Here is a 115,343-nt window from a genome sequence, read left to right on the forward strand (position 1 = left end):
CTGGTTCATATAACGATACCATTTGACCTGCATTAACACTGGCTAAGTAAGGATAATTAATACTTTCAAAAGCATCGTAGCTCTTAGTCTTTGTCTTTACCGCTCGTGTTCCCATCATCACTAAACCATTAAATACCAAGTACACACCCATCAAATGTGTTTGACTGGCAAACGTCACTGCATCATCTAAATTACGAATGGCATCTGACTGTGTTTCTCCGAGTGGTATCTGTGAACCAGTTAAAACAACTGGCTTTTTAATACCATACAGCAAATATGATAATGCGGCAGCTGTATAGCCCATTGTGTCCGTACCATGTGTCACAATAAACCCATCAAACTCATCTTGGTGTTCTAAAATACGTCCAGCGATAATTAACCAATCCTCTGGCTGCATATTTGTCGAATCTTTTCCCATAATATTTTCAACGGACATGCGAACATCATCACGTGGCACAACATAAGTCATCAATTCATCAGCCGTCATGCCTGGCGCTAAGCCACGTGCCGTTTTCGTTGATGCAATCGTCCCACCTGTTGTTAAAACCAACAATTTTTTCATCGGCTTTTCTCCCATCAATTTGAACGTTTATTATTTATTCATTATCGCACAATGCTTAAAGAAAATCTTTTGGTACAAAAAATAAAGCCACAAAAGGTACACCCCTAATGACTCTATCTCTTTCATTATTAACACGTCTAATACTTAGTAACTATGTTGATTCCCGTACGAAAAATATATGATCATGCCAACAACAATCCATGTGACTGTCAATAGAATTGCTGCCATGTTCAGTGAACACAGTAAACAAAATGCTGAAAGTGCTGCAATCATTGGCAACACTGGGTAAAATGGCATTTTATAACCATTATGGGCAATATCTGTTCGTTTACGCAGTTTTAAAACAGCTAATCCGGCAACGATGAATGCAATCAGAGTGCCTGCAGATACTAAATTTGCCAACATGCCGACTGGAAAAATCCCCCCTAATACAATAGCAACAATTGTGATAACATAGATTGCTGTTTTAGGTATGCCTTTGTGATTTAATCTAGCAAATTGACGTGGCATTAAGCCATCTCGTCCAAATGAATAAACCAAACGTGACCCACCAATGAGTAGGGCCACTAATCCTGAAAACATACCGACTAATGCCACAACTGATAATAAATTAGCCGTCAATAAATGACCAGACTCACGTAAAGCCCATGCAGCTGGTTCAGCATTATTTGCAAATTTTTCATAAGGATACATACCCGTCAATACTAATGACACAGCAACAAATAAGAGTGTCGCAATAATTAACGTGCCCACAATGGCTTGCGGCATGGTTTTCTGTGGATTCTTAACTTCTGCTGAACTTGCAGCAATCGTATCGAAACCAATATAAGCAAAGAAAATTTGTGTTGCACCAGCCATAATTCCTGTTAGTCCACCAAAATGTGTCCCTATTTGGTGTTGTGGAATAAATGGTACCCAATGATTGACTTGGATTGCTGTCGCACCTACCACAATAAAAACGATAATTACAATGATTTTACCAATGACCAACCAATTTTCAACGCGTGCAATTTGGCGCATACCACATGATGCAAAATAACCAACTGCCAGAATCGCTAATGCTCCTAGTAAGTCAAAGCCGGTACCTTGTTGCCAGTTAAAAGAGGCTTGAAAAAATTTGGGTAATGTCACTCCAAAACTTGATAAAAACCCTTGAAAGTAAGATGACCAAGCAGACGAAACAAGTGCTAATGCAATTAAATATTCTGCCAAAATAGCCCAACCTGCCAGCCAACCAATAAATTCACCAAAAATAACATTTGCCCATGAATAAATGGACCCGGCAAATGGCAAAGCGGAAGCCAGTTCTGCATAGGCTAACGCTGATAAGCCAGCAATTAATGCAGCCACAATAAACGAAATGGTCACTGCTGGTCCAGCATATTCTGCAGCCACAATACCAGGCATTGTAAATACCGCAGCACCAACCACTGTTCCTAATCCCATGGCGATCATTTCTCGTTTCCCTAATACCGGCTGTAACTGACTATCTTTATCAGCATAGTTGCTCGGATCTTCACGACGAATCATTTTTTGCCATAAACGCAATTTTGACATACAGCGTTCCTCAATTACTTATTTTTATTATCTTAAAGAATCAAATCATTAAGACTGGTAAAAGTTTCTCATGTTATATGCCATCACGCTGACTTATTATTACTAATTAATTAAGAAATACGTCATATAAATTAACATTTTTTAAATTACTACTTGTCATTCATGATTAATAATGATATTCTTCTAATTATTAATTAACACATAGAGGAAATTGTTATGTTACACCAACAAGTGAAAAACTTAATCTTGACGGATCACCTAACGACCACCACCTCAACCACCATTCTGGCTGGTTGGGTTATTTAATGTGTTGTTAATAGCTATTGATTATTAACAAACCGTCCAATCAGCTCGACACCCCCTTTCGCGGTGCAGGTTGATTGGACGGTTTTTTGTGTACTTTTTAGTAAAAAAGGAGTCGAGCAGATGAAAAATAAACAGGTTGAAACTGAACGTGAACTAAAACGTTCACTAACAGGTGGACAAATGCAGATGATTGCATTGGGTGGCACAATCGGTGTCGGTCTCTTCATGGGATCAACATCTACCATTCAATGGACAGGTCCTTCTGTATTACTTGCCTATGCTTTTGTGGGGATTATTTTATACTTAGTGATGCGTGCACTAGGGGAAATGATTTTTATTAATCCAACAACTGGTTCATTCGCTGATTATGCCTCTAATTATATTCATCCCCTAGCCGGCTATCTCACAAAATGGAGTAATGTTTTCCAATATATTGTCGTAGGAATTAGCGAGGTTATCGCTGTTAGCACTTATTTAAATTATTGGTGGCCTCACTTGCCTGGTTGGGTATCAGGCGTTGTTGTCATTGCAACATTAACACTCGCTAATCTAACATCAGCTAAGGCCTATGGTACGATGGAATTTTATTTTGCAATGATCAAAGTCGTCACGATTATCATCATGATCGTCTTAGGATTAATGGTCATTTTCTTAGGCTTAGGTAATCATTGGCACGCCATTGGTTTTGCGAATCTATGGCAACACGGCGGTTTCTTCACTGGTGGTTTTAAAGGATTCATCTTTGCCATGTCAATTGTCGTTGGTTCATATCAAGGGATTGAAGTATTAGGTATCACAGCTGGTGAAGCTGAACATCCCAAGCATGCCATCGTCTCATCAATTCGTTCAATCGTTTGGCGAATCTTAATTTTCTATATTGGTGCTATTTTTGTTATTGTTACAATCTACCCATGGAATCAACTAGCTGCTGTTGGTTCACCATTCGTTGAAACATTTTCTAAAGTTGGTATTTCAGGTGCTGCTGGTATTATTAATTTCGTTGTTCTAACAGCTGCCATGTCAGGTGCAAACTCTGGTATTTATAGTTCAAGTCGTATGTTATTTAAGCTATCAAGAGATGGTGAAACGGCTAAGCCATTGTCATATTTATCATCTCATCAAGTGCCTTATGTTTCAATTCTAGCAATTTCAGGTGGTATCCTACTTGGCTTGATTTTAAATACCGTCCTTTCTGCTTATAGCAAATCAACGGCTAACTTATTCGTTTTGGTTTACAGCTCAAGCGTCTTGCCTGGTATGGTTCCTTGGTTTGTTATTCTATTTTCTGAATTAAGGTTCCGTGCTTCAAATAAAGACTTGATGTCTGAGCATCCATTTAAAATGCCACTTTATCCAATCGCAAACTATTTTGCACTAATTTCATTGATTGTCATTGTTATCTTCATGTTTATTAATCCAGATACGCGAATTTCTGTCAGCATTGGCGCTGGATTCTTAATTCTCTTATCAATCATTTTCTTCATACAACGAAAAAAGCATGCTGCGAACTAAGTGGGTGATTTTGGTTCGTTGTGTAACGAAGAACCGGAAGCACCTAATTGTTGTTACAGTAAGGCTTCAGTCTTTTGGAACACGTTTAAAAGTCGTCAATCTATCCAAAATGGGTAAATTGACGACTTTTTTCATTTATTTTAATATAACTATTTTTCTAACTTAGTGTCGTTTACCAATTTTAGACGTGACGCCTGCTGCAATCATCATATCTTCAATTTGATTGACCATCGCTAATACTTCAGCATCCCCGATACGTTGTCGTGCACGACTTAACGTGGAAGAACTAAATGGCCGTTGATAAACATAACCAGACAATCCCACAAAATATTGTAAATAAGGATTCTCTTTAATTTGTTCGAGCGTTTCCTCATCAGTTAATTCTAGTAATTGTTGAATCATGAGTGCCCCAAAAACCAAACGAAAGGGCAATGGTTTCGGACCACGATTACTTGTAAATACTAATGCATATTGTTTTTCTAAATCATGCCACGGAATTTTATCAGCACGCACGACCCATCGATTTTGACGATCAATAGGCAATCCTGATGGCTGATTAAAATCATCAAACGACATTTGTTCATAATTTGTCACATGATATTTTCCCATACTGACATTCTCCCTACTCATTTATACTTTTATATTTATTATCGCATATTTTTTCAGGAAACAACTAGTTTCTAATTTTAGTCGATCATAGTTAGTAAGCGTCGTATCTCTTTATTTATTACTTCGTTGATAATAGTAATAAACTGGTATGCCAAGCGCAACAAAAATAAACGATATCAATACCATCGAGAAACTAGCAATTAATGTATTGATCAAAACAAAGAGTGCTCCACCAATCGCAACGATTGGTACTACCGGATACAATGGTACCTTGAATAATAAGTCGTTGGGTTTCACACCTGCTTTTTTATCACGTAAGCGTAAAATGAAGACACCAAAAAATGTTGCTGCATAGAATAGCCAAATAACGAAAACGGCCATATCTGAGAGCCAATCAGCACCTGAAATAACAATCAAAACGGCTGCTAAACCAGCAGTTGTCCATAGTGCTGCGATGGGTGCTTTTGCTTGATTGACCTTCTTTAAATAACGTGGGAAAACACCTTCTTCTGCCATCGCATAAACCATTCGTGGAAAGGCTAACATCTTACCATTTAGTGTACCTGCCATTGAAACTAAAATACCAATAGCCAGTAATTTACCACCGATAACCCCAAAAGCTTGTCTAGCAACTGTATAAGGCACTTCATTATCTAAACTAACAATTTGATTAGCTGGGACAGCTTGGTAAATCCCATAGGTGACACCCACATAAGCCAAAATAACAATCAACAAGCCGCCAATAATCGCCCGAGGTAGATTACGTCGAGGATTTTTAATTTCACCACCCAGATTAGCTAACGTTGCCCAACCATCGTAAGCGAACAAAGTTGCTAAAATGGCAAGGCCAAAATTACCTGACGTGGTTGTTGCCATATGATGGACTGTTTGTCCAAGCGCATCAGCTTTACCAAAAAATATACCAAAAATAATCAGGGCAGCAATGGGGACAAGTTTAATCGTTGTCGTTGTGACCTGAAAAGCACCTGCAATACGATTATCAAATGAGTTCATAATCGTAATTAAAAATAAAGTCACAATACCAATCAACGGCACCCATTGTGTTGAAATATTAAAAAAATCTGCAAATAATTGCGCAAAATAAGCTGCCACTGAGGCAATAATGGCAGGTGCGTAGATGGCAACTTGTGTCCAACCAGTCAAAAAGCCAATAAATTCACCATATAATTTCTTCATGTAAATATAGATGCCACCAGTTTCAGGCAATCTTGAGCTAACTTCTGACAACGTTAGGCCTCCTGCTAACGTAATAATTCCTCCAACAGCCCAGGCTGCTAACCCAGCCGTCGTACCACCAGCAGTTTCCAAAACCTGCCCTTGCTTAAAAAATATCCCCGACCCAATGACTGTACCAATTACGACTGATATCCCTGTCATAACACCCATCGAACGCCTTAAATCATCTTTTCCTGTTGTCATTTCTATTCTCCTTCAATAAAAAAAGCCATTCAACTTGGGTTACACAACGACGTCTTGTGTAACCCAAGTTGAATGGCTTTGGTTTGCGATAATTTTTTAATCACCTCAAAACACTCAACTGTTTAGGTACACAGTTGAGTCAGAGGACGTTATCATCATATTAATTTGTAACTGATTTAAATTAGTCATAATAATGTCCTCCGTTGTTTGGTGTTAATTCAATATACTTAAATTATCATATGTCTTATTGTTTGGCAACCATTTTTTAATTTATTTTTCATTTTATTTATTAAAAGACTATTTTTACGCCGTATTTTTGATAATCAGATATAACGATACTTTGCGTTAAAACTTTATCCCAAAATTACGTTAAAATATAGCCATAGACCCTTAAGGAGGTATTTTTATGAAAGCCATTCAACTAAATCATTATGGTGCTGTTGATGAATTAACAACAATTACAACAGAGATGCCAAAATTACTAAAGAAACAACTATTGGTTAAAAATCACGCTGTGGCAATTGATCCTTACGATGTTAAATTTATTGCTGGTCAAATGGGAACGACAGAGGAACTACCTCTCATTCCTGGTTCAAGCGTTGTTGGCGAAGTCATTGCGATTGGTTCGGAAGTAACTGACTTTCAAGTAGGTGATCGTATTGCAGCCACCCGTCATCAAAAAACTTATGCTGAATTTGTTCCTGTTGGTCAATCATCAGCCGCGAAAGTTCCTGCTGTGATCGATGACATCCATGCCGTTGCAGCTGTCATTGGTGCGGCAACTGGTTATCAGATGATCCACCGTGATTTAAATGTACAATCTGGTCAAAAAGTACTCATTCAAGGCGGTGCTGGTGCTGTTGGTTCAATTGCCATCCAGGCTGCACTAAATATTGGTGCACTAGTTTATGCCACTGCAAAACCTGCTGATTTTAATTATTTGCGGTCTTTTGGCGATGTCACTCCTGTTGATTATCATACGAATTATGAAACACAATTAACTGATTTTGATGCCGTGTTAGATACGATTGGTGGACCAGTCTCTATACAATCAGCTAAAATTCTAAAAAATGGTGGCAAACTACGCAGTATTGTTGGATTGGATGAGACTGCCATTGATGCTTTCCCAATTGATGCTGCTAGTACTTATTCTGATGGTAAGCGTCCGAACCTTGAAGCATTATTTAGTGATATGGCTAACAACAAAATTAAATTACGAATCGGTCAAGTATTACCATTCACCTTATCTAATCTTCGCAAAGTTCACGAACAAGCACGTCAACATTCCTTCCAAGGAAAAACAGTACTAACTTTTGATTAATTTTAAAATCCGCGATCTTTTGATACAATAATCCCATTGTACAGAAGAGGGAGTCTACAAAAATGTTATTTACTGAACGGGATTATTACAAAGATGTCATTAAAATGTTGCAAGATCGTGGTGTGCAATTATCTGATATTGCTGTACTAGTTGTCGCTGGACAACATGATCATATACCAGATTTATCACTCGCCACTGCCATCGATTCTGTCCAACACGTTTTACACAAAACTGAGGTACAAGACGCTATTATGACTGGATTAGCCATTGATGATTTGGCCGAAGCCCACCAGTTACCCGATCCATTACAAGATCGCATTAGTCGGGACCATGCAACTTATGGTATTGATGAACAATTAGTCATGTCAATCTTAGGTGTCTACGGCACAATTTCATGGACTAATTTTGGCTATCTAGATCGCACAAAGCCCGGCATCGTTGGTAAATTAAACGATGAGCAACATGACGGTGGCCGCGTTAACACTTTCATCGATGATATCGTGGCAGCTATTGCGGCGGCAGCCGAAGCCAGAATCGCACATGATTAAAAAATGACAATCACTATACCGTTTCGATTTTTCTTTTAAAATACAGTTAAAGACCGTGAATCTACCAGATTAAAAATGGTTAGATTCACGGCCTTTACTGTAAATAATAGGGTTAACTTCCTATTTATTTTAATTTTAATAAAATTTATTCTTCTGAACCAAGACCATACTTAGCAACTAAGGCTGCCAATGCACCACCTACCAAAGGTCCGATGAAGTATGCCGCAACATGTGTTAATGCCGTTGCTGAGCCAAACATTGCAAAGAAGACAGCAGGTCCAAATGAACGTGCTGGGTTCAATGAAGCACCTGTTACAGAGATACCAACTGTAATCAAAGCTGCCAATGTCAAACCAATGATCATTGGTGCAACAACAGATGAACTAGCAGCTTTCTTTGAAGTTACCATCAAAATAACAAGCACAAAGAAGAATGTTAGGATCATCTCAATAACCGTTGCTCCCATAAATGAAACTGGCGTTGTGTAATCAGTTTGACCAAAACCAACTTGCTTAATCATCGTTGATGTTGCGCCAACACCTTTCATGATTGCCCAAACAACAGCTGAACCAGCTAAACCACCAATTAATTGTGCGATAACATAGCCAACAAATTCTTTCCATGTGATACGACCATTCATGGCAGCTCCCAATGAAACAGCTGGGTTAAAGTGCCCCCCTGAAATTGGTCCAAAGGCATAAGCACCACCGGCTAATGCAATACCAAAAGCCAACGCAACTGGTAATGGGCCAGTTTGTACACCAACTAGAACAACCGCTCCAGTACCGACAGCAACTAACATTAACGTTCCAAAGAACTCTGCTAGATATTTACGCATATTACTTTCCATATTCAATAATTGCTCCTTAATAAGATTGCTTCGTCTTTCAATAACGAAATAAATAAACTAACTCTAACTATATAACACTATTGCACTTAAATTCAGCTTTATTAACAAATTTTTAAACTTAACGACCAATAATGTCTAAAGCATCTTTATCTAAAGTAAACCATGTATTGGTTGCATTAAGCTCAAATTGCTTGATAAAATCGGGTCCATCTGGTTTTGGCGTCGCTGAACCGACTAATTCATTATCGATGCCATAAACTTGTAAGTCATGGAACGCTTCGTCCCAACGAATAGTATAATAATTACCATCCATTTTTTCGTCGACTATCGACTGAAAGCCTAATTTCAATGCTTCTTTGATAACATCTTCTTCTGATACCGTAAAGCCACGGCCAGCCATTAAAGCGACTCGATCACGCACATCTTGCATATCCTCTGGAATTTTTTGTATATCCATCTCTTTACCCCCTTTACATTTTGCTTACTTAATATAAAAAAACATTGTACTAGAAACATTTTAACAGTCAGTTGCGATATAATAAACACTGAACATCATAATTAATTATTAACATAAAATATTTAAAGGAGGTTGCTTTTCATGATTGAGTCAGTCACTGCACAAGAAATGCAACGGTTTAGTCACTATACCACTGATGAAATTGGTGTCCATCCATTAGTTTTGATGGAACGAGCAGCCATATCAGTAATGGAAGTACTTGGTGCGGGTACTTTTGATTTATCTAACGTGTTAGTCATTGCTGGTTTAGGTAATAATGGTGGGGATGGTATCGCAATCACCCGTATGTTGGCTCAAAAAGGGGTCAATGTTGATTTGCTATTACTAGGGGATGAGCATCGTGCGACACCTAATACTGCCAAACAACTCGACATCGCCCGCAAATATGGGGTAACACCACAAAATCGTGTGCATGATTTTCGCCACTATACGGTTATCGTTGATGCCTTGTTTGGTGCTGGTCTGTCTAAACCAGTACCCGTCAAGTTAGGTGATATCATCAAGCGTGTTAATTCCGCTAATATTCCAGTCGTTTCTGTTGATATTCCTTCTGGTTTACATGCTACAACAGGTACTATCCTAGGTTCAGCCATTCGTGCAACAGCAACCGTCACGTTTGCATATCCTAAAAAAGGATTACTACAAAATGAAGGTCTGAAACGTGCTGGTAATATCTATGTGAAAGACATTGGTGTCTATTCACCAGAAGAACTAACAAATTTTAAGAAAGAGAGTCACACCTAATGAAAATCGTATTAGTTGGTGCCGGACCGCGTAATTTAACGTTACTAGAACGACTCATGGCATACGCAAAAGAGACAACCAAACCTGTCGACATTACGCTCTATGATAGTTTTCCTATTGGTGGTCGTGTCTGGAATCCAGATCAAGATCCTATTTTCTTAATGAATACGGTCACCCGACAGTTAACGTTGTTCCCCGATCCATCTGTGCCAAATCATACTGCCACTGCTACTTACGGACCAAATTTTTATGAATGGGCAATAACGTATGGTAAAGAATATGTGACACGTCGTCATTTTGTGAACGAAGAGTATTTTCTTGACGAAATCGCGCGCATTAATCCAAATCGATTTACATCACGTGCCCTATTTGGTGTCTATAGTCAATGGTTCTATGAACGTTTAGGGACACAAGTACCAAGCAATGTCATGTTGTCATATGAACGTAAACAAGTGATTGATGCGGTCAAACATGACCATCAATTCGACGTGTCTTTGGACGATGGCACATCATTTACTGCAGACAAGATCGTCATGGCAACTGGTATGGTCGATAATGCTTTGTCAGAAGAGCAACAAACATTTGCTGATGCAGCAACACAATATAATAATATGTCATATGTGCCAGCAACTCATCCAGCAGAAGCAAAACTAGATGACATTCCAGCTCGCCAAAAAGTTGTTTTACGTGGTCTAGGTCTCAGTTTCTTTGATTATTTGGCTAAGTTGACCATTGGGCGTGGTGGTCGTTTCGCTCGTGATAATAATGGTATCTTATATTATCTACCATCTGGTCAAGAACCTCACATCATTGCTGGTTCACGTCGCGGCTTGCCATTACATGCACGTGGCATTAATCAAAAAGTTAATGCTGGTTACCAACCACTTTTCTTTACTAGTGAAAATCTTGACAAGCTTGCGGCCGACAATGGTGGTCAATTATCTTACGATAGTTTTTTTAAGTTGTTGCAAAAAGAATTAGAATATAAACATTATCATAATACAATTAATGATTTTGGTATTACTTGGCCATTCAATGCGGATCACTTTATGACTGCATTGGCAGAGAGCAATGATTTAAACGCAACGGCACGTCAATTTGGCGTTGCAGAAGAATACATTATGGATTGGCAACGTATTCTCAATCCGGTGGCTGATGTTCCTGACGAAGTTGAATATAGTGATTTTATGATGAATTATTTAACTTGGGACATTAATGATGCCTACAAGGGAAATAATGATGCCCCTTATGCAGGTGCATTTGATATGCTTCGCGATATTCGTTCTGTGATTCGTCACTACTTAGATGCTGGTTATTTAAATGCTGACGAGTACGAAAAATTCTTAAAATACTTTAATCCATTGAATTCTCTGATTTCAGTTGGCCCACCGATTTTACGCATTGAACAAATGCGTGCCCTTATTGAAACGGGTCTCTTAACTGTTGCTGCACCTCATCTAAAAGTAACTGTTCAAGATAATCATTTTGTTGCTAGTGACAGCCGTAACAGTCAGTGGACCGTTGACAACTTAGTAGAAGCCCACTTATCTGGTCCTGCACTATCTCATACCATTAATCCATTATTGCGTCATTTACGTGAAAAAGGTGTCCTCAGTGAAGCAATCTATACACGAGCAGATGGTACTACCTACTCAGTAGGTGGTGCCCGCATGAACAAACAAAACCTCACTGTCATCAATCAAGATAATCAAGAAGTTCCTGGTCTGTTTATTTGGGGTGTTCCAACAGAAGGTTGGTCATGGTTTACCACTTTCTCACCACGACCAAATATCACTGATAAGAATTTGAATGATGCAGAAAATATTGCCCAAGCAATTTTTAAGTAAATCTTGAAATATAATCCGTGATTATCACAAAAGAGTCGTTATTCTCCAGTTTTGGAAAATAACGACTCTTTTTTTGATTAGTTATTGAACAACACCTTGATCTTGATGTTTCAAGTTATAAATAAATGCCACCAACATACAAGCAACAGCAATAACAAAAATATTTCGTAATCCTGTGTGATAAATTTGATGCATCACCGGAACAATTTTGTTTGGTAATTCATTTACCGTATGTGGATTAATCATTTTATTAAACATTGCGACTGTTAAATGCTTATCAGTATGTTGTGCCATACCATTTTGCAATGATTGATTCATTACAATACCAAATATTGAAATTGAAATACTCTGCGATAAACTACGAACCAATGTATTAAATGATGTTGCCATACCAATGTGCTTAGTTGACACAACACTTTGCGAAATGATAGTTGAGCCAGTTACTGTTATCCCAAAACCAGTACCCAAGAAGACACCGACGATCAAGAAAACAAAAAATGGTATCATCGCTGGTAAGCATGATAATACTGCACCACTGACGACCAACAAGCCCATACTGATCATTAAAATCTTTTGTGGTGTTAATCTTGATAACAGCTTTCCGGCAATAAATGAGCCAACGATCCAAAAAATTGAACTTGGTGTAGTTGCAAATCCGGCTAATGTTGCTGGTAAACCTAAAATACCTTGTGTCCAAGATGGTACATAGACATCATAGGCAATTAAGAAGACTGACATCATACCAACAGCAAAATTTTGAATAACAAATGTGCGATTTTTAAATAAATCAAGCAAAATAATTGGATCTGCTGCACGTTTTTCTTGTTGAATAAATAATAGTAAACCAATCACGACTACAATAAAAATGATGCCCACTACCCACCAATTAATTTGTGTTTTATTCAATAATTCAACACCATACAAAATACCGGAAATGGTAATAGACAACCAAATAATGCCCAAAAAGTCTAAATGACCCTTTGTTTCATATTTGTCTTCCTTGAGAAATAATAAAATCAATCCCATCGATAGTAAACCGAAAGGTAAGTTAATGAAAAATACCCATCGCCAGGTAAAATTATCAACAATCAAACCACCCAGTAATGGTGCAACAACTGAAGCAATACCCCATGCAGAATTATTAATTCCCATGATTTGCGCACGTTTTTCTGGTGGATAAATATCCGCAATAATCGTATTAGAAATTGGTAAAATCGCCCCAGCACCAACACCCTGTACGGCACGCCAAATAATTAATTCTGGCATATTATCTGAAAGACCACTTAATACAGAACCCGTTAAAAAGATAATCAACCCAGCAATAAACACTGGTTTACGACCAATATTATCAACTAACTTACCATAAATTGGTGTTGTTAACGTACTTGTTAGTAAAAAAATTGAGAACACCCAATTCATAATGGAAATACCTTCCAAGTCACCAACGATCGTTGGCATCGCTGTCGAAACAATTGTTCCTTCTACCGCACTCAAAAAAGTCGCGATAAATAAGGCCAGCGTTACCATGCCCCTATTTGTTTTTTCTTTTTCCAACCCTATCGCTCCTATTCCCTTTAAATTCCATGAACAATCAATCTTATCATAAGGCAATCACCAACGACAAGCAAACCACCAACGACAAAAGATAGTTGCACAAAATGAATATTAGGTTTATCCTAATGTTAAGTTAAAATTAATTTGGAGGCTGTTTTATGTTTGATGTCTATCAACAAGAACCACGACGTGCGATTTTTGTCATTGATTCTAAAAGTTTTTATGCCAGTGTTGAATGTGTTGCCCGTCATCGTCACCCTTTAAAAACAATGCTTGTTGTCATGAGTCGTCAAGAAAATACTAATGGTGGTTTAGTTCTAGCCGCATCTCCTTTAGCGAAAAAGAACCTTGGCATTAGTAATGTCACTCGGCAACGTGATGTACCAGATAATCCTAACCTCATTATCGCTGAACCACGCATGAATTACTATATTAAAAAAAATCAAGAAATCAATGACATCTATCGGCAATTTGTTGCAGAAGAAGATCTCCATATCTACTCGATCGATGAATCAATTTTAGATATCACAGATAGCTACCAGTACATTATTTCAAAATTCGGTCATGGTCATCATTTAACGCTGAAACAAATTGCTCGTATGATTCAAATGAAAATTAAACAGCAAACCGGTATTTATACAACTGTTGGTATTGGTGATAATCCAGCAATGGCAAAAATGGCTCTGGATATTACCGCAAAACATGACGCTAGCTTAATTGGTGAATGGCATTATGAAACAATTCCTCAATATTTATGGCCAATTAATCAATTAACAGCAGTTTGGCACATCGGAACGCGTACCGCAAAAAAACTTAATCGTCTTGGCATTTTTTCAATGCAAGACTTAGCATTTCATAATCCATATCATTTGATTGAAAAATTTGGCATTATTGGCGGTGAATTATATGCACTTGCTTGGGGAATCGATCGTAGCATCGTACGTGAAAAGTATCATCCCCAAAATCATTCATTAAGTAATAGTCAGGTTTTACCCCACGACTACGATAATCCTGCTGAGATGATGGTTATCATTCGTGAAATTGGTGAACAAATCGCTAGTCGTTTACGTGCCAAAAATTTGGTAACAAAACAACTATCACTTGGTTTGGGCGTTGGCTATCATAATCCAACTGTAAACCATGGTTTCAATGTCCAAACTGCGATCACACCTACTAATCTCAATCTACCAATTACCCAAACGCTTCAGCAATTATTCCTTTCACACTATCACGGCGAAGTGATTCGTCATATTAACATCAGTGCTGGTCAATTAAGCCCTGCTGGTCAGGAACAATTGGATCTTTTTACTTCGCCAAATGATTTGGTACAACAGCATCGCTTAGATCAAACAATTGATATGATCAGGCAGAAATTTGGCGTTGATGCAATTTTCAAAAGTTCCAGTCTTGCTGGTGGTACCATGCTTGACCGTGTTGGTTTAGTTGGTGGTCATAATGGGGGTAATGCTTATGGTTAATGAACCACAGTCGTGCAATGTCGACATACTAAAACAGGCCGCAAATTTTTTTAAATATGATTATTATGATCGTGGCATGATGAAATGGCAAGGTTATTATTTATCGGATCATACTGAACAAGTTCAAAAAACAGCGCAGGCCTTAAAGAGAGCTAATGAACGTTCGCGCTCATCAGAAATGTCGCCAATATTAATGTCAAAGATTTTATTTGAAGCCTACGCCCAACATGAATCCGTCGCCATTCAACTAAATACGCAGTCAGTGAACGGCGTTATTCCTCAAATGATTACCGGTCATGTGATGGGCTATACAGATGAGGCCGTTATCATTGGTGATCACCATGTCCCCTGGTATCAGCTATGGTCTGTGCAAAAATAGACATCTCATTTGGAATCACCTTAAAGAAACATATGCTAAGGATATTTTGAAGAGCACAACTGTTATTATCATTATGTTGTAATCTTTTAGAACACATTAAAAGCCGATAATCTATCGTTAAAATGGATAGACTACCGGCTCTCTTCAGTTAATAAAAAACATGATATCTTGATGATACAATCAATTAATTATTCATTCTTGAATGACGAATACCATATGTCATATACAAAATTAATCCAATAACAAACCAAATGGCTGCTGCTATCAATGTTTCTGAGTGTAGTTGTGTAATCAAAAAACCAGATAACAATGCTGAAATAATCGGCATTACTGGATATCCTGGCATCTTGTACCCATCATGATTAACATCCTTGCGATGACGCAATGGTATGATTCCTAATGAAACAACCACGAAAGCTAGTAACGTTCCAACATTAACCAAGTCAACCAACTTATCCAACGGCACTAGCCCACTAAAGATAGCAATAACAATTGTTGCTACTGTTAGTGCACGGTTAGGATTGCCTTGTTTATTCAGTTTACCAACACCACCTGGCAACAATCCATCACGACCAACGGCATAAATTAAACGGGAAGCAGCATAGGTCATGGTATACATCATTGTAGCCATACCAATCAAAGCACCAATTGTAATAATAAGTGATGCCCAGTTTTGACCAACTTGTTGTAGGGCAAAGGCAGCTGGATCAGCAACGTTCAACTTTGTATAATGCACCATTCCTGTTAGTACCAATCCCATCGCACCATATAATACGGCAGCGACAATCAATGTACCAATAATACCAATTGGCATGTTGCGCTTGGGATTCTTCACTTCAGCAGCAGATGATGACAAGGCATCAAACCCTAGGAAAGCAAAGAAGACCATCGACGTTCCTGTAATCACCCCACGCCAGCCAAAGGCTCCGTTGACACGTTTAGGAATTAAAGGATGATAATTACTACTTTTAATGAAAAAAACACCAATAATAATAAAAACCAAAATAATAACGATTTTCAACAATACCATCGCATTTTCAACACGCTTTGACTGACGTAAACCACCACGTAATAACAAACCAATTAACAAGACAATGATCACAGCAACGATATTAACATAAGTGCCTTGGGCAGGATTGTATGCCCCTGATAAAGCCGTTGGTATCTTAAACAGTGGTGATACTAAATTCGCAAAATAAGCTGACCACCCAGTTGAAACAGCCGACACACTTAACATATACTCTAAGATCAATGCCCAGCCTAATACCCAACCAATCACTTCACCGAAAATAACATTACCATACGAGTAGGCTGATCCTGCGACAGGCATTGCTGTTGACATTTCAGAGTAGGCCATAGCAACCAAACTAGAAACTAACGCTGCTAAGATAAAACTAAAAATAATAGCTGGCCCAGTTGTTGTCGCTGCCACAGTTCCTGGCAAAACAAAGATTCCTGACCCAATTACAGCACCAATTCCTAATGCCATCAAATCTTTTGCATTTAATGACTTTTCAAAATGACCATCACTCGACATATAACTGTCTAATGATTCTCGTTTAAACATTCTCTGCCATATTCCCATACATATACTCCTTTTTGTAGATACAATGGCCAAACTCATTTATCAGTAACTAAATAAAAATAACTAAAATAACAAAAAAACACGCATTGGATTACTATTAGTATCCAATACGTGCCCATGCAGATAATGCATCACAAGTGATTCACTCGTCTTCACACATTTGGATACTTTACCGTCATCCAAATGATCAGCGCAAATCACTCTACGCATAATTCGGATGACTAGCCGAAATACGTAAAGTAATAAAACGCTTGTGTTACTGACAAATGATTTTGCATGTCTACATTTCCTTTTCTTTTAGCTTACTTGTAGATATTAAGCCTATTTGTGAGTAAAGTCAATTGTTTTATGAAAAAAATCTCATAAATATATTAATCTACTAATAATTGATAACCTAAACGATCACCATATTCAAAGGGTACCATGCCACGATATTCAAAATCTGTCTTTGCAATGACATTTTGCATAATCACATTTTCAGGAAATGTATCAATGCGGATATCATGATAACCGCGTGCACGTGCTAAATTAACTAAATCTCGTGTCAAAGTCTTCCCAACACCTTTACCACGAATCGATGAATTAATGGTTACTCGATGAATGGCCACATACTCTGGTTCTTCACCAACCCATTCACCTTGCAAAATTTCATATTCAGCTTCAGGACCGGGTACTAGCGAACCATAACCCGCAACTTGGCCATCATAAATCAAAACGATTCCCCAACCATTTGCGATATCTGCTTCAAATAATGCTCTATCTGGTGCGCCTTCGCCCTGCCATTGCGATGCGCCTTGTTCGCCCAAGTATGCAACGCCATCTTGAAACGCAGCCCAAATTGCTGGAAAATCTTTTGGTTGAGCTGGTCTTGTGTACATCAACATAATCGTCTCCTCCGCGTCTATTATCTATAGAACGTTTCTTATTTAATAGCTACTAAATTGATTAAATAGCAGAACATTATATTAACAAATTCAACAAAAAAACCCAACCCTTTTTTGAAAAATTTCAATTATTTATTTTTTGCATCTGCAACAATCGTTGTGGTGACGTGATTCATTTTTAAAAGTTCTGTAAAAAACTTCATATAGTGACCAAGGACATACACAATAACGATAGCAGCGATAACTAATTCAATTCGTGCTAACGTTATGAAACCAACTGATAAACTTAAGCGGTTTGATAAAACAGTCAACGCTGTTGATGAAATAACGAGTGGAAAAGTAAAGGCTGCGAAACTAGGATAGAAATGCAAAACAGAATGCTTTGCAGAAATATAAATACGAATCATGAAAAATAGTGTCGTCACATATAAACATTGCGCAAATATTGCTAAAGCAATAGCAAAAATATGGTTAAACTGCGTGAAACTATTTAAATACCCTGTTAAACAAAGTGATGCTGGCGCTGCCGTAATCGTTAATAGCGGTAATGCTCCTTCTGCCATTTCACGCAGACGAATCAAACGAAAAATAACAATTGGAAAAACAATAACATATAAACTAAGCGCTAGCCAGAAAAATAGTTGACCAATAAACACATTAAACATTGGCGCACTAACTGATACAACACCAATACCCACAAACATGACAAACCAACTTGGGTAAACAGCTTGTAGAGACGGTTTTGTTTGAATCAAATTTACCCAGCAAAAAGTGACCATAATCAATAGATGAACAATAATTGCAAGAGACCATAGTACGAGTGCAAAGCGCGTCACACCCCAACGGTTAAAATACATGGCCATTAACATCAACGACATCGTAAATGTTGGTAAAGTACCCGCCGCAACTGGATTTAACATTTCACTATAGGCACTACCAAATGACATCATTAATTTTAATAAAATTAATAGCATCAGCACCATGCCAACAATACCAACAAAATTACCTAAAGTAACAAGATGATTCATGATCAACAAATTACCTAAAGCTTCCATACCTAAAATCAAACCACACAATGCCATTGGCGTTTTCTTCAATACTTGTCTCATCATTTTCTCCTTCAATTTATTACCACTTTTATTATAGAGACTGTGTTATGATAAATAAAATTAATCATTTATATAATAAATATAAAAATTATTTATAAAGGAGTGCACCATGAATCCATATCTTGAAACCTTCATCTTAGTATATGAAACCAGAAGTTTTTCACTTGCTGCGCAAACGTTATTTGTTACTCAACCGACCATTTCTATTCAAATGAAACAATTAGAAAAAGACATTGGTCATCCTCTATTTATTCGTGGTCAACACCGAACGATTGAACCCACCGCTGAAGGTAAAATTCTTTATGAACAAGCATTAAAAATGAGAAATATTTGGCAAAACACCCAAGATCAATTAGCGCATTTAAAAACCCCTAACCGCAAATTACTGCGGATTGGCTTTTCTCAAACAGTATCACAAATGCTTGCCACGAATTTTTTTGAAATAGCGCAAAAAAAATTACCAACCATTGATTGGCAGGTAACCGTTGGTAATTCAAACTACATCGCAAAACAACTCGAACAAAAAAAGTTAGATATCGGGTTAGTAGAGAAACCGCTATTAATTAATCCTGAAAAAATGTACCGTCAAAAAATTACAACTGACCAACTAGTACGTATTGGTGACCAAACAGGTACTTGGTTAGTGCGCGAACCCGGTTCAGGAATTGCCCACTATACCCAACAATTTTTTGAGGAATATAGTGTCTTGCCTAAAAATAAGATGCAAATTAATCGTAATGAGTTAATTATTGCCCTCGTCTTGCAAGGCATCGGTGAAACAATTATGTCAAAAAGTGTCCTGCCAGCAACCTTACCTTACACTGAACTCAACGAACATTTTAGAAGAACATTATATAGTTTGACAGCTAATGATCTGGAAAAAACATTAGCCAATAAAATCAATCTATTGCTTAAACAAAGCGTACAATAATAATCAGTTACTACCGCCATGCCTTTTTCATCGCCAAACTAACATAGATTATTTATCCCGTATTCAAGCAATGTTCACGGAATATATGCCATTAAAATAGGCATATTTGATGACATTTAAAAGAATAGTGACCGTGCGTGACCAAATAGTGACCACAATTATACACGCAAAAAAAGCCCACCAGTCGTAATGACCAGTGGGCTTAATTTTATTTTGCCAATAGTGAATCAGCGTTGTACCAAACGTTGCCATAACGTCCTTCAACAATGCCTGCACCATTTGAATTGTTATCGTATTGATCAATAGTACCATGGTCATAACCAGCCGTGAATCTAACCGTGTCACCAACTTGTGTAGCACGGTAGTTACCACGAGTTAAATTATCAAGCATAGCTAACGGAATACCGTTAGCAGTCCATGAAGCATCTTTACCGCCTGCCATATCGTAATTGATAGCTTGCCACATACCGTTCACATAAGCAATTTTATCAACTTTGAATGACTTATATGCTGTAAAGCGATTGCCAGCATTCTTAAACTGATTGATTGCTGATGTATCGTGATTTACAACGGGAGCAGCTGGTGTCACATTAGGCACAACAGCCGTTTTATCAGTACCCGCTGTGAAGAAGTCATCATACAATACCGACACATCAAACCGACCTAATGAACTCGCAAAGGTTTGGTTTGAATTCCATTGGTAAGCGTGTTCTGAGCTCCATAAGCCCATTGCCTTTGACGTATCATACAAATATTGTGCCGGCCATGCTTTTTCGCCATCAGGACTAACTGAAATTGCTGAACCGCCTGTGTAAGTTGTTGAACGATAACCACCATAACGGGCAACTTCATTCTCAAACGCTCTAGCAACTGGTTGCATTGCACGACCCATGGCGATTTGATTTTGATTTTCAATATCGACCGCTAAAACGGCACCAACGGGCAAGCCGTCAGCTTTCGCCATATTGACCGCATAATCAGCTTCTTGAATTGCCCCAGCGACTGTGGTGGCGTGCAAATAGTGATAGCCATTAATGTAAACACCAGCTTGTTCAGCAGCTGCAATGTTACCCTTTGCGGTGTAATCGTGATAGCCAACACCCTCACTGATTTTGGTTGTGACGGCTTTCATACCGTATGTGTTTCGCATGTAGGTAAATTCAGGTGTCGTCATTTGTCCGTTGTGGTTGGAAACGTCCACCATATCAATACGGGGCGTATCAGCATGAACGGTTGTCTCACCAACACCACCTAACGCCAATACAGCACCAACTGCTAAAATAGTGGTTTTAATTTTGTTCATTTGAACCTCCTGTCGTATCTGCTACTTCAGTGACTTTAACAGGTTCAGGTTCGTCTGTTTTTGGTTGATCCGTCGTTGGTGTTTCAACAACGCCACCACCCGATACCACACCTAACATTCCTAAGATAGTTAGAACCGTATTAACAACAGCGGCGATTGCATTCCAGTCACCTGTAAACTTGATGCCAAAAGCAGCAAGCAATTGTTGAATTAGCACGATTAACAAAGAAAGCAGACCTGCAATTACTTTCCCTGAGTAACTACCGTCTGCATTCTTGAGCGAATTATTTAATTTTTTTAACACAATTATCAAACCTCCTAATGTTTATGCGTCAATATATCTCGCCATTCTTCTAAAGCCTTAATGCGAAGTTCATGGCCTTCTGTGATTTCATTAGACTTTTTCAATTCATGTGTCAGGTCTTTTAAATCATCACGAAGCAATTCAATTTGGATCATAACTGTATTTTTTAACACCCACCATAAACCACCTAATAGAATGGATCCTGCCGTTAGCCAACTAAGTAAGTCATGTGGCCAAAATCCATGCATTGCCTCACCTCCCTTAAGCTGGTTGATAATCTTTACCCGTTAAATCTTTGTAATCTTGTGCAGATATCCATTGTACTTGTGTGAACAAGGCTAAATCAGCTTCATTAAAGTACCCCATTTTAAAATATTCAATGACCATCTCACGCATTGGTTGTTCCTCCTTGTGTCTTAAGTGTGGCGACAGTTTTCATTAAATCTGCAATAGTAGCTGTATTTGTGGCTTTATCCCGTGCCATTGCTGACGTCAGGTTGGCAATATTTTGTTGCAACGTTTCCGTTGAGGGTGTTTGTTCAGATGCTTCAGCCTCAGCTTGTAAATCCGCTAATTGCTTAGTCAAATCCTCACCTTCCCATTTATTCAATGCTGAATTCCAGACTGGATTAATTAAATTACCAATCTCAACAGCCGTTGTATTAGCTGGCTGTTCAACGGATAGTCGCATCCCGTTGTACTTAAAAGTCACAGGGTCATAACCTGACCACCAAGTTGCTTCTTGTGTCATTGTTAAACTTCCTTTCTATTTTGGCATGTCATCAGCTGTTTGATACGTGCCATAAATTGAAATGACACTGCTATCTGTGCTGTTCTTGTTATAAGTTGAACGGCTCATGACTGAACCATCCGCATATATCCAAACATTACCTGCCTTACGTCCTGTCTGCCAATCAGCTTGTTCTAAGCTAAGAGCGGCGAAATCAATGGGACGATAACCAGCTGGAATACTACCAGCAGGGATCAAACCAGCGAATTGGCCAAACAGAATAGTACTACCAGCATTATTAAACTTAGCGGTTACTGTATTGCCGTACCTAATCAAGTGTAAAGTACCATCTAATAGACTGACTGTTGTTTCATGTTTAATTGATGTGTTATTAAATACGGCGGTTGTATCAACAGTTTTAGCACTATCTGCCTTACCAGCTGTGTCTGCTTTAGCATGTAAAGCACCCTTAACCGTGACGTCGTTATTGAAAGTGTTGTTGTCATTAAAGACATTGGCTGAATTTAGAGTTGGAACCTGTTTACTATTTACTATGGCTACCATTTCATTCAATGTTTGTTGTAATGTATCGATAGCTGCTTCTTGTGGGGTAATTCTGCCATTCAAATCAGCAATTAATTTATCAGCATCAGCAATCGCATCTTTAACCGACTGAATAAAGTCTTGAGAAGCATTGGCTGATAAAACAATCCCGTCGGCAAATACGGTAAACGTGATAGGCACTGATGAAATCGCAGTGCCTTTGTCATCCTTTACAACTAAATAGGCTTCTTTTACATCACCAGCCGCTTGATAAACTTGGCTTGGAATGAGCATTGAAAATAGCCCACCGGTGGCAGAAATCATGTCATAAATGCCGTTCACGATTTTAATCTTACCTGCTGCATCTTTTACTTCTAATGCCACATCTTGTCCATCTAAATTGTGCGGTAATTGCCCATCTTTTAACGCAAAATAAACAATGCGCCCATTATCACCTTGCCGACCATTCAGTCCTTGAATTGGCGTTGCATCTGTGATTGATAGATTGGTGTCAACGACAGCATAGCGGTCTTTTGTTGCCATGTTTTATCCTCCATATAATTCTTTTTCTTCTCGTGGGTCAATTGGGAACCCTAGTTGTTTCAGTACCTTCTCAACATAATCGATTCGATCAGCTGTTGAGTTGAATGTGTACCCATTAATGTTGGTACGTGTTTTATCTAATTCTTTGAAATTGTTATTTAACTGTTCTCTAAGACTACTATCAACATTATTAGATATGTCCGTTACCAATGACATTTGTTGTCTCCTTTCTAAACTGGATAGCTCACTGTGCCCGAAATCCAATCACCATTCCAAACATCTGTCATGTTAATAACTAATGTGCCATTAGGTTGCACTTTTAAATGTCCCATATTGGACTTACTGGAAATATCAATTAATGACGCTGTGACGTCAAACGGTGGCTTAGGAATATCAGTTGCCAGTGTTCCAACTTGCGTATCACCTTGCATATTTGACACTGTTTTGGCAATCGAACCAACCAGCGTTAATGTTACTAATTTATCGTTGTAAGCATAATTGAGAATTGGCAATCCGTTAGTCAGATTAAGCGTCCCTTTGATTAAAGAAACTTTTTGAGGCAAGTCAGTTTTCAAGGCATAGGGCTGTAAATCATCTTTGTCCAGTAATTCAGGTTTATTGTTAATGGCTTCCCAATGGGTCAACGCATAGGCTCGATTACCATCATCATCTGAATATTGTACAATTGGCGTTTTCTTACTTGAATCTGGGTCGGGTTCTGGTGTTGGTTGCTTATCTGATTGCAACAGCTTATGCCAACTATTTGCGTCACCATAAAACAAATCTAAGTCCAAATTACCGTCATAACCAGTTAAAGCACCGTGTGAACTGTATTGATAAATTGTTGGAAACAACCAGTTACCAAATGGCAGTGCATCAGTCCAAGGGGTATCTTGGTAGCCAGTTGGATTATCATCGGCATACTGGGCGCACCATAAAGCGTAATCTTTAGCGACAGATGACCAATCATACTTACTTGTCACCGATTTACTCATGTAAATCAGTGGTCGGACGCCTGTTTGACTATAAACATAATCAAGCCACGTCTTAGCATAACTAGCACCTTGTGTTAAAACGTCCTTTTCCCAATCCAAAAACAAAATAGCTTTACCAATGTAATCTTTAACATTATCTAAGAAATACTGGGCTTCTTTCTCTGCTCCAGATCCATCTGCATAATGATATAAGCCCAGCAATTTGTTAGTTGCAACAGCTTGTTGATATTGGTCTTTAAATTCGGATGAAACATAATCAATTCCTTGTGTTGCCTTGATAATGACAAAATCAGCACTTATTTTTGATAAATCAATCGTTGGTTGCCAGTCTGAGATATCAATACCATTTAATGTCATTCAATCACCTCACCTACTGTCCAACTTTTAATCTGTTTATTTTTAATAGCGTTAATTTCATTGATCACATTGGCATTAGTCTGTTTTGCATCATTCAATTGGTTTTTATTGCTATTTTGAAAATCCAATATCGTTTTTACGGTACTGTTTAGTGTGATGGATGTCTTTTGCGTCTTGTCCAGTGGATAATAACTATAAGCCAACACCATCACATCCGTTACAAAACCAGTTGCTAATATTTCTAATCGTTTCGTTTCACCCGCAACCGGTGCATCATCATCAAGATAATCAAGGGTAATTGAGATAGCTGGTTCAGTAACTAACTGTGCTCGTGCAGCATTGTCAGCAGCATTTACATCTGTAAAGCGATCATCACTAAAATCACCACCGTCCCAGATACCATATTTACTAATTGATGTATCATCCTTAATAATATGTGGTTGCCAATATGAACTACCATCTTCTTTTTGTGCACTTACAACGGTCAGCTGATTAACTAAGCTGGTTGAATCATAGGTTAACGCCAAATTGTCCGAATTGTAGCGATATCCCAAGCGATTACCTAAGTTCTTACTAAAATTATCTCGATCATAAATAATAATTTTTTTATTATCTGGAAAGATAAATGCATCTGGCCAAGTCGATATAATCTGACTTAAACCATCAAACGCATTGCTACCGCCTAAATCAGTAATTTGTTGTGAACTAAACGAGCCGCGTACTTCATACGAATAACCAAATTGATTATTGGCCAAATAAAAAGACAGCACATCATTAACTGAATAAGTTAATGTACCGTCTTTCTTGTCGTGTTGAAAAATCTTACGACAGTCCATATAAATATGGGTGGCTGTGATTGCAATTGTGTTATAACCATTAACATAACTAGGTACGCTTGATTTAATAACAAATTGTTGACCGTTAAAAGTAATGATATTTTCAGCGATTAATAAAGCATAAGCAACACTGTTATCTGCATAAGCTGTAAACGTTATTTGATATTGACTATTATTTTCCCAGCTAACATTAAACGTTGGTTGAACGATTGATTGAAGCGGTTCTTGTAGGGTGCCATCACGCTTCATCACCGTAATCACATTATTAGTCAATATAGATGAACGGAAAACTAAAGGTGGTTGTATGACTGGTAGCACCCGATACCGTGATGTCATTCCAACCTTTTTCTAGTTTTATAAAACCAAAATCACTATTCTGTGATGCTGGCTGACCATTCAATAAAGTAGCTACCCCATTTAAAATGAGCTCATCACTACTACTAATTGCCTTGTTATATTTATAACTTGTGTCATTGGTTTTGTTCGTAATCTGATACGAATTGCCACTAAACTTAATTCGTAAAATTAAATCATGGCGTTGATAATAAGGATCAATTGCCACATCACTTGGATTATAAATTTTAAAATTCATAGCAGTCTGCTCATAAACAGGTGTTTCAGCTAGGTTAAAATTCATCCCAAATGATGTATGTGTCACGTCAATCGCATCACTTCTGACGATTGAATACTTATAACCTGATGGAATTTCAAACGGGATTGAAAACAATGAATCATCCTGACCATCAGCAATGAATTTAATATCAAATGACGTTGGACGTCCAAACATCACCTTTTCAAAATCAATATCCGTTCTAAAGCGGACTAATTCACGATCACCAAACAATTGATAAATTTCATGGCGCAATAACTTTTGTTCATAAAAATCAGTCGACCGTAACAGAAAGTTAGCTGTAAAAATCAGCTTGTCAAACCTTGTACCTGTAAACTGACTACCATCTTTCGCCGTTTCGTCTTGATAGTTATTAACAAAAGCTGGCGTTGAATCACCTCCTAAATAGTCCACACTGGGCAATCTATCGCTAATGTCAAATTCGTCTTGCCCATTTAATTGCATTAAAAATGTTGGTTTGATAGTCTCACCCCCTATTCAATGATTGATAATCACGTAAATTAACGTCATTTGCTTGTTTACGATATAGTTCATCTTTACTAAAGACGGCTTGAACAAGTTGATTACCTTGACCTTGAACTAATTGAGATAACAATGTAATCACGTTATCTAATTTACTTTCTAACTTTGAATTATCAGTGGTAACTGATGCGTTATTTTGACCGTCTCGTGCTGCCATTGCAACAGCAGTTTTACCAAGTAATTCAAAACCACGACTAGATTTCATTGCATCTAATGGAATAATCATTTCAGGTTGATTATTTTCACCGATTTCAGCGAATTGATGACGTGTAATCAAACCACCATTTGCATAGCCATGTCCATTACCCAAAAATGATAGGCTATCACCATAACGGTGCTTAGCATAATTCAAGCCCGCCAGAAGATTGTCATAACCGTTCATGATGTTGTTGTGACCAGCGAGAGCATAAGCGCTAAACGTGGTTGGCTTAACTTGCATCAACCCAGTAGCACGTCCATCAGCAAGACCATCAGTTCCACCAATTGCCTTAGGATTACCACCAGATTCAGTATTTATCTGGCGCAAGACACGTTGAACCATTGAGTCTGATGTACTTAAGCCTAATTTAGACAAAGCTTTCTTAACGTCATCTGCCCAGCTTTGAACATTACCATCTTTACCTGTTGAACTATCGTTAAGTGGTGCGATAAACTTTTTAATCCAGTCCATCATGCCACCAGTTTGCTTTTTAATTAACTTAGCTAAAGGACTATTTGTTGCAATCTCTTTAGCTTTTGCATCAACACTCTTACCAAAGTCTAAAAATGTTGTGGCACCTGATGCACTCCGTCCATGATAAGTGTGATAAGCATGATCACCATTCCAGTTATATTCTTCACCAGAAATTTTATCACCTTGGACACCAGTGACCATGGCAACGTGATTACCAAATTCTGAGCCAGCACCGTAAACAGCCACATCACCAACTTTAGGTGTTTTGGAATGTGGTACAGGTGCATTGACCCAATCGCGACCATTACCTAAGTGAGAGAATAGACTGGGATTAACACCCATGTTGGCCAAACGACTAGCAACGAATGATACACATTCTTTGATGTAATAACCCCACTCATCAGGTGGCATGGAATCAGCAGCTCGACTTTTATACTTATAGTCATCACCTTTCATACCACCATCGGCACCAGCACTTGATGCATCATTGGCCATGTTCCAAAGCGTTGACCACCAATCTTTTGCAGTGCTTTTAATCTTTTTAAAAGCGCCAGTTGCAATACCGTCCGCAAAATTAGAAATACCGCTATTTTTTAAGTCCATTACCTTGCTTAGGGTACCTTCTGGGTCTTTGACAGCTCCAGTGATGTATTCAAACATCTTAGTGAATTTTTCAACACCATTTTTCAAGCCGTCCCAAGCTTTACCAGCGATATTACCAACAAAACTACCAGCACCATGAATTAATTTACTCCAAAAACCAGTTCCATTAGCAAAATGAGTTATTCCTTGCAAGCCCATTAACATAGCTGTTTCACGAGCATTAAGGACTTCCGTACCGGGTAATAACAATCGTTCCGTGTTTTGTCCTTGGACGATTTCCATCTTGCCATTAGGATGAATGATTGTTTCTTTATTTCCTGTTTCAGGACTATCATTACCATCATTCAAGATAGCATGTGTTAACTTATCAATCGCACCAGTACCATTAGCAAATTTTTTAACTTCAGGTATTTTACCAATCGCACTTTCAGGGCCACCGAAATCGTGGATCAAACCATTAATACCAGAAATACCAGCATTAGGTATTTTAATAACAGCATTGATACCATCACGAGCTAAGTCCTTCATACCTTGCCACATATCTGAAAATCCTGATTTAATGCCTGTCCAAGTATTGCTAAAAGCACCACCTATTCTACCCAAAACATCGTCAAAGGTATTTTTTAGTGACCAAACAGCATCATGACCGAATTTTTTCATACCATTCCAGATATTCACGAAGAAACCTGAAATGCCATTCCATGTATTTGTCCAGTCGCGGCTGAGATTATTTAAAAAGCTATCCCAACTTTTACTGATTGATTTAGAAAACCCGTTCCAACTTTTAGTAATGTCATTCCAAGTGTTGCTAAACCAGCCTGTTACCCCTTTAAAGAAGTTCTGGGCTGATTTAACTAAATCATTAACGAAGTTACGAAACTTTTTGTTATGCTTATACAACTCTGTAAAAGCAACAATGACAGCCGTAATAGATGAAACAAGTAAAATCAATGGGTTAGCTTTCAAAAAATTGAAGGCTAGTTTAATCCCATTACCAGTAACTCTGGCAGTCTTAACTAAACCATTCATGGCTAGTGTGGCACCTTTAGTTGCAATTGAAGCTGTAAATTGCAGACTTTTTGAAATAAGTTTGCCTGTTGCTGAACTAACAGTTTTTAATGCTGACAAACTTTTTGTAAATGCCGTTTTTGCTAAGCTTGCGCTCCAGCTAAAAGCTGATTTCCCCCACTTTTTAGCTGTTGTTCCAGCTATTTTAATCGTTTCCCATGACTTATTGAAAGCTTTGCTACCTAATTCAGCAGTCCAGCTAAAGGCTTTACCGATACCTTTGCCCAATTTACCGATAATACCTAATTCACGTTTTGCTGGTTCACCATCAACTTTGGGTTTAATAATTAGACCCGATATATCTTTAAAAGCTGATTTAATTTTGCCAAACTGTGCCGCCGTTCCTAAAACACCTTTTAATGCCAAATCAAAGCCTACAACAGATGCGGCCAGTACTTGAAACGTTTTTGGATGTTCCGCAGCAAAGTGACCAAGTTGTTCTAATAATGGGAGAGCGATTTTAAGCGTCGTGCCTATCACACCAAAACCAGCACTTCCTAAGTTCTTCGTCATTTCAAAGAAAGACTTAATATCACTAGCATGTTTTGCGACAAAGTTACCCAACTTCTCAATCGAGTCAGCCGTATAATTTGCCATGTCAGCGACAGGGTTAGATTTGGTATCTTTAAATGAGCTGCTAAATGCTTTAACAATGACATTTACTGATTTATTAGCACTTTCACCGATTCTATCAAAAGACTTATCGACTTGGGCACCGTCTAATGACTTAGACAATCCGGATAACATGGTGTTAGATTCATTAAAGAAGCCTTCTGTTATCTTTCCTGACAAACTTTTATAGCGTTCTTCAAAATGGCTAGCAAATCCATCAAACGTTTTGTAATAATTATCTAGCCCTTTTGGCTTGGCATCTGACATTGTTTCAATTGCCTTAGCTAAGTCTTGCATCGATAACTTACCGCTTGAGGCTAACTCAGCTAACTTGTCTTTCGAAACATTCATTGTTTGAGCTAGAGTGTCTGAAAATCCTGGCAATTGTTTATTCAGCTTAGTAATTGAACCTGCTGTGATTTCACCAGAAGCATTTGCTTGACTAAACTTAGTAATTAAACCTGTCAGTTTAGTGTCACTCATGCCTGTGGCACGCCCCAAATTAACAAATGAATCAGACAATTTTTTTGCACCATCTGTATTTTGGGTTAGGCCATATGTTTTCTTAGTTAAAAGTGCGACCGTATCAGCAGCATAACCAGATTCTTCTCGCACACCTTTGAAATTAGCCATTAATTTCGTAGATACTTCACGATTACCGCTAGTGAAATTATCAAAACCAATTTTCATGTTTTGGATTTCTTTATCATAATCAATCCCAGCTTTAACAACACCTGTAATATGTGATTTAACTGAATTTAAGCCACTAATTACACCACCTGCAATTAAATTGCCCATGAAAATTGATTTAAAACGACTTCGAGTACCTTCAAGCGAACGATCAAGACTTTCCAATTTATTTTTAACTGTTGTTAATCCTTGAGTTTCAGGTTTAATATCAGTTCGATTGAAATTTTTAATATCACGAGTTGTTTCAGAAAGTTTAGCACCCATTTGTGCAACGCGTAATTCTTGTCGCTTGTAGGCATTTGAGCTCTTATCACCTGATTCAGACAGCTTATTTAGTTCAGCTTTTTGAATTTCAAGTTGCTTAGTATAATTTTCTTGTGTATTTTTTAAATTATTTAACTTAACTTGATTAGCTTCTTCAGTTCGTCCTTCCGCCTCAAGTTTTTGTACTCTGGCTTCCGTTAACGAATTACTATGTTTTAATTCATCATTAAGTTTAGCTAGACCGGACTCTTGATACTTATAAGACTGCGTTGCCTTTTCTAATTGTCCCGAATATGAAGCATACTGCCGCTCAGCTTTAGCTAACTCAGTATTTAAGTAATTCTGTAATTCTCGACCTTTGTCAGTACTAGTATTGACGTTTTCTAGACCAGCTTTTAAAGCCTCAATCTTAGATTTTTGAGCTTCCAGCGTTTGCTGCAAACCTTCATATTTAGCTTTAGATGCACTAACAGCATCGCCTGATGCTTTGTATTGGTTTTCCAATATGCGAGCTTCTGTACTACTATCCTTAACGACACTCGTTAATTCTTTCAATGCTGCAGTGGCACTTTCAGTATTGAGTGATAAGTTAGTCGCCATTTCATTAACGATTTGTTTTGCCATTTAGTTCCTCCTTTCTAAATAGATTGTTCTGCAGTTTCTGGGTCGATACCCAGTGAAGCCATGAATTGCGAACCCGTCATTGGTCGATCTTCAGCACTTTGTGCGCTCAAAACTTCATTTAATCGATAAAAATCTTCATCTTCAAATTGTGAAGGTAAAATATGCAAATACGTTAAAGCATTTTGTTCATTAAAATCGAAGTCTTTAATGGCCGTATCAATCGCATCATATCGCTCGCTTAAGCTCCTAAACCCTTATCTTTTGTAGTTGCTTCTTCTGGATTAGTACCCATAATTTCTGAAGATATTTTAATGGCTAAATCTTGTGTTTCCATTAGTCCTAATTCTTCTAGCTTTTCCTTGCTCGTATCAGATAAATGTAGAATTTCTGTAATGTAATCAATTGCTATGTCCTGAAAACCAACATACATATCAATTTGATGTTCCATTTCTTCAAATTCAGTTAATTCGTCAGTTGGTTCGACTTTTTCACCGGACTCTAATTTTTCTTGTTTAGCTTTTTCAGCCTTTTCAATCTCGGTTCTTTCAATTTGAAAATGAAGAACATCTTTTTGAAACTGTAATGTTTTGCGAAAGTTCTTATTAGTTTCTTTGACAATGATTGGCTTTGATAATCCTAATTCTTTTTTAACATCAATTTTTACAGTCATTTTTGTCTCCTGTTTAATTTGTTTTGGTATTGGCGCCTCATTTGAGACATAATAAAAAGCCGTCAGTAGACGACTTTAAAAAACTATCCTTCAGTAGGTGAAGCAGCTACTGGTGTTTTAAACACATCTTCAATCATTGCTTGTTCATCAAATCGTGATGATGATGAAAAGAAATACTTACCAAATCCATCATCGCCACGTTCAACCGCTGCAATAGTAATCGCATCAGTAGCACGGTTATCATTTGCATTATTTGAAGTCATTGTATGTGATGGCTCAGTGGCAATGCCCATATAGATACCAACATACAATGGTTTATTAATATCGAACGATTCAGCTGATTCAGCTAATAATGCAACTCGAACATTTGGATCAGCCTTTCCAGTAATTGTAAAACCACCCTTACCATCTGACGGCATCCCTAAAATAGCCATTTTAATTTCATTTGGCAATGCATTAACAGTTAATACGGCTTGTGCTGCTCCTTTTCCTGCTGACTTGTAAACTAACTTATTATTACCAAAAGTATCGGCTGTTGATCCAGCTAAATTAGTTAATGCCACACTAGCAACACCATAAGAATTATCAACTGTAACATCAAAAATTCCTGATGTATCTGTTGCTGCTTGATCGGTATACTTATAAATTCCATTTGAGCCAACAAGCCTAACGCCTTGTTTATCCACCAAAGCTAGTTTTGCACCCTCAATACCTAATGACATAAATTATTTCTCCTTTATTCCTGTGTTACGTGTTACTTGAATTGTTTGATAATCTTGTGAAGTATCTGGGTCAGTTTGGCGTCCTTTAATATCTGAAATTGTGTAACCATTTCGCATTAAAAATTTCATTAAGTCAATTTCTACCTGATCATAATCTAGATTATTTTCGACTGAATAAAATATTTGGATGATGACGTTTTGTTCAATTGAATTAAACGTATCATTACCAAAACTGCCCAAATTACTATATGCATCCCTAATCAAAAGAGACGTCTGATTAACAGGCGCCTCTTTAGGGATTAACTTTAGATAGATATCATCTGTCCAAGTTACATGTTGTTTAATTAAATTATAGGTATCCATTACAACTGTCATGAACTACCTCGTTTCTCATCTTGTATTTTTTTTAATGCTTCTACTTGCGCATTTAAAACAGCCTCTTGCGACTTATCTCTGGCATTATCAATAAAACTATCACCTTGAATATAACGTGTCCCATCATTTAGGAAATGTGCAATACGCGCATGATTGGCTTCTTTTTTTGAAAACCCAACTGCCCTACTGCCATCAGATTTAGAACCCTCTAGTTGACCAGTATCAACACTATCGGCTAGATGCTTCATCTTACCAATTTCACGATTATGATTATAGTGACCGGCATCTTTTGTCGCTTGACTATATGCATTTGCTAAAACATCTGCACCTGCTTGTGTCACTTGTTCACGTTCTTCAATTGTTAAATTAACCAAGCCACCATATTCTTGCAAAAGTTCTTCTAATTGATCAGATAAATCAGCCATTTTTAGTCACCTTTTGTAAGGTTAGTAGATCGAATGTTTCTCTTGCTGAACGACTATCAGAACTAATCAAAATAATTTTATAAACATCATCATCAATTTTTACATTGAGTTGATCATTAATTGTATTGGCATGTCGAATAGCAATTAGTTTTGTATTAGTGATAGCATTACCAGCTAGTGTATATTGCTGATTTAACGACTGGTTCATGTAACCAAACCACCTTGAAAATGATGATTTGAAACCTTTAACAGGATTCCCATTAACTGGGTTGTAATCAATCGTTCCTTCTACACCAAATTCAGCACGATTATTAAATTCAAGCGGGTTTATCGTCATCGAATGCCCCCTTATCTGCTAAATATTTGGCATATACGCCACGCAATTGAGCAATGATAGAATTAGTCGCTAAATCAACTGGAAACGCTGAAACTAATGACAACGATGTTCTGAATGTGTAATAACCACTTGCTAAAGCGATGATAGCAACATCCATTAATGGAGCAACCACTTCATTTTGATAAAACTCATCTTCATCAACACCGATAGCGTTTTTAATGTAATTTTCAGCTGCTGACAAATAGCCATCTAATAACTTATCATCAGCAGTCCCATCAATTCGCAATGACGTTTTTAAATTTTCTTTCGAAACTGCCATATTGCCTCCTATCTAAAACCCGCTCATGTTTTCATGTACTGTTTATTTACTAGGCGAGTTTTAAATTCTTATCCTTGAGTAGGAGCTGTTGCTGCAAAATTAGCTGTTTGGTCAGCAATTTCCTTGAATGAACCTGCTACCCAGGCTTCAGTATCTGTTGCTTCAACATCAAAGCGGTCAATGACACGAACCTTAGTCAAGTCCTTTTCAAAGGCACCAGCCCCAATGTTAGTTGATAGCAATGACATTTGTTGACGGTCAAACAGAGTTACAGCTTGTTTCAAGTCACCAAAGTAAAATGGATGTGCACCCGATACATCTGGTAACCAACGATCTGCTACCACAACAATGTTCTTACCATCAATTTGCTTAGTATCAGATTGTGTGGGATCACGCTGCAATAGATAATTCCCCATTGCATCTTTAACCTTACTCAATACAGCCAATCCTGAAACGTTAGTCATAAAGAATGATGTCGTTGCAATAGCTGGATCAACTCCAGTGATAGCTAAATCCTTAATATCGTCAAATTTTGCAACAGTTGGCTTCTTAGGTGCTGCATTCATAGCTTCAATAATGGCAGCATTACGAGTTACAACAACCTTCTTGGCAATCCATGATGATAGCCAAGCCAAAATATTTTCAGCAGTATCATTTAGCAATGTGTTGGTCACTGTCGAAATACCTGCATAACGCTTAATCAAGTACTTAACAATAGCTAACTTAGGGTCATCATTATCACCGATAGTGGCGTCATCAGCATCTAGATTAGCTAATGGTGTTACATCTGACCACTTTTCATAAACTCGTGATCCTGACAATGTTGATACACTCTCAACATTGACATATTGTTCCAATGAATCGTATTGACGAACTAAAGTATGAATAGCCGTTTGAATATCTTGGGGAATTGTCAACCCAATTTGGTTACCATTTGGATCAACCGATGAATCCAATTGATTAACGACTGTTGGATTACCCTTGATCATACCCTTGAATTCATCAACGAACTTTTTTTTCAAATCATTCTCAGGTTGTACCAATGTGGACTTATTTTCTAGATTAGTGTCAATCACATTCTCAGCTTGTGCTTGCACTAAGTTTTCATGAGCTAAATCTCGCTTAGCAATTGCATTCTTAATTTTATTTTGGATATTAGCTACATCTTCAGTAGATGCATTTTCATCATCAACCATCAATTGCGCTTTATTTTGTAAATCTGATACTAACTGACCTGACGCAATCCATTTTTCGTTCAATTCATTAATATTTGCTGTCATACTTTAAATTTTCTCCCTTATTTTCCTAATAAAATAGCCAACTTACGTTGTTTTAAATCATCCGTAGGTTGGCTATCATTAATTTTATTGTCTAGTTTTGAAGTCGTTTCGGACTTATTAATTAGGTTAAGTAACTTATTGACTGCTGACTTAGGAATAAGATTAGCTGTCGCATTGGCAAATGCGGGTTGCTTTTCATCAACAAACATCACTTCATCAGCAAATCCTTTATCAACGGCATCTTGTGCACTAATCCAGGTCTCATTTGACATCATATTGAGCAATTCAGCTTGTGATAAGCCGGTTTTGGCTTCATAGGCATTGGCAATCGACTTATCGATACCATCTAAAACATCAATTTCATGAGCTAAATCATCTTTATTACCACCAATATTTGATGCTGCTTGATGAATCATTATTTGCGCAGTTGGTGAGATTTTGACTGTATCACCAGCCATGGCAATAACACTTGCTGCACTTGCAGCTAACCCTTGAATATTGACAGTGACATTTCCTTTTGCTGAACGTAGCATTGTGTAAATTTCACTAGCAGCGAACACATCGCCACCATTTGAGGCAACATTCACCTCAACATCTTCATCAGGTTCATCATCATTTAAAATTTGATTTACTGCACTAGGTGATGAACTTGGAATGCCAAAAAAACTGTAAAAGCTTGCCGTTTCATCGTCTACAATCGTTCCTTTAATATTAATTACTTTCGACAATAGGTTCACTCCCTTCTGTATTATTTTCTGGAATATCTGGCATGTTAGGTGGCAGATACCCAGTTTGCTTGAGTAACCACTTACTCTCTCCTGATGTTAATAATTGGCTTTGTTTAAAATTGTTAATGTTAGTTGTGTAATCGTCATTGACTGGATCAATTGCTGGTTTAATATCAATTTCAACTTGAGATGATTGTTTAGTAGATAATTCGCTGGTAATCGCACGGCCAAAACGCATAAGCGCTTTAGCATAATCACCACCAATCATCTTTAATGAACTTTGTTGATCACCCTGACCATTCAATACTGAGTCAGGAATGCCATAAGCCTTAGCAATTTGCTTAGAAGTCCAATCAGTTTGAGCTAACAACTTAGAAACATCTCCCTTAATTTCTAGAGGTGTATATGTTTCCAACTTATCAATAACGACTGGCCCACCATTTGAATTATTAACCTGATTCATGAATTGACGTGAAATTGCTGATTTATATTTGGATTCCATTAATCCACCACCATCAACTTCCAAAATACCTGGTGTCAAAACTGACTTAGCCAAAGCATTAATCGTCAATTTATTCGATGAATCTTTGATTTTTAATTCGCTAGCCAGCGAACGTAACGGACTGATTCCGGTTGCGCCACCATTCTGACTAAGCAATCTAAAATGAATCATATCACTAGATGGAATACTGTTGACAACACCAATCAATGGTGAATCAAATGTAACGTTATAGTACAATCCAGAATAATCATTGAGTGGAAATACGCTAACCTGACTAGGTCTTAAATATTCCCATCTCATATCAATTCCATTGCGATTACGCCAACGATAAACAAATGCTTCACCTCCTAACAATAACTGTGCATAAACTGATTGCCAGAAACTGTAAGCATTCGTCCAAGTAGTTGGATTGTTTAACATGCCCTGATTACGAACATTATTAGTTGTTAATCGAGATGACGCTAAATCCGCACTCAGTTGAAACACTGCTGAATAAATATCTGAATTACGTAACGCAATATCTGCACTCACATAATCATCTTGACCATCAGGTTTTAAAAAATTAACAATATCTTCATCATCAAACCCAATTTGACTACCACCGCCCACATCAAGGTTATTTTTAAAACGTGGACTAAATATTGGCAATATCAATCACCTCCTTTCAGTGTGTCATTGGTAATTAATTCGCTAATTAATCCTGTGACAGCAAAAGATATTGCTAATGCAATACCACCGGCTATCTGATTCCAGCTAAACATTGCCCAATTCAATGCAACTAACGCTGCCAAATAACACATCAAATCAAATATTTGCCAAATTAATCGCAATAACTTCTTAAAAATCATAGTTCATCTCCTATCAATCCAGCTTCAGGACTAAGCAACCAATCTAATTTTTGCTGTGGTGTCATACGTTCAACTTGTTTTTCAGGATCATTCACATCTGAATAATCTTCAAAATGTATCATTCCCTGATATAAGGCATCAATAATAGCGTCAACCACATCAATTTTTAAAGTGGCTTTGGCTTTGTCGACCTGAATACCTATCTTATCTTCATAGATTTGAGCATTTAGTAATGCCTTTTCCATGATTTTGTCATCAAGCCGTGTAATTGAACTCTCAACAAAGGCAGACTGTAAAAATTTTGTAGGGTCTTTCAATTCACCAGTCCGCTGTCGAATCGCCATCAAGTTCCAAGATGTATTTAATTCAAGCTGTTTAATTGCCGGTGTTGCACCCCATGTATCGTAACCAAAAAAGACAACTTCTAAAGCGTTATCTTCTACATAATTTAATAGCCATTGATAAACCTGATCATCATTTATTAATCCTTGTGGGTGTGACGTGATTGTACAATACCCTTTTTTAACTAACTCACGGTAATTAATGCCATCTTGCTTCTCTTTAGCTTCTATACTGCCTGCTTTTTCCCAAGGAATGAATGAGTGTTGTTCAACATGCCACCGCTTCTCACCCTTAGCGTTTAAGTAAGGATAAACAAATGCAATCGCTGTATTATCGCTAAACATGGAATAATCAAAGCCAATATATACTTGCTTACCACGAATATCAAAATCAGGAATAATCGCACGTTCCACATCTACCAATTTCAAATAACTGTTAGTTGATTCTTGTAGCCACATATTCAAATTTTTATTCTGAAAGTCGCTAATTGTGCCAGCCAACATGTCACTGTCTCTTTTATCGGTTAAGCCTTGCATCAAGACTTCTTTTTCAGTCTCTAAATTGAGCAATGGATTACTTTTAATCCATGTTTCTGGCTTAAACGTTTCATCAAGACTATCCTGCGACCAAATTAAACCAAGATAACTATCGGCATCTCGATTCCAATCTTGTTCCATGGCCTGTTGAATCATCTTTTGATCCTCATGAAATGGCACGGTTGGGTCAGGGTATGAGGTTGATATTTGAATAAACTGACGATTTTTAACTTTAACTTGTCCTGAAATGATTTTAGAAATTTTATCTCGACTAGCAATTTCGCCAATTTCATCGACAACCGCGGTTGTGAAATGGAATGAATCATATTGACCAGACTCATGAGAAATAGCTCGCATAATGTTATTCTTTTGCTTCATGATAATCTGATCGGTTTGAATGCTTAGGTCAATTTCATTGGCATAAGATTTAAACGGTTCAAATTCAACAATTTTACGAAGCATACTTTTAACATAGCCAAATAATTTATTGGTTTGTTTGAAATTAATTGAAGCGACTAAAAAGTCTTGATTTTCAAGTCCTAATGTTTCCATCAAATAAGAATAAGACATGATGATTGCCATGAGATATGTTTTTCCTTGACCACGAGCAACAGAAACAATCGCTCGGCTAAATCGTTTACCACCATCTAAACTACGCCACCCTATTAACTGAGTCATGATAAACTCTTGCCATGGCATTAGTTTAGTTGATTCACCTGTATCAACATTTGGTGCGATTTTAGCAAACTTTAAAATATTATTCGCTTGCTTAACGGAATATTTGAACGGAAAATCATTATTACCTTGCCGCTGTAAATCTCTCAAATGGCGGAAAGCTGCTAGCTTAATTAAATAGCCGCTTTCCGTCTCACCTTCTAATACAGAAACAGCATATTGTGTCCCTTTGTCTTGGTACTTGTTAATCACTTCTGAAAAATTAATGCTTTTATATTCTTCAATAACATTATGCTTTTGTGTTAGATCAATATTAATACAATCACCTCACTTGCTTTACTCGTCACCTGCAAAGAAGTTTTTCATTCGGTCAGTCGAGCTTTCATCGTTTGAAGTTGCACTGTCACTAATTTTCATTAGTTCTGCACGACTTTTTGGTGATAAACCAAGTTCACTACCAATTTTGGCCAAATTCTTAATCGCATCGCTATAAATGCTGGTCATTGGATTTCGTTTATAACCGATGAAATCTTTACCAACAACTTCTCCTTCATAATTTTGAACAGATTTATAAATTGCCTGCACTTCACCATTTTCAAGGATATGTTTATAAGCATTACGATAAATTTCATACTGCGTGCAGTAAATTTCAACCAAACCAGCGTCTATCCTAATTACACTACTTTGTGTTTCTAAAAAAGGCACTACTTTACGCCAAATCACCTTTGCTTGCTGCCCTAGATACTTAGGAGGTGTGCTCGTTAATCGCCCGTTGTTAACGTCTTTGTCAGTTTTTTTTACCAACGTTTATCACCTCCTTTTTTTATGACCCCCCCTACCCTAAAAATTCTAAAATTCAACATTTTTATAAGAAAACGATATGTGTGCGCTCTCTTTCCAGAGTAAACGGGGCGGGGGTATTTTGAATTTTTAAACGTTTATCGACTAATTACATTCAAGAGCACTAAACACGCTTAGAAATGATTTTAGAGCCTATTTATTCTTCATAAGTTTATTAATCATTGCGATATTTCTAATCGGGCTGACTTGCTTCAATTGATTGCCTTTACCTGTACCATAATATGATTGCTCCCATTTGGTCTTTAATGTATGACATGAACTGCATATCACGACTAAGTTACTCATATCAGCCTTATCATTTGGTGATGCTTCAATGGGTACGATGTGATCCACTGTCTTACCTTGCTTAACTACACCTTCACATTTGCAGTACTGACATAGGTAGTGCTGCTCATCTAACACTCGTTGCCTAAGGTTGACCCATTGCTTGGTGCGATAGAAATTATATTGCGCTCGCTTGTTCTCATTACGCTTACGAGTAACTGTATTGTAGCGATGCATATCTCTTGGCACATACACATGTTCTTGGTCAGCATGTTTCTCACAGTAGCGCTTGGGCAATGCCACCATGTTAAAGCAACCACTCGCCTTACACCTTCTAACTCGTGGCATCTCTAGCTCCTTATCTAATCGTCTTAGTATCTTTAGCTCCTGCCAACTAGACACTAACCCATATTCTTCATCTTTAATCATCTACATGTATTCACCTCATTCATCTTTCAAATAAACGCAAAATGCTGCAATAAAAATCCATACTGGCGTTAGCAGCACGTTTAATATCGTTGGCGCGAATACCAACCACCAGCTCCAGTCAATTACGCTGAATAATTTGCAACCAACAAATATAATTGTTAATAAATTTAAGAACCCAATCTTCATTTCAATCCCTCCTTTTTTGCAAATAAAAAGCAACGATTTAACACCGTTGCTGTACTTGTTATTTTCTTTATTATTAGATGAACTTCTTCCATCATTAAACCCTGCCCAATATCCATATATGATTGCAAAGACTAGATAACCTAAAAAATACATCAATTCTACTTTGCACCTCCAAAATAAAAAAGCAACAATCTAATGACTGCTACTTTAAAATCAAAACATGTCTAAATTATTTCAACATTCAATTTACTCATTTATCTTATATTTTGCTAATTTCTTTTTAACTGTATCAACATCATTGTTAATATGTAATATTATTGGAAGTTCTCCTTGCCTATATTCAAGTAAATATTTGGTAAATTCTTCTTCAAAATCTTTTATAACTTTTTCCTCAAAAAGCTCATATAACAACTCGTAAGTGAGCGCCCGAAACTCTTTTTTATTTTCATTTTTCTGATCAACACCTTGATCAACACATAAAGCAAATAAATCTTGTTTTGAGTCTAATTTTTCTATAAACATTTCCTTATATCCTCTCTCATTAAAGACAATTTAAGTGTACTTTAAACAAGTCAAAACATCAATGCTCATATTCTCAAGCGGTTAGATTTTACATCTAGTATGATTGCTATTTATTAATTATTCGATATTACTATATTACAACTAATTATCTGAAATATTCTTGCATGATATTAGAAACTTATCTGCATCTTATCCGAAATTTATACGGTCTAAGTTGGTCAATGCCCAAATAAAAAGCGCTAAACTAAATCAACGCCATACTCGAAAATCATATATATCAATAAACCCATATGCAAACATCACAAATGCTTCATTGATGATTTGTTCACCACGCCTTGTTGAATATTCAGTCAATGCTTCAATATCTAACCATTCCATGTCCTTAAAGTAACGCAACTCTAAAAAGTGTCTGTGTGGTTGGGTCATACCTTGACAGGCTTGAATCACACCATCTACCCACTTAGTCGCTTGAGCATGTGCGGAAAACTTATCATCGTTCATATTATCAACCATACTGGCTCTTGGCATACCACTAATAACAGGAGACTTAGTGCCAGCCCAACTAACACGAGCTTGGGCACGAATAGTTGGCCATTCTTTTTCAAAGAACTCACGCACATTAGCAATGGTTGCCCGCTGATTTAACTCTCGATTATCTGTATCTAATAGCACCAAGTTTCCGCCCTCCATAATGATATATTGATATTCATATTATAACATGTATAATACTATAATCTATTTCAAAAACATTAAAAAAGGCTATACACCAAGACTTATAGTGTATAACCTTTATGCTTTTAATAATTTTTTTCTCTATCAGCAATTAGCTCTTTTAACTCATTCAAGTCATCTTCAACAGCTAAATTTTTAATAAATGATCGCGTCGTACTACGATATTTTAGATACTTTGAGTGTTCTTTATTTTTTTCTTGCCAACGCTTGTTAGCTTCTGTTTGTGAATTTTTATCTGTCATACCATATCACCTCCAAAGCCACACTAGGACAGTAATAATAAAAATAATTACTGCTATACAAATAATAATATTTGCAGCTTGATTAATTAACTTAATCTTTTTCATAATATGATAAAATGAGGATACAACAAAGTAGCGGCTCTCATGTCCGTTTTTAACTTTGTTAACTTAGTGTCCTAAGATGACGTTTAGTAATGTTGCTATTGCTGTTAGCAACAATGCTATTGAAGTAATTAGTTTTGCTATTGCTTCAATCATCTTGGGGCTTTTCTTTTTCTTCCCCATTTCATACCTCCTTCCTTAACTCAATATAATTATTATACTACCGATAGTATCATATGTCAACACTTATAGCTAATAAAAATAGCTATATATCAACATTTTTGATACATAACTATCCTTAAATATTCTATAAATTTTTTCTTTCTTTTATTAATTGCTCAAGTTCGTTCAAATCATCATCCGTTGCTAATTTTCTAATGAACGATCGTGCATAAGTTCGATAACTAAGATACTTCTTATGCTCCTTATTTTTTGCAGCCCACCGTTTATTAGCTTCTGTCTGAGCATTCTTACCTTCTGGTGCTTTACTTGGTCGTCCTATTTTATTTGTCATTATGTTTGCCCCCTAAAATAAACAAAACCATACCAAAATATAATGGTGCCTTTACTATAACTGAGTCTGTTATCCATGATAGCCCAAGAAGACCTAACATGATAAGTAAAAATAAATTATTATTACGAATTTTTCCCATTATTAAGTTAAAATGTTAGAATTAGGTATACGAAAGTAAGGGTCTTGCGACCCTTGCTTCGTTACTTCTTATCGTCGTGATTTTCTTTCAGTTGTTGCAAGATTGCTAGTGTTGAAACAACTTGGAAAAGAATTTCGGCGATTTCTTTTATTTTATCTAACATTTCCTCCTCCTTTCTATACTATTATAATACTACACAGTAGTATATAAGTCAACCTTTTTACACAAAAAAAACGCTATATATCAACATATAACGGTTTATCATTAATCTTCATCTTTCAAAAAATAAGGCAACAATACCGCCACCATTTCATTATCATTTAGAGCCATATTGAACAACACTTCTAACACCCTTGAAACACTCAAATCATCAGGCGTACCTTCATCACTATCAGCCAGTTCTATTTGACTATCTAAAATTTCTTGAAATTGTGCCTTCATGACTGATTTGAATTTTTTAGCACGTTCATCACCCTTAGAAATCATGTCGATAATTGTTGCGTCATAAAAATCAGCTAACTTATCACCAACTCTTAACGTTAAATTATTAATATCTCTTTTACCACTTTTAAGTTCTGAAATTTTAGACTGTGTCAGACCCGTTTCTTCACTAATAGTAGATTGCACAATGTTACTATTCAACAATGCTTTAATTTTATCTTGTGTTTTCATTCGCTATAATCCTTATCAATATATAAACTAGCGATACCGCCTATTTGTGTTAATCGTAATATCTCGTCCATATCCATACCGATATTCTTGTGAATCCATTGATCACCCATGCCTGAATTTTTTAATTCGGTCACGATATTAACCATGGCATTCACATCATGTGTGCCTCTTGCACGGTTATGCCGTATTGTTGAGGCCATACGGTCAATAGCTGGCTTGTCAATCACACTAACTGGCAACAAGCCATTCTCGCGTTCGTAAATATCTTTATGATTTAACATGACCGTGTAACGGTGATAGCCGTCAACGATTTCATACTTGTCTATATCTGCCAAATAGTAAGCAACGATTGGCATAGTGTAGCCATCTTCTTTTATTGATTGATACAGTAGTTCCATTTCGGGTGGTGCAACGTGATTAGGGTTGTACGTGTTCGCTTGAATTTTATCAATTGGCACTGCTTTCACGCCATACACTGGCGATTTATAAGATGTTTGCATATTTTTCCATTGCCGCCTTTCGCTTTTTCATATCATCTTTTGTTTGACCAAAGCCCATATACTTAGCTGAATAATCATTTTTTAAAATTGTTACCGCCATGCGCTTGTAAGTGGGAATGCTTGCGAAATCTTTAATCGCCACATCATCTAAGTAATCATCAAATATCACATCTTCACTTGGCGTCTTGTATTTGAAATTCTTACGGGTCTTGCCTAGCCGTTTCATTGATATGCCTTGGCGTTCTAGATCATCAATAAGTTCAACGCTTAGCGCACCGCCTTCTTCGGTCCAATACTTAATGGACGTCTTGAATTTCTTGCGATAATTATTTGCAATATCTTCTGGTAATGTGCTTAATAAGAACTTAACATAGCTCTTCCATGTGTGCCCTTTGGGCAATGTAATTTTTTTGGCAGCCATGGCTGATGTGTTACCGTAAATCGCTACAAAATTAGCCCCATTCACTCGTCCAACTAACTTCCCCCATGTATTAGGCTCAATCGCACGATATAACTGCAATGATGCCAAGCCTTGATTAATAAACGGACTAGCCACACGCATCTTTTCAATTGGCACGCCAGCCTTGTAAAGCAAGTCATATAGCTTATTGTAATCCCATGCATTTTTAGCATTCGCAATCCATATATCATCAGTCTTCCAGTCAAATATTGGATAAACACTATACAAATTATTGGCATTTTTAGTTGTCCAGTCATTGCCCTTGAACGTATTCACGGCTTTACTGTCATGCGTTGCTGAATAACGACTTAACGATTCTTGCGACCTTATCCCAATTAAATCAGCCGTTGTTCCCAGGTGGTTATTGGCGTACCACTTCATAAACTTCAAATTGAAATCGTAATCTGATATATCAATATCAAAATCAAACGGGTTATTGTCTTCGTTGATAACGAAATCATGCTTAGGCATCTCTCTCACCCAAATATCTTGCTTATCCTTTTCCCACGGACGCCAATAAGTGCTGAACATAGATGCAGATGACGGTACTTTTAATGGCAATGCAACCCAATAAGGCTCAATCACATCTAAATTATTCATAAATGTGCGTTCAACGTATTCAACTGTATCAGAATACATTCCCTCATAGTCCAAATGATACACAGCTACCTTACGATTTAACTTGCGTGCCTTTTCCATTGCTAAATTAAGCAGCACACCGCTATCTTTACCGCCAGAAAAACTAACAATAACATTCTCAAAATTTTTAAACGTGTAATCTAAACGTTGTTGTGCACGATCATATACATTCATAACTTTTCTTCCAACTCCTTTCTTGCTTTTTCAATATCGCCATTAGCTATATTTTTAAAATAAGTAATGACACTATTCTTTTTATTAATATTTTTATCAATTAAATTTTCTAAACCAACATTGCCAGTTAGCATATAAAATTTAACATCATCACGTTGACCAACTCGATACACTCGTCTTTTAGCTTGTTCTAGCTGGGCATAATCAAATGTTTTATCGAAAAATATAACCTTGTTATAAGCTTGTAAATTAAGTCCTAACGCACCTTTTCCGTACGTCATTACTAATGCATCAGGAAATCGTTCTTCAAGTTCCTGTCTTGTCGCAATATATTTCGTGAAGATAATTGTCCTATCATCAACAATTGATTTAACTTGCGTAAATTTATCATCCGCTGTACTGTAAGCCATTTGCATCTTAGTTGTGCCTGCAAAAAATGAAGCCGACGACATGAACAGCGACATTAAAAACATTTCCTTAGCATCATTGTAATCTTCACGTTCATCACTGGTTAAATCATATTGAATTACTTCATCAGTGGTTTCAATATCTAAATCTAATTTAGATTCAAAAATAAACGGATCAATGATTGAATGCAAATAATCTAAATTGGTGTAATCACTAAATATCGTGCGCTTACCCCGACTAGTCTTGATGCGCTTGTATTTAACAAATGTATCCTGATATTGTCCGTGGGTCATTTTTAAAATGTTAGGTGATAAGAATTCAAACTGCGCCCATAAATCCATGATATTTTTACTAATCGGTGTGCCATTTAGAATTAATTTATATTCGGCTAATTTAGAAATAGTTAACATCCGCTCCGTACGAATTGCATCAGCGTTTTTAATCTTGATGCTTTCATCACTTACAATAAATGGTTTATTACTGTTCTTCAAAAGATTAGCAATACGTACCAACGTTTTTAAACTTGAACTCAACGTTTCCACACCGACAATTTCACACGGTGCATTCAAGCCCCATTTATCAATTTCTTGTCTTAGATTGCTTTTCGTTTGAAAAGGTGTCACCCAAAGAACGAAATCAGTATCAGAACTATTAATTAAATTAATTGCGGTTAGAGTCTTACCAGTGCCCGGTTCCATGAACAACGCCCCGACTTTTAAACGCTTTAATTTATCGACTGCTTGTTGTTGCTTATCTAATAAATTCATCTTCCACATCTCGCTTGATTGGCTCTTTTGGTTCAGGAATATGTGTTTCAACTTTAGATCTAAGATTTATTGTGCCTTCAATTTGTGCTTCAAACTTATCAGCTAAATAATCAATCGTAACTGTTTCTTCGCTAGTTTGCTTCTTACCACTGATAATTTTGTACTCCCACTTATCAGGCAGCAAAATTGAATATCGCTTGCCGTATTCCCTAACCATTTTTTTGGATAGCCAAAAACGGCTGTTAGTCGTATCTGGAACTTTGACTAACACCGCTCTTGGTGTCTCATATATGATTTGAGACTCATTTATAATGACTTTCATCAGGCTTCAACCACATTCAAACCTTCTTCATTAAGCGATCCACAATAATGACCCTCATATTGCTCACGCTTGATATAATTAACAGCTTGTTCGTACGTTTCAAACGTTAGCGGCTCATCAATCATTGCATCTCCGTCACCAACTAACGCAAATATCCGACCTTGTGAATTACTCAATTGAGCAACATCTGACATCTTACCAAAATCATCAACATAAACAATCTTAAACATTTTAATTACCTCTATTTCTTTTTTGTTTTCCTTAACTCTATATTTATATTATATCTCATTTGAGATATAAAACAAGCCTTTTATTCAAATTAATTAAAAAAGTCCACCAGTTTCCCAGTGAACTCATTATTTATATTAACTTTTGATAGTGATCACGTTCTTCAACCCAGTAATAATATCCTGCTAACTCTTTACTAATAACACGTCTAATTAGCCATTTGCTGTCGGTTCTAAACGCCTCCCTAAGGTTGTTAGTGTGTGTCCAAAGTAGCTTGCCTGTTTGCGTGTAAGTTTCTTTGAACCAGCCGTTTGTGTCTCTGAAATAATAGTAAGTTCTCATATCAACAAGTACCCCGCTGCGACTAACGCCATAAGCATCAAGAACCCAATCACGATTACCCAATCACTCACGCTGTTCACCTTCTAACAATTCAATCGCATGATTCAAATACCACTGTGCTTTTTTTAAATCTTCGACCTGATTGCCCTTAAATGGTGCTCGTGTCATATATTTGATTGTATTACCAATTGAGAAACTAACATCAGATTCATATGCACTAGCCACTTCATCAATTAGATCAATTACTTCAAATGAAAATGAATTGTAATGATTGGGATGATTTACCATTTCTGTCATTTAAATAATCTCCGCAGCTTTTGAAATTATTAATAACAATGTGATAATGCAAAGCACTATAAGAAGCCAAGTATCTAATTGCATACCAGTCTTTTTATATTTCTGAACATATTTTGGTTCGTTAATTGGTTCAGGTTTTGGTTTGTGTTTCAATTCGCCTTCGATAACTTCTATGTTTTGCCCTCTAAATGCTCTCCCATTTTTCTCATCAACACGCCATCCCGAGTAAAGAACATCTTCCCAATATTCTGCATTTTCCATTACAAAAATGCTATTTACATAACTATCTTCACCAATGTAAGACGCTCCGTATATTTTTACCTTTGCCATATTACTTCTTACCTCGCCAAATGCTCCAGAATCGCCCATATACAGCTGTGGCTAAATAGAAAGCCATGGTTAGTAACATTGGCAAGGAACTAGCAGAATAGCCTGTAATCAGTGCTGACAGCCATAGAGCGATATTGACGAAATCTGACAGCAACCATAATGTGTAGCTGTCACCATAACCCTTGAACACATATAAGCTCGCCGTTGCTCCAATAATTAACACAATACTGTCCCACAATGGGTTACTGTCTCCTAATACTTGATATGCCATCATCATTGGATACCATGCAATTAAGATGAATCCTAACGTCAATAACCAGCCTTTTCGATTTAGGAACTTCACACCGTTCTCAACTTTATGTCCCCATGTTTTCCACGTAAAGATTAACGGTAAATCAATCAATGCAACGAATACTAACTGATCTAACACGCTCGCATAGTGTCCTGCCGTCCAATTGATGTAGATATACCCAATTGCACTAATCAAGCCTAACAGCCCGTTAATCGGCTTTCCTATCATCATATAAACAGTACATGCTGACCCAACCAACGTGGCTACCAGTGTTATCGTTGATAGCCCTGTTATTGGTGCTGATAAATAGAATGCCAACTGTACACCAATGATAAACGCTAACATCACGCCACCAGCGGTATTAATGCTCCTCAATTCCTGCCCTAACCATTTTAAATAACTCATGTTTCACTCCCATTCTTATACTTCACGTATGACCAATAAATCAAAATAAACTGATCCATCTTCTGAATACATATCTTCTTTGTTGATAAAAATATTAGCTGGTGTGTGCATTAACAAATAATCTTCAATGCGCTCTTTTAAATTTGGACTTTCGATATCTGCTAATAGATGATGTGTATACCTAGCGAACCCTTCCCAATTGTAAGGAATAGACATTTGATAAGGTACATTAAATTCTTTAACATCATTGATAATCATATCTAGTAACAACACATCTAATTTTTGTTCCAATTTGGTATCGAACAACTTGTTATTGCTCTTAACGACATTATTTACTTGCAATTTATTCAACATTAACCCACCACCTTAATTGTTTCAGGATGTAACCACGCTTGCATGATAGTTTCAATTTCTTTATCCGTCGCTTCACCTGGACCATGACCGAATACATTTCCCGATACCTCATCAAGAATCGTCCATTCCTGACCGAAGTTAGAAGCTAAATCACGAGTATTTAATGCTCGTTTTGCTTCATCAAATGCATTCTTCTGGTTTCGTGTCATCTCAATCGTTGGCGCATAAGTTTTGCGCAATTCTCCTAATAAGTCTCGCATTTCAGAACCCAAAATAGTCCTAGGATTTAATTGTTCTAATGCTTCATCAAATATCATTACCATTCCTCCCGATCACTCAACGTTTTAACTTTCATAATCTGATAAGCCTTACCATGATAAACGCTCAATAGCTCATCTAAATCGTTACCTTGTCCGACAGGTAACGAATTTCCATTTTTATCGGGCATGTTTGTGTTAAACACGATGTATTTTGGTATCATTGTTATTCTCCCAACAATTCAGGGTTCTCGTGGATATTGCCAACAACTTCAACAGCTTGGTATATATAACTTAGCTGCAGATTCCCTGCGACCCATTCACCATGTTTTGTGTATGACACAATTGCTACTGTATTATTTAGATAATAGGCTTGAGCTAATGGAATGTGTATAATATCACCTTCAAAAATCTCAACACCATTTTCATCTTTAAGGCCTGTGTATTGTTCAAAGACACCCTTACCATCATTTAACACATATAAGTGAAAGAAACCAATGTCGTCCCAATAACGCATATGATTTTGATGCCATTCTCTAAATTTAAACTCTCGCATTACTCTTCCACCTCTTCAAACCCCCAAAGATATTTAGCAGGCCGATTACCCTGTGGGTAACTACCAATATAATCAGGATTTTTTCTTCTAATAACACGATACTTTTTATCGCCAACAACAAAAACATCGCTTACATGACCATAAGGTTCAATTACACGGTCTCTGAAATAGATTGCAGTTATCATATTTCTACCTCAATAACTTCCTGATGAGAATTAGCCCAGCTCTCGGCTTCTTCTTTGGTATCAAAGAGGGTAGCAGCGGCTTGCTCATAAGTCGTTTTAGCTTCCGTCATACCCCAGTGCCTTTGTATATACACGTAGCGGTAATCACCAATCTCATCAGTCTCTTTATTGCGTACTATCCAATCTCCTTTTTTTACCTCAAATAAATCCTCACCATTTACCCAACGAATGATTGCGATTAGACGGTTGTTACTTTCTTCTGTAGGCCATTCTCGTGCCGTCAACCACTCCTGTACATCTTCTGGTAGTCTTAGCAAGGAAACTAGGTTAATAGCCTGGGTACCTACGTGGTTATAATGGGCCTCTCGCCACTTTCCTAGGCTATCCATAAACTCTTGCGTTACTTGGTACTTCTTACTCATAGGTATTTGTCTCCTTAGTCTATATCTATTTTGATGGCTTCTTGGTGGCTATTGCACCACTCCTCCGCTTCTGCCTTAGTATCAAAGTGGGTAGCAACGGCTTGCTCATAGACCATTTTAGCTTCCTGCAAACCAGATACACTGCGTAGGAAAACGTAGCGGTATTCCCCCTGGTTACCAACATCTTTACTTCGTACTATCCACTTCTTGTGCTCCAGTTCAAAGACATCTTTACCGTTAACCCAACTAATGATTGCGATTAGGCGGTTATTGCATTCAAAATTGTTTATTTCTGGATGGTTCCACCAACGTTTAATATCATTTGGTAGCATTGATATATCACACGAGCCAACAAAATACGTCTCAGCATTTCCTCTTTTTTTCCACTCCTCCAACTCTTCCATAAACTCCTGCGAAACCACATATTTCTCGTCCATTAGCTCTTCCTTTCGTCCGTCAAATACAATTTCTTCTGCACCTAATTGTTCAACCTGGCCCCAATAAACATTGGTTCCTCTGCTAGTCAAAAAGTAAGGAAAGTAAAATTCATGCGCATAATGGCTTGGTATCAAGTCTGTTGGTTTTTTAATTTTATCTACGAACCCTAACCATTCAAGATCTTCTTGTTCGAACCTCTCCAACACTTCACGCTCTTGTTGCTCATTCGCCACAATATATGCTTTATCTGTCATATTAAATTCCCCATTTATCTACGAAATCTTCTAATTCATCCGTATCTATATATCCGTCTTGATTTTCGTCTATTAATTTAAGAACTTTATTTCTCAATAGAATCAGCTTTTCAGGATAAGAATATTCATCTACCGTTTTTGTCATTAGTAACCCCTCTCAATCATCTTGAGTGCCTCTCGCACTACTTCAGGTTCTTCATACGCTTTAAATTCGCTCCAATCACGATAACCACGGCTTCGTGCAAATTCATTTAGCTGTTTTAAAACGATCATCATCTAGCCTCCGTTGACGACTTTCCGTAATTCAATCATTTGTGGATCATCGTTGGGAATGATGTCATCAGTAAATTTAATTTCATGCATTCTACCATTTTCGTCCATTTCGCTTTCACCAACGCAATACCGCTTTTCGAGTAGGTGAATTAACTCATACATCTTTTTTGTATCAATTTTGGGAGTCCGACGATATTCAGCCATTTCACAATTTAATCTTCCTAAAAATTCATTACCGACAATATCATCAAAAGCTAATCCTAAGTTTTTAGCAATTTTGGCCAATCCCCATCCTTGTTCGTATCTGACAACAAATTTGTCATATAAATGTCTATCAATCATAAAATTCAATCTCCATATCACTTGGCAACTCGTACAATTCGATTTTCAATACATACATGTCACCTAGCCAGTATCGTTTATGCAATTCTTCACTCACTATTTGACTATCATCAAAGCCAAGTACCTCTTGAAGTACATCATTTGTACCCTTGGCTGAATTATCTAAATCAATTGTTCCCCTTGTAACTGGCAAAGTTACAGTTGAATTAAATTCATCACGTTTTTTCTTACTTGCGACCATCGATTTTGGAATTGGGTAAATAAACATCGTCCTTAGTCGATAAGCACACCCTGCGTTTAATTTAGGTTTCACTTCATCAATGACATCCAACAAGCTGTCTTTCAAATAATCATGATAATCGTGATACTTTTTAGATCTATACAACCTTCCATTACCTTGTTGCATTTGATTACCTGATGAAAACTTAACAGGCAATTCAATTTTTGCTTCAAATACCTTTTTCATTTCATCTTTTCTTATATGAATACTTATGAAGGGTTATGAAGGGTTTATGACCCCTTTTATGATGACTTAATGGTTGATGTATCAACGTTTTGACCAATATGAAGGGTTTCCTGTTTCCTATTTATATATACTTTATTTTTTATTATTTTTTCTAGTATAATAATAAAAGTAAAATAAGTATTCATAGTATTCATAAAAGCCTTCATATCAATGGTTTAAGTGTTCATGTAACCCTACATAAAGTGTTCATATTTTTTCAAACCCTTCATTTTATTACGTACATAACACCGTTCATAGTTTTCTTTTTTGTATACCAATTAGCCATTTTTCTGCCCCACGATGACATGGTCATTGGTTTTTGATCTTCACCTAAATTGAGACCTAAGAAATATTGTTCATATTCGCCATATAATTCACCAGCTTTTCGTTCACCCTTTTCAAGAGTTTGTTGCCAACGACTAAATGGATCCAGTGCAACAATGTCATCCGCAATGTTGTCATAAATTTGCCAATCTTCAGCTAGTGCAAGTTGATATTGTTCGATTGCATATGTTGCCAACATTGGTGTTTCTTTGTCTAATTTCCAACTTGGAAACATTTCATCTCGTCTCTCAATCTCCTGAGAAGTAGCAACTGGTGCAACGGTTTTCACTATATGCAATCTACGTTTAATTGCTCCACTATCATTAAACGTTGGCATTTCATTAACATTGACCAACATCTTGGCTGTGATACGAAAATCAGTTCCATCAATTCCTTTACGCTCAACTGGACTTAAACCGCCACCAGTGACAGACTTGAAAGTATCATCTTCTTTAAATCTCACCTTGCTAGCATCATCATCGACCATGAGTGACTTACCAACAAATCTAGCTGTCTCAAAGCGTGCATTGTTTCCTTGTAAATTTTTTAGTTTAAACGCACCAGTGCGTTCTTCACCAAACATAGCTTGAGTGATTCTTGTGACAAAATGTGTCTTTCCAGTTCCGCCGATTGGATCTAATAAAAATAAAGCGCCTTGTTTCCACCCCATTTCATTTTGAAATGCGTAACCTAACCAAGCCCAGACGAATCTGGCATTAACGCCAAACATATATTTGGCATAGGCTATCCAAGTTTCAGGCGACTGGTTAGCAATTGGCTCAAAATTGAACCCATTGATGATGTTCATCTCTTTCACTGGTTCGAAAAAATTGTTTTCTTGAATATTCAATGTCCATTTTTTAAAACCGATATAATTTTGCTTAATGGAATCATCAAAACCACGAGAACGTTCAATCAAATAGGGTTTTACATCTCGCTGCAATTCTCGCTTTTTATTAGCTGAAATTCGTAATTTATCACAAATAAACATAATTGAGACATCGGACATATTGAACACTTGCTTTGTTTTCACACGATCCCAATATGAACCGTTCCACATATAACCCCAATCATCTTTAACTGCTAGATTATCTTTACCAATCAACCAATTTAAAAATTGAATTTCTGACGTGATTTTGTATTTAATTGTTTTACCGTTGGTTGAATTTTCTAACCAATTGTAATTGTCCACAAAGTCAGTTGTATAACCATATTTAATAACATCATCTTCATTGAAAGGTGGATTGATTTTGTCGAATGCAATGACTGAATTCAATCGTTTAACCATAGTTCCTCCTTTCTTAACTTAATAATCGTTTACTTTTGCTACTAATGTCTTTTTCGGGATGATCTAGTGTTTGCGCAATCCCTGTTTCAAAGAAAGCCGATAATAGAGCATCAGGATCAACATTGCTGAATGCTTTAGATAGTCCACCATAAATTTTAGTTAAATTGTTATCACGTTCACCCTTGTTAAATCCAAGATGATGTTTATCAACGTACCCTGATATGAAACTGGTTAAGTTTTCAACCGATGGTTCATTTAAACCTATGAAACCTTCATGATCAAAAGTAGATTTAAATTGACTAGGTCTATATTTGGCTCTTACACGGTATCGTTTGCATTCTTCTAAATTCCATGGCACAATCGTGTCCCTTTGTTGAATTGGTAAGCCCATTAGACGGCCAATCGTTTTGGATGCTTTTAAATCTGCGCCATAATCCAAAAGATTAAATCCAGATTTAGCAAAAGCAATGACTAATTCATCAACAGCTTGACTAAGTAATTTAGGATGAATCGGTTCTGCTAAAGGAACAAATATTCGGGAACCGTTTTTGTGTCCTTCTGTTTGCACATAAGCACTGGGTGATTTCCACAAATAACATTCCAAATGAAAATTGATAATTAACTCGTAAAACTTCATCATCAATTCATGCCAGTCATCGACCATATCTAAGTCAAATGTGATACCTTGGATATTTTTTATATTCGTTGCTTGCCTTGCTAAGCCTGACTTCAATTCACTAGGTGTAAAATATTGAGCAGAATAATGCTTGAACTCCCATAAATCTTCAATAGGTTCGTGTACTGCAGGCAAGCTTTCAACGTAAGTAATAACATCCAATTCATCAACAACATCATAATCATTCTCAACGCCTGATTTCTTGAATGCGCTAATCATTACTTTGTTCCAAATGGATCATCATCTGGGAATGGTGGAATTTCATCATCACTAGGAATTGGTGCATTACCAAATGGATTAGCAGCAGGAACTGATGGATTATTGTTATTAAACTTTGGGTTAGGATTTGTCTTATCTGGTTTTGAGCCATCTTTCATCAAGGGTGCATAATCAGCAATTCTTGGATTAAATGTCTTATGTCCGTTATATGAACCTTCTTCAAATTCTCTTACTCGTACGGCTAACTGCCGACCAATAATGCCTTTGGCTAAGTCTTTGATTTCGACAGTTACACCATCTTGAATAACGTTTGTCGCAGTTAGAACTGCATTGATTTCACGGTAACGGAATGGCTTTTCTGAATCGGTATCGTCGATGAATACTTGTGTGATATGAGAACCCATATCTTCACCATCCAAGACTTCAAAAGTAGCCACGAAATATTCTTGATCATTTCGAGTTCGTCCTTTGTATTCTGTATCTTTGATAATTACGTTGTAATCACCACCAAAGTGTAATGATGCGCCCGCAAGTTGAATATCTTTTTTGTTAAATGTAAAAGCCATAGTTATTTATCCTCTTCGTTTTCTTGTTTTTTTGCGTGTACCAGTTCATCTGCAGAAATTATTGTTCGATTATCCAAACGATTTTTAGCATGATTACCATTTTCGGTGTCCAAATCTATCCATCGTTTACCATCCTGTTTGTATATTCGCCCAACAATATCAAAAGGTGCAGTAAAAGCGTTAAATGTTTTTTCATTCATATCAGCTTCAAAACGTCCTTTGCCATCCAGTCCTGATGAACCGTTATCAAGTTGATGAGCTGTTGCTAGAACTGTTAAGTTTGTAGCACGTAACCACATGCCTAAGTTTCTGAACCAGACTTGCAGTTTTTGATAGTTTTGACGTCCATCTTTTGAAGCACCGTCAATGTTTTCAAGTACCCAATTTTGTAAAGCTGTAACATTGTCGATGATGATAACATCAAAATTTCCTTTTAAAACTTTTGCACCAGTTTCATCAACCGTATAGGTAAGACGATCTAACCAATAATTTGTCAATTGTTGTATTTTCGGTGCATCAGTATCTTCAAATGATGTCACATCTGTATCTTTGGTATCAGCAATGGCGTTAGTTGAACCATCAAAACTAAATAACAACTTTCGTCCATCAAACTGCTTAGAAAGACTAGTTTTACCTGTTCCACCATCGCCATAAATGAAGTACATATTGCCAACTTTGGGTATTTCACCAGCTTTATAAAATTTCATTCCCAATACCCCACTTTATTTGTATCAACTGGATTACTTAGATAATAGATAACATAATCGCTAAATTCATCCGGTAACAAATAGCCTTGATCGACTTTAACAACACCTTCATCACCTTGATAGATAGTTTGACCAAAGATGGTTTCCCCAAAGATTAGTGGATCATCTTCTGGTTCATAATCTCGATTAGTCGCTATTGCCATTCAGCCACCTGCCTTACACCATGAACCGTATGTTTTTCAATATCTGGGATTACTCGGTCGCCGTATTTACGTTTTAGTTGAACAGCACTTTTTACTTCTAATGCGTCCCAGCCATATTTAAGCTGCATTTCTTGCTTGAATACATTGTTATCAATATCAAGTTTGTTATTGGCACGATCAGATAAAACATAACGACTAAATGAATGTCCGTCTTTCACACGCTGTTTCATTTCTGCTTTAACAATATTAATTTGCGGATCAAACATCTTTACTGTGTAGGCGATGTCTTCCAATTGGTCATCGGAAACATCTTTGATATTTTTCTTGTTGATTGCCTGATTTAATGGGATTAATTCTCCATCTTCATTAACAATTGCAGGCATTTTCATTTGTTGAATGTTCATTTTTATCCCCCTAAAATTTCATAGGCTTATTACGCAACTTTTTTGAATAAGGTTCAATTTTGGGTTTGAAAATAAAACCAGCAAACTCATCATCTATATATTCTTCAAGTTCCCATTTATATGAGTAGTTCCTTAAATTAAGTTGTGGGTTGCTATTGGTAACCTCATGCATCGCAGCTTTATTACTTAATGTGCAACCACCTTTACCTGTTTGGGCTATTTTTGATGCTCCTGTCGACTTCGCATCTGATATAGCAAACAAAACAATATCGTTATCATTATCGAAATAGATTTCGTAATAATCGCTTTCTTTTAACATTTTTGCTGTAGCAGCTTTGTTTAAATAAAAACCAACAGTGATGATTGATACCGATGGTATTTTAGATACATTTCTTCCGGTGCCAGATGTGCTTATTTTATGAAAATTGTAGTTAATAGGGTTAATTTTATTAAAAGTCATGATATAATTACCTCGTTTATTAATTGTTTTATTACGTCTGATCAGTGCGAATGATTAGGCGTTTTTTCTTTCATCTGCATTAATTTCATGCTCTACTTCCGCTCTCATGTGTAAAACTTGTGCCACCATATCGGGGGCAAATAAGTAATTATTAAACACATGATTACGTTCATTATTTAGTGCTATTGCTAATTCAATCGTTATCATTCTGGACGCTCTCCATCATCAGATTGTTGAATTTCTAAATTATCTATTGCAAAGGTCAATAAACGTTCTGTCAATGTACGCATAGATAATCCTGTTGTAACTGAGAGCTGTTTCAATTGTTCGTGGTGTGCCGCATCTATAAATACTGGGTTATAACCTCTCACCTTGTTATTACCTGCTTTGATTACCAATTTTTCAGTCATATTTTTCTCCTTTTCAAATTAATTATTTTTGTTGATCACGCCAAGTTTTTGTCATATGGTGTGCTGCCTCTGGTTCATTGAACATTGTCATGACTAACCACTTCATGAGACGACCAACATAACGAACGATCTCTCCACCGTGATTACGAATAACCAAAGCTACCGTCATGATTACAATTGTTAATGCAATCGCTGGTGGGAATGCTGCTATTGCTAACTTTCCAAAAAATATCATTTCCGTTAACATGTTCTATTCCTCCTGCTCAAATTCAGCACTCTTAAGTCCCTTATAAATCTGTCCTGTATAGCAGGCTGATAAGAACCCTTTCCAATCATCCAACGGTACTGACCAAACTGTACCGAACTGCCTCATTGGAAAATCAGGACGATTACCGAAATTCTTTTTGATAGTCTCCCACTTCTGACCCATATAAATCTCAAGGTCTGACGTATACATGATTTGCGGATAACCATACTTGTGATACTGCTCAAGTTTTGATAACCGTTCAGTATCCATTTTTAATGTTGATGCCATAGCGTGTTCCTCCTTTTTGTTGCTATACTTAGATTTGTGAGTGTCGCAATTCTCCCCTACACTGATGAAAGGAAGTACTAAACTATGAGTAAACCATTTGTTATTAGTTACGATTTACATGAACCAGGCCAAAAATATGAAGATGTAAAAAATACTATTAAATCTTTTGATGGTTCATATATTAAAGTTTTAGAATCTACTTGGTTGGTAAGTAATGACCTGACTCCTGATTTAATGGCTGATAAATTAGCAAAAGTAGTCGATTCAAATGACACGTTTTTTATATGTGAACTTACAAATTCATATCAAGGTCACCTAGCAAAAAGCGATTGGAAATTTATCCGAGAAAATATTTTTTAATATGGATTCTTAATTAATTTCTCAGATGCTGGTTCATTGAGTGCCTGCTCATTAACTTTTTGAATTACCAATTCGTATATTTCATGAGCGTATAAATTAGAAGTACTAGGCTTATTCTGTTGTAATTTTGTTATTACATCTGAATAAGTCTTATTTGTTTTATCAGCAATTAAATCTTCAGCAATTGTTGAAGCAATTTCATCAATCTCTTCCGTGATTCTGTTAGCACCTTCTTGTATTGAGTTCAAAATAGTATTTTCATCCATCTGCACAGCCTCCTTAATGAATTTGCTTATAAATTATTTTTAGAACAAAGTGACCGCTATTAATGAAGTACGTGATTACTTTGAACTTCATAGATCTTTGAAGTCACATCTCTTAGAATCGCAATTGCATCGATTTCTAGGAGATGTTTTTCTTTCAAATCTTCGAAAATTTCATTAGCGATTTCCTCTCTTGCTTCTTTATCCATCTTCATAACCTCCTTTATTTTCTTCGTTCGTTTAATACGCCAGATACATACATTTCCTATACTTCCAATTCAATTTTGCTTTCACCAAGGAATTTATTGATGAAGTATTGTTGTCCCTTACCGGTTACTTTTGGCGTTTTAGTAGTTACGTTTACACCGTTAGAATTTATGTGGTTATGCTCTTTAATCTCAAACAAGCCAAGTTCCATACTTTTTTGGGTAGGCATATTACGATCTGTTCCAAGTCTCTTAACCAAGTAACCCTTCTCGCGAAGATAAGTAAACAAACGATTTTGCCCAATATCTATGCCGTTTTGTTTTAACAACTTAGCCAACTCGCCGATAAGAATTGACGATTGACTGGCGGATACTGCATCAGCAAACAATGCTTTAGGTTTCATCTCTTCAATAATCTCGTCCTTGTGGTTCAGCAACATTTGAGCTGACTTCATTCCCATTGCCATTTGGTAACGTGGGTCGTTTAGCAATGCTTGATGCTCCTTTTCGACTTGAATGAAGTAATCTCTAATTTGATTACCTTTTTCTGTCTTGGTCATCATGGCAATGTGTTTTGCCATGTCGACCATTAATTTATAATCTTGAAGTGTCCTTGCCGCTCCATTATTAACAACCGTAGGTAAACCTACACTTGTAAAATCAACGTCTTCAACATACATATCTTTATATCGAGCAAACCATAGACTAAATCTTTCTTTAATTCCTAAACCTTTATATAAATCACGAGCACTAACTAGTTGCTCTCCTTGTTCAGTTGTCTGAACTTTGATTAATTCATTATTCATGATTGTTTCTCCTTATAAATCTGTGATGTTAAATAGTGTAAAAATTTTCTTACGAATTGCCTTTGACTTAGGTGAATTCTCACCGTTGATTGCTCGATTAGTTTGAGAAGTTCCCTCACCAATCATGTCAGCAAGATCCCCTTGTCGATCAATCCTTCGTTCCCACATTTCATCCTCAATGCGTTTTTTAATCCGACGCTTTAGATCGTCTTGTTCCTCTTCATATGTTGTTGCGGTCATGGCGCAACCTCCTTTGTTTTTTTGTGATAATATTTAATCAAAAGTAAATTAACGGAGAATATATTAATGTACACACCTACAAAAGATGAATTTAAAATCCTTTCATTTATTAACAGTGAGATAGTCCCTCATGGAAATTTCGATACATATGTTGAACGAATTTCACGAAACCCGCTATACTTTATAAATCCAGCACGAACAAAAATTTCTCTTAAATCTTTGTGTAATAAAAATCTAATTGAATTCAGTACCATTGTCCCTGCACCCGAACTTACAGACGAAGGAATTCGAGTATTTTTTGAGGCTCGTTCAATTCGTAGAAAAGAATTTGTTAAGTGGATCATAAGTTTAGTTTGGCCAATAATTACTGCATATATTGCTTGGTGGCTTAATCGCTAAAAAATTTATCCATTATAATTTGCATTAAAACTGACACAATTGGAGCATAAATCAGACAAAGCCAATCTTTATTAGTCCAAGAGTTTCCAAACCATTCATCATAAAATTTTTTAATTTTTGTACGTAATTTACTCATCTGCAACACCTACTCTTCCCGTTTATTCATTATCAAGTTGTTGCAATTATTGCAACAACACTTGTATAATGTAGTTACAGATTAAACAAAGACTTGCGTTGTTCGCATCTCTGCGCATGAAGTCGTTTGGAGTGGATACCAAGCGGCTTTTATTTTGTGCTTGTTTATCGTCCCATATCCACAAACGGGACGGCTAGGAGGTGCAGAACGTGCAAACCTTGTTTGATCTGTTAAGTGTTTTACAACAATTACTAGAGCAATTTTTATCAACATTCGTTGGTGCTTTAGGTTCTACCTGTGCTCTTGTGCTAGTTGCTGCTGTTAAACATTCAAAGAACCATAAGTAATTTGGTTCGTGCCCTGTCGTAACTGATGGGGCTTTTTTACGCCTTCCTTCCTGTTTATTTATTATCAAGTTGTTGCAATTATTTACTCGATGGAGTAATATAAAAGCATACGAAATAAGCACAATAAACGCCTGTATATCAACATTCGCTCACCAAAGCTCTGATTATTTTAGGTCTGTTTTTTGTTGCTCAATTACTTGATGAATTTATTATCACTCAATCGAATAAAAATGTCAACATAAAAATACTCGATTGAATTAAATAAATTTGTCAACCATGGAGAACCCTTGATATGACAATATTTGAAAGAACAAAAGAAATTGCAAAAAAACGTGGAATGAGTTTGCAAGATACTGCCACGTCTGCCGGAATTGGCATAAATTCCATATATGGTTGGAAAAATAAAAAGCCCAGTATAGACCGAATACAAAAGGTCGCTGATGTCCTAAACGTCTCAGTCGATTACCTACTAGGTAACACTGACGATATGCACGCAAATAAAAAATCAGACAAAGTTATCAATCTTGATAAAGCTCTATCTGATAAGGGTGTTGTTATGGAATTTCAAGGGCGTGAGCTTTCGGATAAGGCAAAACGTGGTATTCTTGAAATTTTAAATTTAATTGATGGTGATGAGGATTGACATATGGACGAATTAGAGGAACAGGTTAATAAACTCATCTATTCATCAAATGTTATTCTACAATATGCTGAATTTAGCCCTGATGATCCAGATGTGGTTATTATTAGAGTTGATAAACCGCCAGTTATTATCATTAACACAGCGTTCATTACGCCCTATCCTATGGTTGCTAGAAAATCTCATGAACTTTCACACATTATATATGGTGATGGTGAGCCCATGCTTTATCATTTCTCAATCGGCTTTAAAAACCAATCTGAAATTACTGCCAATAAAGGCATGATTTATATATTAGCAACCTTGGCTTATAGTGACACACCTTTAGAATATCGTAATTACACTGACTTTATGAATAAGTTTCACTTGCCCTCTTGGTTTGAACCTATTGTTAAAGATGCAATACAAGAAATTTAAATTAAATGTAGAAAAAGCCATCTTCAGTTGCATATATATTACGTGCAGGCAGGAATCACGTTAAAAGCTTGAGGAGCAATGCAATGGAACTACTTAACGGATTATTAGGTAATGCCACTAAGGTTTCAAATGAAAGTGTTCGTTCAGAAATTGAACCACTACTTATTACTGATGAAGTGATCGAACATTCATATAAACTTGTACGTGACTTGGTTATTTTTACTGACAAGCGACTTATCATTGTTGATAAACAAGGCATCACTGCTACTAAGATTGAATACAAATCAGTAATTTATCGTTCAATTTCTAAGTTTTCGATTGAAACTGCTGGACATCTTGATTTAGATGGTGAAATTAAGATTTGGATTTCTGGGCAAGCTGAACCTTCTGAAAAATTAGATTTCAGAAAAGGCGAAGCTTTAACAGATGTTCAACGTTTGCTTGCCGAAAAAGTCCTATAGTTCGTGTATTATATTTAAAACTATCCATTAGGATAGTGTACATAAATTTTATAATAATTCACGTTGAGAGTTTAAGGCGTATGTTACAAATGAAAATTTGTAACAACTATTGTTGCACTTAATTACTTTGAAAGTAACATTCTTAAATTAAGAGGTAGTTGGCATGTTTTTATTTGGAATAATTGGCTTTATTGCACTGTTTTTCATTATTTTAGAAGGATTGTGGACTTTGATACCTTGGCTAATACTAGCCGTCATCATTACTAGCATAATTGGTTTTTTCTTAGATCATTTTGTCATAATCAGCATTATATGTGCTGTTTTGGTAGTATTAGGAATTATAGGTTACTACGTTAATAAATATGATAGCAAATAAAAACACGCACACCCTCCATGACCAAACTTTAGGTGTACGCGCCATTAAAATATTAACAAAGCGTTTTTGCGCTTTTATTCACGTATCTAGTATATCAGACCTAGACACGTCTTTAAACTATCAAAAAATTTTACGCGAGAGGTTAGGTTTAAACTAATATGGCAAGTATAACTAAACGTGGTAAGAAATGGCGTGCCCGTGCATCTTATGTTGATGCAAAAGGCGTTCGACAACAACCTAGTAAGACGTTCGATACTAAAAAAGCTGCCACTGAATGGGTAACGAAAATAGAAAATCAGATATTTGATGGTTCAGATATTAACGCTGGCAAAATTCTATTTCCAGATTATTATAAAACATGGATTGAAGTTAATAAGAAAGGTACTGTCAAGCCAGCTACTTACTACACATATCAGGCAGCATTAAATTTTGTTAAACAAAATTTCGAAAATGTTCCCATGGATAAACTTACAACTATTTTAATTCAAAAACAATTAAATGAATATGGTAAAACACATGCAATCAGTACTGTTAAAGTTGTTGTAACAAAAATTAAAATGATATTACATGAAGCTTATCTTGATGGTATTATCAAACGTGATATTTTTTCGAGATTAAAGGCAACAGGACAAGAAATTCAGCATCATGATAATTTCTTAAATGCTAATGAATTTGTACAGCTTCAAAAATACTTATATTCAAAATCTGATGATATGAATAATTACCCATTTTATTTAATGGCTTTAATTGCATTAGAAACCGGTATGCGTATTGGCGAAGTTCAAGCTCTCACGATAGATGACATTAAAGACAATGCCATAATCGTTAATAAGTCTTACTCGATGGCAATTAGAACTATAAATAAGCCTAAAACCATTACGTCAAATCGTACCGTCGCTATTTCTGATAGTTTAAATGATATCATTCATGATTATTCCTTAAAAAATAATTCTAAAAACTTATTTGATAAAAAAATAGATTCTAAAACAGTGTCACGACACATGGAAAAATTAACAAAGGACGCTGGTGTCTCGTGTATTCATTTTCACGGACTACGACACTCACACGTTTCTTACTTGTTATACTGTGGCATTGATATTCAATATATTAGTAAACGTGTTGGACATGCGAACACTAACGTTACAATGAGCATATATTCACATCTTCTTAAAGAAAAAGAACAATCTCAAGATGAGTTAACTCTTAAAATATTAAACTACGGTGACCAAAAGTGACCAAAAAGCTTATAAATAGCGTTATTAAAGGAATACTTTTTTCATCGCCAAAAAAATAGCTAATGTTTCTTTGGCATCCGGTAAAGCACGATGCTTTTGTTCCCCTAAATTAACGCCATAAATTTCCGCCAAATCTTTTAAAGAAATATCTTGAGGATTACCCGTAATTGCACCATGAATCTGTTGTGTATCATATAATTTCCCGCGTGTCTCCCACTTACCTAGATTATGATGTTGTAGCCCTTCTTTAATCAATTGCACATCCCCATCAACAATCGCATGACCAACAATGGCATAATCACCAACAAAGCGCATAAATCGATTTAATGCTCGTTCTTCAGAAATACCATGGTTGATCATATCTAACGTAATCCAACCATCTTTACCGCCCATAGCTTTAGTAATATATCGAAAAGATTTCATAGCACTACCGACTGGCGGATTATTAACGATTATCGAAAATTTTTCAATATTCTTGGCACCAGTAACTTTTATGGCACCAATTTCGATAATTTGGTTACTCCCGTTCATTTCTAAGTCAAACACGACATAATTTTTTAAATTTGTAAATAACATCCCCCACCTAATGATCCTTCCCCAAAATATTTTTCATAAAACCCTTTCTAATTCTTTTTTAGCTTACTTATCTTTTAAGATGTCATAGAAGCAATGATAGAAATGCGCGTTAATCTTATTTTAACAGTAATTAAATGACTTGAATAACTAGAGACCTGCTACAATCACCGCTGTTGCAGTAAAGACCGATAATCTCCCTACTAAATGATGAGATTACCAGTCTTTTGCATAAAACTATTTTTTTATATCATTAATTTAGGCACCCATCAATAAATAAATCAAAGCAAGGGCAACCAATACTTGGAAAATAATCGTTACCAAACCATAGCTTAAGAACTTAGCACCTGAAGATTTAATCGTTGTCCATTTTAGATTTAGACCAATCCCAGCCAAGTTAACGATACCAAAGAAATTTGTCACACCTTGTGCAGTATGCGTTAACACGTGTGGTAGTGAAATAAATGAATTGATCAACATGAAGATAATAAACGTGGTCACAAACCAAGGAATACTAATCTTTGTTTTTGTCGCTGTTGTCCCGTCGACGGCCAATTTTGAAGCATGCCGTGCCATAAAAATGACAACAACTGATAGCATAATCACACGCAACATTTTAAAGATTGGTGCATAAGTCACAACACTACCACCAACCAAAGAAGCTGTTCCAGAAACTTGACCAACTGATTGGACAGTACCACCGATTAAGGCACTCACCATCATATTATTTGGCAAAACTGCTGGTCCTAGAATTGGTAAAACAAACAACAGGACAACACCAGCTAGTGAGACTGTTGCAACTGAAGTACGTCGCTGATCGTCAGTCGCACCGACAGCTGGTGCTACCGATGCAATCGCACTCGAACCACAAACGGCGTTACCAGCACCCATTAGCATTGCTGATTCTGGTGCAACTCTAAAGACACGACCACCCAACCACATCACAAAGACAATGGTCAAAGCCATTTGTAATAGAATAAAGATGACGCCACGCAATCCTAATGATGCCATATTTTGTAAGGTGACATTCAATCCTAAGCAAGCAATGCCAATTTCGATAGGATATTTTTCTGCCCACTTCACACCAGCTGCCCAACGCTGATTTGCAAATACTGTATTACCCAAAACAATACCTGCCAACATCGCCAATGCTTCAGCACCTAATGTTGGTAATAATGGCGACAATAATTTAGCAACTAAGGCTAATAAAAACGTCAGCACAATGCCGGCGACCATATTCTTATGTATTCTCATATAAACTCCTAAATAACTCCTAAAGCAAATTATTTTCATTATACACCTTGTCATCAAAATCACATGTTATTTGTCCTGAGGATAACGAAAAATTGATTTTGTGTACTTTTAAGAAGTTAGTATCTTGAAAATTTTTCAAAATATCGCTACTATGGATAAGGTTTTAAAAATTTTACAAGACATGATTTGAAAATAAATACTTTATATAAGAAAGGCATTAGAAATGGTCCAAGTTAAATCACCTTATTGGCAAAAAGTTGTTGCCGATGCACAAAAACATCCTACTGTACCAGGATTAGAAACCATCCCCTTCTTCACCATGGCACCGATGGAGGCAGTGACTGATTCTGTCTTTCGCCGCGTTGTCGCCGCCGCTGGTGGCCCCGACGTTTATTTCACTGAATTTACAAATGCGCGTAGCATTACGCATCCGAAGGCAAAATTTACGGTACAAGGTCGTTTACATGTTGACCCATCAGAAAAAATGCCCGTTGCACAATTATGGGGTGACCGTGCTATCGATTTTGAAACGGCTTGTTTCGATTTAAAAGCACGTGGCTATGAAGCCGTTGATCTTAATATGGGCTGTCCTGCTGCCACAGTTGTTAAAAATGGTGGCGGATCAGATTTAATTCGTCACTTTGACAATGCCAAAGATATTATTGCTGGAGCCAAAAAAGCTGGTCTTGCTGTTTCTGTTAAAACACGTTTAGGTTTTAATCAAATCGATACGTTTGAAGAATGGATTCCATTCATCTTAAAACAAGATATCCCACTATTAACTGTTCATCTGCGTACTCGTAAGGAAATGTCAAAAGTACCAGCACATTATGAGTATATTGATCGTTTGATTGCTTTACGTGATCAAATTGCACCAAATACGCTATTACAAATTAATGGTGATATCAAAGACCGTACTGCTGGTCTTGAGTTAGTCCGCCAACATCCTGGTATTGATGGTATCATGATTGGTCGTGGCATTTTTGAAAATCCATTTGCTTTTGAAATCACACCTCGTGAGCATACACTTGATGAAACATTAACATTGCTACGTATGCAACTAGATTTATATGATCAATTCACTGCTGAATTTGGTCCCATGCATTTCCAAAAATTGAAGCGCTTCTTTAAAATCTACGTTCGTCATTTTTCATACGCCTCAGATTTACGCGTTGCTTTAATGGATACCACAAATACGACCCAAGTTCGTGAATTACTAGATCAATTCGATGAACAATGGGCAGCAAAAAAGGCTGCTGATACGATTGCAATTACAACAAAATAACAAAAAAGCGGGTCATTTTCAAAAACCGAAAGATGATCTGCTTTTTTCATATTATCTGTTATTTTGTTGGTTCAAAAATTAAATGCTCGTTAACAAAGGCATTCAATCCTAATTCACTTAATTCACGACCATATCCCGAATTCTTTACACCACCAAATGGCAATTCAGGTAATGAAGCCCAACCGGAGTTAATAAATGACATCCCTGTTTCAATTTGAGCTGCCACACGTTGCGCATGTTCGATGTCACTTGAAAAGACCGTGTTGCCTAGACCATAACTTGAGTCATTAGCTAAAGCAATCGCTTCTTCTTCAGAATTAACTTTATAAACTGAAGCGACTGGACCAAACATTTCTTGGTTGTAAACGGGGTTATCCTTCGTAATATCTGTTAAGATCGTTGGCTCAAAGAAGAAGCCGTCACCACCAACCGGATCTTGACGGTAAACCAATGTGGCACCACCATCAATAGCTGATTGTACTTGCTTTTGTAGCTTTTCTTGGGCACTCTTTGATGACAATGGTGCAACATCAGTCGTTGGATCCATTGGATCACCTAACTTTGCCTTTGAAAAGCCTTCCTTTAGAATATCAATGAACTCGTCATACTTATCAGCCATCACAATGAAACGCTTTGATGATGTGCAGACTTGTCCAGCATTATACAAACGTGCCCCTGGTGCAACTGCCTTAACTTCATCCCAATCGGCATCATCTAAAATGATAAACGCATCATTACCACCAAGTTCCAAAGTAGACTTCTTGAGTGCTTCACCAGCTTCCTTAGCCACAGCAGCACCACCACGCTCAGATCCTGTTAAACAAACACCAGCAACACGAGGATCATGAATGGCCTTTGAAACCAAATCATAGTCAATAAATAAGTTGGTTAAAGCGCCCTTTGGTGCCCCAGCTTCGATGACCAAATCTGCAAACAGTTGTGCTGATTTTGGACAAATTGAAGCATGCTTCAAAAGAACTGGATTACCAACAATAAAGTTTGGTGCGAAAACACGTACGACTTGATACAATGGAAAGTTCCAAGGCTCGACGGCTACAATGACACCAGTTGATTGCTTGATGTAATGTGCCTTTCCTGCAGGTGATTCTAATGGTGTATCTGCCATAAATTCTTCACCCTTTTGCGCGTAATAAGCAACAATGCTTGCACATAAATCCACTTCGCCTTCAGCTTCGGTCAATAATTTTCCCATATCATAGGTCATTGCCTTCGCTAATTCTTCCTTGTGTTCAGTAATCGCATCAGCAACTTTTTGCAAAGTTTGTGCACGTTCACTAACCGGCGTCCCACGCCACGTTTTATATAAAGCATGACCTGTTGTCAATGCTTGCTCTAAATCTTCAGCAGTTGCGTTATCATACTCCTGTAAAATTTCCCCAGTATACGGATAAGTTGTTTTGTATGCCATAATATCCCCCCTTAATATAAACGACAAATGTTAGCGCTTCCACGCTATAAGGATATTATAACGCCAATAACTTAAAAAAGGGGATAAAAAGTTTCACAAACTACTAATTTAAGTGTACAAAAAATCACAATCTATCCTTTAACGTCGCCTTTTGCCCCGTCGACGATGGCTTGTGATTTTTTGAATCGAAACAGCTGGTCGACGTGCTGGTGCAAGTCGCTTAGCTGCTGATGGCACTGGATTTTCTGGATTCAAAGTGGTTGCAAAAATCCCTGATAACCAAGCAATCAAAATTTGCCCAACGACCATCATTGTCCCTACTAAATTTAAATAGACAATTAACACAAGCAGTGATCCTAATGATTGATAAAAACCAACATTTTTTACTGTAAACTGTGCATACCATCCAAACGAATAATTCAAAATAATCATCAGAACAACTTCAATTCCTGATCCAACAACTAATGGTCTAAATGCAGTCCGCTTTGCAGGCATAGCCGCATTAAACACACACATAATGATCCATAAACCAATTAATGTAATTAACCAGCGTTGTTTAGTAATAAACTCTAACCAACTAATTCCTGGAATTGCAGCAATCACTGCAGGCAAAATAGCACTGACAATCATCACCAAGCCAGCAGAAACTAAAATAACCATTAACCATAAAAAACTAAACACTCGAGTCAATAAACCACTGACGCGTTCAGGTACATCATAAACACCATTGAATGCTTTACGAAAAACAGCTAAGACAGAACTTGCTGCCCAAATTGTCGTCAAAATTGAAAATGACAAAATCCCGACACCACCTTTTAGTACCGATTTAATAATCGGTGCCAAAATGGACATGATATTACTAGGAATTTGTGCAGAAAGTAATGTGATCAAATCATGCGCATCTAATCCCACTAAACTGGCGACTGCCCCCACACTCATCAAAATAGGGACAAGCGATAATAAAGTATAATACGTAATTGTTGGTCCAACCATTTTTAAATTACCACGCTGAATATACGTTTTTAACTGATCAAGTTGAAACTTTTTTGTCAGGCGATGAACATCAACAAGTATTTGTCGCATGTCTATTCCCTCCTTCGTTAAATATACGTCTAGTATCGCAATGTTTGCGATAGATAGCAAATATGACGTTAGTTTAATGCTTATTGAATATTTGATCGTTAAAAATAACACCAATAAAAAAATTGATCACAAACTAGTGATTAGTTCATCATCAATTTCATTTATTATTTAAACCATGTGATTAATGGAATTGCATACCACCATCAACTTCAATTGTTTGTCCAGTAATGTAGTTTGAATCTGGTCCAGCTAAGAAAGCAACTGCCGCTGCAACATCTTCAGGCTCTGAAAGACGCTTCAATGCAATATCCTTTGCAAAGGTTTGCATACCCCATTCGTCATCCTTACCAGCATTCTTACCCACTTCATGAGCAATATCAAACATCATTGGTGTTTTAACAATACCTGGTGCATAAGCATTTACTGTAATATTGTCTTCTGCCAAATCACGTGCTGCAACTTGTGTTAAACCACGCACTGCAAACTTTGTACTACTATACAATGCAAGGTTTGGATTACCCACGACACCAGCTTGTGAAGTGGCATTAATAATCTTGCCGCCATGACCAGTCTTCTTAAATTGTTCAATAGCTGCTTGAATACCCCAAATATCACCGGCAACATTAATATGGTAAACCTTGTCGAATAATTCAGGAGTAATTGTATCAATTGGTGTTGTTGGACCAAGTCCAGCATTATTAACTAATACATCAAACCCACCAAGTTTTTCAGCCACTTGTTTTACTGCTGCAAAGAAGTCATCGCGATCAGAAACATCTAGCTTAACTGCTATGGCAGTTCCACCATTTTTTTCAATATCTGCAGCAACTTCTGCACCTTTTTGCTCATTCAAATCAGCAACTGCAACCGCAAAACCATCTTGACTTAATCGACGGACAATTGCTTCACCAATTCCTTGTGCACCACCAGTAATCATTGCAACTTTCTTTGTCATTACTAATCCCTCCAGTGTTATTCTTTAAAACAACTTCATTCTAGCACAATATGCCTCTTTTGTTAAAAAAGTCACAATATCTTCAAAAAATAACCGCGCCATTAGTGGTAGTAAACTAACAAAGCGGTTATATTTAAATACTTAATCACAAAATGTCGTCTATTTCGAAATGCACTGATAATAAATACCGTTGTCGTACGCTTTTTAAAAATGAGTATTTCTCATGAATAATCACTGAAATGTTTTTCTTTCACCTCCTTCATATAGACAATCATACCGTATACACACCACCATGAATGAATGAAATTTAAACGTTATCTTTCATATATTATGCGTTAAATGAAATGCCGTAATGGATGCCAAGCTTTTTTAAATTGTCTTTTCTTTCGAATTGACAACGGGCACCAAATTTTGTTCTGATCATCAAAATAGACTCGATTTGTTTCAATATCAAAGTAATGAATGGCGGTTAGATTTACTATGAATCCCTTGTGACATCGAAATAATTTTTGATATTTTTTCTCAATGTTCAACAATGAGTCGTTGATTTCTACAATCATATTTTGCGCATGGACAATCACTCGATTTACCTGATTTGGCTTTGAAGCAATATACATAATGTCTGACATTGGAATCTCATAATAATGGTTACGTAGTCTATAAACAAATTTTTCTTGCGTTCGTTGCATATGCTTAATCACTAATTCTTGAGCAATAATAATATCTTGTCGTATCGCTTCTTCAATCACGATGGTATCTTTTGATTTACAAATATAATCCAATGGTGCCAATCTTCGTTCTAAAGTTACTAATGACAACTCTTCATACGCTGTAATAAAAACGATGCTTGCTAAAGGCATTTTGTGACGTATTTGTTCAGCCAAGTCAATACTTGAGTTTTCTTGGTTTATTTCAATACTTAAAAAATAAAGCACATTTTGATGATCACAAGTCTCAACGAATTTCTTTACCTTCTCAATATCAGTTGTCGCCATCTTGATGGTCGTATCTAATTCTTCAAACGTTGTGTATCGGCTAATAAAACTAGTTAACCAGTCTAATTGTCGTTGATTATCTTCTAAAATTATTATCTCTAACATTACTTGTCCTCTACCATTAAAACGATCTGAATTATTTGAGTCTGTTCAGTGATTGTAATAGCTATTTCATACCCAAAAAGACAAATACTATCAGTAGGCTGATAACTAATAACAAATTGCCGATGCCGTTAAACATTGTCATATTTCACTTCTCCTAACAAAAAAACAGACTGTAATTTTTTATAAATGGCCAGTCATATTTTATCTATATTTTTAAAAATAGCGCTGACATTTTTCGAATATCATCTCTTATGACACGTCTATATAAAATCGTAAAGCATTTCTAACAATTCTGATAAAAAAATATTATCCGTTCATTTTTGCTTATTTAACGTTCAATAAATTAAAAAAACGCTGACCCCAATAAATTAGGTCAGCGATTTTCAATGTTTCACATGAAACATCATTTATTCATTTTTGTTGTTTTATTATCTTTAACATAGTTCCAAAAACTACCAATTGCAGATATCAAATCAAAACCAGGCAAAATAAGAATATACACCCAAACTGATAGCGTGTCAGTTGGTTGAAAAATTAAATACCAAACAATGTCAATCATTAATTGTACAAATAATTGTTGTGGCGTTGCCCGAAAAAAAGTTTTACCAAAAGCACCTATCATTCTTTAACCTCAAATTATAGCCATTTCTTCAAGAAATTGGCTTTGATTTCTGTATACTCAGGTGTCATATAAGCATCTGGGCCATGCCCAGTACCTTCAATGATGTGAATTTCAGCACGATCATCACTAACAAACTGACGTGCGGCGGCAATCATATTCACCGTCTGTTGATATGGTACAACAACATCTGCCGTTCCTGCAAATGCTAATATTGGTGGCATCTGTGAATTAAAATATGTGGCTGGATTATATGCCTTAACTTTTTGGGGATCATCTTTTGGCGCTTGTTGTTTAAACATTTGTCCTTCAAAAGATTCTGCTGTTCCCGTCTCAGAATAAGCCGGTGTAACACCGCTTTCCTTGAATTGCGGCACAAATTGATCAAATACATAAGGACCATATAATGAAATAATGGCATTTACTTGTTCAGATTGATCAGCATAATCCCCAAAATCACGATTATCCATCTCTTTTTTCGTTGCGGTTACACCCGCTAATAATGCCAAATGCGCACCTGAAGACTCACCCATTAATGCAACGTGGTTCATGTCTAATTGATATTCATTTGCATGTGCTCGAAGAAAGCGAATTGCTGCTTTCACTTCATATATCTGCGTTGGAAAATCAGCCTCTTGTATCAAAGAGTATGAAATGCTAGCAACAGCATAGCCTTTATCCAATAGTCGAAGAGCTGGTTCAAGTTTGTGTGAACTCTTATCACCAAAAACTAATCCACCACCAAATACATCGACAATGACTGGAAATGGTCCCTGACCTTCATTTGGTAGATAAATATCCAAATCATGTCGTGATCCTGCCATATATGGTATATCTTGCCATTGCTGTTTAATATAATCTGTTTTAGCAAAAGTTCGTGTGTAATCACGATCAATAAATCTCTCTGTCATATTAACCCCCTATCGTTTTCGTAATCAAAAAGGATAATTGCCTACACAACTATCCTTTCATCATACACTATTTTTAACTCTTTATTCGTAAACTTATGATAATCATTATGATAAACCAAACTAACGCCAAAATTGTGGTTGGCATCGTTGCTGGTGTAAACAACAAAATTAGAAAGATACCTATCAAAAAGGCAATAGTTAGATAATCCGTTACTGGTGCACCCGGCATTTTGAACAATTGCTTACCGTTCTTAAAGTCATCTGATTGTCGATACTTAACATGGGCAAACACCAAAACAGCATACATCACCACAAATGCAGCCGATGCAATTGATGTGACTAAATCAAAAGCGTTTGCCGGAAAGAAAAAGTTTAAAACAACTGCCAGCGCAATTAAAATCATTGACACATTGATAGCATTTCGAGGAATAAACCGAGTATTTAACTTACCAACATAGCCCTTACCCTTTGATAGCGAATATAACATCCGTCCAGTCGTAAAGATAGCACTATTCAATGAAGACGCAGCGGCTGTTAATACAACAAAATTGATGATTCCTGCTGCACCAGTGACCCCAATACCCGCAAAAACCTGCACGAATGGTGATTCACTGGCACTATAATTCGTCCATGGTTGGATACACATAATAGCAATCAACGCACCAATATAGAAAATTAAAATTCGCAAAATAATTGAATTAATGGCTTTTGGAATATTTTTATATGGATCTTGTGCCTCTGCTGCCGTCATACCAACAAATTCAATGCCTAAGAAAGCAAAGAAGACCATTTGAAAGGCTGATAACAGATGATGACCACCATGGGCAACAAAACCATGTTGCCATAGATTACTAATCGATGTGACGCCAGATGACGTTTTAGTATGCAATATCATCATAATAATCCCTGTCGCAATCATCGCTAAGATAGCAACGATCTTAATCATTGCGAACCAAAACTCAGTTTCACCAAAGGCAGCAACCGCAACAATATTAATACCATATAAAATGGCTAAGAATATTACTTCCCAAATCCAAATCGGAATACCTGGAAACCAAAATTTCATATAATTACCAACCGCTGTCAATTCAGCCATCGCAATGGTAATCCACCCCAGCCAATAAGTCCAACCGATAATGAAGCCTGCTTTAGGACCCACATATTTTTCAATAAATCCAACGAATGTTGCGCGATTAGGATCCGTTAGTAGCAATTCTCCTAAGGCACGCATCATCCAAAACATAAATATCCCAACGATAATATAAACAAGCAATATCGCTGGACCTGCAGTGCTAATCGAACGACCCGCTCCTAAAAACAACCCCGTTCCAATCGTACCACCTAAGGCAATCATCTCAACATGACGACCGGTTAAACCTCGCTCCAATTTCTGAGGAGAAACTTGTTGTTTTGCCATTATCCACTTCCTTTTTTTAATAAACATGCAGTACATATCGGACTTCTCTTGCATATATATTAACCAGTATATAAGAATTTTATAATATCTTTTAACTTTATCATTTTCATAATCAAAAAAAAAGAGATTGTGATAGAAATTTCTATCGACATCTCTTCCTTATTTTAAAAAAATTGTTCTTAACGCTGACATGATTTAATAATTTGGTCCTGGAAAATCAGCTGGTGTTTTTACTTGTAATCGTTGTAGTAACCGTCGTAAAATACCCTTTTCCAACATGGCTGCCCACAACCCCTCTAATCGACGTTCACCATGAATGACAACTGAGGTAACTGCTCGTAATTCCCTAAAATCATCACTTGTTCGTGCAATCAAATCAACAGTCTCTTCCAATAATTGATCATGTGCTTTTTGGTGCAACGTTCGTTCAAAGTTTTGGTCATAATAATCTGACCATTCAAAAGCCTGGGCAAGTGCTAGCATGCGATCATCATAGACTGGGAGCGTTGTGACATGATCACCAGCAACCCAAGCAACTGGATTTCCTTCAGCCTCGGCTAAGAATTGCTCCCATTTTTCAAAATTAAATGGATGTTGCTTTCTCATTGCCAAAATCCTCCAATTAGTTTCATACTAATTGTTATTTTATCACTTGTTTATAGTTAGTAAATATTTAACTCCGGAAAAACATCTGTCAAATTTACTGGCGTTGTAATCATCTCTTCATGTTCGCCAAATTTTAAAAGCACTTGTTGTGGTTCATAATCCAAAACACGTACCCCAGCGGTAATGGCATCCCGCACAATTTGCGTTAAAGGACCATCCCCAAAGTACGCCTCAAACAATTCGTCTTCGTGTGCTTTAAAATAATCTGTTCTCTCATTACCAATTTTTGTTGCCCACGCTTGCATAGTCGCAACATCTGGGGCTAATGCTATTAACTTGGCTGCTGGCGTTTTAGCGGGCGTTAGCACCCGATCAGTGATCAAGGATAACCCATCATTAAATCGCATACCAAAATGATCCGCTAATTGTGAAATTTTTTTCATAATCGCAAAAGCATCTTTTTTATTAGGCAGACCCATCATAGGGTTCTGCAAAGAAATTTCATTTGCTAATTGCTCATGCTGCTGCAAAATATCTGCCGTTAAATCATCTTCATCACTAATAAAATAAATAAGTAATAAATGAATCAAATTCAAATCATTTTCTGAAATACCAGCAATATCAAATGGATCAGTATCTAAAATGCGAATCTCTATGTAATCCGTATTGACACCATTTTCATGATTACTCTTAAAACGAACCGGTCCATAAATCTCATGTTCAGAGAATAATTTTCCTTGTGATACGAGCTCATCAATTTGTCGTTGATGATCATCATAATCACCGATATAATCCAATTTTTCTCCTTGATCATTGACGAAACCATAATCACTAGTTCGTAAAGAACGCACAGGGTTATGAAACTGTGGTGTCCTTGAATCGGTATCATTTAAATTAAAGGGTGTCGCACCAAATAAATAATTAAATAACCAACGATGTGCGACGATTTGCCGTGCTAAGTAGAAATAAACATCATTTTTAAATGTTGCAAAATCATTCACATCACTTGCGCTGAATAGTTTCTGTAATAATTCATCTGATAATGAGTAATTGAGATGCAAACCCGTCATAATTTCATGAGTTGAACCATATTTATGCAATAACCAATCGCGATAATCTTGGACCCACGTTCTTTCAAAATTTTCGTCTAACCACTGTAGATCATCTTTCCGTAATTGTGGTGGCATACTTAATGGCCAAATAGACTCATCATCAGCCATATGATGACGTAAAATCCATTGTAGTTGGAGCAAACGGTCTCTAGCTGCTTCAAATGATCCGACAGGTTCTGTTACTAACTCTGCTTGTGTCTCACTATAATCAGTTTGTAGGTACGGATGCATGCGTCTTGAACCTAACTTTGATGAATGATCAGCTCGACTCAAACGACCTTTTCTCGTCACACGATGTGCTTCTAATTCAATACCAAACTTACCTTGAAGTAATTCTGCATATAAATTGTTTTCTTTTATTATTTGTCCTAAATGTAAATCAGTTACCATACGTCATGCCCCTCAATTGATTAACTTTAAATAGACAAAAAGCCCTTGTCTATGGTTATCTACCACACACAAAGGCTCATCCAATCGTTTGCTAGGATTTTTGTCAATTAGACGATCGTTTCATCATCAGATGTGCTTTGTGTCTCAACATTTGTTGTTTTTTGTAACTGCCAAAGTTCCCATGTGTACACTATCACTGTTCGAATAATTGCATAGAATGGCACTGCCAAAATCATGCCAGCAATTCCAGCAATATTACCAGCTGCTAACAGTAACACAATAATCGTTAATGGATGAATATGCAACGAAGCACCCATAACACGTGGATAAATCAAATTACTATCGATTTGTTGCACGATCAATACAACAACAATAACCCAAAGCGCTTGTAATGGCGAGTCTGTAATAGCCACAAACAATGCTGGCACTAACCCGATATAAGGTCCCACATATGGAATCATATTGGTTAATCCAGCAAACACGCCTAACAGCAACGCATAATTTTGACCAATTATAAAATAGCCAATTGTTGTAAAAACACCAACAAAAATCATTTCCAATGCTTGCCCACTAATATACTGGGCAATTGTATGATTCAAACGCGCTAACACATCTGAAATACGTGATTGTTGCCGTTTCGGAAATAATTTTTGGATAAATGGTGAAAGTTTATGACCATCATTTAACATGTAAATCGTCATAACTGGCACCGTAATTGCTGTAATTGTAAAATTAGTTAATTTTGCTACCACAACACTCAAACTGGTCGCCACACCAGCAACCACTGTTTGACCGAATTTTTGAACTTGCTGTTGAATTTTATCAAGATCAATTTTGATCCCATATTCTTTGGCCATATCAACATGACTCAATTGATTAACCCAATGTTGCATGGTTTCAACCAATCCTGGAATATTTTTGATCAACCCCGCAATTTGTTCTACTAAAGCTGGTAGTAACGTTAAAATCAATGCAATTAAAATCCCTAATAATAGCAACATGACAATGGTAATCGACCATCCTCGACTAACATGCTTTACTTTCCCTAATGGTATTTTTTGTAAAACATTGACCACTGGATTTAATAAATAATATAGAAACCCTGAGATGATCAAAGGGACAAAAACAGCCCCAATAAATTGACCAATTGGTTCAAGAATAAAGCGTAGTTGTGTCACAATTAACACCAATAATGCAATTGCTAATAGTTCAAGCGTCCAAAACAGTGTCTTTGACTGCTTTAAATGTTCTAACACTTCACGACCTCACTTTCATTTTTTCTAATTATACCAGATATTCCAACAACATAAATCGACCACCAATAATTCATCAGGTCTACGTTTGTTTGTGATGTATTAAACGAACGAACTAATTTTAACCTAATAGACGTTAAAAGTTTTACACAGGTTATGCACAATTTATCCTGTTACTAAAAAATAAAAAATCGAAATAAATTCATATCACATGAATTTATTTCGACAATCACTTATTTTGTATAATTTACTTGCTGTACAGTACTTAATCAAAAAGCAATGCTAATATCAGTCCGATCGCCAACGTTAGCGAAATGACAACAGCATTCTTAATCGCATATGGAAAATTAGGCTTAATGGGATTTGCTTGAAACGCCTTTGCATTCTTCATCACCATTGGCAATGACAACAAAGCAACGAGTGATAACCAAGGTAAAATGCCAAGAACGACTGCTAAGATCAACATAATATAACCTGCAATGTAAACCCACCCAAATGCTTTGACAGCACGCTCTTTACCTAAATACCAAGCTAATGTATGCCGACCTTCAGCAACATCTTCGTTGTAGTCACCAATATTATTGGCAAACATAATATCGCCAATCGCAAACCATGCAATGGCTGACGCAATAATTGCTTTAAGCACTAATTCACCGTTAAATATTGGTGCAATATTGACGTAAGTTGCACTCAAAAAAATCAAATAGCCCATCGTTAATCCTGAGGCTAATTCGCCAAAAGGAGTCCGTGATAGTGGCAGTGGTGTCCCCGCATACCAATAAACAATCCAAAAACCAATCAACCCCATAACAAGCAATGGCCAACCCGTTTGCACAGCCAACCACAAGCCGCCGACAGCTGCAATCAACGCTAGTACAATCATGGTTGTCCAACCTTGGTTTTGTGAAATACCACCGTTACCAATAATATTATTGACACCATTTTTCCATTCTTCACTGGTTGCCGATTTAAAATCTTGGATATTATTCCAAACATTTGCCACCATCTGTAACGCAATGACAACAATCGCAAAGACAATCGCAAAAGTTATATGAAACTTTTGATACGTAATCGCGGCGTATAAGTTACCTAAAATAAGTGGTAAAATACTTGCTACCAATGATTGAACTTCAACGAATTTCAACCATGTTTTCATACTCATTTTCCACAACCTCCTAAAAAACTTTCAACACCTCAGCTTACACGAAAAAAATCAGTCATGCAATGTTACTCGCTGACTGATTAAATGTTGATATGCTTTAATGTGCCCGAAACTGATGCCAACCTTCACGAACTGGCATATCTTGACTTTTAACTGAATCAATACGTGCATATGGTGATGGTGCAACACTAATTTTTGAAATAAAATCCGCCATCGCTGCACTTTCACCCTGCGCTTCAATGTGTACTGAGCCATCTGATTCATTCCAAACTTGACCTTGGATATCTAACTGATCAGCAATCATTTTCGTTGTATAACGAAAACCAACACCCTGCACACGACCACGGACAATAATTTTCTTTGCAACTAACATTCACTATCCCTCCCGATTGTTTGAAATACTTTACAACAGGATACCAAAGCGTTCCGTCTGCACTTTTATTATAACGTCAGTTTATGGTTTCTTCGTCAAATCAGATCCAAAATACTTTTCTGAGAGTTTTGCAATCGTGCCATCTTTGGCTAATTGCTTCTGTACCTTCGTGATTTTCTTTGCTAAAGCTTCATTTTTCTTATTTAACATTGGTGAAGCTGACGTATCGCCTAAGACATTCGTCACTTTTGCCTTTAATTTTGTTTCTGGATGCGCTTTTTTATACACACTCCATGAATCTTGTGAGTTCAATGTCACATCTGCTTTACCAGAATTGACTAAATCAATCGCCTCAGCAAAACCAGGTACAGACACAACCTTTGTACCAGCTTTTTTAGCTGCCTGACCAAAATTTGATGATGCTGATTGGGCTGACTTCTTGCCCTTTAGATCTGCGGCTGTTTTAATATCTGAATTTGCTTTGGTAATCATAACCGTTTTGGTATACAAATAAGGCGCCGCAAATGCAAATTTCTTTGCACGTTCTTTTGTATTGCCCATGTTGTTATAAACGACATCATATTTATTCGATTCCAATCCTGCCACTAAAGAATCAAATTTTGTTTGCGAATAAGCAACTTTTAAATGCATTTTTTTAGCAACCGCTTTTGATAAATCAACTTCAAAACCAGTCAGTTTACCTGACTTATCCCGATAAGAATATGGTGAGTACGTCCCTTCAAGACCGACTGTCAACGTGCCTTTTTTATGTAAATTTTTTTCATAAGTTGGTACAGTCTTAGCAGCAATACTTGGTGTCACCGCACTCACACTACCACCAGCCACAAGCAATGTTATCGCAGTTGCTGTAGCAATTTTTGTATATTTATTCATTTTACCCACTCCTTTGTTAAAGCAGAATTTAAATATTAATCAATATATTATGTCATATTTTTAATTAGTGCTCGCTAAATTAACATCGCATCCCCAAATACCTCACTTCTTTTCTGTCGCAAATCATACTCTGCTGACGAATCATTTGTCAACTAGTTAATCAATTTATAAATTTTACTTGCAATTAATTAGTAAGACACCTAAAATAAAGGCAGATAATTATTTAGAACTCAAAATTTTAGGAGTATGCTGATGTTTCACAATTCGTTAAATAATAATATAACTTGTGAAAGCCTAACGCGTTTTTTGCGGTAGGTTATCTTGGTGTACGCCAATCTAATAATCGCCAAAAACGTGTTAGGCATCTTACTCACTAAGATGGTTTAACACTTTTTTTATGTTCATTTTTGAAAGGATGACTCATGTTTCAATTTATTGCAACTTATGCACCACAATTGATCATTGCAGGTATTAAATACACAATACCTTTAGCATTAATTTCATTTGTGATTGCTGTTGTCATTGCTGCTTTAGTAGCAGTTTTGCGATCGTATGTACCTCATGCAACTGGCTTGGGTGATCTTGGCTGGCGTCTACTCAAATTTATTTTATGGTTTTATGTTTGGATTTTCCGTTCAACACCAATGCTAGTGCAATTATTTGTTGTTTTTTATGGTCTACCAAAACTAGGTATCAGTTGGTTGTCACCATCTGGTTGGACTGCTGCTGTCTGGGTATTGTCACTAAATACCGGCGCTTATGCTTCTGAAGCGATCCGCGCAGCTATTTCATCAATTCCTGATACACAACGTGAAGCAGCAGCAGCATTGGGCATGACTGATCGCCAAATTTTTATGCGTATTATTTTGCCACAAGCTACGCGTATCTCAATTCCCACATTAGCTAATTCATTCATTTCGCTAGTCAAAGACACTTCGTTAGCATCAGTTGTCACCATTGTCGAGATGTTCTACCTGTCCCAACAATTAGCAGCTGTCAATTTCGAACCGTTACAAATGTATCTATTAGTTGCTGTGATATACGCTTTATTTGTTACTATCTTGTCAATTCCCCAACGCTATATTCAACGTTGGGCTGACCGTTTCGTCAAGGATCAGAGGTAAACCACATGCTAAAATTAGAACATATTGATAAAAAATATACTGAACATCATGCCTTAAAGGACATCAACGTAACCTTTAATCCACATGAAACAACCGTGATTGTTGGCCCATCTGGATCAGGAAAATCAACTTTACTCCGTTCATTAAACTTATTAGAACGACCAGATACTGGTAAATACACGCTCGATGAACGAACCATCGACTTAAGTTTACCGATAACGACTGAAACGCTACTTTGGGTGCGACGAAAAACTGGCATGGTTTTTCAACAACCACGTATGTTTGATCATTTAACGATCATGGGTAATATGATTGAGGCACCAGTACATGTGCTAAAACAATCAAAATCTGAAGCAACCAAACACGCTCATGAATTATTAGCTGCTGTCAATTTGGACGAAACGGCTAATCGTTATCCCTATCAATTATCAGGTGGTCAAACGCAACGTGTTGCGATTGCGCGTGCAATGGCCATGGCACCAGATTATTTGTTACTAGATGAACCAACTTCAGCCTTAGATCCTGAACTTGAAGCGCAGGTATTACGTGTACTAAATGATTTAGCACATGAAAATCAATCCATGATCATCGTTACACACAATATGGATTTTGCACGTCATGCAGCAGATCGCATGCTATTTTTGGAAGATGGTGAAATTAACTTTGATGGCACACCAGATGACTTCTTTAATAAGCCCACTGAACGTATTAACCACTTCTTAAACGCTTTTAAATTTGATCAAGATGCTTAAACTATCCTAACAAGATGTTGGTAGTAAATAGTACTTATCAAAAGCGTTTCTACAGTAAAAGGGTACTGATAACTAATTTTTGAAAAATCAGTTATCAGTACTCTTTTTTATTGTGGCAACTTGCAACTTGAAGTGCACACTAAAGAAAAAAATAATTTATTGCGAATCAACGGCGCATGTTGTTTGTCTAGAATATGCAAATAGGTGTCTTCAAAAAAATGAATAAAAGTTTTCATTTTATTCACTGTCATTACCCATCTTTAAAAATTATCAATTTACTAAATATATAATTAATAATAATTACAAATATATTATCGATTATTTTCCAAACTATTGAACTTTGATGCATATATTGTACGCCATACCAAATAATCACCATTTCCGTTTTTACTTCTAATATTAATATGTTCGACGAATCGCTTTAAAGGCAAAGTTATTGCCTGTCTTTTGTTATTTTTCTTCGTGAGTTTCAATTAATCCTTGTTGAATCACTGGTAATAATTCTTGCCACGTCGTTTCGAAAATCGTTTTAAATAAATTATCATCCCAACGACCTGCAAAAAATGGATGATAGAAGTACGTGAACGTTTGCATCACTGTTTGACCACGTTGTTGTCGGAATGTATGCCACGCCATAATACGTTCAACAGCGCTTGCAAACTCCTTGAGACGTGGTTCAATCAAACTATTGTGTTTTCCCAATTCAAACTTATAAAAAGCCAACATTTCTGGTGCCGCTGCAAAACTTGCTTGACGACGTGTTGAGAGTAACCATAGCCAATCATGTAATGCTTGCACACGATCTTCAGCGGGCACACGCTCACTGGCTGCAATGATTGGCTCGTCAACGTGCTTTAACCAGTCTTCATCCATTTCTTGGAATAATGCATCACGATTGGCAAAATGCTTGTATAAAGCAGCGGGTGTGATGGCTAATTTACGAGCTACGTCGGCAAGGCGTGCCTTTTCATAACCTTTTTCCATTAAAACGGCTTGGGTCGCCTCAAAAATGGCTGTTTTTGTAACTTTCGACATCTTGCTTCCTTTCTCAAATGATTGTCTTTATTATTATACCCAACTATTAATAGTATACAAACTATCTAATTTTGTTTATTAAAATTCTCTGCTATACTGGACGGTAGATAGTCGACAAATTTTGACTAAAATTATTAAATACGGAGTGTACATATATGACTATTTCATCATTAACAGATACATTTACCTTGGCTAATGGCGTTAAAATTCCAGTCATTGGCTTTGGTACTTGGCAAACGCCTGATGGCGATGTTGCTTATCAAAGTGTTTTAGATGCCTTGAAAGCTGGCTATCGTCACATCGACACAGCTGCTGCCTATGGTAACGAAGCTTCAGTTGGTCGCGCCATTAAGGATTCTGGTATCCCACGTGAAGAACTTTTTGTGACTTCGAAATTATGGAATGATAGCCATAGTTATGAAGCCGCTAAAATTGCATTAGATAAGTCATTAAAACTTTTAGGACTGGATTATCTTGATTTATACTTGATTCATTGGCCAAATCCACTAATTAATCGTCGTAACTGGGATAAAGCAAATGCTGAAGCTTGGCGTTTTATGGAAGATGCCTATGCAGATGGTAAAATTCGCGCCATTGGTATTTCAAATTTCCAAATCAAACACGTTGAAGCTCTGCTAAAAACAGCAACGATTAGACCAATGGTTAATCAACTATTTATTAATCCATCTGATTTGGAGCAAGATATCGTTGCTTTCAATAAAAAGCACGATATCTTAACAGAAGCCTACTCACCATTAGGCACTGGATCGTTACTAGCTGTTCCAGCTATTCATGATATTGCTGACACACATCATAAGTCAACCGCCCAAGTTCTTATTCGTTGGTCATTGCAACATGGTTTCTTGCCATTACCTAAATCAACACACACTGAACGCATTGCGCAAAATGCTGATGTATTTGATTTTGAACTAACAGACGCAGAAATGGCTGCTTTAGATCAATTAGAAGGTGTTGCCGGTACCCACCAAGATGCATCGCAAACTGAGTTTTAACTATTAAATAAGTATGAAAAGGCTGAGACAAAAATTATTGTCTCAGCCTTTTTAAGTAATTAAACAAAATAAATACTTTTTCAACTATTATTGTGTGCTTATTCACCCAGTTCAGCAATTACTTTATCATACTGTTCCTTAATAAAGTGTGCTGAAGCAGTCAACTTTTCTTGTTCATCAGCTGGTAAGTGCAAAGCGACCTGATCCACGACGCCTTCCCGACCAACAATGACTGGATATGACACATAAACATCGTATTCAGAACGATAATTTGAAACTGGTAGTTCTTCATGACTATCTGTTAAAACAGCTTTGGTTAAGCGACTAGCAGCACTTGCAATGCCATAGCTGGTAAACTTCTTACCGTTATAAACGGTATAACCCCCATCACGTACTTCATCATTTAACTTTGATAATGGCAAGTCATAATCTGTGATTGGTTGATCCTTAACAGTAACTGTTGACCATGCTGTAAACTGTGAATTACCATGTTCACCAATGTTGTAGCCACTAACTGACTTTGGATGAACCTGTAAGGCTGCCCCAACAGCACGATGCATACGTGCGGTGTCCAGCAATGTCCCCGTACCAATAACACGTTCTGCTGGGAAACCAGTATAGTGTTGATACATCGTTGTAATAACATCTACTGGATTTGTAATGACCACCAAAATACCTTTAAAGCCAGATGCAACTAATTGTTTAGACACACCTGCAATTTGTTGCTTGGTAAATTTCAGTTCAACAAAACGATCATTCGTTGTTGTCGTTTCTTGCAATGAAATCTTTCCAACTGAAGAAACAACAACGTCAGCATCAGCTAATGCTGACCAATCATTCACGACATAATTCGCATGAAACTCCAGATTAGCCATGGCATCTTCAAAATCTAATGCCTCAGCGGTCGCTTTTGCTTCATTCGTATCAATGAAAACAAAATCATCAACTGCTCCTTGTGCTGTTAAACTATGAGCAACTGCTGCCCCAACGTGTCCCATACCAATAATACCAACTTTACGTGTCATAATATTCTCCCCTCTAAATTATCATTGTTCTTACTTCAATCAATAGTTGGCCAAAAAGTCACCAATGCGCTTCACAGCTTCATGTAATGTTGCCATTGATGCTGCGTAACTAATACGGATATGCGCCTCTCCGCCAACATTAAAAGCTGATCCTGGAATAACGGCTACCTTACCACGTTTTGCTAAATCAACACTAAATGCATAATCATCCTGATCAACATTTGCTGGTAACTTTGGAAAGACGTAGAAAGCACCCGTTGGTTCAGTAATTTCAAAGCCTAGCTTGCGTAAAGCCGGTACCAAGTAATCACGTCGCTCACGATAAGCTTCACGCATTGCCTTAGAATCTAACTTACCCTGTGCTGAACCCAAGGCCTCCGCTGCTCCTGCCATGGCAGGATTTGAAGCTGCTGTCACTGTAAATTGATGTAACAAGGCAGCTGGTCGCAATAAGTCTTTTGGCCCCACAATGAAACCAATCCGATAACCCGTCATCGCATGTGACTTTGAGACACCATTCAAAATAATGGTCTGCTCAGGTAGAAACTTTGCAATTGATGTATGTGGTGCATTATAAGTTAACTCAGAATAAATTTCATCAGCAATCACTGTAATATTAGTTCCCTGTAGTACATCAGCCAAAGCTGATAGTTGTTCAGCGGTATAGGTAACGCCTGTTGGGTTAGATGGATAATTCAACATCACTGTGGTTAATTGATCACCATACTCATCAATAGCTGCTTGCAATTGTTCTGGTGTTAACAAGAAACCTGATTCTGACGTGTCAACGTAGACAACTTCACCACCAGCTAACTCAATTGTCGGATCATACATTGAGAAGTTTGGTGCAGGTAACAATACCTTATCGCCTTCATTAATAAATGCCGTAAATGTATCATAAATACCTTCAGTTGCACCCAAGGTAACAACGATTTCTGAATCAACATCATATGATAAGCCATAACGGTCTAACATAAAATGATGAATAGCTTCTCGTAAAGCAACTGTACCAGCAGCTGGTGCATAATGTGAATCATCTGCTTCAATACTTGCAATCGCTGCCTTCTTAACATGTGCCGGCACTGTAAAATCAGGCTCACCGAGTGTTAATTTCAAAATACCTTCAACATCACTTGTTTCATCGTCAAATGCTCGAATCGCATTTGGCTTAATTGCTGCAACACGCTTATTTACTCCCATGTTCATTCCCTCATTTTTTAAATTTTCCGACCTGGATTTAAAATTCCCAGTGGATCAAATACTTGTTTCACTTGCTTTTGTAATACACGAACATTTGCATCTAATTGTTTTGGTACCCAGGCATTTTTTAAACTGCCAATGCCATGCTCTGCACTAACTGTTCCATTTGATTTTATAACAAAATCTAATAATTCATTAATAAATTTTTGTGTATCTGCTGGTAAGGTGCCATCTTTATCCTGCAAAATAATATCCGGATGCAAATTGCCATCTCCCGCATGCCCTAACAAAAGTAATCGTTGATCATATTTTGTTGCTAGTTCCTCAGCTTTATCAGCAACATCTGCTAATTTACCCAGCGGTACGGCAATATCTTCAACAATTAAGCGACCATATTGGGCACCAGCAGCAAAGATATCTTGCCTAATTTTAATAATTTCAGCTGTTCGTTCAGCATCTTCTGTCACATCAATCTTCGTTGCCCCATATTCATGTAAGAGGTTATCGATTTTATCCAACACACCAGCAACAGCAACATCAATTTGAAAAATCAATAAGGCTTGTTCACCATGGCTACCCAAATGACTATTTTCATATTCATCTAACGCTTCAATCGAAACACGATTCAAAATTTCTAACATTGATGGGTTCACACCACTAGCTTGCACTGCTTGTACAGCACGCATTAATTCATGAATCGTCGGAAAGGTTGCTAAGCCCGTAATGGCACCACCTAATGGTACTGGTAGTAAACGAACCGTGGCTTCAACAATAATACCTAATGTGCCTTCCGATCCAATCATTAAATCAGTAAAATCATATGCAACATTATTTTTAAATGTCTTACCACCAAGTGTGATCAATTCACCATTTGCTAACACAACTTTTAATCCTAAAACGGATTGCTTGGTTGTCCCATATTTTAACGATGACATACCGCCTGCATTAGTCGCAATGTTCCCTCCAACTGAACTAATCCGTTTCGACCCAGGATCTGGTGAAAAGAAATAACCTGCTTGACGTGCCTCTGCATCCAAATCGCCATTTAATACCCCTGGTTCAACAATAGCCACTTGATTTTCTGGCTCAATGGCTAAAATGTGGTTCATCCGTGATACATTCAGTATTAGACTACCTGTTAAACCGGCTGCGCTATTAACAATTGATGTTTTAGCTCCTTGCGGTACAACCGCAATTTGATGGGCTGTTGCAAAACGTAGCGTTTCCTGAACATCAGCAATTGTTTCAGCAAATACAACGGCATCCGGTAATATTTCAGTTGTGATTTCTTGCGTATAGTAATTTGTGCCATACGTTTTTAACGTTTGCTCATCTTGTGACACTTCACCATCTGGCAACTGCAAAGATGAAAAAATTGTTGTTGTCATATTGCTCCTTTTGCTATAAAAAAATCCCGTCGCTCTATAATAGAATAGAACGACGGGACGATAAATATCGTGTTACCACCCGTGTTTCAGTTTGTATCACTGCAAACTGCTCTTTAAGTATTGATTGCATACTTATATGCGATATCGGGCATCACCGGAAATAACTTATAGCTATCACTACTCATCATTTCAATCACTCCTAGGCCAAAATTCACCTGATTGAACCGATTGCCTCACACCATTTGCAACTCGCTTTGCGTATTCACCACAGGCTACTACCTCATCATCATGTTTACTCATATAATGGTAAGACGCCAATAATGAAAAGTCAATCATTTAATTAAAGAATTCTCATTTTATCCACATTTTAAAAATCATGCTGTAAATGGGTACCAAAAACGACTACCCGTTACCTTAATCAATATCACTTCAAAGATAATTAAAACAATAACGCCAATTAAAAATAACCAATCGTGATACATGTTTTGACATATTAAAATTCTACTTGGTACGAATAACAAGCATATGATTTTTACTGGATTCAACCATTATTTCTTTGTAAACTTTACAATTCCCTCCCAACGAGCTGTCTGAGGAAACATATCAATCGATTGTATATAATCAACACGATAAACTTTTGCTAAGTCCACTAAATCACGCGCTAAAGTTGAAGCATTACATGATACATAAACAAATTTTTCTGGTTTCGTTGTTAAAATTGTTTGTCGTAATGCACTATCTAACCCCGTACGAGGTGGGTCAACAACCATCGCATCTGCAATCCATCCTTCACGAGTCCATTGTGGAATAAGTTTTTCTGCAGCTCCAACATAATAGGTCGCATTCGTAATGCCATTATCCACTGCATTTTCATTTGCATCATCAATTGAGTCTGCAATCGTGTCCATACCACGAACTTCTCCTGCATGATCAGCTAGCGAAATGCCAATCGTTCCAACACCTGAGTATGCATCGATCAGTTTGTCCGCTTTCGTCAAGTCCAACGCTTTAATTGCTTCTTGATATAGTCGCTGCGTTTGCCGTGGATTCAATTGAAAGAAGGCACGCGGTGATAATTTAAATGTCTTGCCATTGATCTGTTCTGTTATATAATCTTCGCCCCAAATTTGACGAGTATCATCACCCCATATTAATGATGACTTACCACGATTGATATTTTGGTGAATTGATACAACTTCCGGTAAGGCAACATGAATTTTATCAATTAGTTCATCCGCATTTGGTAGTGAACGTCCATTGGTCACAATCGTTAATTGAACATGCCCTGTTGATTCTGAGACACGTGCAATTAATGTTTTAATCACACCTTTATCTTTTCGTTCATTATAAATAGGTAATTGCATCTCTGCTAAAATATCACGAACCATGCGTACAACTCTTAATGTCGCTGGATGTTGTGTTGTAACAACTGGTAAGTCCACTAATTTATGTGAATGCCGTTTATACATTCCCACTGCTAGTTGCCCGTTGACTTCACGTATCGGAAATTGAGCTTTATTACGATATCCTGTAGGGTCAGCCATACCAATCGTTGGCAATAACTTATAATGCGCATAGCCTGCTGGTCGATATTTTTCCAACGCTTGCCGAATGACATCTTGCTTAAATTGTAATTGTCCTTCATAAGCGAGATGTTCTAATTCAAAGCCACCCACTTCTTGGTTATCAATAGGTGTCACGCGTTGTTTTGATGTTTGCTTGAATTTACGAATGCGTGCTTCAATAAATTTATCAGTGACATTCGTCACCTCAACTTCAACAACTTCACCTGGTAATGCGCCTGGAATAAATGTGATTTTACGCTTGTAATAGCCAATGCCTTCACCATTGATTCCTAATCGTTTAATTGTTATCAATAATTGATCCCCAATAGTTACACGGACTGGTGTCTTGGTTTTTACTTTTGTTCCACGTGAAACATCAACAGATTTTTTAAAATGTTGATGTTTATTGTGATTCTTTACATATTTATTTTCCATAATTCGTTCTACAATAGCGCTTTCTTTTGTTGTTTAAAGTTCGTGATGGATCTTTTGAAAATTCTGCTCAATCTCAAACAATGCCTTTGCATTATCTACTAAATTATCCGCAAATTCTTCAGCACGGTCAACATCCGTTTTATATCGTAACTCATGTTCAAGACTAGCCCACATATCCATGCCAATTGTTCGAATCTGAATTTCGACAGGCACCGCTTCAACATCATGCGCCTTAAAAACAGGAACTTTGACAACTAAGTGCAAACTACGATAACCACTTTCTTTCGGATGTTCAATATAATCTTTACGTTTAATCACTTCAACATCGTCTTGTTGTGTTAATAATTTTTCAACAGTATAGATATCATCAATGTAATTAGTAATAACACGTAAGCCAGCAATATCAAAAATATTTTTCTTGATAGTTGTGACATTAGGTTCAAGATTTTTCTTTTTTAATTTACCCATTAAACTTTCTGGATCCTTCATTCGTCCATCAATGTGATGAATCGGATTATGATTATAGTTCACTTCAAATTCAGCATCCAAATTTTCCAACTTTGTTGATATTTCATGTTGTGCAGATTCATATAATTGGTACATTTGTGATAATTGCGTCATCTGTTCTGCAACCCACTCAAAACCATCTCTGCCACCAATCATTTGGCGAATTTTTTTAACGCTCATAGTATTTCTTTTCGTATTCATCGTTATTTATTCCCTTTTTATCTGATTTATTCACAACGCACAAGACATATCATTTTTATTATACTCAATCATACGATACTTTTCGTTAATCATTGCTTAAAAAGACAATTTTTGACTAGCGATATTAAAAAGCTGAGATTATGCCTGACTAAAAAATCAGATAATCTCAGCTTTTCACGTCATATGTCTCAAAAATATATTGTGACGCCTATTTTATTTATTTTTCTGGTACAGCTGACACCTTGATATCACCAGCAATAATCTTATCTTTTGCTGTCTCAACAGCCTTCTTTTCATCAGCATTCAAATGCTTAGTCACCACACCAACGCCGCCTTCTTTTAGGCCATAATAAACCGTCTTACCACCAGGGAATTTACCATTTTGAGCAGCTTTTGTAATTAATTGCACACCACGTCCGATTCCTGTTAGTGATGATGTTAATGTCAGATTATCCCGCTTACCATCTTTCGTTTTGTAGTTACCCATATTCGTTTGGTCAAGGTCAACACCAATTACCCAAACTTTATCCTTTGAACCAGATGGTAAGGTTGCGCTTTGATCTTTGGCAGCTTGGAAAACACCGTTTCCAACACCACCAGCGGCTTGGAAGATAACATGTTCTCCTTGAGCAATTTTAGCTTTGGCAATCGTTTGTCCTTTGGCTGGGTCAGAAAATGTCCCTGCAAAAGTGGCATCTACTTTGATGCTTGGATCAACTGATTTCACACCGGCTTGATAACCTGCTAAGAATGACTCAATAACTGAGTTTCGCATACCACCAATAAAGCCAACAGTTTTATCGCCTAATTCTTGTGCTTTTTTAGCAGCCGCAACCCCTACTAGATATGAAGATTGTTCCGAATGAAATTTAACAGAAGCGACATTTTTATATTTCTTATCTGCTTGTTCGTCAACCAAAACAAATTTTGTTTTGGGTTGCTTACTTGCAACCGTTTCAACAGAATCTTTAAAAGTATTCCCAATAGCAGCGACTAAATTATAGTTTGCTGTTGCCGCTTGCGTTAATTGGGTATCATAATCAGCGACTGTTTTGGGTTGAAAGTAATTATAACCGTCTTTCCCTTTTGTTAAATGGTTTTGCTTGCCCCATTTTTGCAGTCCTTCCCAAGCGCTTTGGTTAAATCCTTTATCATTCACACCATTCGTATCTGATACCATCGCTGCAGTGAACTGATCTTTTTTGTTTGATTGGCTACCATTCATTGATGCAATACCAATCCCCACAACTGCGACGACCGCAACACCACCAACAATCATCATCCGACGTGAAACCATTTTATTAATACCTCCAAGTATTAGTCCCTCAACCCAACCACTCATTTAAGAGTTCTTTATGAATATATAATTTTATTTACTATAGCGGTCTCACAACTAGAATGCAAGCTAATTTTTATATAATGATAAAATATGTCAAAGCGTTTTACTTAATGTCAAAATCATTAATTTAAATGAGTTTTAGATGTGTAAATGATGTTAATTTTTATTTGTTTTAATAACGAACATTATTTTAAAAGTACATTGAAAAATATCATAAAGTACGTATAATAGAATTATCAATTAAATGGGGGATATCATGGCCAATACAGATACACACGATAGTATTCTTGTTTTGGACTTTGGTTCTCAATATAACCAACTCATTTCACGTCGTATTCGTGAATTGGGTGTATATTCTGAATTAAAGCCACACACTATTACCGCAGCTGAAATTAAAGAACTCCAACCCAAAGGCCTAATTTTCTCGGGTGGACCTAACTCAGTTTATGATGATGGTGCATTTTCTGTCGATCCAGAAATTTTCAATCTTAACATTCCAATTCTTGGTGTTTGTTATGGTATGCAACTAATGGCACATATGTTGCCAGGTGGTAAGGTACTACCCGCTAACAATACATCTGAATACGGTGAGACAGTTCTAAAGGTAACCGATGATCAATCAACATTATTTGCTGATACACCTGAAACGCAAACTGTTTTGATGTCACACGGTGATTATGTTGGCACTGTTCCTGATGGTTTCACAGCTGTTGCTACATCAGATAGCACCCCAATTGCCGCTATGGAAAATCCTGAGCGCCAATTATATGGTGTGCAGTTCCACGCTGAAGTGCGCCACACAGTTTACGGTATGAAAATTCTTGAGAATTTTATCGACAACGCTGTGCATGCCTCACGTGATTGGTCAATGGATGACTTTATTGAAGAACAAATTGCTAAAATTCGTGAAACAGTTGGTGACAAGCGCGTCTTGCTTGGCCTTTCTGGTGGCGTTGATTCATCAGTTGTCGGCGTGTTACTACACAAAGCAATTGGTAATCAACTAACCTCAATTTTCGTAGATCATGGTCTACTTCGTAAGAACGAAGCTGATGAGGTCATGGCAGCGCTTGGTGGTAAATTTGGTCTAAACATCATCAAAGTTGATGCACAAGAACGTTTCTTGACGAAACTAGCTGGTGTAACAGATCCTGAACAAAAACGTAAAATCATTGGTAACGAATTTATTCGTGTCTTCGATGAAGAAGCCGCAAAATTGGATGGCATTGACTTCCTAGCGCAAGGAACCCTATACACTGACGTTATCGAGTCAGGTACGGATACTGCCCAAACAATCAAATCTCATCACAACGTTGGTGGCTTACCGGAAGATATTCAATTCCAATTAATCGAGCCTTTAAACAAGTTGTTTAAAGATGAAGTGCGTTCACTTGGTGAAAAGCTTGGCATGCCTCACGAACTTGTTTGGCGTCAACCATTCCCTGGACCAGGTCTTGGTATCCGTGTTCTAGGTGAAGTGACAGAAGATAAGCTAGAAATTGTTCGTGAATCTGATGCCATTTTACGTGATGAAATCGCGAAGCAAGGTTTAGATGGCGAAGTATGGCAATACTTTACTGTTTTGCCTGGTGTCCGCTCAGTTGGTGTCATGGGTGACGGTCGTACCTACGACTACACCATTGCAATCCGTGCCATTACTTCAGTTGATGGCATGACCGCTGATTTTGCAAAGTTACCTTGGGACGTGCTAGAAGAAATTTCTCGCCGTATCGTTAACGAAACTGACCACGTTAATCGCGTCGTCTATGATATTACAGCTAAGCCACCCGCAACTGTTGAGTGGGAATAGCTAGTGGTGAGCTAGAAACCTTTGTGTATCAAGGGTTTCTAGCTTTTTTTACTTTTGGATTGCACTTTCATTGCACTTATTTCTATTGGACGTCTTAGATAGTTGACCGTGAACTGATTACGTGGAGAATGATCAAAATTTTTTTTGGTCGGTTCAAAGTCGATCACGCCATTTAATTTATCTGCCACTTGAAAATTACTGTTGGGATAAAGGTGTCCGTAAGTGCCCAAGGTGGTCTGCACATCTTCATGACCTAACCGATCTTTAATGATCAGCGGATTTTCTCCCATGCTGATCAACAGAGAAGCATGAGAATGACGCAAACCGTGGATACGAATACGATGCACTCCTGCTTTTTTGGAATAACGATCAATGGCGTGGGCAATGGTATATTTCTGTGTTGGAATCCCGTTGTAGCTCATTACAAAAGAGGTTTTCACCACTTTTTGCTGAACATTTCGCCATTCTTTTAAAAACTGTAAAGTGGTTTTATCCAGCACAATATGACGTACACTGGCTCTCGTCTTGGGAGAGGTAAAGTAATATTCTTCTTGACTCTTATAATACAAAGTTTTGTCAATCGATAACATCCCCGTTTTAAAGTCAATATCGTCCCACTGAATGGCTGTGGCTTCACCGATACGCATACCGGTCATAAATAACAGCCACAAAGACATGAAAAGAAAGTGTTGATAAAAGTCTTCCTTATAGAGCAATGAACTGAACCCCGTAAGTTGGAGTAATTTCCAAAACTTACGGGGTTTTACTATGTTTTCAAAAGAAGTACAAATTGAAGCTGTCTCAATGTATCTCCAAGGTATACCACCTTACAAAATACGCGAAAAGTTCGGTATTAAAGGCTCAGACACTATTCTTAATTGGGTTACTAATATCAAGGAACTCGGTGTATATGGGATAAAAGATGCTAGTCGAAATAGGACAAATTATCAATATTCCTTTAAAATCAAGGTAATTAGATGGCGCCTTGAGCACAAAGCTTCGCTTCCAGTAACTGCTAAGAAGTTTCATATTCTTAGTCCATCTATTATTTGGCAATGGGAAAGAGCGCTGGAATCTGGCCGCCTGAAACCTAGTAAACAGAGGTGGAATAAGAAAATTATGACTAAACAAGATGACAATAAAATTAAGAAACTTGAAGAAGAGAACGAATTACTGCGTATTAAGGTAGCCTATTTGGAAAAACTAGAGGCCTTAGCACAGGAGAAAAAGAAATTACAAACCAAGACAAAGCGGTAGTAATTACTGTGTTAAGGCAAGAATTGAAATGCAAACTCAAGTTAATTCTTAAAGTAGCAGAAATGTCAAGCAGTAGTTATCATGATGCCTGTAAGCGAGCCTATAAAGAATACTCTCGTAATTTGATTAATGCAATTGTTGAAATCCGTCATGAAAATCCTGAATATGGTTACCGTCGTGTTACTCAGGAATTACATAATCAAGGCTTTAACACCAACCATAAGGTTGTGTTGAAAATCATGAAAATGAACAATATTCTTTGTACTGCATTTAATCGAATGACTCGTAAATACAATTCATATGTTGGCACAGTTGGTCACATGGTCACATTGCACCAAATCGTGTAAAACGTCGATTTATAACAGATCGGCCTTATCAGAAAGTACTTACGGATGTTACGAAATGCGTTGGGGATCGGGGAAGCTGTCTGAACGAGCATATTTTACTGCATATATTGATGTTTACAGTGGTGAGATTCTCACCTGGAATATTGACCTTCATCCAACCGTTGAATTCGTTATAAAACCGTTAGATGAGCTGTTAAACATTAGGCCAATATTAAACTATCGTTTGACAATTCACTCTGATCAAGTCTTTCAGTATCAAAATTATGAATATGTATCACGGTTGAAGAACAACCATGTCTTTCAAAGTATGAGTCGCAAAGCGACTTGTTTGGATAATGCCATGGCAGAAAGTTTCTTTCATATCTTGAAAGTAGGAACGGTTCACAACCATCATTATCAAAGCTATGACGAATTGAAATCTGCTGTCACTAATTATATCTATTACTACAATAATAAACGGATTAAAACAAAACTGGCCGGGAAAACTCCGGTTCAATACCGAAATTTTTCCGACCAGTTAGCCGTCTAAACTTTCTCCAATTTTTGGGGTTCAGTTCAATTTCGTTTTTGAAATGTCTTTTTCGGTTCACACATTCTTATGATTTATCTCCATACGACAGATAAAGCTAACTATGTTTTTTCAATATCCTCTAAATTCATAAAGTAAATCACTTAATTTTTCATTTTCTTCTATAAATTCAAGAAGAAAATTTTCGGTTATATGATATTGTTTACCTTTATTATCCTTAGTACTCAGTATTTGCTTATCGTCACTGTCAGTAATTTGGAAGCTATGAACTATTCGATTTCTTTTTGTGATTATATCAGAAAAAAGATTGGTAATTTGCGTACCAGACTTTTTAGTAATTGTATTTTTAATTGGTTGGGATAAATCACCCGAAGTCTGATCAATTAAATTAAACCAGTTATATAGCCTTTCTTCGTCGCTATTTAAAATGTTTTCTATGACAAATGAATTATTGGAATTAAACACACACAGAGCAGTTCCTAATAGTTGCCTATAGTTTCTGTCTGGAAGTGCTTGTCTAGTATAATCTTCGTACATTTCTTTACCATTCCTTTTATATCTTGCGAACAACTTAGTTTTACATTGCATTGTTAGCACCAAAAGCAATATATTTTTCAACAAAATTACATTAGCATCGAAGGTGTAGTACACATATTTGGCTAGTTAGAAAGATGAATATTATTATTAACCATAACACTGTTATGAACAAAATTATTAGCATCTAAAGCTTGAATAGTCGAATCATATACCTGTGCTTGCTGGTTAGGATCTTCAATAGTAATGATTAAGCAATACGGGATATTCAGATCAGCTTGGTTACGAACTGCATAGGATTCTGCATAGTCACGATAATGTCCTTCCAGAAAAAGAAACCAGTGCTTGCTGGATGATACATCATCTTTAAAGCGAGGTTGTAACTCGGATAAATCAAAAGCGTACTTTTTAACTGGATGATACTTCTGTCCATACCTTATAAGAGTACGTTCGCTAGCATAATCGGGGTGGTTATGCATAATATGTTTACCATAATTACTATCGAGTAACGTGTTAAACGCTCCAACACGCTTAACAGGATTAAAGCGACTCAAAAACTCAGTAGTATTTTGTTTTTCATCATAAGTACCGAACTTGATGTCAAGATTAGATTGACAATACTGAGCTCCCTGGTTCGGGATTAATATTGGATCATAAACCAAAGTTATTTTGATTCGACCAGTATAGTACCCATTTTTAATTAAAGCCTCAGGATATGGAAAATCCATAATATCAATACGACGACTCTTTTGAATTTTTCCTTGCAAAATCAATGTACTAGCAAAGGATGAACTAAAGATGGTATCACTAGCATTGGCTGGCTTTCCATACCCGAGATAATCCAAACGCTTTTGTGCATCAAGAGGCGGAACCTCTGCATATCTTGCTGAATGAATTTCAAGAGCTTTGAGTGTTAATAAATCATATTTATGGTTTGTCAATAAATCCAACTCTGCAATATTTCTAGCTACTTTCGGTGCAGAAAAACTTGTACCTACAGAATGAATCAAATGTAAACCATCACTGGAAGCTGTATCGCTAACTTGTTCAAAATCCTTAATTGTAGAAGGAGATTGAGTTTTGGCAAACAAATCTCCACCAAAATGACTAACATCTGGTTTTACAACTGACGCTGGTGCAGGTCCATGGCGGGAGTATGGAGCAGGAAAACTTTTTACGGTATACTGATATTGATCCGAATCTCTATTTAAAGATCCAACTGTAAGCGCACGAATGGACTCAGCCCCAACACTTAATCTTCCAGCAGAAGCTTTAGAAACAAAATTACCATCGTTACCTGCAGACTTGCAAATAATGACATTGTTTTTTTCTTGAATTTGATCTAGCGCAGTTGCGAACAAAGAAAACTCACTATCTGATATCTCATCAACAAGACTAACGGAAAGATTCCAAACATGTATCTGGGGATTCATTTTTACCGCACTTTCGATATTTTCAATCAATTGATTCTCCTCAATTGGAAACTTTGGAACTATAGGAACATCAATGATTTTACAACCATTAATTGAATAATCATTGTTTTTGCCAAAAACATCACCATGAATAAGAAGAGTAGCTATATAAGTTCCATGTGAAGTATCAAGTAAGTCTTCCGGATAATTGCAGCCCTTTCCACGAGTTACCCAGTTTTGCGTCAATTGATTTTTTGCTACACCGGAATCAAGAAGTCCAACCAATGGATATTCTTGATTTTGATTAAAATCTAGCAAATCAAAATCAGTAGCCAATTGTTCACTCATAACTCGAAAGGGCAAGTCAACTTTCGATATAGGTTCAACAGAACGAATCGGTAAGGTACGAATAAATTTTAAAGAATCAGCAGCAATAGATGGTACTCGAACAGCTTTAATGTTTGAAGAATAAGAAATCAATTCATTGTCAATGTTGTGGCTAGTTAAATTGGATTGAATAATACTAAGAGCACGTTTATCCAATGTAGGATCGTTGTAGCTTAATGGGACTATCTTGTATGCTTCTGAAGTATCAATTATTTTAAGTTCAGGTTTAAAAGTTTCAATTTCAGTTAATGAAGAAATTGGATGAACATTTTTTTGGGTATCCGTAAAATTATCTTTAATTGTTTTTAGTTTCTCTTTAGAGTCTACTTTCATAATCAGTGATTGTTCACCGACAAAACCAATTTGACCTGTATTTTCTCCAACAATAAACATAGGAATAATTTGACGTTGATGGCTGTTAGCTTGTGCCTTTTTGATAAATGTCACTTTTAAAGTATGTGGTAAACCTTCAAAGGATGTCTGATCCCATTCAGACTCAATTTCATCAAGGTTTGAAATGAGTCGTTTACTACGTTGAAGTAGTTCTTGCCCACTCAAAAGCCATTTGGTTTTATCCTCTTTAGCTCCTCCCCCAACAGTATTTCCATTGTCTTGGGGACGAGGAGAAAAATTAATAGGCAGATTCTTCTCATTATTCATTAGTCTTTACCTCCTTATAAATTGAACGCACTTTTCGCATAGATAATGATAACCGTTCCGATATTTCACTTTGAGAAACAAGATTATCGATCATAAACTTTGTGGCATTTTTTTCTGTGAAATTTTCTGGTGTGATATAAATAAAAAGTTCTAATACAATTTGTGAATATAAAAGTTCGTCTTTTCCTTGCAAAATACAATTTTTAGCAGCAGTATTGAAAACAGACTTAATGGCATCTGGAGAAAGATTAACAGTAGCTCTGACTAACTGATCAACCTTTTTTAAATCATTTTTAAAATTGTTATCCATAATATTTGAAAAATGGTTAATCAATTTTTTACGCACACCTTTTTCTGGGATACCTAGTTCTAATTTTGTATCAAATCGTCGCCAGACAGCAGAATCTAACAATTGTGGGTGATTGGTTGCTGCAATGAGTATACTATCCGATGCAAAATTATCTATATTTTGTATTAAACTATTAACCACACGTTTCAGCTCTCCAAGTTCATGCTGATCATCACGAACCTTTGCTAGTACATCAAACTCATCAAGAAACAAAATACAGGGCTGCTTAGAAGCATATTCAAAAACCTTACGAATATTTTTTGCAGTACTACCTAGTAGAGAAGAAACAACTCCATCCAACCTAGCCGTAACTAGTGGCAGACCAGTTTGCAAACTTATAAAGCGTGCAAGAGACGTTTTTCCAGTACCGGGTTTGCCATACAGAAGTAATCTGTTATTAGTTTCAATCCCGTTTCTCAAAAGCAAATCCCTTTTTGCATAGGCATGAAGAAATTCATTTATTTCTTGTTCAACAAAGTTATTAAAAAAGAGCTCTTCAGATGTTTCAACCGGAATAGATATATCTACTGTTTCTACATGTGTCTCGCTATCAAATGGTTTAGCTGTCAATGAATCAAGTTCTGCAGTTCTAGTAGTATTTCTTTCGATCAGCTGAGAGATTTTTTTTGAAACTGTCATTTCACCATTATTTTTAAGATAACTTGCTAACTTGGTTGAATAATTTCGAACCTTTTGTGGATCATTTTTTAGTCCACCTTCTATTATTTTGAGTAGTTCAGGATACATTGTAAATCCATCCTTTCAGAAATGTGACGTAGGTACATAAATATGGTAATCAGTCACTTTTGATATTCTATCACACAAAAACGTTTTTGTATATACGAAATTTGTGCAATTTATACAATAAAAAGGTATTTTATAATCGAATTATGGTACTTTTGATTATTATGAATCCTAGGAACTATCTCAAATTTTTTTATATCTAACAATGGGATCAATAAGCCCACACTTTTTTCAATCTTTACTAAGTAAATTAAAGACGCTCAATGAACGTCTTTAATCAATTGAATATTGAATTTTTTGAATTTCAGTTTCTCTTCTAAAGTGAAACCTGAAAACAGTATCTAATTAAGTGCCACTGCACTGAAATTGCACTTTTTTTATTATTTTTGGTGTTTTATACATTTTTATAGCTTTGAATATTGCTTGATATTACTGCATTTCTACTTATACGCTTAACCCAAAGTCCAGAGTGGGAATAAAACTGACATTTAAGCAATTGCCAACGTTCGACAATTTTTTACAATTAAAAGAGAATGTTCCAAAAGGATTCAGTCTTTTAGAACACGTTTAAAGGCGCTAATCTACCAATCAAAATTGATAGATTAGCGCCTTTTTCAGCTGATCATAACGACTGATGTCTCAGCCGTTTATTTTTTAATCTCGTATCTGGCCTTGACCTAAAATCACATATTTCGTTGTTGTTAATTCTTTTAAGCCCATTGGACCACGTGCGTGTAACTTTTGCGTTGAAATACCAATCTCAGCACCGAACCCAAATTCAAAACCATCTGTGAAGCGGGTTGATGCATTAACATAAACACAAGCGGCATCAATTTGCTGCGTAAATCGTTGGCTATGTTCATAATTAGTTGTAATGATTGCTTCAGAATGTTTCGTATTATGTTGATTAATGTGGCTAATTGCCTCGTCCAAGGTATCAACTACTTTAATGGCAATAATGTAATCGTTATACTCCGTATCCCAATCCTCAGGCTGTGCTGGTCGTGCCTGATCACCTAAAATTTCACAGGTTCGTTCATCGCCACGAATTGCCACATGATTAGCGACCAATGCTTTCGCAATTTGTGGTAAGAATTGTGGAGCAATCGCCGCATTCACAAGTAATTTTTCAGCGGCGTTGCAAACAGATGGTCGCTGTGTTTTTGCATTAATCACAATATTTTCAGCCATCTGCAAATCAGCCGTTTCATCAACATAAATATGACAATTACCAGCCCCAGTTTCAATAACAGGCACAGTTGCTTGTTGCACAACTGTTTGAATCAAACTGGCTGAGCCACGCGGAATTAAAACATCAACATACTGGTTCAACCGCATAAATTGCTGTGCGACTTCATGTGAGGTCTCCGTGATGACCTGCACTGCATCCTGAGGTAACCCCTGTTCACGCAACACATCACGAATAACTGTCGCAATTTGCATATTAGTATGTATTGCTTCCTTACCACCACGTAAAATAACGGCATTCCCGGATTTAAAACACAATACCGCTGAATCAACCGTGACATTTGGGCGTGCTTCATAAATGATGCCCACAACGCCCAACGGCACTCGCTTTTGATTAATTTCTAATCCTGCTTGTGTTATCCAACCGCGTTCAATATTTCCCAACGGATCTGGCAAACTAGCAACCTGTCGAACACCTGCTGCAATCCCCGCAATTCTATCTGCATTTAACGTCAAACGATCAACAAACTTATCTGCTAGTCCTGTCGTATCTGCTAAATCAGCCTGATTAGCAATCAAAATCTTCGCCGTTTGGGTCTCCAATGCATCCGCAATTGCCAGCAAGGCTTGATTTTTAGCGGCTGTTGATAATTGTGCTAACTGTTGTGCAGCCTGCTGTGCTTTTTTCCCAATTTCAATTAATAATTCTGTCATTATTGATGTACCTCATTGGCGTCATCAGGAATAAATAAGGTTCCCAATTCTTCACCGTTCATAATATTAAAAATAATTGATGGATTAGCCCCATTTGCCAAAACCATCATTTGATCATGTGCCAAAATATTAGCAGCTGCTTTCAACTTTGGCGTCATACCACCTGTACCGAACACCGATCCTGCACCACCTGCTTTTTGTAGCGAATCAGCAGTCACTTGATGCAATTCCTTAATTAATTTCGCGTCTGGGTCTTTATGAGGATTACTCGTATAGAAACCATCAATATCTGATAACATAATCAACAAATCTGCGTGAGAATGAATCGCAACGATTGCAGACAGTTGATCATTATCACCAAAAGTTGTTCGATGATCCAATTCATCAACAGCAACCGTATCATTCTCATTAACAACGGGAATGACTCCCCATTCTAGCAATTGTTCCATCGTGTTATGAACATATTCACGACTTTGTGGGTAATCTAACACATCATGCGTTAACAATACTTGACTAATTTTTTGACCATATGCAGCAAAACGTTGCTGATAAACTGTCATTAATTCACTTTGTCCAATGGAAGCTAAAGCTTGTTGCTTTTGAATCTGCTCTGGTCGCTTTTGCAAACCCAATTGACCCATTCCAGTACCAATCGCCCCTGAACTAACTAAAATCACTTGTTTGCCTTCGTTAACTAAGCCAGTTAGGGTATAACTCAACTGATCAATTGCCTGCAAATTTAATTTACCGTTCGCATGCATCAAAGAACTCGTACCAATCTTCACAACAATCCGTGAAACATGTGTCATCTGGCGGGCTGACTCCATATGACTCGCCTCCATTTCTCATTAAGTTTTACCCTAATTCTACAATAGTCCACGAAAATAATATAGCAATAAATAAACATCAGTCATGTTACATTACTTAACACAATCGGTTTCGTGCCACTTTCTTCGCGTTATAATAACGCTATAATTTAAAGACGAAAGGATTGATAACATGGACTTAGAAACGTTGGTAACAAAACATCCCCAAATCAAAGATTTAATCAATGAACAGCCAATTTTTTGGCGCAACCCAGATTATGCTCAGCAGGCTGATCTCCCTTTTTCAAAATCAGATATTTTTGATGCCGTTGCTCGTCTAGACCGCTTTGCACCTTACATAGCGACTGTCTTCCCGGAAACGGCTGAAACAAACGGCATGATTGAATCTCCCTTGATTTTATTAGATAACATGCAAAAAATTTGGAATCATCAAAACCATCAGCTTGCTGGTCATTTGTATCTAAAAGCTGATAGCCAATTACCAATCTCCGGCTCAATCAAATCTCGCGGGGGCATCTACGAAGTGCTAAAATTTGCCGAAGAAATCGCAATGACTCATGGTAACTTAGCTTACATGGATGATTATCGTATTTTAGCTTCTGATGAATATCGCCAGTTATTTGCTGATTACGGCGTTATCGTGGCTTCAACAGGTAATCTTGCACTAAGCGTTGGCATTGTTGCTGCCACTTTTGGCTTTAAAACAACCGTCTACATGTCACATGATGCTCGTCAATGGAAAAAAGATAAATTACGTGAAAATGGTGTCACTGTCAAAGAATTCAACACGAATTTCTCAGAAGTCATCCCGAAAGCACGTGCTGATGCTGCGCTTGATCCAAATAGCCATTTTGTAGATGATGAAGGTTCAAGCGATTTATTCTTAGGCTATGCTGTTGCAGCTGTTCGCTTACAAAAACAGCTAAAGAATCAGCACATTGCAGTTGATCCAGATCATCCGGTCATCGTTTATCTGCCAGCAGGTGTTGGTGGTAGTCCAAGTGGCGTGACCTTTGGGTTAAAAACAATCTTAGGCCCTGATGTGCACGCCATCTTCTGTGAACCAACACATGTTCCTTCTGTCACCCTTGGTATGATGACAAAATTAAATGACCAGATTTCAGTCTATGACATCGGTCTAGATGGTTTAACCGCTGCCGATGGTCTGGCAGTTGGCCGTCCATCACGCGTTGCTGGTAAGGTCATGCGGACATTGCTATTTGGTAGCGTCACCTTCCCTGACAATGATATTTATCGATATGTCACACAATTAGAAGATACACAGCATATCACTGTTGAGCCTTCAGCGGCTGCCGGTTTTACTGGTATTGCACCAACTATTAAAAATATACCCGCATTCAATACAGCCAATGCAACTCATATCGTTTGGGCAACCGGGGGAAGTATGATGCCACAAAGTGAGCGCGATGACAATTATTCTAAAGGGAAGCAACTTTTAAATCAGTCAAAAGGCGTTCTTATTTAACAATTTCTAAACACAAAAACGATCGAAATCCGTTACCAGATGCCGATCGTTTTTTATTAGCCAAATTATCCGTGCGATGATCACTCCGCGACTTCTCCCGCCTGAGCCGGGTTCTCTTTCTTCAACATAAACACCGCAATAATTGTCACACAAGCGACTAATGCCGCTAAGATGAAATATGTCGTATGGAAGCCAACACTATCATACAGATCACCTGCAATTGTCGAGAAATTAAACAACGATATTTGTTTTGCAAAATTAAATGCCAAGGCGTAAATCGTGGCATACAATCTTAAATCAAATGCGCCAGCAATGTACTTCATTGTTGAGACGAGGAAGAGTGGCATCTCAAATGATGCAAGCAGACGAACAAATGTTAAGAACCAGAAATTAGGTGCAATTGCGCTCAATGTAATCCGTAAGAAAGTTAGAACACCATAAGCAATCAGTCCATTCTTAGCACCAATTTTATTAATGATCCATGGCATTGGAATCATTAATAAGGCTTCTAAAACAATTTGTGTTGTAAGCAAACGACTATATACCACAGTTCGAGCAGCAGCACTAGTAAAGAATGTTTGATAAAATACTGGGAACTGTTGATCAAACACATCATAAATAGCTGATGTTCCCATAAAGAAAATACTTAAAATCCAGAAATTTTTAATTTTAAAAATGGATAAAATTGTTTTAACATTTAAAGGTGCTGAACTTGCGCCTTCTGCTGCATCTTTATTAGCAAAGTTAATACGATCACCAAAAATTACCAGACAAGTTAAAATGATTCCAGCAAGTGAACATATCCAGAAAACCAAGAATGGATTTTTAACAAACACCAAGTCAGCAACGAATGATGCTAATGCGCCTCCAATTGAACCTCCCATACGGGCATGACCATACTCAAAGCCATTAGCTAAACCTGCACGTTCAACATAAGATTCAATAACTGCGACACCACCGTTAAGGACATAGGCTAACGCGAAACCAACAATAATTGCGCCTAACAATGAGTTAAAATGTAGTAATGGTATAAATAGCCACTGAAAAAATGGACCAATTAAGATAGCAGCTATTGTGATTGATAATAGTAATGTCTTCTTAAAGACTAATTTATCTGAAATAATACCAAATACGGGTTGATAAAATAGTGATGCAAATGCTAAAAAAGGAAAAACAAAGCCAGCTTGACCACCACTCAAATTTGCTTCTTGTTTTAGCCAAAGTACCAAGAAACCTTGCACAATTTGCCAGATAAAGAAATAACTGACATCAGTGCCAAAAAAACTCCAAAAATGCTTTTTTGTGTATTTTGCGTTTGATCCATAATCTATACCTTCTTTTCATTAAAGAAATTACTCAACATTAAATGGGGTTGGTTTGCCAAATACTGGAAATCCTTTGTCATCCCAAGTAAATGGTTGCACCATTGTATGACGATTTGGATCATATAATGGATCCCCTTTTATATCTAAGTAATTACGTACGTGATATACTAACAAATCAGTTTTATCATCTTCTGCAACGGTAAAAGAATTATGTCCCGGACCGTATAAACCATTATCAATATCGAATTGAAAGATTGCATGATCAAGTTTATGCCACTTATTTGCATCTAAAATATTGTCCGTATCATTTATCCACAACATCCCCATTGCATAGTTCTCATCAGTCGCAGACCCAGAAAATGTGATAAATATCTTGCCATTTCGTTGCAAAACGGCTGGTCCTTCATTCACTGAAAAAATCTTTGTTTCCCAATCAAATTCAGGTTTTGAAAGCATCACTGGCTTTGTCTTAAGCGTCTAAGGATTCAACATTTCAGCAATATATATTAGAATTACCTTTAATTGTCTTGTCTTTTTGTGTCCAAACATAATAGAGCTTGTCATTATGATTAAATGATGTTGCATCCAAACTGAAGGTATCTTTATCAGTTAAAATTTGTCCCTTTTCATGCCAAGCTGCTTCTCCGATCATTGGGTTATCATTATCACATGCAATACAATACATACGATGTGTAAACATCCCTAATTCATCTAATTCAGTTGTATCAGTAGCAGCAAAATAGATATACCATTTATCATTGATATAATGTATTTCTGGTGCCCAAATCAATTGACTCATTTCACCACTATCATGTTTACGCCAAACAGTTCGCGGCATTGCATGAGCTAATCCGTTAATCGTTTTATCACGACGAATTTCAATTAAATTATAAGCAAGGACAGACGCTGTAAAATAATAATAGCCATCTGTGTGTTTATAAATGTAAGGATCAGCTCGTTGAATAATTAACGGGTTGATGTAACTATCGATCATTTTTTTTACCACCCTTTTCAATGTGTGCTTTATTTTTCAACATGTTCATTTTAAATCATATTGAAAGCGCTTTCGATACATTTTTGTTAATCTTTTGAACTATTTTTATACAACAAATAACATTATTATTGTTTATAAATCACCAAAAAAGCCTTTATATTGCTATATAAAAAATATTTATGTTATTATTAAAACAATGATAAACATTTATGTTATTTTAGTAGTTAGCGTATGCAACTAGATATTTCAGACAATTCATTACCCGTTTACAAAGCATTCGCAAATCCAATGCGTCTAAAAATTATTCAAATTTTATCTCACGAAAAACTTAACGTCAGGGATATTGCTGCACATCTTGGCATTAGTACCACAATCACTTTGAAACATTTGCAGACTTTAGCTGATGCTGGCATTATTGCCTTTGAAAAAAATGGTCATAATAAACTGTCCATGTTGAAAGTAGATAACATTTCAGTCCGATTTCCTGAACGAATTTATGCAGGTATGATTTGGTATTCTAATGGTTTTGTTGAATATCAATCACCTAATTTTTTGACAAAAAATGAACATCTTGAAATGTTAGATCTCTCCATGGAGCTTGGATCAGAATTTCCGTTCTCAAATAATGTTTGACCATCAGACATTACTTTTTACATTAATGATGTTGAAATTGGTACATGGACTAGTCCTGGTGATTTTTCAGATACTCGTGGTAAATACACACCTGACTGGGTACCAGATAATGTTAATCAATATGGTATTCAAAAGATTTTGCGTATTACTGACCATGGTACCTACCTAGACGGGCAACCATTTACTTCAATTTCATTATCTGATATCGATATTTCTAGACAAACTTTTAAAATCCGGCTAGCTATCAAAACAGATGCCGAAAATCAAGGTGGTTGTACCATTTTTGGTAAAGGATTTGGTAATTATGACCAAGACATTAATTTAAAATTATTTTATAGTTGACCCCATAAAAAGAAGCACCTTCAAAATCCTTTATCCACAAAAGAATTTAAAGATGCTCCTTTTTAGTTATAAGGTAATTTATACCTTCATATGTTATTGTATGAAGATAAATTTGTTGCACAATCAACCCAAGGAAGGTAGCAATTTTGAAATTTTTTAAAGGTCTCATACTAATTATTGTTGCCGTCATCGTTTATCATTGGGCAACAACACCCACCATCAGCCAGCAACTTAATCGTCAAGTCACATCATTAACAACTAATTTAAAAACATGGACTGAAAAAATTCCACTGCTCACTGAGAAACAAACAGCGGCACAAACGAAAACAACAACTGAATCATCAACTGGTATTGAATCAATCGTCGTCAATAAAGACCTGGCGAACACTTATACCTATTATTTTGATGATAATGTACCCACTCAAGTCCGCACTGTTTTCTTACAAGCAATTAATATTTATAACAAAACTGGTATTGTTAAAATAACTGCAACTAATCAAAATAACTCAAAAAATACTCTGCGTTTGGGTATTTATAATAAACAAATCAATAGTACAAGTAGTCTGCAAGAACTCGGTGTTGGTGGTCCTAAAATCTACTCAAGATATGGGTTGATTCAATCTGATTATAACCACGGTAAAGCCACTCTTAACACTACTTATCCAATTCGTTTATCAGCCGCTATCCATGAGGTTGGCCACGCACTTGGTTTAGATCATACCCAAAACAAAGATTCAGTCATGTATCCAATTGACCAAGGAAAAACAACTTTATCTGAACAAGACATTACTAATTTGAAAAAAATTTATCAAAAATAATATTGATGTAGTAATGCAGATAACATTAAAAGATGTGAAAATAAATTACGATGCTTTGATCTTTTAGAACACATTTAAAGACTGTCAATCAACCAAGTTAAAATGGCTGATTGACAGCCTTTTTTTGACTAACCACTTAACTTAATTGTTCCATGTGAAACAATTAAATCATCTAATTTGCATAATATTGAATAATATCATGTAATGCCTGCGCTGTCCCTTTATTATGGAGATCGTAATACGACTTAAAACGACTATCTTCTACGTACATTGTCCCAATATTTTTATGCATTTCTGTCGAGTAATTTGGTAAAGTGAAACTTAACCAATTTTTATGTAACATAAAAATTTCTTTTGCAACTTCACTTTCAATCATGGGTTGTTCAATGTAGTTTTTCAAATGGTTAAACAGTGTTCTTTCGGTTGCTTTCATTTCTTCAAAATCAGCTTCTGTCAAACGTAAATATTTTTTATTTGTCTGCTTAACTTCATCTTCACCATATTGATGACACATTTCGTCACCATATTTCTGTTCATTTTCAAGAACTTTCTTTTCCTTAAACGCCATAAATTTTTCAGTATCTGTCATTTCTACTTCCCCTTTATAATACTTCATCGTTTTTTCTAGATTATCTAATAATCCTTCAAGTCGTTCTTTTTTCGCTAATAATTTCTGATAATGTTGTTCAAGTACTTGTTCGACATCAAAATCTACATCATCTAAAATGGATTTAATATCCTCTAAATTCAGGTTTAACTCACGATAATACAAAATCTGTTGTAATCGATTAATTTCTTTTTCTCCATACAAACGATAACCAGATGAATTAATTTGTGCTGGCTTCAACAGTGAAATTTCATCATAATAGCGTAAGGTTCGTGTACTAACCCCTGACAGTTCGGCCGTTTTTTTTATAGTGTAGGCCATGACTATCCCTCCTTCTTTTATGTTAAGTACATCATAAAGGGTAACGTAGCGTTAAGGTCAACTAAAAATTTTAAATATATAAAAAATAGAGATTTCCCAAACAATATTGGAAAATCTCTCTCGTATATATCATGAATAGCATGCGTTAATAAACAACGTCTCTAATCAATTGTCGTTCCCCGTGTTTCTTTGCCTAAGAACAAAATAACAATGATTGCAATGACTAATGCCACACTGAAGACACCAAAAATGTAAGGAAACGATAAATGATGACTCAAGAAAAATCCAATCGATAGTGGTCCTAAAATACCTCCTAAACGACCAAATCCTTCTGCCGCACCATTAGCAGTTGCTCGAATAGCTGCTGGATATAATTCTGGCGTATAAGCATACATCGCACCCCAAGCACCAAGATTAAAGAATGATAGTAACATCCCCGAAATCATGATCATGGTTAAACTCGTTGAAAAGCCAAATACAGCTGCAAAAATAGCAGTTCCAGCTAAGAATGTCGCAATAACTGGCTTACGACCCCACTTTTCAACCAACCAAGCTGACGTAAAGTAACCAGGTAATTGGGCTAATGTCATAATAACAACGTACCCAAAACTATTCACCGTACTAAAGCCCTTACCAATTAAGACACTGGGTAGCCACAAAAAGATACCATAATATGAAAACATGATCATAAACCATGCTATCCATAACATAATCGTTTGGTTGCGGTGCTCAGCATGAAATAATTTCTTTAACTTTTCTATAACAGATTCTTTGGGTACTTGTGTCACATTTTTCGCTTGTTTATCATTTGGTAAATGACGACGCAAAATGAAAACATAGAACGCTGTACATGCAGAAATAACTAATGTGATTCGCCAACCAAAATGAGGCATAACGAAATAGGCTAGCAAACTAGCAATCAACCAGCCAATCGCCCAAAAACTTTCTAATAGCACAATTATTCGGCCACGTTTTTCTTTTGGGACACGCTCGGACACAAGAGTTGTGGCAACTGGTAACTCACCACCTAAACCAACACCCACAAAAAACCTAAGAACGATAAAACTAACAAATCCAATAGTCAAGGCTGATAAACCTGTCGCAATTGAAAAAATTAATAAAGTTGTCATTAACATGAGCTTACGCCCTTTTTGATCAGCCAATGCACCAAAAGTAATGGCTCCCACCGCTAATCCAATAGAATTAACAGACCCAATCCATCCGACTTGGACAGATGATAGTCCCCACTCCTGTTGAATAGCAACCAAAATAAATGATAATAGGCCAACATCCATTGCATCAAATAACCAAGCTAATCCGGTTACCGTCAACAATTTTTTAATATTACTCATAACGCTTCACAATACTGATTGCTTTAAAATCAGTTCACTCCCATCTAGGTGTCTTGTCACCTTGCAATGGTTAAATCATAGCAATCCTTAGGGTGTCTTGTCAACCCAATTAATTTTCATATAAAATATGTAATTGCCGAAGCGCGTTTTTTGCTGTTTCCAAAGTGGCAACATCTCTATATTCAATGCGATGCATGTGAAGGCCATTCGTTAAGGTTGATAATGGTTCCCCATTTGTTTGATCTAGATGATAAACAAATTGTTTGACATCAGCAATCGACTGAATCGCTAATTCACCTTTTAATAAACCATAAACTGGATGATCGACCTGCACATCTGCAATCATGACACCTGCTTGTACCAATGCTGTTAGTTCATCTTCTATCTGATCTGCATCATGTTGCACGACCAAAATCGTACTATACTGCTGTTTTGTTTGATAGCGATACCCTTGTGGTGTTGCTGTAATTTGCTCTCCTCTGGCACGTAACAACGCAATATCACCAACAATCGTTTGGCGTGAAACATGGAATTGCTTGGCAAACTTATTGGCACTAATTACTGTATCTGGATTACTTAAAGCTGCTTTAATCGCCGCTTGTCGTTGAATACCCGTCATTTGCTCACCCCTTTTATTTTTTATTCCTTAACTATAAATATAACCTGATGGACCATATAATAAAATCTTTCTAGGCTATTTTACAATTAATTATGCCAGTTTTTACGATTTTACAGCAAAAATAAATTTAAATGATAAAATAATTAGAAAGAACTCATGAAATATTAGGAGACACGACTATGACAATTATTAATGGTTATGAATTAAGTGAACGAGAGCAACCGCTACAAGTCATTAATTTACCTTCTTTAGAGGCGCAAGCAAAAGAGATTATGCCAAAAGGTAGTTTTGATTTTATTCGCGGTGGCTCTGAAGATGAATGGACACTAAATGAAAATACAACTGCCTTTAATCATGTACAAATCCTACCACATGTTTTATCAAATATTGGTAACCCCGATACATCCACTAATATTTTTGGCTTACCTTTGCAAACACCTTTTGTTATGGCGCCTGCTGCTGCACAAGGGATTGCTCATATACGTGGTGAAATTGCCACTGCTGAGGGCATGTCAGCTACCGGTTCTCTAATGACTCAAAGTACTTATTCATCTAAGCGCATTGCGGATGCTGCAGCCGCTGGATATGGCTCGCCACAATTCTTCCAACTTTATCTTAGCCAAGATAATCATTTAAACAAATTTCTTTTAGATAAAGCAGCTGCAGCAGGTTGTCAAGCAATCGTTGTCACGACTGATATTACAGCTGAAGGTTATCGTGAAGCCGATATTGTTAATGACTTTCATTTTCCTGTGCCAATGGCCAACCTTGAAGACTATCAGTCAGGGTCTGGTCAATCAAATCAGATGGCTGGACATGGTAAAGATGTTTTTGATAATGAATTACACCAGATTGGCATAACAGATATTAAACGCGTAATCGATTATACTCATTTACCAGTCATCATAAAAGGCATTCAAACACCTGAAGATGCCATGCTTGCTATCAATGCTGGTGCTAAGGGTATCTGGGTATCAAATCATGGCGGCCGTCAATTAAATGGTGGCCCAGCTTCATTTGATGTCTTACCAGGTATTGCCACAGCTGTTAATCATCGTGTCCCAATTATTTTCGATGGCGGTGTGCGTCGTGGTTCGCACGCCTTCAAAGCCTTGGCATGTGGTGCGGATTTAATTGGATTGTCACGGCCCATTATTTATGGTTTAGCTTTAGGTGGCGCTCAAGGTGTTGCTTCAGTTGTTAATCAATTGACGCATGAGCTAAAGATTACAATGCAATTGGCAGGCACCAAAACAATCGCTGACGTCCAAAAAGCAAAGTTATTTCAATAAATATAAACGAAGACATTGGGCTGTTATATGCAAAAGGAGCTGTTGATCTGGTCAATCAACAGCTCCTTTAATGATGTTTATCGCATTAACGCTAAATCAGTGTAACGAATTAATTCATTATTATTTTCATCAACAGAATGTTCATCGATAAAGAAACTAAATTCAGTTAACATTTGTTCAATATCATCTGGATTTTTTACCGTAATAGTAATCTTGGGACCCAAATCAGACGTCGTGAAATAACCCTCTGCGGATTTTTCTAAGAAAATTTGTCCTTTCAACGGCAAAACCGTCATCATAGTAGCAATTGATATGCGAGGTGTTAGTGTCATGATAATAATCCTTTCCAAGAGAACGCTTGTTTATCTATTTACTTCATCAATCATTTGACTTATTAGTTCTAGTATAGCAGATTTTCACTTACTATTTGTCTTAATGATTGATGATACACTGACATAACTGTCTCTCTATTGAAACGCTTACATTAATTAAGCCCAGATTTTTTTCGCTGTTTCAATAACAAAGCGTAACTTATGCCATTGTTCTTCTTGCGTTAACTTGTTCCCCTCCTCAGTTGAAGCAAAACCACATTGTGTTGATAACGCCAAATTTTCCAGCGGTATAATTTTGGCTGCCTCTTGAACCCTAGCAATAATGGCATCTTGATCTTCCAATGTTGGCTTTTTAGAGGTAACTAATCCTAAAACGATGCGCTTATTTTGATCACCATGCCATATTTGCTCAAGTGGTGCAAACGATCCTGAACGACTATCATCAAATTCTAGAAAGATACCATCATAATTTAATTGACCTAAATATGAAGCAACGTCTTCATAGCCACCAGAAAATAGATACGTTGACTGAAAGTTTCCCCGACAGATATGTGTCGTGACTGTTAAGTCTTCAGGCAAGTCAGCTAGTGCACTGTTAATGACCTTCAGAGCATTTGCTGCCATCTGCAAATATTCTTGATGCGCTTTTTGATCACCAACTATTTCATGCAATTTACTAATCAAATATGCCCAAGTTGTGTCATCCAATTGCACATATCATGCACCCAAATCATAAAAATGTTGGATTGTCTGATGATAGGCTGTTGCCAAATCGGCTAAATATTCATCATATGTTTCATAAAATTTTGACCAATTGTCACTTCGATTATCACGGAAAAGCATTGTTGGTGATGGTATCGTTTGCTTTGGTGTCACACCATCAGGCGTAATAGATGCTAAATACTCGTAGCTTGCAAAAAATGGATGATTTGGATTATAAGCTACTTTACCAACTAATTACACGTTATCAGTCCGCGTTTTGCTACCATGAAATTTGTAACTTTCATGATAATCATATGTATCGACCCCATTTAATCCCCATAGGAAATCTAAATGCCACCAAGAACGGTTAAATTCACCGTCTGTCACATCCTTTAATCCTAATGCAACTTGTTTTTCAACAATTTTCTTGGTCTCCGCATGCTGCACTGCTATTAATTGATCTTGTGTGATCTCACCTTTTTCAAACTGCTCACGAGCTGCTTTTAAGGCATCTGTTCGTAAAAAGCTACCCACGATATCATAATGATTGGGAAATTTTATTTGAGTTGCTGTTGTCATTGTATCTACTCCTTTAGTGTTTAAAATTAAAAAAGGCCCAAAGACAATAATTGTCTTTGGGCCGAATGATCGCGTTACCATCCCTATTTACATCATTCTATATAAAATACCATACAAAAATAATGCCTCAACAGACCGATAACGAAGTCAGACGTTTTATTTGCATTCACAAATAAAAAATTATCAAAGCTCATCTTCATTACCATTTTCAATGCCTAATCTCATCAAAAAGACTCTCTGTAAAATATATATGGTAACTACTCTTCTCATCTTTTTTTAATATATTCTAATTTAAACAAAAGTTTATCACTGGTAAATTGCATATGCAAGTAAAAAAATTTATTCCATTACATTTAAAAATACAAAGATCTTTTATTTATAATAAACAAGCAGTCTCTCGTCACTAGTTTTTATGATAATCTTTTATTTTACTAACCAACAGCAGGGCTATAATTGCTAACATCATCATTGTTAAAAAGACGCCTTTAAAATGATGTGTTCCCAAAATAACTGTTGCAACGACAATCGCTGTTGATCCCATAATTTGGCGAACTGTCGCAATAATTGATGATCCATGTGGAATCAGTTCATCTTTTAGAGAATTTGCTCCTAGCGTAGTTGCAGGCATCATGGAAAAGGCATTCCCTGCTTCAATAATCATTGTACAAATAATTGCTAGCCAAATATTATGCCAGTCACTACAAAATAGTAACAACGCCCAACCAATTATGAACATGACAAAGCCAAATAACATCACCGTTTTAAAACCAATCTTATCCGCTAACTGCCCGCTCTTTTTATTTAACACAGATAATAAAGCAGCCGCTGGTACTAATGAGAATCCTGACCACAAGGGTGATAGTCCCAACATTTGCTGATAATACAATGGCATGATAATTGTAACTGTAATTAATGACATATATGACAACGAAGTCAGAGCAACGCCTAAATCAAAGTTAGTGATGCGTAAAATATCCAACCGTAACAATGGTTTTGACAGATGCAATTGTCGTTTAACAAACATCACTAATAAAATAAGTGACACACCTAAAATCAACCAGTTTGGATAATCACGCCAGCTCATTTTAGAAACCTCATTAATAAAGTAAAGTAGGCCAATTATACCTGCCGATAAAATCACTGAAATAAAATCAAAATGCGACTTTTCTATCGCTAACGGACTTTGCACAAATTTTAAGGCTAATATAAATACAATGATTAATACCATCAAAAAAAGGCCGAAAATAGCTTGCCAATGAAAAAATTGCAGTACAATACCCGATATAATTGGACCAGCTGCCA

At 36.8% G+C, this 115,343-nt stretch carries 134 protein-coding genes, 5 pseudogenes and 1 other annotated feature (2 of these 140 cut by a window edge); of the genes and pseudogenes, 28 read left to right on the top strand and 111 right to left on the bottom strand.

Annotation, left to right across the window (positions count from 1 at the left end):
- A protein-coding gene (locus ACSKY2_RS06450; RefSeq protein WP_489877160.1) for an asparaginase crosses the window boundary here: on the bottom strand, positions 1–562 show its 5' portion. Its footprint begins 428 nt before the window's first position; only the first 562 of its 990 coding nucleotides appear in the window; it begins with the start codon at positions 560–562; the stop codon falls past the left edge of the window.
- Positions 563–706: 144 nt separating this feature from the next.
- Positions 707–2,119 carry an APC family permease gene (locus ACSKY2_RS06455; protein WP_489877161.1) on the bottom strand — a complete coding sequence of 471 codons (1,413 nt, stop codon included), beginning with the start codon at positions 2,117–2,119 and terminating at the stop codon, positions 707–709.
- A gap of 426 nt (positions 2,120–2,545) precedes the next feature.
- On the opposite strand from ACSKY2_RS06455, the gene ACSKY2_RS06460 reads away from it, so the two are divergent.
- Positions 2,546–3,937 (top strand): amino acid permease, encoded by a 1,392-nt coding sequence (locus ACSKY2_RS06460; RefSeq protein ID WP_489877162.1) that lies wholly within the window; start codon positions 2,546–2,548, stop codon positions 3,935–3,937.
- A gap of 162 nt (positions 3,938–4,099) precedes the next feature.
- On the opposite strand, the gene ACSKY2_RS06465 is transcribed toward ACSKY2_RS06460, so the two are convergent.
- Complete coding sequence (locus ACSKY2_RS06465; protein ID WP_489840545.1) at positions 4,100–4,546, bottom strand: transposase; 447 nt, start codon at positions 4,544–4,546, stop codon at positions 4,100–4,102.
- Positions 4,547–4,657: 111 nt separating this feature from the next.
- Positions 4,658–5,986, bottom strand: a complete 1,329-nt coding sequence (locus tag ACSKY2_RS06470; protein ID WP_489877163.1) for an APC family permease — start codon at positions 5,984–5,986, stop codon at positions 4,658–4,660.
- A 406-nt stretch (positions 5,987–6,392) separates the two neighbouring features.
- Between ACSKY2_RS06470 and ACSKY2_RS06475 the strand changes: the two genes are divergently transcribed.
- Positions 6,393–7,307 carry an NADP-dependent oxidoreductase gene (locus ACSKY2_RS06475; protein ID WP_489877164.1) on the top strand — a complete coding sequence of 305 codons (915 nt, stop codon included), beginning with the start codon at positions 6,393–6,395 and terminating at the stop codon, positions 7,305–7,307.
- A gap of 62 nt (positions 7,308–7,369) precedes the next feature.
- Complete coding sequence (locus ACSKY2_RS06480) at positions 7,370–7,855, top strand: phosphatidylglycerophosphatase A family protein (RefSeq protein WP_489877165.1); 486 nt, start codon at positions 7,370–7,372, stop codon at positions 7,853–7,855.
- A gap of 145 nt (positions 7,856–8,000) precedes the next feature.
- Here ACSKY2_RS06480 and ACSKY2_RS06485 read toward each other — a convergent pair whose 3' ends face one another.
- Both ACSKY2_RS06485 and ACSKY2_RS06490 read right to left on the bottom strand, forming a co-directional pair.
- Entirely contained in the window at positions 8,001–8,705 is a 705-nt protein-coding gene (locus tag ACSKY2_RS06485; protein ID WP_489877166.1) for an MIP/aquaporin family protein, read from the bottom strand.
- A 118-nt stretch (positions 8,706–8,823) separates the two neighbouring features.
- Positions 8,824–9,162, bottom strand: a complete 339-nt coding sequence (locus ACSKY2_RS06490) for a hypothetical protein (protein ID WP_489840540.1) — start codon at positions 9,160–9,162, stop codon at positions 8,824–8,826.
- Between the two features lie 141 nt (positions 9,163–9,303).
- Between ACSKY2_RS06490 and ACSKY2_RS06495 the strand changes: the two genes are divergently transcribed.
- Both ACSKY2_RS06495 and ACSKY2_RS06500 read left to right on the top strand, forming a co-directional pair.
- A complete protein-coding gene (locus tag ACSKY2_RS06495; protein ID WP_489877167.1) occupies positions 9,304–9,966 on the top strand; it encodes an NAD(P)H-hydrate epimerase in 663 nt (220 codons plus the stop codon).
- Positions 9,966–11,813, top strand: a complete 1,848-nt coding sequence (locus ACSKY2_RS06500; protein WP_489877168.1) for an FAD/NAD(P)-binding protein — start codon at positions 9,966–9,968, stop codon at positions 11,811–11,813. The genes ACSKY2_RS06495 and ACSKY2_RS06500 overlap by 1 nt, the downstream gene beginning before the upstream one ends.
- Positions 11,814–11,894: 81 nt before the next feature.
- On the opposite strand, the gene ACSKY2_RS06505 is transcribed toward ACSKY2_RS06500, so the two are convergent.
- On the bottom strand, positions 11,895–13,367 hold the full coding sequence (locus tag ACSKY2_RS06505; RefSeq protein ID WP_489877169.1) for an MDR family MFS transporter: 1,473 nt from the start codon (positions 13,365–13,367) through the stop codon (positions 11,895–11,897).
- Positions 13,368–13,525: 158 nt separating this feature from the next.
- Here ACSKY2_RS06505 and ACSKY2_RS06510 point away from each other — a divergent pair, with 158 nt between their 5' ends.
- Both ACSKY2_RS06510 and ACSKY2_RS06515 read left to right on the top strand, forming a co-directional pair.
- Entirely contained in the window at positions 13,526–14,845 is a 1,320-nt protein-coding gene (locus ACSKY2_RS06510) for a Y-family DNA polymerase (protein WP_489877170.1), read from the top strand.
- Complete coding sequence (locus tag ACSKY2_RS06515) at positions 14,838–15,224, top strand: hypothetical protein (protein WP_489877171.1); 387 nt, start codon at positions 14,838–14,840, stop codon at positions 15,222–15,224. Before ACSKY2_RS06510 ends, ACSKY2_RS06515 begins: the two co-directional genes overlap by 8 nt.
- Before the next feature lie 184 nt (positions 15,225–15,408).
- Here the strand turns inward: ACSKY2_RS06515 and ACSKY2_RS06520 are convergent, their stop codons facing one another.
- The 3 genes from ACSKY2_RS06520 to ACSKY2_RS06530 all read right to left on the bottom strand — a co-directional run bounded on the left by ACSKY2_RS06520 (position 15,409) and on the right by ACSKY2_RS06530 (position 18,802).
- Positions 15,409–16,809 carry an APC family permease gene (locus ACSKY2_RS06520; protein WP_489877172.1) on the bottom strand — a complete coding sequence of 467 codons (1,401 nt, stop codon included), beginning with the start codon at positions 16,807–16,809 and terminating at the stop codon, positions 15,409–15,411.
- A 371-nt stretch (positions 16,810–17,180) separates the two neighbouring features.
- The gene (locus tag ACSKY2_RS06525) at positions 17,181–17,687 is read right to left on the bottom strand and encodes a GNAT family N-acetyltransferase (RefSeq protein ID WP_489877173.1); all 507 of its coding nucleotides are present in this window, start codon (positions 17,685–17,687) and stop codon (positions 17,181–17,183) included.
- Between the two features lie 134 nt (positions 17,688–17,821).
- Entirely contained in the window at positions 17,822–18,802 is a 981-nt protein-coding gene (locus ACSKY2_RS06530) for a TDT family transporter (protein WP_489877174.1), read from the bottom strand.
- A 109-nt stretch (positions 18,803–18,911) separates the two neighbouring features.
- Here ACSKY2_RS06530 and ACSKY2_RS06535 point away from each other — a divergent pair, with 109 nt between their 5' ends.
- Positions 18,912–19,733: a LysR family transcriptional regulator gene (locus ACSKY2_RS06535; protein WP_489877175.1), complete on the top strand. Its 822-nt coding sequence runs from the start codon at positions 18,912–18,914 to the stop codon at positions 19,731–19,733.
- 208 nt (positions 19,734–19,941) lie between these two features.
- Here the strand turns inward: ACSKY2_RS06535 and ACSKY2_RS06540 are convergent, their stop codons facing one another.
- From ACSKY2_RS06540 to ACSKY2_RS06835, 60 genes and pseudogenes are all read right to left on the bottom strand, one after another.
- A complete protein-coding gene (locus ACSKY2_RS06540) occupies positions 19,942–21,036 on the bottom strand; it encodes a GH25 family lysozyme (RefSeq protein WP_489877176.1) in 1,095 nt (364 codons plus the stop codon).
- 16 nt (positions 21,037–21,052) lie between these two features.
- A pseudogene (locus tag ACSKY2_RS06545) lies at positions 21,053–21,340 on the bottom strand (phage holin); the annotation flags it as partial.
- A 14-nt stretch (positions 21,341–21,354) separates the two neighbouring features.
- Positions 21,355–21,588, bottom strand: a complete 234-nt coding sequence (locus ACSKY2_RS06550) for a hypothetical protein (protein WP_489877177.1) — start codon at positions 21,586–21,588, stop codon at positions 21,355–21,357.
- Positions 21,589–21,601: 13 nt separating this feature from the next.
- The gene (locus tag ACSKY2_RS06555) at positions 21,602–21,736 is read right to left on the bottom strand and encodes an XkdX family protein (RefSeq protein ID WP_489839522.1); all 135 of its coding nucleotides are present in this window, start codon (positions 21,734–21,736) and stop codon (positions 21,602–21,604) included.
- Entirely contained in the window at positions 21,729–22,091 is a 363-nt protein-coding gene (locus ACSKY2_RS06560; RefSeq protein ID WP_489877178.1) for a hypothetical protein, read from the bottom strand. Before ACSKY2_RS06560 ends, ACSKY2_RS06555 begins: the two co-directional genes overlap by 8 nt.
- Before the next feature lie 15 nt (positions 22,092–22,106).
- Positions 22,107–23,156, bottom strand: a complete 1,050-nt coding sequence (locus ACSKY2_RS06565; RefSeq protein WP_489877179.1) for a BppU family phage baseplate upper protein — start codon at positions 23,154–23,156, stop codon at positions 22,107–22,109.
- Positions 23,157–23,159: 3 nt separating this feature from the next.
- A complete protein-coding gene (locus tag ACSKY2_RS06570; RefSeq protein WP_489877180.1) occupies positions 23,160–23,372 on the bottom strand; it encodes a hypothetical protein in 213 nt (70 codons plus the stop codon).
- A 14-nt stretch (positions 23,373–23,386) separates the two neighbouring features.
- Complete coding sequence (locus tag ACSKY2_RS06575) at positions 23,387–24,508, bottom strand: GH25 family lysozyme (RefSeq protein ID WP_489877181.1); 1,122 nt, start codon at positions 24,506–24,508, stop codon at positions 23,387–23,389.
- Positions 24,505–25,680, bottom strand: coding sequence for a phage tail protein (locus tag ACSKY2_RS06580; RefSeq protein WP_489877182.1), 1,176 nt, complete (start codon positions 25,678–25,680; stop codon positions 24,505–24,507). Before ACSKY2_RS06580 ends, ACSKY2_RS06575 begins: the two co-directional genes overlap by 4 nt.
- Complete coding sequence (locus ACSKY2_RS06585) at positions 25,610–26,368, bottom strand: phage tail domain-containing protein (RefSeq protein WP_491737212.1); 759 nt, start codon at positions 26,366–26,368, stop codon at positions 25,610–25,612. Before ACSKY2_RS06585 ends, ACSKY2_RS06580 begins: the two co-directional genes overlap by 71 nt.
- 73 nt (positions 26,369–26,441) lie before the next feature.
- On the bottom strand, positions 26,442–31,031 hold the full coding sequence (locus ACSKY2_RS06590) for a tape measure protein (RefSeq protein ID WP_489877184.1): 4,590 nt from the start codon (positions 31,029–31,031) through the stop codon (positions 26,442–26,444).
- A gap of 14 nt (positions 31,032–31,045) precedes the next feature.
- Entirely contained in the window at positions 31,046–31,198 is a 153-nt protein-coding gene (locus ACSKY2_RS06595) for a hypothetical protein (protein WP_489877185.1), read from the bottom strand.
- A gap of 71 nt (positions 31,199–31,269) precedes the next feature.
- Positions 31,270–31,701, bottom strand: coding sequence for a phage tail tube assembly chaperone (locus ACSKY2_RS06600; RefSeq protein ID WP_489877186.1), 432 nt, complete (start codon positions 31,699–31,701; stop codon positions 31,270–31,272).
- Between the two features lie 83 nt (positions 31,702–31,784).
- Positions 31,785–32,423 (bottom strand): phage tail protein, encoded by a 639-nt coding sequence (locus ACSKY2_RS06605; protein ID WP_489877187.1) that lies wholly within the window; start codon positions 32,421–32,423, stop codon positions 31,785–31,787.
- A 3-nt stretch (positions 32,424–32,426) separates the two neighbouring features.
- Positions 32,427–32,798: a DUF806 family protein gene (locus ACSKY2_RS06610; protein ID WP_489877188.1), complete on the bottom strand. Its 372-nt coding sequence runs from the start codon at positions 32,796–32,798 to the stop codon at positions 32,427–32,429.
- Positions 32,795–33,223: an HK97-gp10 family putative phage morphogenesis protein gene (locus ACSKY2_RS06615; RefSeq protein ID WP_489877189.1), complete on the bottom strand. Its 429-nt coding sequence runs from the start codon at positions 33,221–33,223 to the stop codon at positions 32,795–32,797. The genes ACSKY2_RS06610 and ACSKY2_RS06615 overlap by 4 nt, the downstream gene beginning before the upstream one ends.
- The gene (locus tag ACSKY2_RS06620) at positions 33,216–33,560 is read right to left on the bottom strand and encodes a phage head closure protein (protein WP_489877190.1); all 345 of its coding nucleotides are present in this window, start codon (positions 33,558–33,560) and stop codon (positions 33,216–33,218) included. Before ACSKY2_RS06620 ends, ACSKY2_RS06615 begins: the two co-directional genes overlap by 8 nt.
- On the bottom strand, positions 33,541–33,879 hold the full coding sequence (locus ACSKY2_RS06625; RefSeq protein WP_489877191.1) for a head-tail connector protein: 339 nt from the start codon (positions 33,877–33,879) through the stop codon (positions 33,541–33,543). Before ACSKY2_RS06625 ends, ACSKY2_RS06620 begins: the two co-directional genes overlap by 20 nt.
- 68 nt (positions 33,880–33,947) lie before the next feature.
- Positions 33,948–35,159, bottom strand: coding sequence for a phage major capsid protein (locus ACSKY2_RS06630; RefSeq protein WP_489877192.1), 1,212 nt, complete (start codon positions 35,157–35,159; stop codon positions 33,948–33,950).
- A gap of 17 nt (positions 35,160–35,176) precedes the next feature.
- Positions 35,177–35,887, bottom strand: a complete 711-nt coding sequence (locus ACSKY2_RS06635; protein ID WP_489877193.1) for a head maturation protease, ClpP-related — start codon at positions 35,885–35,887, stop codon at positions 35,177–35,179.
- Positions 35,871–37,037, bottom strand: a complete 1,167-nt coding sequence (locus ACSKY2_RS06640) for a phage portal protein (protein ID WP_489877194.1) — start codon at positions 37,035–37,037, stop codon at positions 35,871–35,873. The genes ACSKY2_RS06635 and ACSKY2_RS06640 overlap by 17 nt, the downstream gene beginning before the upstream one ends.
- A gap of 2 nt (positions 37,038–37,039) precedes the next feature.
- Positions 37,040–37,237, bottom strand: a complete 198-nt coding sequence (locus ACSKY2_RS06645) for a DUF1056 family protein (RefSeq protein WP_489877195.1) — start codon at positions 37,235–37,237, stop codon at positions 37,040–37,042.
- Positions 37,234–39,108, bottom strand: a complete 1,875-nt coding sequence (locus tag ACSKY2_RS06650) for a terminase large subunit (RefSeq protein WP_489878237.1) — start codon at positions 39,106–39,108, stop codon at positions 37,234–37,236. Before ACSKY2_RS06650 ends, ACSKY2_RS06645 begins: the two co-directional genes overlap by 4 nt.
- Positions 39,109–39,126: 18 nt before the next feature.
- The gene (locus ACSKY2_RS06655; protein WP_489877196.1) at positions 39,127–39,594 is read right to left on the bottom strand and encodes a phage terminase small subunit P27 family; all 468 of its coding nucleotides are present in this window, start codon (positions 39,592–39,594) and stop codon (positions 39,127–39,129) included.
- Between the two features lie 189 nt (positions 39,595–39,783).
- Positions 39,784–40,263: an HNH endonuclease gene (locus ACSKY2_RS06660; protein ID WP_489878238.1), complete on the bottom strand. Its 480-nt coding sequence runs from the start codon at positions 40,261–40,263 to the stop codon at positions 39,784–39,786.
- Between the two features lie 96 nt (positions 40,264–40,359).
- Entirely contained in the window at positions 40,360–40,686 is a 327-nt protein-coding gene (locus ACSKY2_RS06665; protein ID WP_489877197.1) for a hypothetical protein, read from the bottom strand.
- 90 nt (positions 40,687–40,776) lie between these two features.
- Positions 40,777–41,052 carry a hypothetical protein gene (locus ACSKY2_RS06670; protein ID WP_489877198.1) on the bottom strand — a complete coding sequence of 92 codons (276 nt, stop codon included), beginning with the start codon at positions 41,050–41,052 and terminating at the stop codon, positions 40,777–40,779.
- Positions 41,053–41,301: 249 nt separating this feature from the next.
- A complete protein-coding gene (locus ACSKY2_RS06675) occupies positions 41,302–41,724 on the bottom strand; it encodes an ArpU family phage packaging/lysis transcriptional regulator (protein WP_489878239.1) in 423 nt (140 codons plus the stop codon).
- A gap of 125 nt (positions 41,725–41,849) precedes the next feature.
- On the bottom strand, positions 41,850–42,026 hold the full coding sequence (locus ACSKY2_RS06680) for a hypothetical protein (protein ID WP_489877199.1): 177 nt from the start codon (positions 42,024–42,026) through the stop codon (positions 41,850–41,852).
- A 409-nt stretch (positions 42,027–42,435) separates the two neighbouring features.
- Positions 42,436–42,642, bottom strand: coding sequence for a hypothetical protein (locus ACSKY2_RS06685; RefSeq protein ID WP_489877200.1), 207 nt, complete (start codon positions 42,640–42,642; stop codon positions 42,436–42,438).
- A gap of 403 nt (positions 42,643–43,045) precedes the next feature.
- Positions 43,046–43,453 carry a helix-turn-helix domain-containing protein gene (locus ACSKY2_RS06690; protein ID WP_489877201.1) on the bottom strand — a complete coding sequence of 136 codons (408 nt, stop codon included), beginning with the start codon at positions 43,451–43,453 and terminating at the stop codon, positions 43,046–43,048.
- Entirely contained in the window at positions 43,450–43,953 is a 504-nt protein-coding gene (locus ACSKY2_RS06695) for an IbrB-like domain-containing protein (protein WP_489877202.1), read from the bottom strand. The genes ACSKY2_RS06690 and ACSKY2_RS06695 overlap by 4 nt, the downstream gene beginning before the upstream one ends.
- Positions 43,937–45,226 carry a DUF3440 domain-containing protein gene (locus ACSKY2_RS06700; RefSeq protein WP_489877203.1) on the bottom strand — a complete coding sequence of 430 codons (1,290 nt, stop codon included), beginning with the start codon at positions 45,224–45,226 and terminating at the stop codon, positions 43,937–43,939. The genes ACSKY2_RS06695 and ACSKY2_RS06700 overlap by 17 nt, the downstream gene beginning before the upstream one ends.
- The gene (locus ACSKY2_RS06705; RefSeq protein WP_489877204.1) at positions 45,223–46,401 is read right to left on the bottom strand and encodes an SNF2-related protein; all 1,179 of its coding nucleotides are present in this window, start codon (positions 46,399–46,401) and stop codon (positions 45,223–45,225) included. Before ACSKY2_RS06705 ends, ACSKY2_RS06700 begins: the two co-directional genes overlap by 4 nt.
- Entirely contained in the window at positions 46,385–46,672 is a 288-nt protein-coding gene (locus ACSKY2_RS06710; RefSeq protein WP_489877205.1) for a hypothetical protein, read from the bottom strand. The genes ACSKY2_RS06705 and ACSKY2_RS06710 overlap by 17 nt, the downstream gene beginning before the upstream one ends.
- A gap of 50 nt (positions 46,673–46,722) precedes the next feature.
- Positions 46,723–46,953: a hypothetical protein gene (locus tag ACSKY2_RS06715; RefSeq protein WP_489877206.1), complete on the bottom strand. Its 231-nt coding sequence runs from the start codon at positions 46,951–46,953 to the stop codon at positions 46,723–46,725.
- A 403-nt stretch (positions 46,954–47,356) separates the two neighbouring features.
- Positions 47,357–47,590, bottom strand: a complete 234-nt coding sequence (locus ACSKY2_RS06720; RefSeq protein WP_489877207.1) for a DUF3310 domain-containing protein — start codon at positions 47,588–47,590, stop codon at positions 47,357–47,359.
- Positions 47,591–47,920 (bottom strand): hypothetical protein, encoded by a 330-nt coding sequence (locus ACSKY2_RS06725; RefSeq protein ID WP_489877208.1) that lies wholly within the window; start codon positions 47,918–47,920, stop codon positions 47,591–47,593.
- Position 47,921: 1 nt separating this feature from the next.
- Entirely contained in the window at positions 47,922–48,617 is a 696-nt protein-coding gene (gene pnuC, locus ACSKY2_RS06730) for a nicotinamide riboside transporter PnuC (protein ID WP_489877209.1), read from the bottom strand.
- Between the two features lie 15 nt (positions 48,618–48,632).
- On the bottom strand, positions 48,633–48,971 hold the full coding sequence (locus tag ACSKY2_RS06735) for a hypothetical protein (RefSeq protein ID WP_489877210.1): 339 nt from the start codon (positions 48,969–48,971) through the stop codon (positions 48,633–48,635).
- Complete coding sequence (locus ACSKY2_RS06740; RefSeq protein WP_489877211.1) at positions 48,971–49,288, bottom strand: hypothetical protein; 318 nt, start codon at positions 49,286–49,288, stop codon at positions 48,971–48,973. The genes ACSKY2_RS06735 and ACSKY2_RS06740 overlap by 1 nt, the downstream gene beginning before the upstream one ends.
- Positions 49,288–49,452 carry a hypothetical protein gene (locus tag ACSKY2_RS06745; protein WP_489877212.1) on the bottom strand — a complete coding sequence of 55 codons (165 nt, stop codon included), beginning with the start codon at positions 49,450–49,452 and terminating at the stop codon, positions 49,288–49,290. Before ACSKY2_RS06745 ends, ACSKY2_RS06740 begins: the two co-directional genes overlap by 1 nt.
- Positions 49,453–49,454: 2 nt before the next feature.
- Positions 49,455–49,784, bottom strand: coding sequence for a YopX family protein (locus ACSKY2_RS06750; protein ID WP_489877213.1), 330 nt, complete (start codon positions 49,782–49,784; stop codon positions 49,455–49,457).
- On the bottom strand, positions 49,784–49,969 hold the full coding sequence (locus ACSKY2_RS06755) for a hypothetical protein (protein WP_489877214.1): 186 nt from the start codon (positions 49,967–49,969) through the stop codon (positions 49,784–49,786). The genes ACSKY2_RS06750 and ACSKY2_RS06755 overlap by 1 nt, the downstream gene beginning before the upstream one ends.
- On the bottom strand, positions 49,966–50,391 hold the full coding sequence (locus ACSKY2_RS06760; protein WP_489877215.1) for a hypothetical protein: 426 nt from the start codon (positions 50,389–50,391) through the stop codon (positions 49,966–49,968). The genes ACSKY2_RS06755 and ACSKY2_RS06760 overlap by 4 nt, the downstream gene beginning before the upstream one ends.
- Positions 50,392–50,405: 14 nt before the next feature.
- On the bottom strand, positions 50,406–51,083 hold the full coding sequence (locus tag ACSKY2_RS06765; protein WP_489877216.1) for a hypothetical protein: 678 nt from the start codon (positions 51,081–51,083) through the stop codon (positions 50,406–50,408).
- Between the two features lies 1 nt (position 51,084).
- Positions 51,085–51,228: a hypothetical protein gene (locus tag ACSKY2_RS06770; RefSeq protein ID WP_489868576.1), complete on the bottom strand. Its 144-nt coding sequence runs from the start codon at positions 51,226–51,228 to the stop codon at positions 51,085–51,087.
- Positions 51,229–51,359: 131 nt separating this feature from the next.
- Positions 51,360–51,698 (bottom strand): hypothetical protein, encoded by a 339-nt coding sequence (locus ACSKY2_RS06775; RefSeq protein ID WP_489877217.1) that lies wholly within the window; start codon positions 51,696–51,698, stop codon positions 51,360–51,362.
- Positions 51,691–52,164, bottom strand: coding sequence for a RusA family crossover junction endodeoxyribonuclease (locus ACSKY2_RS06780; protein WP_489877218.1), 474 nt, complete (start codon positions 52,162–52,164; stop codon positions 51,691–51,693). The genes ACSKY2_RS06775 and ACSKY2_RS06780 overlap by 8 nt, the downstream gene beginning before the upstream one ends.
- A 265-nt stretch (positions 52,165–52,429) precedes the next feature.
- Positions 52,430–53,815: a DUF5906 domain-containing protein gene (locus tag ACSKY2_RS06785; RefSeq protein WP_489877219.1), complete on the bottom strand. Its 1,386-nt coding sequence runs from the start codon at positions 53,813–53,815 to the stop codon at positions 52,430–52,432.
- A 13-nt stretch (positions 53,816–53,828) separates the two neighbouring features.
- Positions 53,829–54,710, bottom strand: coding sequence for a hypothetical protein (locus ACSKY2_RS06790; RefSeq protein WP_489877220.1), 882 nt, complete (start codon positions 54,708–54,710; stop codon positions 53,829–53,831).
- A complete protein-coding gene (locus ACSKY2_RS06795) occupies positions 54,710–55,276 on the bottom strand; it encodes a DUF669 domain-containing protein (RefSeq protein WP_489877221.1) in 567 nt (188 codons plus the stop codon). The genes ACSKY2_RS06790 and ACSKY2_RS06795 overlap by 1 nt, the downstream gene beginning before the upstream one ends.
- Positions 55,277–55,278: 2 nt before the next feature.
- Entirely contained in the window at positions 55,279–55,983 is a 705-nt protein-coding gene (locus tag ACSKY2_RS06800) for an AAA family ATPase (protein WP_489877222.1), read from the bottom strand.
- Positions 55,980–56,186 (bottom strand): hypothetical protein, encoded by a 207-nt coding sequence (locus ACSKY2_RS06805; protein ID WP_489877223.1) that lies wholly within the window; start codon positions 56,184–56,186, stop codon positions 55,980–55,982. Before ACSKY2_RS06805 ends, ACSKY2_RS06800 begins: the two co-directional genes overlap by 4 nt.
- On the bottom strand, positions 56,177–56,590 hold the full coding sequence (locus ACSKY2_RS06810) for a hypothetical protein (protein WP_489877224.1): 414 nt from the start codon (positions 56,588–56,590) through the stop codon (positions 56,177–56,179). The genes ACSKY2_RS06805 and ACSKY2_RS06810 overlap by 10 nt, the downstream gene beginning before the upstream one ends.
- Before the next feature lie 10 nt (positions 56,591–56,600).
- Positions 56,601–57,050: a hypothetical protein gene (locus tag ACSKY2_RS06815; protein WP_489877225.1), complete on the bottom strand. Its 450-nt coding sequence runs from the start codon at positions 57,048–57,050 to the stop codon at positions 56,601–56,603.
- Between the two features lie 54 nt (positions 57,051–57,104).
- Positions 57,105–57,257 carry a hypothetical protein gene (locus ACSKY2_RS06820; protein ID WP_489877226.1) on the bottom strand — a complete coding sequence of 51 codons (153 nt, stop codon included), beginning with the start codon at positions 57,255–57,257 and terminating at the stop codon, positions 57,105–57,107.
- Complete coding sequence (locus ACSKY2_RS06825; RefSeq protein ID WP_489877227.1) at positions 57,254–57,460, bottom strand: hypothetical protein; 207 nt, start codon at positions 57,458–57,460, stop codon at positions 57,254–57,256. The genes ACSKY2_RS06820 and ACSKY2_RS06825 overlap by 4 nt, the downstream gene beginning before the upstream one ends.
- A 22-nt stretch (positions 57,461–57,482) precedes the next feature.
- Positions 57,483–57,707, bottom strand: coding sequence for a hypothetical protein (locus tag ACSKY2_RS06830; protein ID WP_489877228.1), 225 nt, complete (start codon positions 57,705–57,707; stop codon positions 57,483–57,485).
- 3 nt (positions 57,708–57,710) lie between these two features.
- On the bottom strand, positions 57,711–57,995 hold the full coding sequence (locus ACSKY2_RS06835) for a hypothetical protein (RefSeq protein WP_436585701.1): 285 nt from the start codon (positions 57,993–57,995) through the stop codon (positions 57,711–57,713).
- Between the two features lie 84 nt (positions 57,996–58,079).
- Here ACSKY2_RS06835 and ACSKY2_RS06840 point away from each other — a divergent pair, with 84 nt between their 5' ends.
- Positions 58,080–58,355 carry a hypothetical protein gene (locus ACSKY2_RS06840; protein WP_489877229.1) on the top strand — a complete coding sequence of 92 codons (276 nt, stop codon included), beginning with the start codon at positions 58,080–58,082 and terminating at the stop codon, positions 58,353–58,355.
- Here ACSKY2_RS06840 and ACSKY2_RS06845 read toward each other — a convergent pair.
- From ACSKY2_RS06845 to ACSKY2_RS06860, 4 genes are read right to left on the bottom strand one after another with little or no spacing between them, the layout of a single operon-like run.
- On the bottom strand, positions 58,352–58,621 hold the full coding sequence (locus tag ACSKY2_RS06845; protein WP_489877230.1) for a hypothetical protein: 270 nt from the start codon (positions 58,619–58,621) through the stop codon (positions 58,352–58,354). The two genes, ACSKY2_RS06840 and ACSKY2_RS06845, sit on opposite strands and share 4 nt — an antisense overlap.
- A gap of 59 nt (positions 58,622–58,680) precedes the next feature.
- Positions 58,681–58,827 (bottom strand): hypothetical protein, encoded by a 147-nt coding sequence (locus ACSKY2_RS06850; RefSeq protein WP_489877231.1) that lies wholly within the window; start codon positions 58,825–58,827, stop codon positions 58,681–58,683.
- A gap of 56 nt (positions 58,828–58,883) precedes the next feature.
- Entirely contained in the window at positions 58,884–59,630 is a 747-nt protein-coding gene (locus ACSKY2_RS06855) for a phage antirepressor KilAC domain-containing protein (RefSeq protein ID WP_489877232.1), read from the bottom strand.
- Between the two features lie 12 nt (positions 59,631–59,642).
- On the bottom strand, positions 59,643–59,870 hold the full coding sequence (locus tag ACSKY2_RS06860; RefSeq protein WP_489877233.1) for a hypothetical protein: 228 nt from the start codon (positions 59,868–59,870) through the stop codon (positions 59,643–59,645).
- Positions 59,871–59,936: 66 nt separating this feature from the next.
- Here ACSKY2_RS06860 and ACSKY2_RS06865 point away from each other — a divergent pair, with 66 nt between their 5' ends.
- Positions 59,937–60,269, top strand: a complete 333-nt coding sequence (locus ACSKY2_RS06865; RefSeq protein ID WP_489877234.1) for a hypothetical protein — start codon at positions 59,937–59,939, stop codon at positions 60,267–60,269.
- Here the strand turns inward: ACSKY2_RS06865 and ACSKY2_RS06870 are convergent.
- Positions 60,259–60,405 (bottom strand): hypothetical protein, encoded by a 147-nt coding sequence (locus ACSKY2_RS06870; RefSeq protein WP_489877235.1) that lies wholly within the window; start codon positions 60,403–60,405, stop codon positions 60,259–60,261. The two genes, ACSKY2_RS06865 and ACSKY2_RS06870, sit on opposite strands and share 11 nt — an antisense overlap.
- A gap of 209 nt (positions 60,406–60,614) precedes the next feature.
- Here ACSKY2_RS06870 and ACSKY2_RS06875 point away from each other — a divergent pair, with 209 nt between their 5' ends.
- The 6 genes from ACSKY2_RS06875 to ACSKY2_RS06900 all read left to right on the top strand — a co-directional run bounded on the left by ACSKY2_RS06875 (position 60,615) and on the right by ACSKY2_RS06900 (position 63,881).
- Positions 60,615–60,752, top strand: coding sequence for a hypothetical protein (locus ACSKY2_RS06875; RefSeq protein WP_489877236.1), 138 nt, complete (start codon positions 60,615–60,617; stop codon positions 60,750–60,752).
- 292 nt (positions 60,753–61,044) lie between these two features.
- Complete coding sequence (locus ACSKY2_RS06880; RefSeq protein ID WP_489877237.1) at positions 61,045–61,395, top strand: helix-turn-helix domain-containing protein; 351 nt, start codon at positions 61,045–61,047, stop codon at positions 61,393–61,395.
- Between the two features lie 3 nt (positions 61,396–61,398).
- Positions 61,399–61,809: a hypothetical protein gene (locus tag ACSKY2_RS06885; RefSeq protein ID WP_489877238.1), complete on the top strand. Its 411-nt coding sequence runs from the start codon at positions 61,399–61,401 to the stop codon at positions 61,807–61,809.
- Between the two features lie 83 nt (positions 61,810–61,892).
- On the top strand, positions 61,893–62,270 hold the full coding sequence (locus tag ACSKY2_RS06890) for a PH domain-containing protein (protein WP_489877239.1): 378 nt from the start codon (positions 61,893–61,895) through the stop codon (positions 62,268–62,270).
- A gap of 163 nt (positions 62,271–62,433) precedes the next feature.
- Positions 62,434–62,646 carry a hypothetical protein gene (locus tag ACSKY2_RS06895; RefSeq protein ID WP_491737213.1) on the top strand — a complete coding sequence of 71 codons (213 nt, stop codon included), beginning with the start codon at positions 62,434–62,436 and terminating at the stop codon, positions 62,644–62,646.
- Positions 62,647–62,804: 158 nt separating this feature from the next.
- Positions 62,805–63,881, top strand: a complete 1,077-nt coding sequence (locus ACSKY2_RS06900) for a site-specific integrase (RefSeq protein ID WP_489877240.1) — start codon at positions 62,805–62,807, stop codon at positions 63,879–63,881.
- Positions 63,882–63,905: 24 nt separating this feature from the next.
- Here the strand turns inward: ACSKY2_RS06900 and ACSKY2_RS06905 are convergent, their stop codons facing one another.
- Positions 63,906–64,457, bottom strand: a complete 552-nt coding sequence (locus tag ACSKY2_RS06905) for a 3'-5' exonuclease (RefSeq protein ID WP_489877241.1) — start codon at positions 64,455–64,457, stop codon at positions 63,906–63,908.
- A 255-nt stretch (positions 64,458–64,712) separates the two neighbouring features.
- Positions 64,713–65,708, bottom strand: coding sequence for a YeiH family protein (locus ACSKY2_RS06910; protein WP_489877242.1), 996 nt, complete (start codon positions 65,706–65,708; stop codon positions 64,713–64,715).
- Between the two features lie 223 nt (positions 65,709–65,931).
- Here ACSKY2_RS06910 and ACSKY2_RS06915 point away from each other — a divergent pair, with 223 nt between their 5' ends.
- Positions 65,932–66,993, top strand: coding sequence for a tRNA dihydrouridine synthase (locus ACSKY2_RS06915; RefSeq protein WP_489877243.1), 1,062 nt, complete (start codon positions 65,932–65,934; stop codon positions 66,991–66,993).
- Positions 66,994–67,051: 58 nt separating this feature from the next.
- On the opposite strand, the gene ACSKY2_RS06920 is transcribed toward ACSKY2_RS06915, so the two are convergent.
- The 13 genes from ACSKY2_RS06920 to ACSKY2_RS06980 form a co-directional block, all read right to left on the bottom strand.
- Positions 67,052–68,422, bottom strand: a complete 1,371-nt coding sequence (locus ACSKY2_RS06920) for an NAD-dependent succinate-semialdehyde dehydrogenase (protein ID WP_489877244.1) — start codon at positions 68,420–68,422, stop codon at positions 67,052–67,054.
- A 138-nt stretch (positions 68,423–68,560) separates the two neighbouring features.
- Complete coding sequence (locus ACSKY2_RS06925; protein ID WP_489877245.1) at positions 68,561–69,505, bottom strand: YihY/virulence factor BrkB family protein; 945 nt, start codon at positions 69,503–69,505, stop codon at positions 68,561–68,563.
- A 181-nt stretch (positions 69,506–69,686) separates the two neighbouring features.
- Entirely contained in the window at positions 69,687–70,460 is a 774-nt protein-coding gene (locus tag ACSKY2_RS06930) for a (S)-acetoin forming diacetyl reductase (protein ID WP_489877246.1), read from the bottom strand.
- A gap of 335 nt (positions 70,461–70,795) precedes the next feature.
- On the bottom strand, positions 70,796–71,560 hold the full coding sequence (locus ACSKY2_RS06935) for a LytR/AlgR family response regulator transcription factor (protein WP_489877247.1): 765 nt from the start codon (positions 71,558–71,560) through the stop codon (positions 70,796–70,798).
- Positions 71,561–71,963: 403 nt separating this feature from the next.
- A complete protein-coding gene (locus ACSKY2_RS06940) occupies positions 71,964–72,182 on the bottom strand; it encodes a hypothetical protein (RefSeq protein ID WP_489877248.1) in 219 nt (72 codons plus the stop codon).
- A gap of 14 nt (positions 72,183–72,196) precedes the next feature.
- Complete coding sequence (locus ACSKY2_RS06945) at positions 72,197–73,090, bottom strand: alpha/beta hydrolase fold domain-containing protein (RefSeq protein WP_489877249.1); 894 nt, start codon at positions 73,088–73,090, stop codon at positions 72,197–72,199.
- Between the two features lie 73 nt (positions 73,091–73,163).
- Entirely contained in the window at positions 73,164–74,507 is a 1,344-nt protein-coding gene (locus ACSKY2_RS06950; protein ID WP_489877250.1) for an amino acid permease, read from the bottom strand.
- A gap of 195 nt (positions 74,508–74,702) precedes the next feature.
- Entirely contained in the window at positions 74,703–75,113 is a 411-nt protein-coding gene (locus ACSKY2_RS06955; protein ID WP_489877251.1) for a DUF6508 domain-containing protein, read from the bottom strand.
- A gap of 56 nt (positions 75,114–75,169) precedes the next feature.
- A complete protein-coding gene (locus ACSKY2_RS06960; RefSeq protein ID WP_489877252.1) occupies positions 75,170–76,615 on the bottom strand; it encodes a glutamate--cysteine ligase in 1,446 nt (481 codons plus the stop codon).
- Positions 76,616–76,722: 107 nt separating this feature from the next.
- Positions 76,723–77,871 carry an AI-2E family transporter gene (locus tag ACSKY2_RS06965; RefSeq protein ID WP_489877253.1) on the bottom strand — a complete coding sequence of 383 codons (1,149 nt, stop codon included), beginning with the start codon at positions 77,869–77,871 and terminating at the stop codon, positions 76,723–76,725.
- 262 nt (positions 77,872–78,133) lie between these two features.
- Entirely contained in the window at positions 78,134–79,030 is an 897-nt protein-coding gene (locus ACSKY2_RS06970) for a prenyltransferase (protein ID WP_489877254.1), read from the bottom strand.
- A 97-nt stretch (positions 79,031–79,127) separates the two neighbouring features.
- On the bottom strand, positions 79,128–79,403 hold the full coding sequence (locus tag ACSKY2_RS06975; RefSeq protein ID WP_489840517.1) for an acylphosphatase: 276 nt from the start codon (positions 79,401–79,403) through the stop codon (positions 79,128–79,130).
- Between the two features lie 81 nt (positions 79,404–79,484).
- Entirely contained in the window at positions 79,485–80,297 is an 813-nt protein-coding gene (locus ACSKY2_RS06980; protein ID WP_489877255.1) for a transporter substrate-binding domain-containing protein, read from the bottom strand.
- A 422-nt stretch (positions 80,298–80,719) separates the two neighbouring features.
- Between ACSKY2_RS06980 and ACSKY2_RS06985 the strand changes: the two genes are divergently transcribed.
- Both ACSKY2_RS06985 and ACSKY2_RS06990 read left to right on the top strand, forming a co-directional pair.
- Positions 80,720–81,421 (top strand): amino acid ABC transporter permease, encoded by a 702-nt coding sequence (locus tag ACSKY2_RS06985; RefSeq protein WP_489840515.1) that lies wholly within the window; start codon positions 80,720–80,722, stop codon positions 81,419–81,421.
- 5 nt (positions 81,422–81,426) lie between these two features.
- A complete protein-coding gene (locus ACSKY2_RS06990) occupies positions 81,427–82,173 on the top strand; it encodes an amino acid ABC transporter ATP-binding protein (RefSeq protein WP_489877256.1) in 747 nt (248 codons plus the stop codon).
- Positions 82,174–82,623: 450 nt separating this feature from the next.
- Here ACSKY2_RS06990 and ACSKY2_RS06995 read toward each other — a convergent pair whose 3' ends face one another.
- The gene (locus tag ACSKY2_RS06995; RefSeq protein ID WP_489840513.1) at positions 82,624–83,208 is read right to left on the bottom strand and encodes a TetR/AcrR family transcriptional regulator; all 585 of its coding nucleotides are present in this window, start codon (positions 83,206–83,208) and stop codon (positions 82,624–82,626) included.
- 155 nt (positions 83,209–83,363) lie between these two features.
- Between ACSKY2_RS06995 and ACSKY2_RS07000 the strand changes: the two genes are divergently transcribed.
- Complete coding sequence (locus ACSKY2_RS07000; protein WP_489877257.1) at positions 83,364–84,221, top strand: aldo/keto reductase; 858 nt, start codon at positions 83,364–83,366, stop codon at positions 84,219–84,221.
- Positions 84,222–84,319: 98 nt separating this feature from the next.
- On the opposite strand, the gene ACSKY2_RS07005 is transcribed toward ACSKY2_RS07000, so the two are convergent.
- From ACSKY2_RS07005 to ACSKY2_RS07030, 6 genes are all read right to left on the bottom strand, one after another.
- Positions 84,320–85,246 carry an L-lactate dehydrogenase gene (locus tag ACSKY2_RS07005; RefSeq protein WP_489840511.1) on the bottom strand — a complete coding sequence of 309 codons (927 nt, stop codon included), beginning with the start codon at positions 85,244–85,246 and terminating at the stop codon, positions 84,320–84,322.
- Positions 85,247–85,285: 39 nt separating this feature from the next.
- A complete protein-coding gene (locus tag ACSKY2_RS07010) occupies positions 85,286–86,446 on the bottom strand; it encodes an aminotransferase class I/II-fold pyridoxal phosphate-dependent enzyme (protein WP_489877258.1) in 1,161 nt (386 codons plus the stop codon).
- A gap of 17 nt (positions 86,447–86,463) precedes the next feature.
- Positions 86,464–87,834 carry an FAD-binding oxidoreductase gene (locus ACSKY2_RS07015; protein ID WP_489840509.1) on the bottom strand — a complete coding sequence of 457 codons (1,371 nt, stop codon included), beginning with the start codon at positions 87,832–87,834 and terminating at the stop codon, positions 86,464–86,466.
- Positions 87,835–87,884: 50 nt separating this feature from the next.
- Positions 87,885–88,130, bottom strand: a binding site (T-box leader).
- Positions 88,131–88,382: 252 nt separating this feature from the next.
- On the bottom strand, positions 88,383–89,834 hold the full coding sequence (rlmD, locus tag ACSKY2_RS07020; protein ID WP_489877259.1) for a 23S rRNA (uracil(1939)-C(5))-methyltransferase RlmD: 1,452 nt from the start codon (positions 89,832–89,834) through the stop codon (positions 88,383–88,385).
- Positions 89,835–89,867: 33 nt separating this feature from the next.
- Positions 89,868–90,542 carry a GTP pyrophosphokinase gene (locus ACSKY2_RS07025; RefSeq protein ID WP_489840504.1) on the bottom strand — a complete coding sequence of 225 codons (675 nt, stop codon included), beginning with the start codon at positions 90,540–90,542 and terminating at the stop codon, positions 89,868–89,870.
- 217 nt (positions 90,543–90,759) lie between these two features.
- Complete coding sequence (locus ACSKY2_RS07030; protein WP_489877261.1) at positions 90,760–91,839, bottom strand: BMP family lipoprotein; 1,080 nt, start codon at positions 91,837–91,839, stop codon at positions 90,760–90,762.
- A 298-nt stretch (positions 91,840–92,137) separates the two neighbouring features.
- On the opposite strand from ACSKY2_RS07030, the gene guaA reads away from it, so the two are divergent.
- Complete coding sequence (gene guaA / locus ACSKY2_RS07035) at positions 92,138–93,691, top strand: glutamine-hydrolyzing GMP synthase (protein ID WP_489877262.1); 1,554 nt, start codon at positions 92,138–92,140, stop codon at positions 93,689–93,691.
- 38 nt (positions 93,692–93,729) lie between these two features.
- Here guaA and ACSKY2_RS07040 read toward each other — a convergent pair.
- Positions 93,730–94,446: pseudogene (locus ACSKY2_RS07040) on the bottom strand (site-specific integrase); the annotation flags it as partial.
- Positions 94,447–94,459: 13 nt separating this feature from the next.
- Here ACSKY2_RS07040 and ACSKY2_RS07045 point away from each other — a divergent pair.
- The 3 genes from ACSKY2_RS07045 (at position 94,460) to ACSKY2_RS07055 (ending at position 95,824) form a co-directional block, all read left to right on the top strand.
- Complete coding sequence (locus tag ACSKY2_RS07045; RefSeq protein ID WP_489877263.1) at positions 94,460–94,948, top strand: helix-turn-helix domain-containing protein; 489 nt, start codon at positions 94,460–94,462, stop codon at positions 94,946–94,948.
- 62 nt (positions 94,949–95,010) lie between these two features.
- Positions 95,011–95,295, top strand: coding sequence for an IS3 family transposase (locus ACSKY2_RS07050; protein WP_489877264.1), 285 nt, complete (start codon positions 95,011–95,013; stop codon positions 95,293–95,295).
- Between the two features lie 55 nt (positions 95,296–95,350).
- Positions 95,351–95,824, top strand: coding sequence for a transposase (locus ACSKY2_RS07055; protein WP_489877265.1), 474 nt, complete (start codon positions 95,351–95,353; stop codon positions 95,822–95,824).
- Positions 95,825–95,935: 111 nt separating this feature from the next.
- Here the strand turns inward: ACSKY2_RS07055 and ACSKY2_RS07060 are convergent, their stop codons facing one another.
- The 5 genes from ACSKY2_RS07060 to proB all read right to left on the bottom strand — a co-directional run bounded on the left by ACSKY2_RS07060 (position 95,936) and on the right by proB (position 102,639).
- Positions 95,936–96,361: a selenium binding protein gene (locus tag ACSKY2_RS07060; protein WP_489877266.1), complete on the bottom strand. Its 426-nt coding sequence runs from the start codon at positions 96,359–96,361 to the stop codon at positions 95,936–95,938.
- Positions 96,362–96,483: 122 nt separating this feature from the next.
- Positions 96,484–98,817 carry a S8 family peptidase gene (locus ACSKY2_RS07065; protein WP_489877267.1) on the bottom strand — a complete coding sequence of 778 codons (2,334 nt, stop codon included), beginning with the start codon at positions 98,815–98,817 and terminating at the stop codon, positions 96,484–96,486.
- Positions 98,810–99,913, bottom strand: a complete 1,104-nt coding sequence (locus ACSKY2_RS07070; protein WP_489877268.1) for an AAA family ATPase — start codon at positions 99,911–99,913, stop codon at positions 98,810–98,812. Before ACSKY2_RS07070 ends, ACSKY2_RS07065 begins: the two co-directional genes overlap by 8 nt.
- Positions 99,914–100,564: 651 nt before the next feature.
- Positions 100,565–101,812, bottom strand: a complete 1,248-nt coding sequence (locus ACSKY2_RS07075; RefSeq protein WP_489877269.1) for a glutamate-5-semialdehyde dehydrogenase — start codon at positions 101,810–101,812, stop codon at positions 100,565–100,567.
- Positions 101,812–102,639 (bottom strand): glutamate 5-kinase, encoded by an 828-nt coding sequence (gene proB / locus ACSKY2_RS07080; protein ID WP_489877270.1) that lies wholly within the window; start codon positions 102,637–102,639, stop codon positions 101,812–101,814. The genes ACSKY2_RS07075 and proB overlap by 1 nt, the downstream gene beginning before the upstream one ends.
- Before the next feature lie 172 nt (positions 102,640–102,811).
- Between proB and dsdA the strand changes: the two genes are divergently transcribed.
- Positions 102,812–104,125, top strand: a complete 1,314-nt coding sequence (gene dsdA / locus ACSKY2_RS07085; RefSeq protein WP_489877271.1) for a D-serine ammonia-lyase — start codon at positions 102,812–102,814, stop codon at positions 104,123–104,125.
- A gap of 80 nt (positions 104,126–104,205) precedes the next feature.
- Here the strand turns inward: dsdA and ACSKY2_RS07090 are convergent, their stop codons facing one another.
- Together ACSKY2_RS07090 and ACSKY2_RS07095 are read right to left on the bottom strand one after the other, a co-directional pair.
- Positions 104,206–105,456, bottom strand: coding sequence for an oligosaccharide MFS transporter (locus ACSKY2_RS07090; protein ID WP_489878240.1), 1,251 nt, complete (start codon positions 105,454–105,456; stop codon positions 104,206–104,208).
- Positions 105,457–105,477: 21 nt separating this feature from the next.
- A pseudogene (locus ACSKY2_RS07095) lies at positions 105,478–106,444 on the bottom strand (glycoside hydrolase family 43 protein).
- A gap of 231 nt (positions 106,445–106,675) precedes the next feature.
- Here ACSKY2_RS07095 and ACSKY2_RS07100 point away from each other — a divergent pair.
- Together ACSKY2_RS07100 and ACSKY2_RS07105 are read left to right on the top strand one after the other, a co-directional pair.
- Positions 106,676–107,419: pseudogene (locus ACSKY2_RS07100) on the top strand (ArsR/SmtB family transcription factor).
- 146 nt (positions 107,420–107,565) lie between these two features.
- Positions 107,566–108,237 (top strand): matrixin family metalloprotease, encoded by a 672-nt coding sequence (locus ACSKY2_RS07105; protein WP_489877272.1) that lies wholly within the window; start codon positions 107,566–107,568, stop codon positions 108,235–108,237.
- Positions 108,238–108,409: 172 nt separating this feature from the next.
- Here the strand turns inward: ACSKY2_RS07105 and ACSKY2_RS07110 are convergent, their stop codons facing one another.
- The 3 genes from ACSKY2_RS07110 to ACSKY2_RS07120 all read right to left on the bottom strand — a co-directional run bounded on the left by ACSKY2_RS07110 (position 108,410) and on the right by ACSKY2_RS07120 (position 111,136).
- Positions 108,410–109,165: a MerR family transcriptional regulator gene (locus ACSKY2_RS07110; RefSeq protein ID WP_489877273.1), complete on the bottom strand. Its 756-nt coding sequence runs from the start codon at positions 109,163–109,165 to the stop codon at positions 108,410–108,412.
- Positions 109,166–109,326: 161 nt separating this feature from the next.
- On the bottom strand, positions 109,327–110,517 hold the full coding sequence (locus ACSKY2_RS07115) for an MFS transporter (RefSeq protein ID WP_489840493.1): 1,191 nt from the start codon (positions 110,515–110,517) through the stop codon (positions 109,327–109,329).
- A 109-nt stretch (positions 110,518–110,626) separates the two neighbouring features.
- Positions 110,627–111,136: a 3H domain-containing protein gene (locus ACSKY2_RS07120; protein ID WP_489840492.1), complete on the bottom strand. Its 510-nt coding sequence runs from the start codon at positions 111,134–111,136 to the stop codon at positions 110,627–110,629.
- A gap of 179 nt (positions 111,137–111,315) precedes the next feature.
- Here ACSKY2_RS07120 and ACSKY2_RS07125 point away from each other — a divergent pair, with 179 nt between their 5' ends.
- Positions 111,316–112,428 carry an alpha-hydroxy-acid oxidizing protein gene (locus ACSKY2_RS07125; protein WP_489877274.1) on the top strand — a complete coding sequence of 371 codons (1,113 nt, stop codon included), beginning with the start codon at positions 111,316–111,318 and terminating at the stop codon, positions 112,426–112,428.
- 77 nt (positions 112,429–112,505) lie between these two features.
- Here ACSKY2_RS07125 and ACSKY2_RS07130 read toward each other — a convergent pair whose 3' ends face one another.
- The 3 genes and pseudogenes from ACSKY2_RS07130 to ACSKY2_RS07140 all read right to left on the bottom strand — a co-directional run.
- Positions 112,506–112,760 carry a hypothetical protein gene (locus ACSKY2_RS07130; protein WP_489840490.1) on the bottom strand — a complete coding sequence of 85 codons (255 nt, stop codon included), beginning with the start codon at positions 112,758–112,760 and terminating at the stop codon, positions 112,506–112,508.
- Positions 112,761–112,916: 156 nt separating this feature from the next.
- Positions 112,917–114,041 (bottom strand): annotated as a pseudogene (locus ACSKY2_RS07135) (vitamin B12 independent methionine synthase).
- Positions 114,042–114,444: 403 nt separating this feature from the next.
- A protein-coding gene (locus ACSKY2_RS07140; protein ID WP_489877275.1) for an MFS transporter crosses the window boundary here: on the bottom strand, positions 114,445–115,343 show its 3' portion. It continues 439 nt past the right edge of the window; 899 of the gene's 1,338 nt are visible here — the last part of the coding sequence; its start codon lies beyond the right edge, outside the window — the gene reads right to left on this strand; it ends in the stop codon at positions 114,445–114,447.

This window comes from Weissella sp. ESL1156, assembly GCF_058505625.1.

Coding starts and splice junctions, on each gene's coding strand:
- ACSKY2_RS06455 (WP_489877161.1), bottom strand. CDS start 2,119: ATGTCAAAATTGCGTTTATGGCAAAAAATGATTCGTCGTGAAGATCCG.
- ACSKY2_RS06460 (WP_489877162.1), top strand. CDS start 2,546: ATGAAAAATAAACAGGTTGAAACTGAACGTGAACTAAAACGTTCACTA.
- ACSKY2_RS06465 (WP_489840545.1), bottom strand. CDS start 4,546: ATGGGAAAATATCATGTGACAAATTATGAACAAATGTCGTTTGATGAT.
- ACSKY2_RS06470 (WP_489877163.1), bottom strand. CDS start 5,986: ATGACAACAGGAAAAGATGATTTAAGGCGTTCGATGGGTGTTATGACA.
- ACSKY2_RS06475 (WP_489877164.1), top strand. CDS start 6,393: ATGAAAGCCATTCAACTAAATCATTATGGTGCTGTTGATGAATTAACA.
- ACSKY2_RS06480 (WP_489877165.1), top strand. CDS start 7,370: ATGTTATTTACTGAACGGGATTATTACAAAGATGTCATTAAAATGTTG.
- ACSKY2_RS06485 (WP_489877166.1), bottom strand. CDS start 8,705: ATGGAAAGTAATATGCGTAAATATCTAGCAGAGTTCTTTGGAACGTTA.
- ACSKY2_RS06490 (WP_489840540.1), bottom strand. CDS start 9,162: ATGGATATACAAAAAATTCCAGAGGATATGCAAGATGTGCGTGATCGA.
- ACSKY2_RS06495 (WP_489877167.1), top strand. CDS start 9,304: ATGATTGAGTCAGTCACTGCACAAGAAATGCAACGGTTTAGTCACTAT.
- ACSKY2_RS06500 (WP_489877168.1), top strand. CDS start 9,966: ATGAAAATCGTATTAGTTGGTGCCGGACCGCGTAATTTAACGTTACTA.
- ACSKY2_RS06510 (WP_489877170.1), top strand. CDS start 13,526: ATGTTTGATGTCTATCAACAAGAACCACGACGTGCGATTTTTGTCATT.
- ACSKY2_RS06515 (WP_489877171.1), top strand. CDS start 14,838: ATGGTTAATGAACCACAGTCGTGCAATGTCGACATACTAAAACAGGCC.
- ACSKY2_RS06520 (WP_489877172.1), bottom strand. CDS start 16,809: ATGGGAATATGGCAGAGAATGTTTAAACGAGAATCATTAGACAGTTAT.
- ACSKY2_RS06525 (WP_489877173.1), bottom strand. CDS start 17,687: ATGTACACAAGACCAGCTCAACCAAAAGATTTTCCAGCAATTTGGGCT.
- ACSKY2_RS06530 (WP_489877174.1), bottom strand. CDS start 18,802: ATGAGACAAGTATTGAAGAAAACGCCAATGGCATTGTGTGGTTTGATT.
- ACSKY2_RS06535 (WP_489877175.1), top strand. CDS start 18,912: ATGAATCCATATCTTGAAACCTTCATCTTAGTATATGAAACCAGAAGT.
- ACSKY2_RS06540 (WP_489877176.1), bottom strand. CDS start 21,036: ATGAACAAAATTAAAACCACTATTTTAGCAGTTGGTGCTGTATTGGCG.
- ACSKY2_RS06550 (WP_489877177.1), bottom strand. CDS start 21,588: ATGCATGGATTTTGGCCACATGACTTACTTAGTTGGCTAACGGCAGGA.
- ACSKY2_RS06555 (WP_489839522.1), bottom strand. CDS start 21,736: ATGCGTGAGATGGTCATTGAATATTTTAAAATGGGGTACTTTAATGAA.
- ACSKY2_RS06560 (WP_489877178.1), bottom strand. CDS start 22,091: ATGACACAAGAAGCAACTTGGTGGTCAGGTTATGACCCTGTGACTTTT.
- ACSKY2_RS06565 (WP_489877179.1), bottom strand. CDS start 23,156: ATGGCAACAAAAGACCGCTATGCTGTCGTTGACACCAATCTATCAATC.
- ACSKY2_RS06570 (WP_489877180.1), bottom strand. CDS start 23,372: ATGTCATTGGTAACGGACATATCTAATAATGTTGATAGTAGTCTTAGA.
- ACSKY2_RS06575 (WP_489877181.1), bottom strand. CDS start 24,508: ATGACATTAAATGGTATTGATATCTCAGACTGGCAACCAACGATTGAT.
- ACSKY2_RS06580 (WP_489877182.1), bottom strand. CDS start 25,680: ATGACATCACGGTATCGGGTGCTACCAGTCATACAACCACCTTTAGTT.
- ACSKY2_RS06590 (WP_489877184.1), bottom strand. CDS start 31,031: ATGGCAAAACAAATCGTTAATGAAATGGCGACTAACTTATCACTCAAT.
- ACSKY2_RS06600 (WP_489877186.1), bottom strand. CDS start 31,701: ATGACTGTAAAAATTGATGTTAAAAAAGAATTAGGATTATCAAAGCCA.
- ACSKY2_RS06605 (WP_489877187.1), bottom strand. CDS start 32,423: ATGTCATTAGGTATTGAGGGTGCAAAACTAGCTTTGGTGGATAAACAA.
- ACSKY2_RS06610 (WP_489877188.1), bottom strand. CDS start 32,798: ATGACAGTTGTAATGGATACCTATAATTTAATTAAACAACATGTAACT.
- ACSKY2_RS06615 (WP_489877189.1), bottom strand. CDS start 33,223: ATGGCTGATTTATCTGATCAATTAGAAGAACTTTTGCAAGAATATGGT.
- ACSKY2_RS06620 (WP_489877190.1), bottom strand. CDS start 33,560: ATGACGATAAACCCGCTTGAATTTAATAATCGTGCTGAATTTGGTGTA.
- ACSKY2_RS06625 (WP_489877191.1), bottom strand. CDS start 33,879: ATGGCAGTTTCGAAAGAAAATTTAAAAACGTCATTGCGAATTGATGGG.
- ACSKY2_RS06630 (WP_489877192.1), bottom strand. CDS start 35,159: ATGACAGCAAATATTAATGAATTGAACGAAAAATGGATTGCGTCAGGT.
- ACSKY2_RS06645 (WP_489877195.1), bottom strand. CDS start 37,237: ATGATTTTTAAGAAGTTATTGCGATTAATTTGGCAAATATTTGATTTG.
- ACSKY2_RS06660 (WP_489878238.1), bottom strand. CDS start 40,263: ATGCCACGAGTTAGAAGGTGTAAGGCGAGTGGTTGCTTTAACATGGTG.
- ACSKY2_RS06670 (WP_489877198.1), bottom strand. CDS start 41,052: ATGTTTATAGAAAAATTAGACTCAAAACAAGATTTATTTGCTTTATGT.
- ACSKY2_RS06680 (WP_489877199.1), bottom strand. CDS start 42,026: ATGACAGATAAAAATTCACAAACAGAAGCTAACAAGCGTTGGCAAGAA.
- ACSKY2_RS06685 (WP_489877200.1), bottom strand. CDS start 42,642: ATGACAAATAAAATAGGACGACCAAGTAAAGCACCAGAAGGTAAGAAT.
- ACSKY2_RS06690 (WP_489877201.1), bottom strand. CDS start 43,453: ATGAAAACACAAGATAAAATTAAAGCATTGTTGAATAGTAACATTGTG.
- ACSKY2_RS06695 (WP_489877202.1), bottom strand. CDS start 43,953: ATGCAAACATCTTATAAATCGCCAGTGTATGGCGTGAAAGCAGTGCCA.
- ACSKY2_RS06700 (WP_489877203.1), bottom strand. CDS start 45,226: ATGAATGTATATGATCGTGCACAACAACGTTTAGATTACACGTTTAAA.
- ACSKY2_RS06705 (WP_489877204.1), bottom strand. CDS start 46,401: ATGAATTTATTAGATAAGCAACAACAAGCAGTCGATAAATTAAAGCGT.
- ACSKY2_RS06715 (WP_489877206.1), bottom strand. CDS start 46,953: ATGTTTAAGATTGTTTATGTTGATGATTTTGGTAAGATGTCAGATGTT.
- ACSKY2_RS06720 (WP_489877207.1), bottom strand. CDS start 47,590: ATGACAGAAATGGTAAATCATCCCAATCATTACAATTCATTTTCATTT.
- ACSKY2_RS06725 (WP_489877208.1), bottom strand. CDS start 47,920: ATGGCAAAGGTAAAAATATACGGAGCGTCTTACATTGGTGAAGATAGT.
- pnuC (WP_489877209.1), bottom strand. CDS start 48,617: ATGAGTTATTTAAAATGGTTAGGGCAGGAATTGAGGAGCATTAATACC.
- ACSKY2_RS06735 (WP_489877210.1), bottom strand. CDS start 48,971: ATGTTGAATAAATTGCAAGTAAATAATGTCGTTAAGAGCAATAACAAG.
- ACSKY2_RS06740 (WP_489877211.1), bottom strand. CDS start 49,288: ATGATATTTGATGAAGCATTAGAACAATTAAATCCTAGGACTATTTTG.
- ACSKY2_RS06745 (WP_489877212.1), bottom strand. CDS start 49,452: ATGATACCAAAATACATCGTGTTTAACACAAACATGCCCGATAAAAAT.
- ACSKY2_RS06750 (WP_489877213.1), bottom strand. CDS start 49,784: ATGCGAGAGTTTAAATTTAGAGAATGGCATCAAAATCATATGCGTTAT.
- ACSKY2_RS06755 (WP_489877214.1), bottom strand. CDS start 49,969: ATGATAACTGCAATCTATTTCAGAGACCGTGTAATTGAACCTTATGGT.
- ACSKY2_RS06760 (WP_489877215.1), bottom strand. CDS start 50,391: ATGAGTAAGAAGTACCAAGTAACGCAAGAGTTTATGGATAGCCTAGGA.
- ACSKY2_RS06765 (WP_489877216.1), bottom strand. CDS start 51,083: ATGACAGATAAAGCATATATTGTGGCGAATGAGCAACAAGAGCGTGAA.
- ACSKY2_RS06770 (WP_489868576.1), bottom strand. CDS start 51,228: ATGACAAAAACGGTAGATGAATATTCTTATCCTGAAAAGCTGATTCTA.
- ACSKY2_RS06775 (WP_489877217.1), bottom strand. CDS start 51,698: ATGATTGATAGACATTTATATGACAAATTTGTTGTCAGATACGAACAA.
- ACSKY2_RS06780 (WP_489877218.1), bottom strand. CDS start 52,164: ATGAAAAAGGTATTTGAAGCAAAAATTGAATTGCCTGTTAAGTTTTCA.
- ACSKY2_RS06785 (WP_489877219.1), bottom strand. CDS start 53,815: ATGGTTAAACGATTGAATTCAGTCATTGCATTCGACAAAATCAATCCA.
- ACSKY2_RS06790 (WP_489877220.1), bottom strand. CDS start 54,710: ATGATTAGCGCATTCAAGAAATCAGGCGTTGAGAATGATTATGATGTT.
- ACSKY2_RS06795 (WP_489877221.1), bottom strand. CDS start 55,276: ATGGCTTTTACATTTAACAAAAAAGATATTCAACTTGCGGGCGCATCA.
- ACSKY2_RS06800 (WP_489877222.1), bottom strand. CDS start 55,983: ATGAAATTTTATAAAGCTGGTGAAATACCCAAAGTTGGCAATATGTAC.
- ACSKY2_RS06805 (WP_489877223.1), bottom strand. CDS start 56,186: ATGGCAATAGCGACTAATCGAGATTATGAACCAGAAGATGATCCACTA.
- ACSKY2_RS06810 (WP_489877224.1), bottom strand. CDS start 56,590: ATGAACATTCAACAAATGAAAATGCCTGCAATTGTTAATGAAGATGGA.
- ACSKY2_RS06815 (WP_489877225.1), bottom strand. CDS start 57,050: ATGACTTTTAATAAAATTAACCCTATTAACTACAATTTTCATAAAATA.
- ACSKY2_RS06820 (WP_489877226.1), bottom strand. CDS start 57,257: ATGATAACGATTGAATTAGCAATAGCACTAAATAATGAACGTAATCAT.
- ACSKY2_RS06825 (WP_489877227.1), bottom strand. CDS start 57,460: ATGACTGAAAAATTGGTAATCAAAGCAGGTAATAACAAGGTGAGAGGT.
- ACSKY2_RS06830 (WP_489877228.1), bottom strand. CDS start 57,707: ATGTTAACGGAAATGATATTTTTTGGAAAGTTAGCAATAGCAGCATTC.
- ACSKY2_RS06835 (WP_436585701.1), bottom strand. CDS start 57,995: ATGGCATCAACATTAAAAATGGATACTGAACGGTTATCAAAACTTGAG.
- ACSKY2_RS06840 (WP_489877229.1), top strand. CDS start 58,080: ATGAGTAAACCATTTGTTATTAGTTACGATTTACATGAACCAGGCCAA.
- ACSKY2_RS06845 (WP_489877230.1), bottom strand. CDS start 58,621: ATGGATGAAAATACTATTTTGAACTCAATACAAGAAGGTGCTAACAGA.
- ACSKY2_RS06850 (WP_489877231.1), bottom strand. CDS start 58,827: ATGGATAAAGAAGCAAGAGAGGAAATCGCTAATGAAATTTTCGAAGAT.
- ACSKY2_RS06855 (WP_489877232.1), bottom strand. CDS start 59,630: ATGAATAATGAATTAATCAAAGTTCAGACAACTGAACAAGGAGAGCAA.
- ACSKY2_RS06860 (WP_489877233.1), bottom strand. CDS start 59,870: ATGACCGCAACAACATATGAAGAGGAACAAGACGATCTAAAGCGTCGG.
- ACSKY2_RS06865 (WP_489877234.1), top strand. CDS start 59,937: ATGTACACACCTACAAAAGATGAATTTAAAATCCTTTCATTTATTAAC.
- ACSKY2_RS06870 (WP_489877235.1), bottom strand. CDS start 60,405: ATGAGTAAATTACGTACAAAAATTAAAAAATTTTATGATGAATGGTTT.
- ACSKY2_RS06880 (WP_489877237.1), top strand. CDS start 61,045: ATGACAATATTTGAAAGAACAAAAGAAATTGCAAAAAAACGTGGAATG.
- ACSKY2_RS06885 (WP_489877238.1), top strand. CDS start 61,399: ATGGACGAATTAGAGGAACAGGTTAATAAACTCATCTATTCATCAAAT.
- ACSKY2_RS06890 (WP_489877239.1), top strand. CDS start 61,893: ATGGAACTACTTAACGGATTATTAGGTAATGCCACTAAGGTTTCAAAT.
- ACSKY2_RS06895 (WP_491737213.1), top strand. CDS start 62,434: ATGTTTTTATTTGGAATAATTGGCTTTATTGCACTGTTTTTCATTATT.
- ACSKY2_RS06900 (WP_489877240.1), top strand. CDS start 62,805: ATGGCAAGTATAACTAAACGTGGTAAGAAATGGCGTGCCCGTGCATCT.
- ACSKY2_RS06905 (WP_489877241.1), bottom strand. CDS start 64,457: ATGTTATTTACAAATTTAAAAAATTATGTCGTGTTTGACTTAGAAATG.
- ACSKY2_RS06910 (WP_489877242.1), bottom strand. CDS start 65,708: ATGAGAATACATAAGAATATGGTCGCCGGCATTGTGCTGACGTTTTTA.
- ACSKY2_RS06915 (WP_489877243.1), top strand. CDS start 65,932: ATGGTCCAAGTTAAATCACCTTATTGGCAAAAAGTTGTTGCCGATGCA.
- ACSKY2_RS06920 (WP_489877244.1), bottom strand. CDS start 68,422: ATGGCATACAAAACAACTTATCCGTATACTGGGGAAATTTTACAGGAG.
- ACSKY2_RS06925 (WP_489877245.1), bottom strand. CDS start 69,505: ATGCGACAAATACTTGTTGATGTTCATCGCCTGACAAAAAAGTTTCAA.
- ACSKY2_RS06930 (WP_489877246.1), bottom strand. CDS start 70,460: ATGACAAAGAAAGTTGCAATGATTACTGGTGGTGCACAAGGAATTGGT.
- ACSKY2_RS06935 (WP_489877247.1), bottom strand. CDS start 71,560: ATGTTAGAGATAATAATTTTAGAAGATAATCAACGACAATTAGACTGG.
- ACSKY2_RS06940 (WP_489877248.1), bottom strand. CDS start 72,182: ATGATAGGTGCTTTTGGTAAAACTTTTTTTCGGGCAACGCCACAACAA.
- ACSKY2_RS06945 (WP_489877249.1), bottom strand. CDS start 73,090: ATGACAGAGAGATTTATTGATCGTGATTACACACGAACTTTTGCTAAA.
- ACSKY2_RS06950 (WP_489877250.1), bottom strand. CDS start 74,507: ATGGCAAAACAACAAGTTTCTCCTCAGAAATTGGAGCGAGGTTTAACC.
- ACSKY2_RS06955 (WP_489877251.1), bottom strand. CDS start 75,113: ATGAGAAAGCAACATCCATTTAATTTTGAAAAATGGGAGCAATTCTTA.
- ACSKY2_RS06960 (WP_489877252.1), bottom strand. CDS start 76,615: ATGGTAACTGATTTACATTTAGGACAAATAATAAAAGAAAACAATTTA.
- ACSKY2_RS06970 (WP_489877254.1), bottom strand. CDS start 79,030: ATGAGTATGAAAACATGGTTGAAATTCGTTGAAGTTCAATCATTGGTA.
- ACSKY2_RS06975 (WP_489840517.1), bottom strand. CDS start 79,403: ATGTTAGTTGCAAAGAAAATTATTGTCCGTGGTCGTGTGCAGGGTGTT.
- ACSKY2_RS06980 (WP_489877255.1), bottom strand. CDS start 80,297: ATGAATAAATATACAAAAATTGCTACAGCAACTGCGATAACATTGCTT.
- ACSKY2_RS06985 (WP_489840515.1), top strand. CDS start 80,720: ATGTTTCAATTTATTGCAACTTATGCACCACAATTGATCATTGCAGGT.
- ACSKY2_RS06990 (WP_489877256.1), top strand. CDS start 81,427: ATGCTAAAATTAGAACATATTGATAAAAAATATACTGAACATCATGCC.
- ACSKY2_RS06995 (WP_489840513.1), bottom strand. CDS start 83,208: ATGTCGAAAGTTACAAAAACAGCCATTTTTGAGGCGACCCAAGCCGTT.
- ACSKY2_RS07000 (WP_489877257.1), top strand. CDS start 83,364: ATGACTATTTCATCATTAACAGATACATTTACCTTGGCTAATGGCGTT.
- ACSKY2_RS07005 (WP_489840511.1), bottom strand. CDS start 85,246: ATGACACGTAAAGTTGGTATTATTGGTATGGGACACGTTGGGGCAGCA.
- ACSKY2_RS07010 (WP_489877258.1), bottom strand. CDS start 86,446: ATGGGAGTAAATAAGCGTGTTGCAGCAATTAAGCCAAATGCGATTCGA.
- ACSKY2_RS07015 (WP_489840509.1), bottom strand. CDS start 87,834: ATGACAACAACAATTTTTTCATCTTTGCAGTTGCCAGATGGTGAAGTG.
- rlmD (WP_489877259.1), bottom strand. CDS start 89,834: ATGGAAAATAAATATGTAAAGAATCACAATAAACATCAACATTTTAAA.
- ACSKY2_RS07025 (WP_489840504.1), bottom strand. CDS start 90,542: ATGAATACGAAAAGAAATACTATGAGCGTTAAAAAAATTCGCCAAATG.
- ACSKY2_RS07030 (WP_489877261.1), bottom strand. CDS start 91,839: ATGGTTTCACGTCGGATGATGATTGTTGGTGGTGTTGCGGTCGTCGCA.
- guaA (WP_489877262.1), top strand. CDS start 92,138: ATGGCCAATACAGATACACACGATAGTATTCTTGTTTTGGACTTTGGT.
- ACSKY2_RS07045 (WP_489877263.1), top strand. CDS start 94,460: ATGTTTTCAAAAGAAGTACAAATTGAAGCTGTCTCAATGTATCTCCAA.
- ACSKY2_RS07050 (WP_489877264.1), top strand. CDS start 95,011: ATGTCAAGCAGTAGTTATCATGATGCCTGTAAGCGAGCCTATAAAGAA.
- ACSKY2_RS07055 (WP_489877265.1), top strand. CDS start 95,351: ATGCGTTGGGGATCGGGGAAGCTGTCTGAACGAGCATATTTTACTGCA.
- ACSKY2_RS07060 (WP_489877266.1), bottom strand. CDS start 96,361: ATGTACGAAGATTATACTAGACAAGCACTTCCAGACAGAAACTATAGG.
- ACSKY2_RS07065 (WP_489877267.1), bottom strand. CDS start 98,817: ATGAATAATGAGAAGAATCTGCCTATTAATTTTTCTCCTCGTCCCCAA.
- ACSKY2_RS07070 (WP_489877268.1), bottom strand. CDS start 99,913: ATGTATCCTGAACTACTCAAAATAATAGAAGGTGGACTAAAAAATGAT.
- ACSKY2_RS07075 (WP_489877269.1), bottom strand. CDS start 101,812: ATGACAGAATTATTAATTGAAATTGGGAAAAAAGCACAGCAGGCTGCA.
- proB (WP_489877270.1), bottom strand. CDS start 102,639: ATGGAGTCAGCCCGCCAGATGACACATGTTTCACGGATTGTTGTGAAG.
- dsdA (WP_489877271.1), top strand. CDS start 102,812: ATGGACTTAGAAACGTTGGTAACAAAACATCCCCAAATCAAAGATTTA.
- ACSKY2_RS07110 (WP_489877273.1), bottom strand. CDS start 109,165: ATGGCCTACACTATAAAAAAAACGGCCGAACTGTCAGGGGTTAGTACA.
- ACSKY2_RS07115 (WP_489840493.1), bottom strand. CDS start 110,517: ATGAGTAATATTAAAAAATTGTTGACGGTAACCGGATTAGCTTGGTTA.
- ACSKY2_RS07120 (WP_489840492.1), bottom strand. CDS start 111,136: ATGACGGGTATTCAACGACAAGCGGCGATTAAAGCAGCTTTAAGTAAT.
- ACSKY2_RS07125 (WP_489877274.1), top strand. CDS start 111,316: ATGACAATTATTAATGGTTATGAATTAAGTGAACGAGAGCAACCGCTA.
- ACSKY2_RS07130 (WP_489840490.1), bottom strand. CDS start 112,760: ATGACACTAACACCTCGCATATCAATTGCTACTATGATGACGGTTTTG.